The 97787-nt window shown below is 54.5% G+C and carries 107 protein-coding genes, 1 tRNA gene and 1 pseudogene; 52 read left to right on the top strand and 57 right to left on the bottom strand.

Going from position 1 to position 97787, the window contains the following annotated elements; all coding sequences use genetic code 11:
• From VIN76_RS10665 to argC, 5 genes are all read left to right on the top strand, one after another.
• Positions 1-211 (top strand): hypothetical protein (locus VIN76_RS10665; RefSeq protein ID WP_332041827.1); only part of this gene is annotated, 211 nt, incomplete at its 5' end.
• 94 nt (positions 212-305) lie between these two features.
• On the top strand, positions 306-1844 hold the full coding sequence (locus VIN76_RS10660; protein WP_332041826.1) for an NAD(P)/FAD-dependent oxidoreductase: 1539 nt from the start codon (positions 306-308) through the stop codon (positions 1842-1844).
• Positions 1845-1907: 63 nt separating this feature from the next.
• Positions 1908-3329, top strand: coding sequence for a leucyl aminopeptidase family protein (locus VIN76_RS10655; RefSeq protein ID WP_332041825.1), 1422 nt, complete (start codon positions 1908-1910; stop codon positions 3327-3329).
• 125 nt (positions 3330-3454) lie between these two features.
• Positions 3455-4393, top strand: a complete 939-nt coding sequence (locus VIN76_RS10650) for a C40 family peptidase (protein WP_332041824.1) — start codon at positions 3455-3457, stop codon at positions 4391-4393.
• 9 nt (positions 4394-4402) lie between these two features.
• Complete coding sequence (gene argC / locus VIN76_RS10645; RefSeq protein ID WP_332041823.1) at positions 4403-5335, top strand: N-acetyl-gamma-glutamyl-phosphate reductase; 933 nt, start codon at positions 4403-4405, stop codon at positions 5333-5335.
• A gap of 10 nt (positions 5336-5345) precedes the next feature.
• On the opposite strand, the gene lepB is transcribed toward argC, so the two are convergent.
• The 4 genes from lepB to pyrE form a co-directional block, all read right to left on the bottom strand.
• Complete coding sequence (lepB, locus tag VIN76_RS10640) at positions 5346-6215, bottom strand: signal peptidase I (RefSeq protein WP_332041822.1); 870 nt, start codon at positions 6213-6215, stop codon at positions 5346-5348.
• Positions 6216-6290: 75 nt separating this feature from the next.
• A complete protein-coding gene (acpS, locus tag VIN76_RS10635) occupies positions 6291-6698 on the bottom strand; it encodes a holo-ACP synthase (protein ID WP_332041821.1) in 408 nt (135 codons plus the stop codon).
• 153 nt (positions 6699-6851) lie between these two features.
• Positions 6852-7586, bottom strand: a complete 735-nt coding sequence (locus VIN76_RS10630) for a pyridoxine 5'-phosphate synthase (protein ID WP_332041820.1) — start codon at positions 7584-7586, stop codon at positions 6852-6854.
• Positions 7583-8176, bottom strand: coding sequence for an orotate phosphoribosyltransferase (gene pyrE / locus VIN76_RS10625; RefSeq protein WP_414696341.1), 594 nt, complete (start codon positions 8174-8176; stop codon positions 7583-7585). Before pyrE ends, VIN76_RS10630 begins: the two co-directional genes overlap by 4 nt.
• A 240-nt stretch (positions 8177-8416) precedes the next feature.
• Here pyrE and coxB point away from each other — a divergent pair, with 240 nt between their 5' ends.
• From coxB to VIN76_RS10555, 14 genes are all read left to right on the top strand, one after another.
• Positions 8417-9475: a cytochrome c oxidase subunit II gene (gene coxB, locus VIN76_RS10620; RefSeq protein ID WP_332041819.1), complete on the top strand. Its 1059-nt coding sequence runs from the start codon at positions 8417-8419 to the stop codon at positions 9473-9475.
• Positions 9476-9488: 13 nt separating this feature from the next.
• A complete protein-coding gene (gene ctaD / locus VIN76_RS10615) occupies positions 9489-11141 on the top strand; it encodes a cytochrome c oxidase subunit I (RefSeq protein ID WP_332041818.1) in 1653 nt (550 codons plus the stop codon).
• An 89-nt stretch (positions 11142-11230) separates the two neighbouring features.
• Complete coding sequence (locus VIN76_RS10610; RefSeq protein ID WP_332041817.1) at positions 11231-12136, top strand: heme o synthase; 906 nt, start codon at positions 11231-11233, stop codon at positions 12134-12136.
• Positions 12133-12291: a hypothetical protein gene (locus VIN76_RS10605; protein ID WP_332041833.1), complete on the top strand. Its 159-nt coding sequence runs from the start codon at positions 12133-12135 to the stop codon at positions 12289-12291. Before VIN76_RS10610 ends, VIN76_RS10605 begins: the two co-directional genes overlap by 4 nt.
• A 2-nt stretch (positions 12292-12293) precedes the next feature.
• On the top strand, positions 12294-12884 hold the full coding sequence (locus tag VIN76_RS10600; protein WP_332041816.1) for a cytochrome c oxidase assembly protein: 591 nt from the start codon (positions 12294-12296) through the stop codon (positions 12882-12884).
• A 34-nt stretch (positions 12885-12918) separates the two neighbouring features.
• Positions 12919-13788 carry a cytochrome c oxidase subunit 3 gene (locus VIN76_RS10595; protein WP_332041815.1) on the top strand — a complete coding sequence of 290 codons (870 nt, stop codon included), beginning with the start codon at positions 12919-12921 and terminating at the stop codon, positions 13786-13788.
• A gap of 9 nt (positions 13789-13797) precedes the next feature.
• On the top strand, positions 13798-14190 hold the full coding sequence (locus VIN76_RS10590) for a DUF983 domain-containing protein (RefSeq protein WP_332041814.1): 393 nt from the start codon (positions 13798-13800) through the stop codon (positions 14188-14190).
• Positions 14187-14777: an SURF1 family protein gene (locus VIN76_RS10585; RefSeq protein WP_332041813.1), complete on the top strand. Its 591-nt coding sequence runs from the start codon at positions 14187-14189 to the stop codon at positions 14775-14777. Before VIN76_RS10590 ends, VIN76_RS10585 begins: the two co-directional genes overlap by 4 nt.
• Positions 14778-14819: 42 nt before the next feature.
• Positions 14820-16223, top strand: coding sequence for a threonine synthase (thrC, locus tag VIN76_RS10580; protein WP_332041831.1), 1404 nt, complete (start codon positions 14820-14822; stop codon positions 16221-16223).
• On the top strand, positions 16216-17100 hold the full coding sequence (locus tag VIN76_RS10575; RefSeq protein WP_332041812.1) for a class I SAM-dependent methyltransferase: 885 nt from the start codon (positions 16216-16218) through the stop codon (positions 17098-17100). The genes thrC and VIN76_RS10575 overlap by 8 nt, the downstream gene beginning before the upstream one ends.
• A gap of 71 nt (positions 17101-17171) precedes the next feature.
• Positions 17172-17543, top strand: coding sequence for a dihydroneopterin aldolase (locus tag VIN76_RS10570; RefSeq protein WP_332041811.1), 372 nt, complete (start codon positions 17172-17174; stop codon positions 17541-17543).
• A complete protein-coding gene (locus VIN76_RS10565) occupies positions 17540-18301 on the top strand; it encodes an SDR family oxidoreductase (RefSeq protein ID WP_332041810.1) in 762 nt (253 codons plus the stop codon). The genes VIN76_RS10570 and VIN76_RS10565 overlap by 4 nt, the downstream gene beginning before the upstream one ends.
• Positions 18302-18421: 120 nt before the next feature.
• The gene (locus tag VIN76_RS10560) at positions 18422-18994 is read left to right on the top strand and encodes a fasciclin domain-containing protein (protein ID WP_332041809.1); all 573 of its coding nucleotides are present in this window, start codon (positions 18422-18424) and stop codon (positions 18992-18994) included.
• 109 nt (positions 18995-19103) lie between these two features.
• Positions 19104-19511 (top strand): EVE domain-containing protein, encoded by a 408-nt coding sequence (locus VIN76_RS10555; RefSeq protein WP_332041808.1) that lies wholly within the window; start codon positions 19104-19106, stop codon positions 19509-19511.
• A 329-nt stretch (positions 19512-19840) separates the two neighbouring features.
• Here VIN76_RS10555 and VIN76_RS10550 read toward each other — a convergent pair whose 3' ends face one another.
• Entirely contained in the window at positions 19841-21496 is a 1656-nt protein-coding gene (locus VIN76_RS10550) for a thiamine pyrophosphate-binding protein (protein WP_332041807.1), read from the bottom strand.
• Between the two features lie 44 nt (positions 21497-21540).
• The gene (locus VIN76_RS10545; protein WP_332041806.1) at positions 21541-22989 is read right to left on the bottom strand and encodes an NAD-dependent succinate-semialdehyde dehydrogenase; all 1449 of its coding nucleotides are present in this window, start codon (positions 22987-22989) and stop codon (positions 21541-21543) included.
• A 90-nt stretch (positions 22990-23079) separates the two neighbouring features.
• Between VIN76_RS10545 and VIN76_RS10540 the strand changes: the two genes are divergently transcribed.
• The 8 genes from VIN76_RS10540 (at position 23080) to gspM (ending at position 31213) form a co-directional block, all read left to right on the top strand.
• A complete protein-coding gene (locus tag VIN76_RS10540) occupies positions 23080-24000 on the top strand; it encodes an SMP-30/gluconolactonase/LRE family protein (RefSeq protein ID WP_332041805.1) in 921 nt (306 codons plus the stop codon).
• Between the two features lie 9 nt (positions 24001-24009).
• Positions 24010-24708, top strand: coding sequence for a VIT family protein (locus VIN76_RS10535; RefSeq protein ID WP_332041804.1), 699 nt, complete (start codon positions 24010-24012; stop codon positions 24706-24708).
• On the top strand, positions 24705-25349 hold the full coding sequence (locus VIN76_RS10530; RefSeq protein WP_332041803.1) for an HAD-IA family hydrolase: 645 nt from the start codon (positions 24705-24707) through the stop codon (positions 25347-25349). Before VIN76_RS10535 ends, VIN76_RS10530 begins: the two co-directional genes overlap by 4 nt.
• Before the next feature lie 98 nt (positions 25350-25447).
• The gene (locus VIN76_RS10525; protein WP_414696340.1) at positions 25448-26029 is read left to right on the top strand and encodes a type II secretion system protein N; all 582 of its coding nucleotides are present in this window, start codon (positions 25448-25450) and stop codon (positions 26027-26029) included.
• Positions 26030-26073: 44 nt separating this feature from the next.
• Positions 26074-28164 (top strand): type II secretion system secretin GspD, encoded by a 2091-nt coding sequence (gene gspD, locus VIN76_RS10520; RefSeq protein ID WP_332041830.1) that lies wholly within the window; start codon positions 26074-26076, stop codon positions 28162-28164.
• Entirely contained in the window at positions 28164-29378 is a 1215-nt protein-coding gene (gene gspF, locus VIN76_RS10515) for a type II secretion system inner membrane protein GspF (RefSeq protein WP_332041802.1), read from the top strand. Before gspD ends, gspF begins: the two co-directional genes overlap by 1 nt.
• A gap of 171 nt (positions 29379-29549) precedes the next feature.
• On the top strand, positions 29550-30734 hold the full coding sequence (locus tag VIN76_RS10510) for a hypothetical protein (RefSeq protein ID WP_332041801.1): 1185 nt from the start codon (positions 29550-29552) through the stop codon (positions 30732-30734).
• On the top strand, positions 30731-31213 hold the full coding sequence (gene gspM, locus VIN76_RS10505) for a type II secretion system protein GspM (RefSeq protein ID WP_332041800.1): 483 nt from the start codon (positions 30731-30733) through the stop codon (positions 31211-31213). Before VIN76_RS10510 ends, gspM begins: the two co-directional genes overlap by 4 nt.
• A 171-nt stretch (positions 31214-31384) precedes the next feature.
• Here gspM and VIN76_RS10500 read toward each other — a convergent pair whose 3' ends face one another.
• Together VIN76_RS10500 and VIN76_RS10495 are read right to left on the bottom strand one after the other, a co-directional pair.
• Complete coding sequence (locus VIN76_RS10500) at positions 31385-32491, bottom strand: acyl-CoA desaturase (RefSeq protein ID WP_332041799.1); 1107 nt, start codon at positions 32489-32491, stop codon at positions 31385-31387.
• Between the two features lie 279 nt (positions 32492-32770).
• Positions 32771-33496 carry a hypothetical protein gene (locus VIN76_RS10495; RefSeq protein ID WP_332041798.1) on the bottom strand — a complete coding sequence of 242 codons (726 nt, stop codon included), beginning with the start codon at positions 33494-33496 and terminating at the stop codon, positions 32771-32773.
• A gap of 137 nt (positions 33497-33633) precedes the next feature.
• Between VIN76_RS10495 and VIN76_RS10490 the strand changes: the two genes are divergently transcribed.
• Positions 33634-35028 carry a cytochrome P450 gene (locus VIN76_RS10490; RefSeq protein WP_332041797.1) on the top strand — a complete coding sequence of 465 codons (1395 nt, stop codon included), beginning with the start codon at positions 33634-33636 and terminating at the stop codon, positions 35026-35028.
• Between the two features lie 100 nt (positions 35029-35128).
• Positions 35129-36823, top strand: a complete 1695-nt coding sequence (locus VIN76_RS10485; protein ID WP_332041796.1) for a long-chain fatty acid--CoA ligase — start codon at positions 35129-35131, stop codon at positions 36821-36823.
• A 142-nt stretch (positions 36824-36965) separates the two neighbouring features.
• Here VIN76_RS10485 and VIN76_RS10480 read toward each other — a convergent pair whose 3' ends face one another.
• From VIN76_RS10480 to VIN76_RS10470, 3 genes are read right to left on the bottom strand one after another with little or no spacing between them, the layout of a single operon-like run.
• Positions 36966-38255 carry an MFS transporter gene (locus VIN76_RS10480; protein WP_332041795.1) on the bottom strand — a complete coding sequence of 430 codons (1290 nt, stop codon included), beginning with the start codon at positions 38253-38255 and terminating at the stop codon, positions 36966-36968.
• The gene (locus VIN76_RS10475; RefSeq protein ID WP_332041794.1) at positions 38256-39161 is read right to left on the bottom strand and encodes an alpha/beta hydrolase; all 906 of its coding nucleotides are present in this window, start codon (positions 39159-39161) and stop codon (positions 38256-38258) included.
• Positions 39162-39170: 9 nt separating this feature from the next.
• The gene (locus tag VIN76_RS10470) at positions 39171-41504 is read right to left on the bottom strand and encodes a TonB-dependent receptor (RefSeq protein WP_332041793.1); all 2334 of its coding nucleotides are present in this window, start codon (positions 41502-41504) and stop codon (positions 39171-39173) included.
• Between the two features lie 126 nt (positions 41505-41630).
• On the opposite strand from VIN76_RS10470, the gene VIN76_RS10465 reads away from it, so the two are divergent.
• Both VIN76_RS10465 and VIN76_RS10460 read left to right on the top strand, forming a co-directional pair.
• Positions 41631-42257, top strand: a complete 627-nt coding sequence (locus tag VIN76_RS10465) for a TetR/AcrR family transcriptional regulator (protein ID WP_332041829.1) — start codon at positions 41631-41633, stop codon at positions 42255-42257.
• A gap of 153 nt (positions 42258-42410) precedes the next feature.
• On the top strand, positions 42411-43349 hold the full coding sequence (locus VIN76_RS10460; RefSeq protein WP_332041792.1) for an MBL fold metallo-hydrolase: 939 nt from the start codon (positions 42411-42413) through the stop codon (positions 43347-43349).
• Here VIN76_RS10460 and VIN76_RS10455 read toward each other — a convergent pair.
• Positions 43346-45700, bottom strand: a complete 2355-nt coding sequence (locus VIN76_RS10455) for a patatin-like protein (RefSeq protein WP_332041791.1) — start codon at positions 45698-45700, stop codon at positions 43346-43348. The two genes, VIN76_RS10460 and VIN76_RS10455, sit on opposite strands and share 4 nt — an antisense overlap.
• A 104-nt stretch (positions 45701-45804) precedes the next feature.
• On the opposite strand from VIN76_RS10455, the gene radA reads away from it, so the two are divergent.
• Genes radA through VIN76_RS10435 form a run of 4 tightly spaced genes read left to right on the top strand, consistent with a single transcriptional unit; the run spans position 45805 to position 49910 of the window.
• Entirely contained in the window at positions 45805-47169 is a 1365-nt protein-coding gene (gene radA / locus VIN76_RS10450; protein ID WP_332041790.1) for a DNA repair protein RadA, read from the top strand.
• 9 nt (positions 47170-47178) lie between these two features.
• Positions 47179-47703, top strand: coding sequence for a CvpA family protein (locus VIN76_RS10445; protein ID WP_332041789.1), 525 nt, complete (start codon positions 47179-47181; stop codon positions 47701-47703).
• Entirely contained in the window at positions 47700-48134 is a 435-nt protein-coding gene (locus VIN76_RS10440) for an iron-sulfur cluster assembly scaffold protein (protein WP_332041788.1), read from the top strand. The genes VIN76_RS10445 and VIN76_RS10440 overlap by 4 nt, the downstream gene beginning before the upstream one ends.
• A gap of 3 nt (positions 48135-48137) precedes the next feature.
• Complete coding sequence (locus tag VIN76_RS10435; protein WP_332041787.1) at positions 48138-49910, top strand: monovalent cation:proton antiporter-2 (CPA2) family protein; 1773 nt, start codon at positions 48138-48140, stop codon at positions 49908-49910.
• A 40-nt stretch (positions 49911-49950) separates the two neighbouring features.
• Here VIN76_RS10435 and aroB read toward each other — a convergent pair whose 3' ends face one another.
• Together aroB and VIN76_RS10425 are read right to left on the bottom strand one after the other, a co-directional pair.
• Positions 49951-51051: a 3-dehydroquinate synthase gene (gene aroB, locus VIN76_RS10430; RefSeq protein WP_332041786.1), complete on the bottom strand. Its 1101-nt coding sequence runs from the start codon at positions 51049-51051 to the stop codon at positions 49951-49953.
• On the bottom strand, positions 51048-51611 hold the full coding sequence (locus VIN76_RS10425) for a shikimate kinase (protein ID WP_332041785.1): 564 nt from the start codon (positions 51609-51611) through the stop codon (positions 51048-51050). Before VIN76_RS10425 ends, aroB begins: the two co-directional genes overlap by 4 nt.
• An 85-nt stretch (positions 51612-51696) precedes the next feature.
• On the opposite strand from VIN76_RS10425, the gene VIN76_RS10420 reads away from it, so the two are divergent.
• On the top strand, positions 51697-51885 hold the full coding sequence (locus tag VIN76_RS10420; protein ID WP_332041784.1) for a hypothetical protein: 189 nt from the start codon (positions 51697-51699) through the stop codon (positions 51883-51885).
• On the opposite strand, the gene VIN76_RS10415 is transcribed toward VIN76_RS10420, so the two are convergent.
• Positions 51882-52163, bottom strand: coding sequence for a hypothetical protein (locus VIN76_RS10415; protein WP_332041783.1), 282 nt, complete (start codon positions 52161-52163; stop codon positions 51882-51884). The genes VIN76_RS10420 and VIN76_RS10415 overlap by 4 nt on opposite strands.
• A gap of 40 nt (positions 52164-52203) precedes the next feature.
• Here VIN76_RS10415 and VIN76_RS10410 point away from each other — a divergent pair, with 40 nt between their 5' ends.
• The 4 genes from VIN76_RS10410 (at position 52204) to VIN76_RS10395 (ending at position 57360) form a co-directional block, all read left to right on the top strand.
• Positions 52204-53787 carry a hypothetical protein gene (locus VIN76_RS10410; RefSeq protein WP_332041782.1) on the top strand — a complete coding sequence of 528 codons (1584 nt, stop codon included), beginning with the start codon at positions 52204-52206 and terminating at the stop codon, positions 53785-53787.
• 83 nt (positions 53788-53870) lie between these two features.
• Positions 53871-54767: a tyrosine recombinase gene (locus VIN76_RS10405; RefSeq protein ID WP_332041781.1), complete on the top strand. Its 897-nt coding sequence runs from the start codon at positions 53871-53873 to the stop codon at positions 54765-54767.
• Between the two features lie 31 nt (positions 54768-54798).
• Positions 54799-55746 carry an acetyl-CoA carboxylase carboxyltransferase subunit alpha gene (locus VIN76_RS10400; RefSeq protein ID WP_332041780.1) on the top strand — a complete coding sequence of 316 codons (948 nt, stop codon included), beginning with the start codon at positions 54799-54801 and terminating at the stop codon, positions 55744-55746.
• 126 nt (positions 55747-55872) lie between these two features.
• A complete protein-coding gene (locus VIN76_RS10395; protein ID WP_332041779.1) occupies positions 55873-57360 on the top strand; it encodes a M48 family metalloprotease in 1488 nt (495 codons plus the stop codon).
• Between the two features lie 62 nt (positions 57361-57422).
• Here the strand turns inward: VIN76_RS10395 and VIN76_RS10390 are convergent, their stop codons facing one another.
• Together VIN76_RS10390 and VIN76_RS10385 are read right to left on the bottom strand one after the other, a co-directional pair.
• Positions 57423-57614: a Flp family type IVb pilin gene (locus VIN76_RS10390; RefSeq protein WP_332041778.1), complete on the bottom strand. Its 192-nt coding sequence runs from the start codon at positions 57612-57614 to the stop codon at positions 57423-57425.
• Positions 57615-57727: 113 nt separating this feature from the next.
• Entirely contained in the window at positions 57728-57898 is a 171-nt protein-coding gene (locus VIN76_RS10385; RefSeq protein ID WP_332041777.1) for a Flp family type IVb pilin, read from the bottom strand.
• A gap of 139 nt (positions 57899-58037) precedes the next feature.
• Between VIN76_RS10385 and VIN76_RS10380 the strand changes: the two genes are divergently transcribed.
• Complete coding sequence (locus tag VIN76_RS10380; protein ID WP_414696344.1) at positions 58038-58427, top strand: (deoxy)nucleoside triphosphate pyrophosphohydrolase; 390 nt, start codon at positions 58038-58040, stop codon at positions 58425-58427.
• Here the strand turns inward: VIN76_RS10380 and VIN76_RS10375 are convergent.
• A complete protein-coding gene (locus tag VIN76_RS10375) occupies positions 58411-59271 on the bottom strand; it encodes a methyltransferase domain-containing protein (protein WP_332041775.1) in 861 nt (286 codons plus the stop codon). The two genes, VIN76_RS10380 and VIN76_RS10375, sit on opposite strands and share 17 nt — an antisense overlap.
• Before the next feature lie 40 nt (positions 59272-59311).
• Here VIN76_RS10375 and VIN76_RS10370 point away from each other — a divergent pair, with 40 nt between their 5' ends.
• The 4 genes from VIN76_RS10370 to VIN76_RS10355 are packed head-to-tail and all read left to right on the top strand — an operon-like array spanning position 59312 to position 61734.
• Entirely contained in the window at positions 59312-60052 is a 741-nt protein-coding gene (locus VIN76_RS10370) for a ComF family protein (RefSeq protein ID WP_332041774.1), read from the top strand.
• Positions 60053-60111: 59 nt separating this feature from the next.
• Positions 60112-60369, top strand: a complete 258-nt coding sequence (gene grxC / locus VIN76_RS10365; protein WP_332041773.1) for a glutaredoxin 3 — start codon at positions 60112-60114, stop codon at positions 60367-60369.
• A gap of 5 nt (positions 60370-60374) precedes the next feature.
• A complete protein-coding gene (locus tag VIN76_RS10360; protein WP_332041772.1) occupies positions 60375-61241 on the top strand; it encodes a carbon-nitrogen hydrolase family protein in 867 nt (288 codons plus the stop codon).
• A complete protein-coding gene (locus VIN76_RS10355) occupies positions 61228-61734 on the top strand; it encodes a DUF1178 family protein (protein WP_332041771.1) in 507 nt (168 codons plus the stop codon). The genes VIN76_RS10360 and VIN76_RS10355 overlap by 14 nt, the downstream gene beginning before the upstream one ends.
• 121 nt (positions 61735-61855) lie before the next feature.
• On the opposite strand, the gene VIN76_RS10350 is transcribed toward VIN76_RS10355, so the two are convergent.
• From VIN76_RS10350 to VIN76_RS10305, 11 genes and pseudogenes are all read right to left on the bottom strand, one after another.
• Positions 61856-62857 (bottom strand): site-specific integrase, encoded by a 1002-nt coding sequence (locus VIN76_RS10350; RefSeq protein WP_332041770.1) that lies wholly within the window; start codon positions 62855-62857, stop codon positions 61856-61858.
• A gap of 17 nt (positions 62858-62874) precedes the next feature.
• Positions 62875-63027, bottom strand: a pseudogene (locus VIN76_RS16270) (helix-turn-helix domain-containing protein); the annotation flags it as partial.
• 5 nt (positions 63028-63032) lie between these two features.
• Positions 63033-63872, bottom strand: a complete 840-nt coding sequence (locus VIN76_RS10345; RefSeq protein ID WP_332041769.1) for a DNA methyltransferase — start codon at positions 63870-63872, stop codon at positions 63033-63035.
• Positions 63869-64222, bottom strand: coding sequence for a hypothetical protein (locus tag VIN76_RS10340; RefSeq protein WP_332041768.1), 354 nt, complete (start codon positions 64220-64222; stop codon positions 63869-63871). Before VIN76_RS10340 ends, VIN76_RS10345 begins: the two co-directional genes overlap by 4 nt.
• Before the next feature lie 11 nt (positions 64223-64233).
• The gene (locus tag VIN76_RS10335) at positions 64234-64419 is read right to left on the bottom strand and encodes a hypothetical protein (protein ID WP_332041767.1); all 186 of its coding nucleotides are present in this window, start codon (positions 64417-64419) and stop codon (positions 64234-64236) included.
• Positions 64394-65035: a hypothetical protein gene (locus VIN76_RS10330; protein WP_332041766.1), complete on the bottom strand. Its 642-nt coding sequence runs from the start codon at positions 65033-65035 to the stop codon at positions 64394-64396. Before VIN76_RS10330 ends, VIN76_RS10335 begins: the two co-directional genes overlap by 26 nt.
• Positions 64965-67655 (bottom strand): toprim domain-containing protein, encoded by a 2691-nt coding sequence (locus tag VIN76_RS10325; protein WP_332041765.1) that lies wholly within the window; start codon positions 67653-67655, stop codon positions 64965-64967. The genes VIN76_RS10330 and VIN76_RS10325 overlap by 71 nt, the downstream gene beginning before the upstream one ends.
• The gene (locus tag VIN76_RS10320) at positions 67655-68056 is read right to left on the bottom strand and encodes a hypothetical protein (protein ID WP_332041764.1); all 402 of its coding nucleotides are present in this window, start codon (positions 68054-68056) and stop codon (positions 67655-67657) included. The genes VIN76_RS10325 and VIN76_RS10320 overlap by 1 nt, the downstream gene beginning before the upstream one ends.
• Before the next feature lie 61 nt (positions 68057-68117).
• Entirely contained in the window at positions 68118-68465 is a 348-nt protein-coding gene (locus tag VIN76_RS10315) for an ogr/Delta-like zinc finger family protein (RefSeq protein ID WP_332041763.1), read from the bottom strand.
• Positions 68462-68956: a phage regulatory CII family protein gene (locus VIN76_RS10310; RefSeq protein WP_332041762.1), complete on the bottom strand. Its 495-nt coding sequence runs from the start codon at positions 68954-68956 to the stop codon at positions 68462-68464. The genes VIN76_RS10315 and VIN76_RS10310 overlap by 4 nt, the downstream gene beginning before the upstream one ends.
• A gap of 98 nt (positions 68957-69054) precedes the next feature.
• A complete protein-coding gene (locus tag VIN76_RS10305; protein WP_332041761.1) occupies positions 69055-69375 on the bottom strand; it encodes a YdaS family helix-turn-helix protein in 321 nt (106 codons plus the stop codon).
• 120 nt (positions 69376-69495) lie between these two features.
• Between VIN76_RS10305 and VIN76_RS10300 the strand changes: the two genes are divergently transcribed.
• From VIN76_RS10300 to VIN76_RS10290, 3 genes are all read left to right on the top strand, one after another.
• Positions 69496-70155, top strand: coding sequence for a LexA family transcriptional regulator (locus VIN76_RS10300; protein ID WP_332041760.1), 660 nt, complete (start codon positions 69496-69498; stop codon positions 70153-70155).
• 61 nt (positions 70156-70216) lie between these two features.
• Positions 70217-70645 (top strand): hypothetical protein, encoded by a 429-nt coding sequence (locus VIN76_RS10295; RefSeq protein WP_332041759.1) that lies wholly within the window; start codon positions 70217-70219, stop codon positions 70643-70645.
• A 535-nt stretch (positions 70646-71180) separates the two neighbouring features.
• Entirely contained in the window at positions 71181-71708 is a 528-nt protein-coding gene (locus tag VIN76_RS10290) for a DUF2939 domain-containing protein (protein WP_332041758.1), read from the top strand.
• A gap of 232 nt (positions 71709-71940) precedes the next feature.
• Here VIN76_RS10290 and VIN76_RS10285 read toward each other — a convergent pair whose 3' ends face one another.
• The 24 genes from VIN76_RS10285 to VIN76_RS10170 form a co-directional block, all read right to left on the bottom strand.
• The gene (locus VIN76_RS10285) at positions 71941-72939 is read right to left on the bottom strand and encodes a contractile injection system protein, VgrG/Pvc8 family (RefSeq protein WP_332041757.1); all 999 of its coding nucleotides are present in this window, start codon (positions 72937-72939) and stop codon (positions 71941-71943) included.
• Positions 72939-73322 carry a phage tail protein gene (locus VIN76_RS10280; RefSeq protein WP_332041756.1) on the bottom strand — a complete coding sequence of 128 codons (384 nt, stop codon included), beginning with the start codon at positions 73320-73322 and terminating at the stop codon, positions 72939-72941. Before VIN76_RS10280 ends, VIN76_RS10285 begins: the two co-directional genes overlap by 1 nt.
• Positions 73312-75558 carry a phage tail tape measure protein gene (locus VIN76_RS10275; protein WP_332041755.1) on the bottom strand — a complete coding sequence of 749 codons (2247 nt, stop codon included), beginning with the start codon at positions 75556-75558 and terminating at the stop codon, positions 73312-73314. Before VIN76_RS10275 ends, VIN76_RS10280 begins: the two co-directional genes overlap by 11 nt.
• A gap of 30 nt (positions 75559-75588) precedes the next feature.
• Positions 75589-75717 carry a GpE family phage tail protein gene (locus VIN76_RS10270; protein ID WP_332041754.1) on the bottom strand — a complete coding sequence of 43 codons (129 nt, stop codon included), beginning with the start codon at positions 75715-75717 and terminating at the stop codon, positions 75589-75591.
• Positions 75717-76043, bottom strand: a complete 327-nt coding sequence (locus tag VIN76_RS10265; protein WP_332041753.1) for a phage tail assembly protein — start codon at positions 76041-76043, stop codon at positions 75717-75719. The genes VIN76_RS10270 and VIN76_RS10265 overlap by 1 nt, the downstream gene beginning before the upstream one ends.
• 117 nt (positions 76044-76160) lie before the next feature.
• Entirely contained in the window at positions 76161-76670 is a 510-nt protein-coding gene (locus VIN76_RS10260) for a phage major tail tube protein (RefSeq protein WP_332041752.1), read from the bottom strand.
• A gap of 38 nt (positions 76671-76708) precedes the next feature.
• The gene (locus VIN76_RS10255; protein ID WP_332041751.1) at positions 76709-77860 is read right to left on the bottom strand and encodes a phage tail sheath subtilisin-like domain-containing protein; all 1152 of its coding nucleotides are present in this window, start codon (positions 77858-77860) and stop codon (positions 76709-76711) included.
• Positions 77861-77875: 15 nt separating this feature from the next.
• Positions 77876-78250 (bottom strand): GPW/gp25 family protein, encoded by a 375-nt coding sequence (locus VIN76_RS10250; protein ID WP_332041750.1) that lies wholly within the window; start codon positions 78248-78250, stop codon positions 77876-77878.
• On the bottom strand, positions 78247-78864 hold the full coding sequence (locus VIN76_RS10245) for a phage baseplate assembly protein V (RefSeq protein WP_332041828.1): 618 nt from the start codon (positions 78862-78864) through the stop codon (positions 78247-78249). The genes VIN76_RS10250 and VIN76_RS10245 overlap by 4 nt, the downstream gene beginning before the upstream one ends.
• A gap of 95 nt (positions 78865-78959) precedes the next feature.
• Positions 78960-80855 (bottom strand): hypothetical protein, encoded by a 1896-nt coding sequence (locus tag VIN76_RS10240; protein WP_332041749.1) that lies wholly within the window; start codon positions 80853-80855, stop codon positions 78960-78962.
• A 92-nt stretch (positions 80856-80947) separates the two neighbouring features.
• Complete coding sequence (locus VIN76_RS10235) at positions 80948-81418, bottom strand: hypothetical protein (RefSeq protein WP_332041748.1); 471 nt, start codon at positions 81416-81418, stop codon at positions 80948-80950.
• A 2-nt stretch (positions 81419-81420) separates the two neighbouring features.
• Positions 81421-82467 (bottom strand): gp53-like domain-containing protein, encoded by a 1047-nt coding sequence (locus VIN76_RS10230; RefSeq protein ID WP_332041747.1) that lies wholly within the window; start codon positions 82465-82467, stop codon positions 81421-81423.
• The gene (locus VIN76_RS10225; protein WP_332041746.1) at positions 82467-83120 is read right to left on the bottom strand and encodes a phage tail protein I; all 654 of its coding nucleotides are present in this window, start codon (positions 83118-83120) and stop codon (positions 82467-82469) included. Before VIN76_RS10225 ends, VIN76_RS10230 begins: the two co-directional genes overlap by 1 nt.
• Positions 83120-84022, bottom strand: coding sequence for a baseplate assembly protein (locus tag VIN76_RS10220; protein WP_332041745.1), 903 nt, complete (start codon positions 84020-84022; stop codon positions 83120-83122). Before VIN76_RS10220 ends, VIN76_RS10225 begins: the two co-directional genes overlap by 1 nt.
• Before the next feature lie 73 nt (positions 84023-84095).
• Positions 84096-84572 carry a phage virion morphogenesis protein gene (locus VIN76_RS10215; protein ID WP_332041744.1) on the bottom strand — a complete coding sequence of 159 codons (477 nt, stop codon included), beginning with the start codon at positions 84570-84572 and terminating at the stop codon, positions 84096-84098.
• Between the two features lie 3 nt (positions 84573-84575).
• Positions 84576-85037, bottom strand: a complete 462-nt coding sequence (locus tag VIN76_RS10210; protein ID WP_332041743.1) for a phage tail protein — start codon at positions 85035-85037, stop codon at positions 84576-84578.
• Positions 85030-85680, bottom strand: a complete 651-nt coding sequence (locus VIN76_RS10205) for a hypothetical protein (RefSeq protein ID WP_332041742.1) — start codon at positions 85678-85680, stop codon at positions 85030-85032. The genes VIN76_RS10210 and VIN76_RS10205 overlap by 8 nt, the downstream gene beginning before the upstream one ends.
• The gene (locus VIN76_RS10200) at positions 85677-86162 is read right to left on the bottom strand and encodes a D-Ala-D-Ala carboxypeptidase family metallohydrolase (protein WP_332041741.1); all 486 of its coding nucleotides are present in this window, start codon (positions 86160-86162) and stop codon (positions 85677-85679) included. The genes VIN76_RS10205 and VIN76_RS10200 overlap by 4 nt, the downstream gene beginning before the upstream one ends.
• Positions 86163-86233: 71 nt before the next feature.
• Positions 86234-86611, bottom strand: coding sequence for a hypothetical protein (locus VIN76_RS10195; protein WP_332041740.1), 378 nt, complete (start codon positions 86609-86611; stop codon positions 86234-86236).
• A 2-nt stretch (positions 86612-86613) separates the two neighbouring features.
• The gene (locus VIN76_RS10190; protein ID WP_332041739.1) at positions 86614-86823 is read right to left on the bottom strand and encodes a tail protein X; all 210 of its coding nucleotides are present in this window, start codon (positions 86821-86823) and stop codon (positions 86614-86616) included.
• The gene (locus VIN76_RS10185) at positions 86820-87314 is read right to left on the bottom strand and encodes a head completion/stabilization protein (protein ID WP_332041738.1); all 495 of its coding nucleotides are present in this window, start codon (positions 87312-87314) and stop codon (positions 86820-86822) included. The genes VIN76_RS10190 and VIN76_RS10185 overlap by 4 nt, the downstream gene beginning before the upstream one ends.
• Positions 87315-87422: 108 nt before the next feature.
• On the bottom strand, positions 87423-88235 hold the full coding sequence (gpM, locus tag VIN76_RS10180; RefSeq protein ID WP_332041737.1) for a phage terminase small subunit: 813 nt from the start codon (positions 88233-88235) through the stop codon (positions 87423-87425).
• Positions 88236-88336: 101 nt separating this feature from the next.
• Complete coding sequence (locus VIN76_RS10175) at positions 88337-89458, bottom strand: phage major capsid protein, P2 family (protein ID WP_332041736.1); 1122 nt, start codon at positions 89456-89458, stop codon at positions 88337-88339.
• A gap of 57 nt (positions 89459-89515) precedes the next feature.
• Positions 89516-90361: a GPO family capsid scaffolding protein gene (locus VIN76_RS10170; RefSeq protein WP_332041735.1), complete on the bottom strand. Its 846-nt coding sequence runs from the start codon at positions 90359-90361 to the stop codon at positions 89516-89518.
• Between the two features lie 161 nt (positions 90362-90522).
• Here VIN76_RS10170 and VIN76_RS10165 point away from each other — a divergent pair, with 161 nt between their 5' ends.
• The 3 genes from VIN76_RS10165 (at position 90523) to VIN76_RS10155 (ending at position 94468) form a co-directional block, all read left to right on the top strand.
• The gene (locus tag VIN76_RS10165; RefSeq protein ID WP_332041734.1) at positions 90523-92388 is read left to right on the top strand and encodes a terminase large subunit domain-containing protein; all 1866 of its coding nucleotides are present in this window, start codon (positions 90523-90525) and stop codon (positions 92386-92388) included.
• Positions 92389-92415: 27 nt separating this feature from the next.
• Complete coding sequence (locus VIN76_RS10160) at positions 92416-93462, top strand: phage portal protein (protein WP_332041733.1); 1047 nt, start codon at positions 92416-92418, stop codon at positions 93460-93462.
• Positions 93463-93643: 181 nt separating this feature from the next.
• A complete protein-coding gene (locus VIN76_RS10155; RefSeq protein ID WP_332041732.1) occupies positions 93644-94468 on the top strand; it encodes a DNA adenine methylase in 825 nt (274 codons plus the stop codon).
• Between the two features lie 351 nt (positions 94469-94819).
• On the opposite strand, the gene VIN76_RS10150 is transcribed toward VIN76_RS10155, so the two are convergent.
• Genes VIN76_RS10150 through VIN76_RS10140 form a run of 3 tightly spaced genes read right to left on the bottom strand, consistent with a single transcriptional unit; the run spans position 94820 to position 96675 of the window.
• Entirely contained in the window at positions 94820-95449 is a 630-nt protein-coding gene (locus VIN76_RS10150; protein ID WP_332041731.1) for a hypothetical protein, read from the bottom strand.
• Positions 95442-96383: a hypothetical protein gene (locus VIN76_RS10145; RefSeq protein ID WP_332041730.1), complete on the bottom strand. Its 942-nt coding sequence runs from the start codon at positions 96381-96383 to the stop codon at positions 95442-95444. The genes VIN76_RS10150 and VIN76_RS10145 overlap by 8 nt, the downstream gene beginning before the upstream one ends.
• Before the next feature lie 16 nt (positions 96384-96399).
• On the bottom strand, positions 96400-96675 hold the full coding sequence (locus tag VIN76_RS10140; protein ID WP_332041729.1) for a hypothetical protein: 276 nt from the start codon (positions 96673-96675) through the stop codon (positions 96400-96402).
• 722 nt (positions 96676-97397) lie between these two features.
• Here VIN76_RS10140 and VIN76_RS10135 point away from each other — a divergent pair.
• Positions 97398-97474: transfer RNA gene (locus VIN76_RS10135), tRNA-Arg, on the top strand.
• 153 nt (positions 97475-97627) lie between these two features.
• Here the strand turns inward: VIN76_RS10135 and VIN76_RS16265 are convergent.
• Positions 97628-97774 carry a DUF5818 domain-containing protein gene (locus VIN76_RS16265; RefSeq protein WP_414696342.1) on the bottom strand — a complete coding sequence of 49 codons (147 nt, stop codon included), beginning with the start codon at positions 97772-97774 and terminating at the stop codon, positions 97628-97630.
• Between the last annotated feature and the right edge of the window lie 13 nt (positions 97775-97787).

Raw genomic sequence — 97787 nt, 5'->3', positions numbered from 1 at the left:
TGCCCCCCCCCCCCGCGCTTATGAAATAAGCCTGTCCTACACTATCCCTGATCGTTATGATGGAGAGGAAGAGGGGAATTGGATTTGGGGCCGTATATTTCGAATCTGCGCGAAACTGGTAAAACCCGGAATCTGGCTTTTGGTCAATTTGACAATTCCGGACAAATGGCGGAAATATGTGCTTCCTTGGTGTGAAGTTAGTGAAGTTTAAGCCTTAATCGGGTGATTAAATTGTTAATTGCAACCTTGTTCCGATGATGGCATAGTGCATCATAAGACTAAATAAGTGGTTGGAGAGACGGCAAATGACAACGCAAGCTATAAAAAGTAGCAGCAATGCACCTGAAAGAGCGATAGATTCGGTTGATGTCCTGATCGTCGGGGCCGGTATTTCCGGCATCGGCATGGCGGTTCATTTGCGCGACTTATGTCCGGGCAAGAGCTTTGCCTTGCTCGACCGGCGTGAAGAGATTGGCGGGACGTGGAACCTTTTCCAGTATCCCGGTATCCGCTCCGACAGCGACATGCACACGCTGGGCTTCAAATTTGAACCGTGGACCGAGCAGAAGGCGATTGCCGACGGCCCTTCGATCATGAAATATCTTCACCGGATCAAGAACAAAAATGATCTGGAAAAGCATATCCGCCTTGACCACAAGGTGCTGTCCGCCAGCTGGTCGAGCGAGGACGCACGCTGGACCGTGACCGCCGAAAGGTCCAATGGCGAGCGCGTCGTCATGTACGCCAATTTCCTTTATATGGGCTCTGGCTATTATGATTATGACCAGGGCTATGATGCCAAGATAGAGGGGATCGAGACGTTCAAGGGCGAAGTGGTCCACCCGCAATTCTGGCCGAAAGATCTGGATTACAGCAACAAGAAAGTCGTCATTATCGGCAGCGGCGCTACCGCGGTGACGATTCTTCCCAATGTCGCGAAAAAGGCCGCGCATGTCACCATGCTGCAACGCACGCCGACATGGTATTTTGCCCGTGATGCCCGCGACAAGCTTGCCAATTTCCTCCGCAAGATCATGCCGGACCAATGGGCCTATAACATCATCCGCAAGAAAAATGTCTTCATGCAGGATCTGGTTTACCGCACCGCCCGCAACAATCCGGAAAAGGTTATCGCCAAGCTTGAAAAGCCTCTGAAAAAAGAACTGGGCGATAAATATAACAAGGAAGATTACACGCCCCCTTATGGCCCGTGGGAACAAAGGCTGTGCCTTGTCCCCGACAGCGATATGTTCAAGGCTATTCGCGCTGGCACGGCGGACGTGAAAACCGGGCATATTGATACCGTGACCGCAGACGGCATAATCCTGAAATCCGGGGAAAAGCTGGATGCCGACATCATCATCACCGCTACCGGCCTGAAACTCGCGGTTGCGGGCAAGGTTGCGTTTGAAGTGGATGGCAAGCCGATCAATTTCCACGACCATTTCTATTATAAAGGCTGCATGTTCTCCGACATTCCGAACATGGCGATTGTCTTTGGTTACCTCAACGCTTCATGGACGCTGAAAGCGGATATTGTTTCGGAATATACCTGCCGCTTGCTCAACCATATGGATGCAACCGGCACAAAGATTGCCAATCCGGTGCTAACGGACGGAGTAGAAGAGGACGAGCTTTTCGACTTTTCTTCCGGCTATATCCTGCGCTCCATCAACGAATTGCCGCGTAATGGCAAGGAAATGCCGTGGAAGCTCAATCAGGACTATCTGTTTGATAAAAAGGTTCTGCTGAAATGGCCGGTAGATGATGGTGTCATCCAGTTTTACGGGCCAAGAAGCGTGGCCTCCAGCCAGGAAGAGCTGACAATGGAAGCGGCAGAGTGAGTGCCTGAACAGCTATTGGAATAGGCTCTCGCCTTCAAACCATAGTGCGGTTATAGCGTGAAGATGACTGACTTTAACGCACTGATCGAGGCCGATAAAGGCCAGCCCGCACGGACCATCCGGATATTGGATGTGCAGATTTTCGAGGACTGGCTGAAGGGCCAGCCCGATAGCATCCGCAACATTGTGGCGGCCTATAAATTTGTCGCCAACCCGGAATCCTATTTGATCCTTCCCGTCCTCTCGGCAAAGGAAAAGGATGATAGCGCAGAGCAGGGCGACTTCACCGTCGTTGCCGGGGTTGCCGATCATGAAAAGCTGGACCCGTGGGCGCTGGCAAAACTGGGCGGCAAATTGCCGGAGGGCAAATACCGGTTGGAAGGCGCCAGTGCGAAAGATGCGCTGTTCGGCTGGTTGATACCGCAGCACGAGTTTGACCATTACAAGGAGTTGCCGGACAGGCAAGGGCCTAGCGTCTTGCTCGTCAAGGATGAAATCAGCCAGATCGACGAAGCGGTTCGTCAGGCCGAGGCCACGGCGATGGTGCGCGATATGGTCAATGTCCCGGCATCTGATATGGGGCCGGACAAGATCGAGGATATTGTCACAAAGCTTGCGGAAAAACACAGCGCAGAGCTGTATATTACCCGCGGCGATGTGCTGGAGAAAAACTTCCCGATGATCCACGGCGTCGGCAAGGCCGCGATGCGCGATCACGCGCCGCGCCTGATCGAGCTGAAATGGGGCAAGGCGGATCATCCGAAAATTGCCCTGGTCGGCAAGGGCGTATGTTTCGATAGCGGCGGACTTTCGATGAAATCGCCCGCTGGCATGTTGTTGATGAAAAAGGACATGGGCGGCGCGGCCCATGCCATTGCCTTGGCTAAAATGATCATGGAAGCGAAATTGCCGGTGCGGCTTCACTTGCTGGTCCCGGCGGTTGAAAATGCGATAGACGGCCGGGCCTTGCGTCCCGGTGATATATTGAACAGCCGTAAAGGGCTAACGGTGGAAATCGGCAATACCGATGCCGAAGGCCGCCTGGTTCTGGGCGATGCGCTGACGCTGGCAGGGGAAGAGGAGCCGGAGCTGATACTTGATTTTGCAACGCTGACAGGGGCCGCGCGGGTTGCATTGGGGCCTGACTTGCCGGCTTTGTTCAGCAATGATGATGATGTAGCCGCCGGTTTGATTCAAGGCGGTGAAGCGGAAGACGACCCCTTGTGGCGTATGCCTTTATGGTCCCGCTATGAAAGCGGCCTCAACAGCACGATTGCCGATACCAACAATGTCGCTTCGGGATCGTTTGCAGGCTGCATAACCGCAGCCTTATTCCTGCAAAAATTTGTCCCCGAAGACATCGCATGGGCGCATTTTGATACCTATGCGTGGCGACCGTCCAGCAAGGCAGGGCGACCCAAAGGAGGAGATGCACTAGGATTGCGGGCGAGCTGGAACTATCTGAAAGCGCGTTATGGCGGATAAGCGCAGCGCATCGCTGCTTGATTAAGACGCTATACCTCGTTTAAGGGCGGCTTATTGGCATCACGTAGTTAAAGCGTAGAATCCGCGCAGTTGCGGCGAAAGCCGTAAATAGGGTAATAGAAATAATGAATGTTATCGGTAATATGAAAACCGGGGAAATCGCGGCGCGCGCAAAATTTTCGCTGCGCGGCCCCGAAGAAGGCTTTGATCCGCGGATCACCGCGCATCGCGGCGATCTGGCCGATATTGCGCTCGCTGGCAGAATGTTCGCTCCGCATTATGCCGAGCCAATGCCGATGCGCTGTTCCGCGCCAAAGGCGATGATCCGCAAGCAAGGCGGTAAAAACCACGAAGCTGTGTCCGAACTCTTGCATGGTGAAGATTTCCAGCTTCTCGATGTTGTCGGCGATTGGGCATGGGGTTATTGCGAGCATGACGGCTATGTCGGTTACCTGCCGGTGCATGCGTTGCAGCATCAGCACAAAACGCCGCAGCCCACCCATCTGATTTCAGCGCGGGCGGCACTGATATTCATAGAGCCTGATATTAAATCCGGCGTGATGAAACGCTTGCCCATGGGTGCAAAACTGGCTTGTGGGAAACCAAGCGAGTGTGGCAGTTTCCTGAAAACCGGAAAAGGCTATGTCCACATCCGCCATGTCCAGGAAATTGGTGCCAAGCGCGTATTTGATGGCAGGAACAACACGGTTGCCTTTGCCGAGCAACTTGTCGGCGCGCCCTATTTATGGGGCGGTCGCAGCGGTGACGGGCTGGATTGCTCCGGCCTCGTCCAGATAATTCTCGGCTTAACAGGGACGAAAGTGCCGCGCGATACGGATCAGCAGCTAAAGGTTGTGGGATCGGAAATCCCGGATGAAGAGGATTTGAAGCGCGGTGATTTTGTTTTTTTCCCCGATCATGTGGGAATAATGGCTGATAGCGATCGGATCATCCACGCCAGTACATACTGGATGCAAGTATGCGTAGAGCCGCTGGCCGACGTGATCGCCCGCTTTGCCAATGATACCGCGCAACCTGTTCTGGCGCGCAAGCGCTTGGGTTGAGGAAAGACCATGACATATAGTGTTTTCATTGATGGAGCCGCAGGGACGACCGGCCTTGAAATTGCCGACCGGCTGGCCGCACGTCAGGAGTTTGACCTTGTTCGCTTGCGCGATGATCAGCGCAAGGATGTGAATGCGCGCCGCGATGCCATCAATAATAGCGACTTTGTGATTTTGTGCCTGCCCGACGATGCTGCCAAAGAGGCGGTTTCCCTTTTGGAAAGTGATCATCCGCGAATCATAGATGCCTCCTCCGCTCATCGCACAGCGCCCGATTGGGTCTATGGCTTTGCGGAATTTCGTGAAGGGCAGCGCGAGCGTATCGCCGGAGCAAGACTTGTTTCCAATCCTGGCTGTTATCCGACCGGCTTTCTGGGCCTTGTCGCGCCGCTTGTCGCACGCGGATTATTGCCTGCTGATTGGCCTTATGCGGTCAATGCTGTCTCTGGCTATTCCGGCGGCGGTAAGGCGCTCATCGAGCGGTTCGAGCAGGAGCGTGAAATCGGGTTTCGTGGCTATGGATTTAATCTTGAGCATAAACATATGCCAGAGATGAAGCAGCATGCTGGCCTAAATCACGATGTCGTTTTCGCGCCCGCCGTCGTGTCCGCTTATCGGGGCATGATTGTCGAGGTTCCGTTGAACCTAGGCGCAATGAAGGTCGCTGCGAAAGCCGCTGACTTGCTTGAAGCTCTACAGGATCATTATCAGGGGTCGCCGATAGTCAGCGTCCATGATGGCAGCGGCATTGGTGAGTTGCTCCTGAATGACAATGACCCGGCGACGGACCGGCTGGAACTTTACGTGTTTGCCAGTGAAAGCGGCGATCTGGTCCGCTTGGCCGCAAAGCTCGACAATCTGGGCAAAGGGGCTGCAGGCAGCACGGTTCAGGACCTGAATATCATGGCCGGTCTGGATGAGACTTTGGGGCTCCGCCTCTAAAATATCCGGTCTATTCAGCGGCGCTAATTTCCTTTTCCGGTCGCAAACTCGTCCCTGCGCGGCCACTGCGGAATGAAGTAAACCAGCTTACCGGATTAAGGGTGGTTGTTCCGTCGAGCGAGAATGTAATAAACTCTGCGCGGCCACCGATATTTTCCCAAGGGATGGCACCATCCAGCCCAAGCGGACTCGCTACCCGGCTATCCGCAGACAGGTCGCGATTGTCGCCCAGCAAATAGACATAGTTTTCGGGAATGATGACGGGTGGAATATCATCGGAAGACTGTGGTCCTAAATCAATAACGTCATAGCTCACGCCATTGGGAAGGGTTTCGCGCAAGACCGGGAGCTGGCAAAAACTCTTGCCGGTTTCATCCGTCACCCGCAGGCCGGGGAATTCGCGGTTCTCGCAAGGGGAGTTGGTATCAATAGGCAACATCAGGTCCGGTCGGACCTCTTGCTTGACCGGCTCGCCATTCAGGAAAACCTGTCCCCCGCGCAGTTCCAGCATTTCACCTGGCAGGCCGATGACCCGTTTGATATAGTCGCTGCTTTGGTCTTTTGGCGTTAAAATAACGATGTCACCGCGCTGTGGCATTGAGCCTAAAAGGCGCCCTTCCATCCGCGGTAATATATGAAACGTAGGAGAAACCCATGACCAGCCATAAGCATATTTGCTAACGATCAGGCGGTCTCCGACCAACAGGCTTGGCATCATCGAAACGGATGGAATGTAAAAAGGCTTGGCTACAAAGCTATGAAAAGCCAGGACGGCAAGCAACAAAAGAGCGATGCTTTTGAATTCCCCGATCCAGTCAGTCTTGCTCTTTTTGGATTCATCCTTCTTGTCCGCCTGTTCATCCGCTTTCTCTAAACTCATATCTAGTTTTCTTCTTTAGTTAGTGCCCCGGGTATCATAATCGTCCGCTCGCATGAGGCCTGTCAAAATGAATAATTACCTGGATTGGGCTATTGCTTCGATAATGACGAATGCCTGAGCCCATGGATGATCGTCAGTGAGTGTAAGATGAATAAGCGCATCATATCCCGCCGGGGTCAGTGCGTCGAGCCGTTTCTTTGCGCCACCGGATAGCATAAGAGTAGGCGCGCCGCTTTGTGCGTTGACGACTCCGATGTCCTTCATGAAGACGCCCGCCTTAAAACCGGTTCCAACCGCTTTTGAATAAGCTTCCTTTGCGGCAAAGCGTTTCGCGTAGGTTCCGGCCTTTGTAAATGGCCGCCGTGCGGCTTTGGCACGTTCGATTTCCGTGAATACACGCATTTCAAAGCGCTCGCCAAACCGGTCGAGCGAATTTTGAATGCGCTCTATACTACAGAGGTCTGATCCAAGACCGATAATCATATCAATACGTCATCCCATTTAATCCACCTGTCATCCCTGCGAAGGATGGGATATCCGATGAAGAAACGCCCATTCGACAGAGATATTCGCCTTCGCGGGTAAGTACGAGGTTATGACGGGCGGTTTCGTTGAAATGCCAGGAGAAACAGACGCTCATCTCGCATCATCCATAAGAGTACGCATTTGCCGGATGCTTCCGGCCAAGCCGCTGAATATCGCCTCGCCAATCAGGAAATGCCCGATATTCAACTCAGCCAATTGGGGGATCGCCGCAATGGGCACCACATTATCAAAGGTCAGCCCGTGACCGGCATGGGGTTCGATACCATTTTTGACGGCCAGTGCGGCAGCGTCGCTGATTCTACGTAACTCCGCCTCCCGCTGCGCACCCGTGACCTCTGCATAAAGGCCGGTATGAAATTCAACCACCGGTGCGCCCAGACGGATGGCGGCTTCAACCTGTCTGGGATCAGGCTCTATGAACAGGCTCACGCGGATATTGGCCTCTCGCAACTGGCCGACAAAATCGTGCAACCGGTTATGCTGTCCAGCGGCATCCAGTCCGCCCTCGGTCGTGCGCTCTTCGCGGTTTTCGGGGACGATACAGGCAGCATGTGGTTTGTGACGTAAGGCGATGTTCAGCATTTCATCTGTGGCGGCCATTTCCAGATTGAGTGGAATGGACAAGCTTTCCATTAATATAGTCAGGTCATCGTCGCGAATATGGCGCCGGTCTTCGCGCAAATGGGCGGTAATACCATCGGCCCCGGCCTCTGCAGCAATTGTGGCGGCGCGAATGGGCTGCGGATGTTCACCGCCGCGCGCATTGCGGATCGTGGCCACATGGTCAATATTGACGCCCAAGCGAAGATACTGCGTTTGGTTCATGCTTTACGGCTACCTGGCTTTGTAGTTGGAATGGCGGCCAATTCAGCGGGAACTTCATTGTCGGCATAAGAAGGTACTTCAAGCGCGATCAGCGGGAAAAAGGGAACATCAAAGCGGGCCGCGCCATTTGACCTGTCGACCAACGCGCCCGCTGCAATAACTTCACCGCCCGCGAGAGCGATAGCTTTCATCGCTTCGCGTGATGACAGGCCGGTTGTCACAACATCTTCCATCATCAGGACTTTTTGGCCGGGCTCCAGTCGAAAGCCCCGACGCAGTTCGAATGTGCCTTCGGGTCTTTCCAGAAATATAGCCTCTTTACCAAGCGCTCTACCCATTTCATGACCGGCAATAACGCCGCCCATCGCCGGGGATACGACAATATCAATAGCATCACGAATAGCATCAGGCAGTTTGGCGACCAACGCTCCGGCCAACCTTGCGCCACGCGCCGGGTCCATCAACACGCGCGCGCATTGCAGATATTGTGCGCTGTGCCGGCCGGATGATAATATAAAATGCCCTTCTAACAGGGCGTCGCTCGCGCGGAATTCATCCAAAATTTCGTTTTCGGTCAATTTAATAGTCATCCTGTTTGGTCCGTATTCTTGAAATGGGGGCAACTTTGTTCCGGTAAAAGTCCAAAAATTTTAAAAATATGCGTAGAGTAGCTTGAGGCTTGCGATAACCCTGCTTATAAGCCGCGTCAAATAGTGCGTCTCAAGTTAACAGGACTCAGTATCCCTGCGGATTATAGTTGCCAGATTTTCTGGCTTGCCTGTTAGCGGAAAACGTATGGAAACAAGGGCTTAAATAAGGTTGGGCAAGTAATGACTCATTATGTGAAAGCATGGATTTTGGCATTGGGCCTGATTCTCACGCCAGCAGCTGCATTAGCGCAAGATGCGTTACCTGCTGCGCCGGATGTGGATGCAGCGCCAGTTGCTGCAAGCGTTGAATCAGAGGCTCCTGCGACTGAAGCATCTGCGGCTCCCGGGCTTGATCCTGCTCTCTATACGCCTATGAAGCCTACAGAAGGCGTTGGCATGCCGAAGGATGGTGGGTTTGATTTCCAGCCACAGGTTAGCCCGACAGGTGAGCAAGCCAAATGGATTAATAACGCGATCCTGCTGCCTATCATGATCGGGATCTGTCTGTTTGTTCTTGTGCTGCTTCTGGTTGTGATGGTCCGCTATCGCAAAAGTGCAAATCCGGAAGCTTCAAAAACCACACATAATACATTTATCGAAGTTGTCTGGACGGTTATTCCTGTTTTGATCCTTTTGGTGATTGCCGTGCCCTCGATCAGCTTGCTTGCAAAGCAGTTTGAACCTGCGCCGGATGATGTGCTGACTGTCAAAGTGACAGGCTATCAATGGTATTGGGGGTATAGCTATCCCGACAATGGTGATTTCGAAGTTATTTCCAATATGTTGCCGGAAGATGAAGCAAAGGCACGCGGAGAGACTCCGTTGTTTGCCGTTGACAACCGGATGGTAATTCCTGTCGGAGAGCCTGTAAAACTACTCATTACCTCAGCGGACGTGATCCACAGCTTTGCCGTTCCTTCCGCATGGTTTAAGCTGGATGCTGTGCCGGGCCGGATTAACGAGAAAGTACTGCAAATTGACAAGGTTGGCGTATATTACGGCCAGTGTTCAGAGCTTTGCGGTGTGCGCCATGGCTTTATGCCGATCACGATCGAAGTGCTTCCGAAAGACAAATTTAATGACTGGGTGCGCGCTAACGGCGGAACCGTAAAGGGGGACGAGCCGGCAGAAGCCAGTGGTGATGAATCAGGCGGAGATGATGTAGCCGCTGACGCTACCGCATCCGATGACACGATAACACAAGGCGAGCCTGCTGATGCAGCCGCCGCTGCGAACTAAGGGGTAGCAATCGATGACAACTATTGCAGCAGACGGCCAGATTTTGGACGATCATGCACATGACGCAGACCATAAACCTGCCTTTTTCCAGCGCTGGTTCATGTCCACCAACCACAAGGACATCGGTACGCTTTACCTGATTTTCGCGATTGTTGCCGGTATTATCGGCGGCGGGATTTCGGGTATGATGCGTTTGGAACTCGCTGAACCGGGTATCCAGTATCTTACAGGCTGGGTTGGCTCCGGGGCATCATTGGATGAGGCCTATCACCTATGGAATGTGCTTATCACTGCACATGGTTTAATCATGATCTTCTTCATGGTTATGCCAGCGATGATCGGTGGTTTCGGTAACTGGTTCGTGCCGCTTATGATTGGCGCACCGGATATGGCTTTTCCGCGGATGAACAATGTCAGCTTCTGGCTGTTGGTTCCTGCATTTTTGCTGCTCCTTGGCTCTACTTTTGTTCCAGGCGGTACCGGTAATGGTGCTGGCACGGGTTGGACAATCTATGCGCCGCTATCGACCAGCGGGTCTATCGGGCCGGCTGTGGATATGGTCATTCTGTCTATGCACTTGGCTGGCGCAAGCTCGATCCTGGGTGCAGTGAACTTCATTACCACTATCTTCAACATGCGTGCGCCGGGTATGACCCTGCACAAAATGCCGCTATTTGCATGGTCTGTTCTGATTACGGCATTCCTGTTGCTTTTGGCACTTCCGGTGCTGGCGGCTGCTATCACCATGCTGTTGACGGACCGTAATTTCGGTACGGCTTTCTTTGATGCTGCCGGTGGCGGTGATCCGGTTTTGTACCAGCACCTGTTCTGGTTCTTTGGCCATCCTGAAGTTTACATCATGATCCTGCCCGGTTTCGGGATGGTTAGCCACATTATCTCGACCTTCTCACGCAAGCCGATCTTTGGCTATCTCGGCATGGCTTATGCCATGGTGGCGATTGGTGTGGTCGGATTCGTTGTGTGGGCTCACCATATGTTCACAACCGGCCTATCGGTTAATGTGAAAATGTACTTTACCGCTGCGACCATGGTTATTGCGGTGCCGACCGGCATCAAGATTTTCTCTTGGATTGCAACCATGTGGGGCGGCTCGATCACGTTTAAAACACCTATGGTTTGGGCGCTGGGCTTTATCTTCATGTTCACAATCGGCGGTGTGACCGGTGTGGTTCTTGCCAATGGCGGGATCGACGATAACCTGCACGATACATATTATGTGATTGCTCACTTCCACTATGTGTTGTCTTTAGGTGCTGTATTCTCGATGTTTGCTGGCTTCTATTACTGGTTCCCGAAAATGTCGGGTCGCCATTATAGCGAGCTGCTGGGTCAACTGCACTTCTGGATTTTCTTCATCGGCGTGAACGTCATGTTCTTCCCCATGCACTTCTTGGGTAACCAGGGCATGCCGCGCCGCTATCCTGATTATCCGGAGCAGTTTGCCTATTGGAATGAAATTGCTTCCATCGGCTATGCGATCATGGGGGTTGGTGTGGTGATCTTCTTCATCAACATTGCATGGGCGTTCATCGCTGGCCGCAAGGCAGAAGATAATTACTGGGGTGAAGGTGCAACGACGCTGGAATGGACATTGTCCAGCCCGCCACCTTATCACCAGTTTGAAACGCTTCCCCAGATTAAATAATCTGGGAAAATAAGTGGGCTTATCTGTCCGGTGGCTTTTGGCTTGCCGGACAGAAAGTGATAAAACCGACTGAGATAATTGAAACAGAAATGACTATCGTTACGACATCATCATATAAATTGGCCAGTGCGAAGGATTTGTTTGCGCTCACCAAGCCGCGCGTGATGTCTCTTGTCATTTTCACAGCTATTTGCGGCTTGCTGGCTGCTCCCGGTTCCATTCATCCCGTGCTTGGTTTTACTGCCATTCTGGCAATCAGCCTGGGGGCAGGGGCGTCGGCGGCCCTGAACCAATGGTATGAGCGGGATATTGATGCAGTGATGAAACGCACTGCAAACCGCCCGTTACCAGCTGGGCGTATGGATAGCGAAACCGCTCTCCATTTCGGTATCGGCCTTGCCGTATTTTCCGTTGTGCTCATGGGATTAGCGGTTAACTGGCTAAGCGCTTCTATATTGGCGTTCTCAATCTTTTTCTATGCGGTGGTGTATACGATCTGGCTTAAACGCAGCACGCCGCAAAATATCGTCATCGGCGGTGCTGCAGGAGCATTTCCGCCAGTTATTGGCTGGGCGGCTGTGACCGGTGATATCAGTTTGATGCCCGTCTTGCTGTTTTCAGTTATCTTTTTCTGGACTCCGCCCCATTTTTGGGCACTCGCGCTGTTCGTAAATAGCGATTATTCCAAAGCGGGAGTTCCGATGATGCCGGTTGTTGCAGGGCGCCAGTCGACCCGTCGGCAAATCGCCGCTTATAGTGTGATACTCGCGATCTGTGCGATTGCTCCCTTTGCCCTGGATATGACAGGCGCGATTTATGGCACGGTCGCAATTGTGCTTAGCGTGATTTTTGCTTTCCTGTCCTTCCGCGTTGGCCTCAGCAAAACCGAAGAGCCAAGCAAGATGAAGGCCGAGAAGCATTTGTTCAGTTTTTCCATTTTTTATCTGTTTGCGCTATTTGGCGCGCTGGTAGCAGATCGGGTTATATTAGCATGAGCGAGATTGATCCCGATAAAAAGCCAATGACACCAGAAGAGCAAAAGGCATATCAGGCGCGCCAGAAACAGCGGGCCCTTATTACGGCCGGGCTGCTATTTTTTCTGGTGGTGCTTTTTTACCTGATTACTGTTGTTAAGATTAGCGGGTCTTGATTATGAGCGCCACGCAGAAAATAGACTTATCGGCTAAAAACCGGCGGGTAGCCACGATATTTGCTGCGGTCGCGCTGGCCATGCTTGGCGTGGGCTATGCAGCAGTACCTCTTTACGAAGTTTTCTGCCGAGTGACTGGTTATGGCGGCACGACACAACGCGTTGATGAGGCAAAGGCGGCGACTGTACAAACATCGCACCGCGTTATGTCTGTGCGTTTTGACTCCAACGTCAACTCTGCCTTGCCATGGACTTTCAAACCTGAACAAGCTGTGGACCGCGTGACTGTCGGCGCGCGCGATATGGCTGTTTATCTGGCAACCAATGAATCGGACGAGGCGATTGTCGGAACCGCGACATTTAACGTAACGCCTCTGCAAGCGGGTCAATATTTCAATAAAGTGCAGTGTTTCTGCTTCACCGAGCAAGTCTTGCAACCAGGTGAGACGATGCGGATGCCCGTGCTTTACTTTATTGATCCAGCGATCCTTGATGATCCGGATACAAAGGACATTGAAGAGATTACCTTGAGCTATACATTTTATCGCTCAAAAGACGGCATAGCAGTAGACCCCGCGAATAGCGGCGGCTAAGGACATTAACGAAAGAAGTTTGGGGAATCACACCATGGCTGGAGCCAAAAATCACGATTATCATATATTACCGCCAAGCATTTGGCCGTTTTTTGGTGCTTTTTCTGCGCTAGTATTGGCGATGGGCGGTGTGATGTGGCTGCATACCGATTTCTTCGGTGCAGCCGGATCCTGGGTGTTCGGCCTTGGTGTTTTGTTGATGGCCATTACCTTTTACTCATGGTGGTCGGATGTGGTCGCAGAGGCTCAGGCCGGCGATCATACACCTGTTGTGCAATTGCACCTTCGTTACGGGATGATCCTTTTTATCGCTTCTGAAGTGATGTTCTTTGTTGGCTGGTTCTGGGCCTGGTTTGACTTTTCGTTGTTCCCACAGCCACTTGAATTTGTTGACGGCATTACGACGAATATGATCGGGCAGGAAGGTGCTGAAGCGCTGGTACAATGGCCACCTAAGGGCGTAGAAGTACTGAGCGCATTTGAACTTCCGCTGTTAAACACGCTGATTCTGTTGTGCTCCGGTACCACGATAACATGGGCGCACCACTCGCTGATCCATGGCAACCGTAATGGATTGATTACTGGCCTGTGGTTAACAATCATTCTTGCCATTATCTTTAGCTGCATTCAGGCATATGAATATAGTGTTGCACCATTCCCGTTCGCTGGATTGAACTATAGCAGTGCCTTTTATATGGCGACCGGGTTCCATGGCTTCCATGTGATTGTCGGTACGATCTTCCTGATCGTTTGTTTGGTCCGTGCTTATAAAGGTCACTTCACCCCCCAACAGCATTTTGGCTTTGAAGCAGCGGCATGGTATTGGCATTTTGTCGATGTCGTGTGGTTGTTCCTGTTCATTGTTGTATATGTATGGGGCGGCTGGGGCGCACCGGTCCACTAGGATAGTTTGTTGACCGATATTGAAAAACCCAAAGGGCAGCCGGACGTTCTTCCTGCTGCCCTTTTCGGACTTTGCCCCCATTGCGGGCAAAAAACCCTGTTCCGTAGTGTAACGGCTTTTGCTTCCAAGTGCCGTGCCTGTGGTCTGGATTACGACCAGTATAATGTTGGCGACGGGCCCGCTGCATTTCTGACTTTAATTGTCGGCGGGATAATCGTAGCCCTTGCCTTGATCGTAGAACTGAATTTTCAGCCGCCCATATGGGTTCATGTGATATTATGGTTTCCTTTGACGGTTGCCGCTGTTGTCGGTTCACTAAGGGTATCAAAGGGAATATTGTTAATTCTTGAACATCGAAACCAGGCCCGAGAAGGCAGCATTGATGGCGATGGTAAGGAATGAAGCGGATACCGGTCTTTGTCACTGCTGTCGTACTTGCGGCTGTGGCGACTATGATCGGGCTAGGCATTTGGCAGCTACAGCGCGCTGAATGGAAAAACCAGCTACTCACAACCTATGAAACGGCGCGGGATAAGCCCGCTATCAGCTATCCTGCGGTTCCCGTTGAAGGTGATCCCCCTTATTTCCGTCGGTCATCAGTGAATTGTCTGGAAGTTCTGGATTGGCGTTCCGTCAGCGGCCGTAACGTGAAGGGCGTATCGGGCTGGGCCCATATTGCCCATTGCAAAACTTCGGGAGGAGAGGGGCCGGGCGCACAGATTGTCGCCGGTTGGTCGAGATCAGCCGAAAATCCGGAATGGAGCGGCGGTATTGTGGATGGTGTTATTGCACCTGATAGGCTGCATATCGTGCGGCTAGTGGCTAGCGAGCCCGTCGCCGGACTTGAAAAAAGTCAGCCACCAGCAACAGATGATATACCTAACAACCACATGGCATATGCGGTGCAGTGGTTTTTGTTCGCGGGCATAGCTTTAATCATCTATATTCTGGCTTTGCGACTACGTAATCGAACGGACAGCGAAGCATAAAACTTGCCCTTGAAGGACGAGGCCGCTAACCCGCTGGCCATCATGAAATATATCTCGACGCGCGGTGGCGGTGAGCCACTTAATTTTGAACAGGTAACTCTTGCTGGCTTGGCCGGTGATGGCGGCCTTTATGTGCCCGCTCAATGGCCCAAGCTGACACAAGATGAAATCGCCGACATGGCCGGTCTTCCGTACACGGAAGTGGCCGTTCGCGTGATGAAGCCGTTTATTGGTGATTCCCTTACCGAAGAGGAATTAAGGTCTTTGTGTGAAAAGGCATATGGGCGCTTTGCCCATAATGCAGTGACACCGCTTGTGCAGTTGGACGGACAGCACTGGTTGCTGGAATTGTTTCACGGGCCGACTCTGGCGTTCAAAGATGTCGCCCTGCAATTGCTTGGTCTGTTGTTTGAGACGTTTCTAGCGCGGCAAGACAAGCATCTCACAGTTGTGGGGGCTACGTCCGGTGACACGGGATCAGCCGCCATTGATGCGCTGGCCGGGCGTGAGAAGGTGGATATTTTCATGCTTCATCCCGATGGACGCATATCGGATGTACAGCGGCGCCAGATGACTACCGTTCTAGCACCTAACGTTCACAACATTGCGATTAGCGGAAGCTTTGATGATGCGCAGGCAATGGTCAAACGCATGTTTGCCGATAGCGAGGTAACTGACCGCTTTGCCATTTCTGCTGTTAACTCGATCAACTGGGCCCGGTTGATGGCGCAGATAGTCTATTATTTCTATGCCGCATCGCAATTGGGTTCGCCGCACCGCAAAGTTGCGTTCTCTGTTCCGACTGGCAATTTCGGCGACGTGTTCGCCGGTTATGTCGCCGCGCAAATGGGGTTGCCGGTGGAACGGCTTATTGTCGCAACCAATGTGAATGACATATTGCACAGGGCTTTGAGCGAAGGTGATTATTCAACCGGAACCGTGACGCCTACTGCGGCGCCTTCGATGGATATTCAGGTCAGCAGCAATTTTGAGCGTCTATTATTCGATCTGGAAGGCCGCGATGGAGCGAAAACGGCTGCCCGGATGAAGGCATTTGAAGAGACGCGCAATATGCAGATTGATCCGGAGATGCGGGCCAAGGCTGCGGCTATTTTTACAAGCGCGCGGGTGGATGCGGACAGCATGACGCTGGCTATGAGCCAGGCGCAGGAAAATTCCGGACAGGTGATTGACCCGCACACTGCTATCGGTCTGTCTGCGGCTCGGTCAGCGGATATTGATCCGTCGGTACCCATCGTGACTCTGGCCACCGCTCACCCTGCCAAATTCCGGGAGGCTGTGGAGCGGGCAACCGGATCCAGACCAATTTTGCCGCGCCGCATCGGGGATTTGTTCGATCGCGAAGAGGCGTGTGAGAAATTGCCGGGCGATTATGATGCCGTAAAGGCCTACATCACCGCAAATGCAACGCCCGCCAATGGCTGAAGCGTCGTCTCAACCCGGCGTAATGATTAGCGATCCGCGCAGTGACTATGCGCTGATCGACAGCGGTAATGGCCGCAAGCTGGAGCGCTATGGCGACTATCGTTTCATTCGCCCGGAACCGCAGGCCATGTGGTCACCGGCACAAGACGACTGGCAGGCGGATGGCGAGTTTATTCCCGCATCGGATGATGAGGGCGGTGGGCGCTGGCACTTCAACAACCCGGTTCCGAAAGAGGGGTGGCCGCTTAGCTGGGAAGAAGTTACGTTCACTGCTCAGTGCACTCCCTTTCGGCATCTTGCCTATTTTCCCGACATGGCCCCGGTCTGGCGGTGGATCCGTTCCAATCTCCAAGGTCTCGACGAGCCGCAAGCGCTTAACCTGTTTGGCTATACCGGCGTCGGAACGCTGGCTCTGTCTGCGGCGGGGGCGAAGCTGGTTCATGTGGATGCTTCCAAGAAATCGGTATCGGCAGCGCGCGACAATGCGGCCTTGTCTGGCATGTCGGAGCGTCCGATCCGCTGGATCATTGACGATGCAGCGAAATTTGCTGCCCGCGAGGTCCGTCGGGAGCGGCGCTATGACGCGATCCTGCTTGATCCGCCGAAATATGGCCGCGGTCCGGACGGCGAGATATGGCGGCTTGAAGAGGATCTGGCCCCGCTGGTCGAAAATTGCGGGAAGCTGCTCGATGAAGACAGCCGGTGCCTGTTCCTGACCGTTTATGCTGTGCGGATGTCTGCTTTGGCGCTGGGGTCGCTGCTGGAAGAAAAGCTCGCGCATCTTGGCGGCACGATTGAGGTGGGCGAACTGGCGGTCCGCGAAGAAACACGCGGATTGTTGTTGCCGACTGCGATCTATGCGCGCTGGTCGAAATAGGGGTCAGGCTGACGGCCCCGAAACAGGCGGTGATGCTTGCCATTGGCGCTGCAAAGTGGTGAAGATATATTATGACTGATACGCTCACATTAGAAGTCAATGATCTGGAGGTCGATGTCCTGACGGGCATCTATTCCGAAGAGACCCACTTGCCGCAACCGCTTCGCATTTCCATTGCGGCCGAGCTGAAAGTGCAAGAGCGTTACGAGGCGGATACGCCGCTGGACAGTTCCAAAAACTATATGGACCTTAAAGAGGCCGCGACCACAGCCTTGCCGGAAGGCCTGCATTTCAAACTGATAGAGGCGGTAGCAGATCATATTATCGAGACTTTGTTTCTACAGGACAAAAGAGTGCTTCGCGTCACGGTGAAGATCGTAAAACTGCTGCTCTCTGAAAAGGGAGAGGCCATTGGTATTACCCTCTCGCGAGTGCGTAAATGAGTGAGCCGATCAAGCTGGCGCTGGTGACAGGCGGATTCAGACGGCTTGGCGGACATATTGCGGGCCGCCTGGCACAGGCCGGATATGCGTTGGCGCTGCATGGTCATAAATATTCCGAACCGGGCGAGGAGCTTGCCGGAACGTTGAAAGAATGTGGCACTCAATGGTTCGGCTTTACCTATGATTTTGGCCATGACAGCGCGGCTGCGGCCTTGCTGGATGATGTCGTTCAACATTTTGGTCGCCCCCCTGATCTGCTAGTTAATAGCGCATCTGTATTTGATTATGACGACGCCCGGACACTGGACGGTGCATCGCTGGAAAAGCATCTAAGGGTCAACATGACGCTGCCGACCCTGCTGACGACCGCGCTGGCACGGCTGACACCGGCGGATCAGCGCGCGTCGGTGGTCAACATAATCGACCAGCGCATCTGCAACCCCAATGGCGACCAGCTCAGCTATACCCTGTCGAAACAGGCTCTGGCCGCATCGGTCCGGACGCTTGCCAATGCCTGTGCCGACAAGCTTCGCGTTAACGGCGTTGCGCCCGGCCTGACCATCCCGACAGAGGATTATGACGCGGAGCAGATGGAGCGTTTGACCGCCCTTATGCCGCTGGGCCGACTATCCTCTCCGGACGATATTGCGTCGGCAGTATGTTATTTTGCCGAAGCACAAAGCGTCACCGGCCAGACCCTTTTTGTCGACGGCGGCGCCCATATGAAGAGCTTTGAACGGGACTTTATGTTCATGTAACAACGACAGGTCGTGATTTTGCCCTCGGTTCGTCCATAAAATCCTTGCTTACTGGCAGGTTTTCTTCATCTCGAAGCCGACTCTCCCCCAACGTCATCCAATATCTCTGAAAGGAATCTAATGCGTATTACTTCTAAAATCCTTGTGGCAAGTGCTGCTGTTATTTCGTTGGCCGCTTGTGCCGATAACAGCGGACAAAGTGAAGCCGACAAGGTTGCTGCAGAAGAAGCTGCAGCAAAAGCGGCTGAACCTGTGTCACTTGTCGGTGCAGCCCAGCGTAACGAAAATTTCTCTACTCTGGTAACAGCATTGGCTGCTGCTGATCTGGGCAGCACATTGACCGAAGAAGGCCCATTCACGGTTTTCGGACCAACCAATGATGCGTTTAACAAGGTTGACCAGACCAAATTGAGCGAACTTTTGACCGCCGACAAGAAAGAAGAGCTGGCTGCGTTGCTTAGCTATCATGTTGTTGCTGGCAAGATGACGGCTGCGGATATTGCCAAGGCTGTTGCAGAAGGCGAAGGCACAGCGACCCTGAAAACGCTTCAGGGCGGTTCGCTGACCGCTTCTCTGGAAGGTGACAAGGTCATTCTGGAAGACGAAGACGGTAACAAATCCTCTGTGGTGGTGGCCGATGTCGATGCGACCAACGGCGTCATCCACGGCATTGATACGGTTGTTCACCTGTAATAGCCGTTCCAATGAAGACATTGAAAGGCCTCGCCCGACCGGCGGGGCCTTTTTTGTTGGCGGCAGAACGGCTATTGCTATCCGGTATTTGGATGAAGGAGCGGAAGCGATGGCGCATTACTGGTTGATGAAATCGGAACCCGATGAATATGGCTGGGACCATCTGGTTGCCGAAAAAGAGGGCACCTGGGACGGCGTGAAAAATGCACAGGCCAGCAATAATATGAAAAGCATGAAGCTGGGCGATCAGGTTTTTTTCTACCACTCGCGGCAGGGGCTGGAAATTGTCGGCATCATGGAAGTCAGCCAGGAACATTTCCCCGATCCCTTCGATGATAGTGGCCGCTGGGTCGCCGTTAAAGTGAAGCCGGTCCGCAAGCTGAACAAGCCGGTTACGCTGAAAGCCATGAAGCAGAATCCGAAACTTGCCGACCTGCCCATCATCCGCCAGTCCCGCCTGTCGGTAGCACCGGTAACGAAAGCGCAGTGGGACGAGATTTTGTCGATGGCGAAGTGATTTTGAAGTCCCGTTGGGGAAAGTCAAACTTCACAAACTTCACACCAAGGAACTGCGCATTTCCACCAAATCCTGAAAAATGCGGATTTTGGGTGAGGCGCGGGATTTGACATATTCGGCCAAGTGAAAAACGCGCATATATTATTCAAAGCTGAGAAAGAACAAAAGCGAAATTATCACGGCCGGGTGCCTGTAGGAAAGGGGTTTTTCGGGGAGTTCCGGTGAGAGGTTGTGCTCCGCACTTGATGCGGGGCCCAGGGTGGCTGTCACGCTCCCCTACTCTGGGCTCCGCATCAAGTGCGGAGCACGTTGCTCTTAATCCTTAACCCTTAACCCTTATTCCTCAACCCGCTCACCGTCGCGCCCGCTGCTGTCAGATATTCCACATCGGTTTTCAAATGAAGCAGGCGCAGGCCGGTTTGTTCCATGGCTTGTTCCAGCGCGGGGGCGAATTGGTCGGTGCTTTCCACGACTGCGCTCCACCCGCCATAGGCGCGTGCGAGCATGGCGAAATCGGGGTTTCTCAGGGTAGTCGCAGATAGCCGCGCCGGATATTCGCGCTCCTGATGCAGCCGGATGGTGCCATAGCTGCCATTGTCGATGATGATGACGAGCAGGTTCGCTTCATATTGGACCGCGGTGGCCAGTTCCTGCCCGTTCATCATGAAATCGCCGTCGCCTGCTATGACGACCGAGACGCGCTCCGGAAAACGCAGTGCGGCTGCGACTGACGCAGGCACGCCGTAACCCATGGCGCCCGATGTCGGGGCAAGCTGGCTGGGGTAATCGCCATAGGTCCAATAGCGATGCCACCAGCCGGAATAATTACCGGCCCCGTTGCAGATGATTGCATCGGCGGGCAATATGTCCTGCATTGCCTGAACGCACAGCCCAAGGTCCAGCTTGGCGCCGGATGGTTTTACGGTTGCCCATTCCCGATAATCGGCATGGGCGGCTTTCCCGCAATCAAAGCTCAACAGGTCATCTTCCCACAGCGCGGCCTGCTCGGCAAATTCGTGCATCTCGGCACAGATGGGCAGGTCGGTGCGATAGACATGGTTCAGCTCGTCCGGATCGGGATGGATGTGGACCAGTATCTGGCCCGGATGATCGGGGGTGATGAGCGTATAGCCATCGGTCGTCGCCTCGCCCAGCCGCGCGCCCACCGCGATGACAAGATCGGATGCCTTGATCCGCTCGACCAGCTTGGGGTTGGGACCATAGCCCAGATTGCCCGCATAGACGGGGCTTTCGTTGGGGAAATTGTCCTGTCGCCGGAAAGCACAAGCGACGGGCAGGCCAATCCGCTCGGCATATTGGGCAAAATATTCACGCGCACTGAGGCACCAGCCAGCACCGCCGACAATGGCAATCGGATCGGTCGCATCGCGCAGCAAGTCGGTGAGCGTGGTCATCGCATCGGCGCACATGGGCTGCACCGGGGCGATGACCTTGGGCCGGTCGAGCGCTTCTACCTGATCGCGCAGCATATCTTCGGGCAGGCTGAGCACCACGGGTCCGGGGCGGCCGGAACTGGCGGTATCGAAAGCGCGGGCGAGATATTCGGGGATGCGCGCGGCGTTGTCTATCCGTGCGGCCCATTTGGCGAGCGGGGTGAACATGGCGGTAAAGTCGACTTCCTGAAACCCTTCGCGGTCCCGGTCATCGCGTGAGACATCACCGATGAACAGGATCATCGGGGTGCTGTCCTGCATCGCGGTATGGACGCCGATGCTGGCATTGGTCGCGCCGGGACCGCGGGTGACAAAGGCAATGCCGGGCTGGCCCGTCATCTTGCCATCGGCCTCTGCCATGAAAGCGGCGCTTCCGTCCTGCCGCGTGACGATGGTTTCTATGTTTTCACAGTCATGCAGCGCATCGAGGACGGAAAGAAAGCTTTCGCCCGGAACGGTGAAAATGCGTTCGGTGCCCTGAATGACCAGTTGATCGACAAGGATTTGCGCGCCGCTCCGGGTGGTTGTCATTTTTCATTCTCCTAACAAGTCATTCCCCCGGATCGTCATGTCCGTCAACTCTGGTGGATCGCTTTCGTTACCATATAGGCTTTTAGCCCGTCGGGGCCGTCCTCTGATCCGTGGCCTGATTCCTTGACCCCGCCAAAGGGCGCATCGCCCGGACTGACGGTCAGGTTGTTGATCGCCACCATACCCGCTTCAATCTTGTCCCCGACAATATTCGCCGTGCGCAGGCTTTCAGTGAAAGCATAAGCTGCAAGGCCAAGGGGCAGGCGGTTGGCCTGTTCTATGGCTTCGTCCATCGTGTCAAATGGCCGCATCACCGCCACGGGGCCAAAGGGTTCGGTGTTCATGATGTCGGCATCCAGCGAAACATCGGTCAGCACCGTGGGCCGGTAATAAAAGCCCACATTGTCCCCGCCATTACCCAAGGCTTCCCCGCCAAGACGCACCTGTGCCCCCTTGGCCTTGGCATCTGTGATAAGCCGCTCCATTGCTTCGGGGCGGCGCGGATTGGCGAGCGGACCCATGTCGATATTATCGCCAAAGCCGTCCCCGACCCGCACTTTTTCCGCGCGCCGGGTAAACTCTTCGGCAAACCGGTCATAGATGCCGGACTGCACGTAAAAGCGCGTGGGCGATACGCAGACCTGGCCCGCATTGCGGAATTTCTGCACCGAAAGCAGGTCGAGCGCCTTGTCCATGTCGCAATCGTCAAAGACCAGAACCGGCGCATGGCCGCCCAGCTCCATCGTCGTGCGCTTGACGCCTTCTGCGGCCAGTTTGAGCAGATGTTTGCCAACGGGGACCGATCCGGTGAAGCTGATCTTGCGGATGACATCGGATGCGATCAGGTGGCTGGAAACCTCCGCCGGGTCGCCAAACACCACTTGCGCCGTGCCGGAGGGCAGGCCCGCATCAATCAGGCAGCGGATCATCTCGATCGGGCTGGCGGGCGTTTCCTCGGCCGGTTTCAGGATGATCGAGCAACCGGCGGCAAGCGCGGCGGCCAGTTTCCGTGCCGGAGTGAAGACGGGGAAGTTCCAAGGGCTAAATGCCGCAACCGGGCCAACCGGCTGATATTTGACGAGGCTTTGTTGACCCGCGGGGCGCACCAGAACGCGGCCGTAACAACGCTTGGCTTCCTCGACCATATTGTCGAACAGATTGGCGGAATTACTGACCTCGCCAATCGCCTGGGCCAGCGGCTTGCCTTGCTCGGCAGTCATCAAACGGCCGATGTCCGGCGCGCGTTCGCGCATCAGGTTGGCGGCTTTACGAAGGATCGCGCCGCGCTCGGCTATCGGGGTATCGCGCCACACCGGAAAGGCCCGGCCCGCTGCATCCAGTGCGCGGTCGAGATCGGCTTTGGTGGCTTTGGGCAGGTCGGAAATTATTTTGCCGGTGGAGGGGTTTACGACATGGTGAATGTCGCGGCCTTCGACCTCGATCCATTCGCCATCAATATGAAGTTGCAGTGACCGGGGATAGGTGTCTGGCATAGTCTCTCCTGTAACTGATGCTAACAATACTAGACTTGTCGTAACTTTCCCGCAATGACTGTGATCAAAATGAAATAATGGAGGGGATATATGGAACTTGTAACAGATGGACTTCGCTTTCCCGAAGGCCCGATCGCTATACCGGACGGCAGCGTCATACTGACCGAGATTGAAGCGGGGCAGCTAACCCGAATCGCGCCCGATGGCACAAAGGATGTGGTCGCAAAGACCGGCGGCGGGCCCAACGGCGCAGCTATCGGGCCGGACGGCAAAATCTATGTCTGCAACAATGGCGGTTTTGAATATACGGAATCGGGCGGCTATCTGGCCCCCGCGGGGATAGCGCGCGATTATTCGGGTGGCCGGATAGAGCGGATTGACCCGGTAACCGGCGCGGTGGAAGTGCTTTACAAATCGGGCGATTTTGACTGCGTCCTGCGCGGCCCGAATGACATAGTGTTCGACGAGCATGGCGGCTTCTGGTTCACCGACCATGGCAAGACCGACTATGAAAAACGCGTCCACGATATAGTCGGGATATTCTATGCGAAAGCCGATGGCAGCTATCTGGAAGAAGTCATCTTCCCTTCGCAAAATCCCAATGGTGTCGGCCTGTCACCCGATGGCAAGTCGCTATACGCGGCGGAAACCTTCACCTGCCGCCTGATGAAGTTCAATATCACCGCGCCGGGAAAAGTATCGCCGGATGCAGGGCCGGGCGGTCCCGGCATCCCGCTTTACCGTCCCGCTGGATACAAGTTTTTCGACAGCCTGGCGGTCGAGGAAAGCGGGAATATCTGTGTCGCGACGATCGGCGAATGCGGGATCAGCGTGGTCTCTCCCACCGGCGAGTTGGTAGAGTTCGTCCAGACAGATGATATTTTCACCACCAATATCTGCTTCGGCGGTGATGATATGATGGATGCGTGGCTATGCCTGTCCGGCTCCGGAAGACTCGTCAAAACCCGCTGGAAACGCCCCGGCCTTAAACTGGAATATTTGAATAAATAGGAACGTCTCTTGTCCAGAATTCATGATGAATCACACCGGATCGATCGAGTTGGCTGGCTGCGCGCGGCTGTACTGGGCGCTAATGACGGGATTGTCTCGACGGCAAGCCTTGTCGTCGGGGTGGCTGCTGCCTCGACTTCCCAGCAGACGATATTGTTAACTGCCTTTGCCGGTCTGGTGGCTGGCGCAATGTCGATGGCAGCGGGCGAATATGTGTCGGTCAGTTCGCAGGCTGACAGTGAAAAAGCAGAGCGGGCGAAGGAAGCCTGGGAACTGGAGAATCAACCGAAAGCTGAACGGATCGAGCTGATATCAATATACAAGAGTCGGGGATTGACGAGCGATCTGGCGGAACAGGTTGCCGACCAGATGATGGCGCATGATGCGCTTGGCACGCATTTGCGCGACGAGCTGGGCCTGAGTGAGCATTTTTCGGCACGGCCGTTACAGGCAGCCTTTGCCTCGGCGCTCGCCTTTGCCGCCGGGGCGATACTGCCGGTGATTCTTGCCGCACTATTTTCGGGCCAGATGTTGATCTGGGTCGTGTCAGGCGCGGCGCTGGTGCTGCTCGCTGCGCTCGGCGCGATAGGTGCTTGGTTGGGTGGGGCCTCAATCTGGCGACCAGTGGTCCGCGTCACTTTCTGGGGGGCTGCCGCGATGGCGATCACTGCTGCCATTGGATCAATTTTTGGAGCTACTGTTGCATGATATACGAGACTGTTATTTTTGACTTTGGCGGGGTGATTACATCCTCGCCTTTTGAAGCGTTTAACCGGCTTGAGACTAAACGCGGCGTTCCGCTGCACAGTGTCCGCAAAATCAACAGCACCAATCCGCATGACAATGCGTGGGCGAAATTTGAACGCTCTGAAATTGATGCGGCGGGTTTCGACCTGCTCTTTGCCGAAGAGGCGCGGGCCATCGGCGTTGAGCTGGAGGGTAGCGAAGTGCTTTCGTGCCTTGCCGGGGATATTCGCCCCGCTATGGTTGCGATGCTCGATACGTTGAAGGACAGGGATTTCACCCTCGGCTGCATAACCAATAATGTGCCAACCGGAAAAGGCTCCGGCATGGCGCAGAACGAGGAAAAGGCGAGTGCCATCGCGGCGATCATGGCGCGATTTGACCATGTGATCGAAAGCAGCAAGGCGGGTGTCCGCAAACCCGATCCGCGCATTTACCAGATGATGTGCGAAGCGCTGGATGTGCAGCCTGACCAGTGCATTTACCTTGATGATCTGGGCATTAACTGCAAACCGGCGGCGCAGCTTGGCATGGCGGCGATCAAGGTGACAAGCGAGGAACAGGCATTGAAAGACCTGCATGACCTGCTGGATCTACCGCGCTAAGGGCCGGGGCTAAAGATTGAATAACTTTTCTGTTATCAATGAGTCGCAGGTTGCTGCGCAAACCGTTATACGCATCCTTGAACAGGATGTGGGGATTCGTGGATAATCAGGTGTCGAACCAGTTTCTGGTAAAAGGCCGGCTGTTTCCCAAACCGGGGCTTTATACCATTATACTGGTCATTTTGGCTATTTTGCTGGTGGTGCAGGCTGTCAGGCTGGTCTGGCTGGTGGTGACACCTGTGGGTCCGGTCGGGGAGTGGAGCGCGTCGCAGGTGCAGGTGCTACCCCCGCAATCGCGCGCGGCGCTGCTGAGCAGCTTTGACCCCTTTTACCGCAGCAGCCCGGAGCAAAGCGCCAATGTTATCACCTCTTTGCAACTCACTTTATATGGCGTCCGGATGAACGAGGGTTCCGGACTAGGCTCTGCAATATTGGCGGGGCCGGACGGTGTGCAGCAAAGCTATGCCGTGGGCGAGGAAGTGATGCCAGGCGTGACACTGGATGCGGTTCATTTCGATCATGTCGTCATTGATCGCGGTGGAGCCAGGGAAAGCCTGTATCTGGACCAGTCCGTGCCTGCGGAAACCGTGGGCGATGATATGGGCGGGGCCGTAGATGACGAAATATTTGATGAAGATGAAACGCTCGATGATATTGATCCTGAAACGGGCGCGCAATGATAGCGGCGTGGAGAAAACGAACGCTTGGCTTCGCGGCCTTTTTCATGGTTCTGGGCGCAGTATCGGGCGCTGGCACATGGTCTCCGGCGGCGGCGCAGCATAGCCTGAATGTCCGTGATGCCGACATTCGCGCTTTTGTTCAGGATGCGGCGCGGGTCACGGGGCGCACCTTCATCCTCGATAGCCGGGTGCAGGGCAAAGTGTCGGTCGTGACAGACCGGCCGCTATCCCGCAGCGAATATTTCGAGATTTTTCTTTCCACTTTGCGCGCGAATAATCTGGTCGCCATACCGACGACACGCGGTGCCTATCGGATACAGCCCGCCGATGATGCGGCGACCCAGCCCACCCGGATCGGCACGCGCCAGTCTGCCGCCAACCAGTTTGTCACCGAAGTCGTGCGCCTGAAATCTATCGAGGCGAGCGCCGCTGTGGAAACACTGCGCCCTTTGATAAGCAAGCAAGGGGCGATTACCGCAAACCGCAATGCCAACAGTCTGGTGATTGTCGATTATGCCGACAATATCCGTCGTGTGCGGGAACTGATCCGCCAGATTGACAGGGACAGCGCGGCATCGACTATCGTGAACCTGAGAAATGCCGGGGCGCGTGAAATTGCGACCTCCCTGCAAGCCTTGGCACAGCAGGGCGGCGAAGGCATGGCCGCGCCAGTGACAGTGGTTGCGATTGACAGCAGCAACAGCATCGCATTGCGCGGGGACCCCGGTGCGGTGGCAAAATTTTCCCAGATGGCGCGCGAGTTGGACCAGCAGGCCGAGTCCGGCACGGAACTGCGTGTCTATCATCTCGATTATGCCAATGCCGAACATTTGCTGCCGGTGATTGAACAGCTTGTGGGGCAGGGCGGGAACGCTTCTGCCGTGCCTGTGACGACGACGAGCAGCAGTGTCGGCGGGGGGAGCAATGGCGGCGCTACTGCGGCGGCAACACCTGCACCGGCCCAGATTAGCATTAGCGCGGGCGGCGGGATAGCGCGCCATGGCCCGGCGGTTGTCACCCGATTTGAGGGGACAAATGCCATTATCGTTGCCGCCAATCCCGATGTGCAGCGCATGGTGGGTGAGCTGATTCGCCAGCTTGACGAACGGCAGGAACAGATCGCGGTCGAGGCGATCATCGTCGAGATATCCGATAGTCTTGCGCGGGAACTGGGCGTGCAATTCCTGATTGGCGGAAAGGATGTGCCCTTTGCCGTCACCAATTTCTCCAACGCTTCCCCGAATATTGTCGATATTGCGGGCGGCTTGCTGGCCGACGAGTTTGACACGACAACCACCACGACCACGGACACAGCGACAACCGTCACGACGAATAGCTCGGTCGGGGATATGTTGCGGCAAAATGCGGCGGAAGCGGCACTCGGCGCGCGCGGGGCGTTTACAGGCTTTGCCACGACTTTGGGCGGCGACACGATATTGGGCGCGATTATCAACGCGGTGCAGCGCGATTCCGAATCGAACCTGCTCTCCACGCCGTCCCTGACGGTGAATAACAACCTGAAAGGCAGTATCCTGTTCGGTCAGGAAATCCCCGTTTCAACCGGCGAGGCTTTGTCCGGCAATTTCGATAATGCGTTCCGGACGATCCAGCGGCAAAATGTCGGGATCGAGCTGGAAGTCACACCGCAAATCAATGCCGGCAACGAAGTGCGGATGGAACTGCGTCAGGAGGTCAGCTCTATCGCCGGGCCGGTGTCCAATGATTTTAACGAGCTGATTATCAACAAACGCGAAATCAAGACGACCGTCACCGTGGGCGATGGAGAGATTATCGCACTGGGCGGTTTGCTCGATGATAATGAACGCCGCACGATCGAAAAAATCCCGTTTCTGGGTGATATTCCGGTGCTTGGCGAATTGTTCAGGTCGCGCGGGAAGTCGCGGATCAAAACCAATTTGATGGTGTTTATCCGGCCCAAAATCCTGCGTAGCCGATCGGATGCGGCGGCTTATTCGGCGCGGCGCTATGGCTATATCAGGGAGCGGCAATTGCTGCGTAATCCGGATGTTGAACCGTCGCTGGATGCGTTGGTTCGTGACTATATGGGGGCAGTGCCGCCTGTTGATGTCAATCGCCCCGGTGACCAGATCATCCAGGCGCCGGGAACAGAGTGATGCCCCATTTTTCCTACACAGCGATTGACCCGAAGGGGAAGGAAAAGAAAGGCCGTCTGGCCGCGGACAGCGTAGATGCAGCGCGGGCCAAGCTGGCGGAGCGCAATTTCTATGTTGTGAATATGGAGGCCGCGCAAGAGGGCGATAGCAAAACGGGCCGGCCCCTGTTCGGCCCCCGCAAGCTGAATTCGAAAGAACTGACCCTGTTCACCCGGCAGCTATCCTCGCTCGTGCAGGTCAGCCCGCTGGAAGAAGCCTTGCGGACCATCGGCGGCCAGAACGAGAAAGCCCATGTCCGGGAGCGGATAAGCACCGTCCATGGCGGGGTTATCGAAGGGCAGCGGCTGGCCGAGGCGATGCGCCGCGAACCGGCCAGCTTTCCGCCGCTTTACCGCGCGATGATTGCCGCTGGCGAAAGCTCTGGCACATTGCCGGACATTACCGAGCGTCTGGCCGACCTGCTCGAACGCCAGACCGAGATGCGCGGCAAGCTGATTAGCGCGCTTGCCTATCCAGTCGTGCTGGCGCTGGTGGCGATACTGGTGGTGGCGCTGCTGATGATTGCGGTTGTCCCGAAAGTGGTCGAGCAATTTGACAGTGTGAACCAACAGCTTCCCTTCGTTACCCGGCTGGTCATCGGCATTTCCGATTTTCTGGCGAGTTGGTGGTGGGCGATTGCGGCCTTGATCGCCGCGCTGGTGCTAATCGGTTGGCGCGCGTTGAAGGAACCGAAAATGCGATACAGGTTTGACGGCTTTTTGCTGCGCTTGCCGTTTCTGGGCCGGTTGATGCGCGACCTGAATGCAGCGCGGCTGGCGCGGACGCTCTCTACCATGGTCGCAAGCCGCCTGCCGATCATTGAAGGGCTGCGCCTGACGACCGGCACGATCAACAATGCCGTATTACGCAAGGCAACGGAGGATATGGTGGAGGCGATCCGGGGTGGTGGCAGCCTGTCCAAGGCGCTTAAAAATACCGGCGTTTTCCCGCCTATGCTGGTCTATCTGACCGCCAGCGGAGAGGCATCGGGGCAGCTTGACGACATGCTTGCCCGCGCCGCAGATTATATGGAGCGCGAGTTTGACAATTTCACCTCAACCGCGCTGTCATTGCTGGAACCGCTTATCATCGTCGTGCTGGGCGGCGTGGTGGCTGTGGTGATATTGGCGATATTATTGCCGATATTGCAGCTCCAGAACCTTGCCGGACTATAGGGGGATATATGTGCGTTGATCCGGCCTGTTTGCGGAGCGTGACAGGGCAGGGGAAATTGACTACTAAATCCTGCAAAGCGCAAAGTCTTTCAGTTGATTCGAGGAAGCCATATTGGAACCGCATCCGTTGCCCCCTCGTCACGACTTGTTGAACGGGATTTCAGTGCGCTAATGACGGCATCCCGCTTCCTTTTCACTGTTTTTCCCACGACAGAAATGCAGGCCCTGCAATGGTGGCTGGTCGATGGCGGCGCGTTAAAGGCAAAGGGCTGCGATGTTGACCCGATGCTTGCCGCTGGACTGAAACGGTCATCGGATGAAGGGGGCATGTCGGACAGTGACCAGAATGAAGACGGACAGGCGGAAGAAGACGGGCTGACCACCATCGCGCTGATGCCCTCGGTGCACGGGGTTGTGCGCTGGCATGAGCGGATTGATGACCTGACCGACCAGCAGCAACTGGCGGCTGCCCGCCTTGCCGCGCGGCAGCACAGCCTTGATAGGGAAAATATCCATATCGCGGCGGTGCTTGACGGATCGGGGCAGGCGGTAACAGCAGTGGCTGGCCGGGATGTCATGGCGAGCGGTCTGTTAAAGCTGAACGCGCTGGGCATTGATCCGGATGTGATTGTTCCCGCCGGATGGCTGATCGCGCCGCCGGAAGATACGCTTGTCGAAGCGGATTTCGGGTTCGAGAAGTTGCTGCGCGGTTCGCAGGTCATTGCTCCCGATGAACCGGATTTGCGTGCGCTTGTCATCGGTGACAGCGCCGTAACCGTCTTGTCCGCAGAGGCGGTTGACGGGATTTTGGCCAGCGTTGCGGTTGATGGTGCGGCCAGCCTGTCACTGAACCTGCGGAGAGGGGATTTTGCGAAGAAGGTCCGGCGCGCGATTACAGACCGTCAGAAGCGGATATTGGGCTGGCTCGCGGCGGCGCTGGTGGTCATAACGTTGCTGATCCCCGTCATCCATCTGGCGAAATATCATTCGGCTGCGTCGGCTGCGGATGCCGCCGGGCTGGCAGCTGCAAAACCGATTGTAGGCGAAGTGGACAGCGCCGAGGAAGCGAACCGGCTGCTGAGTGAACAGCTCATCCAGAAAAATCGCGGTTATGTAGCATTTCCCGTTCCCGCATCCGCCCTGTTTTCCGCGCTTCAGCAGGCGCCGGGCGTGTCGATCGAAAAGATCGGCTATCGCCGCGACGGGACGGTTTCTGCCGGGCTGAGTGCGGTCAGGGCAGAGGATATAAACACGGCGCTGATTGCTGTGCAAAAGGCCGGATTTGTGATCACCGCGACGCCGCGAACCGATGCAACAGGGGCTACCAAAGCGGATATTACGGTGAGGGCGCCATGATCGCAGCATTAAAGGACTGGTTCATCGGCCTAAGCCAGCGCGAGAAGATATTGATCGCGGTGATGGGCGTCTTAACCGCGCTGATATTGGGCTATTATGCCATCATTGCCCCTTTCATCGGTGCTTATGAAGACGCGCAGACCCGCTATGGCGAGGCGATTGACCGCCAGGCACAGATCGAGGCCAAGGTGGCCGCGCTGGCCGCTCCTCTGGACGCTGCGGTGCAGCCGGTGGCTGGCCCGCTCGACGTGTTTATCAGCCAGAATGCCGGTGAGGCAGGTTTCGCGGTCGGGCAGCTGGACCCGCAAAGCAACGGGACAGTCACGCTGGCCATATCTTCGGCCAGACCAACCGCTTTGTTCGGATGGTTAGCGACGCTGGAAAATCGCGGTGTTGCGATTGAAGAACTGTCGGTTAATCCGGGTGCCAATGACACGGTGACGGCAACGATAATATTGCGGTCGGTGGTGGTTGAATAGGCTGTCACGCGGGGGCTTGCGAAAACACCGTTAGTGCTGAGCCTGTCGAATCACGTTTCTGTATCTAACGCGCGCATCAAGCCCGAAAACATCCTTCGACAGGCTCAGGATTAACGGAGTCCCGCCTTTGCGGGAATGACGAAAGATTTGAAATGTGGTTCGGCTGGCCAATCACGAAATGTCGGCGGCTGCCTTTGCGTTATCCACCTTCGCATCATTGGCAAACATTACCCCGCCATCATCTGCGGACATGTCTTCCGGGCTTTGCAGGCTATCGGACTTTGCACCGAGAGCCTGTTTCTTCTCCTGCACCCAGTTGCCATCGGCGTCGCGGACATATTTGGGTGCGCGCTGGACATTCCAGACCAGACCCATTTTCTCCCACATAGTGATGATATAGCCATTCACATCGACCTCCCACCACATCATTCCGGCATAGGCCGAGCGGGGGTGCTGGTGATGGTTGTTGTGCCAGCCATCGCCAAAGGTCATCCACGCCATGAACCAGTTATTGCGAGAGCCGTCCTTGGTATTAAATCGTTGCGAACCAAAGACATGACCGATGCTGTTCACGCCCATGACGAAGTTGAGAAAAAAGAAATTACGGAGAAATCCGCCGATAAGGATGGTGCCGATAATATGTTCCGGCCCGCCAAAGGCCAGCGCCCATAATGCCGGCAGAACGATGCTGGAGAAAATCGCAATCGCCCAGCGGTGACGATGGCACCATAAGACTTGCGGATCGTCGATCAGGCCCTTGCCATAGACATTCATATCGGACGTTGTGTTATCGAACAGCCAGCCGAAATGGGCGATGCCAAGCCCCTTCCACTTACCCATTTTCTTGCCATGGCCGTCAACATAGGGGCTGTGCAGGTCGCCAACGCGGTCGGCAAAGGCGTGGTGGCGGCGGTGGTCGGCTGCCCATTTCAGGACGGATGCCTGACAGGCCATTTGCGCCATGATGCCAATGGCAAGGCGCATTTTTGGTCCCGCTTCAAAAGCGCGGTGAGTGTAAAAACGGTGATAGCCAATGCCCACGCCGACATTGATAAGGATATAACCGAACAGGAAGGCCGACCATTCGACCCAGCCGGTTGCCTGAGTCACGGTCCAGTAGAGTGCGCCAAGCGAGCCGATAACCATGGAAGACAGCAATATGCCATATTCTATGCGCTTGGCCCGTGCTGCGGGGCCGCCAATGATTACGCCATGCTGCGGATGGATTTCCGTGGGTTTGTAATCGTCCGGTTGAATATCACGAAATGCCGTCGCCATAGTCTTGCCCCCAATACTATTGATACGAATATTATTAACAGCAATGCAGATAACGGTTTTTACAAAAGATTACAAATTAGTTAACCATTATCTCGGCTAACCCGTGGGACTGTCCTGAATAGTCAAAAGATTTGCCTGAAATCAGGCCAATATTGATCTGAAGTAAAATGGCGCGGCCACGGAGAGAGTATTTAAGGATATTTTCCCAAAGGGGATACAGCAGGGCTTTTGACGTGACCCGTAGCCGCTTCCTTATTTCGGGGAGCGGCCCGGTTTCATTCAGTCTTTGTTGACCTTGTTACGCGAAACGACGTTACGGCCATTTTTCGCGGTTGGCCTTGCGGCTGGGACAGCGCGTGCGGCTGGTGCCTGTCTTTGCTGAACCTGTCTTTGCTGGACTTGCTTTTGTTTCACTTGCCTTTGCGGCGCTGCTGATCTTGTCGGGCGCTGTGCGCGGGTGGCAGTGCCTTGGCGATTGCTGCGCGGTTGTACCCGGCTGCGATCATCATTTGTGCGATCACGTCTATACGTGCGGCGGTCCCCGCGATCAGAGCGGTCTTCACGGCGCTCTTGCCAGCGTTCCCTGCGTTCGGCGCGTTGGGCCGGGGTCAGGTCTTGCCGGCGGTCGTCCCGTCTGTTCCAATCGCGGTTACGGTCCCGGCGATCATGGCGCGATCCATATTCCGCGCGTCTTTGGGCCCAATGCCGACGATGGTTATTTTTCATGGTATGGCGAGAGCCGCGGTTATCAAAAACATATATGCCATAGCCGGGGTAATAGAAATCGTCATACCAACCGCCGCCAAATCCGATATTGGCGTAGCCATAGCTGTTGTCACAGGCGTAATAATCATCAAAGGGCGCATAGGGGTCGCAGGCATAGCCCATGCCGTTCACATAATTGTCGCCATAGGAGCCGCCGCTATAGGCACAGGCGCTAAGGCCGAGCATCGCTCCGCCAAGCATGGCCGGTTTCACCAGCTTTTTGATTGAAAAATGTGTCATTAAGAGCCCCTTTTCATGCGCTGTTGCCCAATTATCTAGCATTGATGGATTGAATTGAGAATGAACAGAGATGTTTGCTGACATTAATGAAAGTATCTATTATAAAGGCCAAAGAATGTTGATTTAGGAGAATTATTTTGGCCAGCGTCGCACAAGCCCATGGATATCCCCATACAGAGACTGCCAACCCGCATTGGGTTCCGCCGCCCGGTAAAGAGGCGCTTGCCCATATTCCCGGTGAAGAAGGAGTGCCATTCCTGGGCACGACCCTGAAAGTCATAGCGGATCCGATAGGTTTCGGGCGCCATATGTTTGAAAAATATGGCTCGGTCTATCGGACACGCAGTTTCGGCAAGCATAATGTCACATTGCTGGGCGCGGATGCGACCGAACTGGTGATGTTCAACAAGGACAAGATTTTCTCCAGCGAACAGGGCTGGGGACCGGTATTGAACAATCTTTTCCCGCGCGGGCTGATGCTGATGGATTTTGATCGCCACCGTGCGGACCGCAAGGCGCTGTCGGTTGCGTTCAAGCCGGGTCCGATGAAACATCATTGCAAGGTTCTGAACGAAGGCATAGCAGAGCGCGTGGCAGAATGGAGCGAAACCAGCTTCCAATTTTATCCCGCGATCAAATCCCTGTCGCTTGATACCGCAGCCAGCGCCATTCTGGGCATCCCCTGGGGGCCGGAGGCGGACAAGATCAACAAAGCCTTTGTTGACGAGGTGCAGGCATCCATAGGGGTTGTGCGCTCCCCGCTCCCGTTCACCAAGATGAGGCGCGGTGTGAAGGCGCGGGAATATCTGCTCAGCTATTTTACGCCGCAGGTAAAAGCCCGCCGTGAAAAAGGCGGCGATGATATTTTTACGCAGATATGCCTTGCCACGCACGAGGATGGCGCGCTGCTGACCGAGGGTGAAGTGGTCGATCACATGAACTTCCTGATGATGGCGGCGCATGACACGATCACCTCATCTGCAACCAGCCTGGTCTATCTGCTCGCCAAACATCCGGAATGGCAGGACAAACTGCGCGAGGAATGTCTGTCTGTCGCGCCCGCCGGCCAGCCGCTTGCCTATGAGGATCTTGGCAAGCTGGAACTCACCGAAATGGCGTTCAAGGAAGCGTTGCGCCTGATCCCGCCGGTGCCGAGCATCCCGCGCCGGGCAATCAAGGAGTTTACCTTCCGCAACTACACGATACCCGCTGGCACAAGCATCGGGGTCAGCCCGCAATTTGTGCACAAGATGGAAAAACACTGGCCGGACCCCGACAAGTTTGACCCCATGCGCTTCACACCGGAAAACAGTGTGGGTCGCCACAAATATGCGTGGGTTCCCTTTGGCGGCGGCGCGCACATGTGCCTGGGGCTGCATTTTGCCTATATGCAGATCAAGATTCTGATGCACGCCATGCTGACGCAAAACCGCGTGGTGCTGTCAGGCGGACCGGATTATGAGCCGGATTGGCAAGTCTTCCCGATCCCGCAGCCCAGAGACGGATTGCCGGTGCGGCTGGAGAAGCTTTGATACTGCCGGATCGGGGGACACAGGGCATCGCGCCCTTTAGTCCCCCGACATCCGGCGTTACCCATTGTCACCCGCAATATATTCACATAGGCTCATTTCTATGAACGACACGCCTGAAACTCCTTCGCCTGCCGAGCCTGCTCCGATCTGGAAGTCGCGCTATAATCATCCTACGGACTGGGATCAGTTTTTCTCTCCGTTGACGTTGCCGGGCATGTTTTTCCGTTCGGCGGGGCGCCGCGGGGATATGAACCTGCTCGATTTCATGGGGCGGAAATACAGCTATTCCGAAGTGGCTTCCGGAGTCATTCGGGTGGCGAAAGGCTTGCAGGATCTGGGCGTTAAGAAAGGCGACCGGGTGGGCCTGTTCCTGCCCAATGTCCCGCATTATGTGACGGGCTATTATGGCGCGATGGCGATAGGCGCTACGGTCGTCAATTTCTCTCCGCTCTATACGGTGGATGAACTGGCCCATCAGGTTGAGGATAGCGGGACAAAAATCCTGTTCACGCTTTCCGCCAGCGCGGTCTTTCCGGTCGCTTATGAAGTGCTTCAGAAATCCAGTCTGGAACGGCTGGTCGTGGGGAGCGTTGCGGGCGCTTTGCCAGCGGGCAAGGCTTTGTTTTATCGCCTGTTCCGGAACAAGGAAAACACACCGCAACCAGATGATGACCGGATCATACCTTTTGCCGACCTCACCAATAATGACGGTAATTATGTCGCGCCCAATATCCACCCGGAAAAGGATATTGCGTTGCTCCAATATACCGGCGGCACCACCGGCACGCCCAAAGGCGCAATGCTCAGCCACCAGAACCTGACCGCCAATGCGCGGCAGATCAACAGCATTGATCCCTTTATAGAAGAGGAGGACCGCTTGATGGGTGTGCTGCCGTTCTTCCACGTCTTTGCCAATAGCGCGGTGCTGAACCGCACGGTTGCGCGCGGCGGAGAGATTGTGATGCTGCCGCGTTTTGATGCGAAACAGACTTTGAAGGCCATTACCCGTAACCGGATTACGGCGATGCCCGGCGTGCCGACCATGTATCAGGCGCTGCTCGACCATCCCGATATTGACAAGACGAACTTCTCGTCCCTGAAGATATGCGTGTCCGGCGGCGCTCCCTTGCCGTTGGAGCTTAAGAAGAAGTTCGAGGCAAAGACTGGTTCGAAGCTGGTCGAGGGCTATGGCCTGACCGAAAGTTCCGGCGTGGTGAGCGCCAATCCCTATGCCGGTTTGAATAAATCCGGCTCGATCGGACAGCCGGTTCCGGGCACGGTGGTCAAGCTGGTGGACAAGGAAGACCCGACCAAAGCGGTTCCGGACGGGGAACCGGGCGAGCTGATTTTCTCTGGCCCGCAGGTCATGCAAGGCTATTGGAACTTACCGCAGGCGGACGAAGAAGTGTTCGTCGATGGCTTCCTGCGTACCGGCGATGTCGCTGTGATTGACGAGGACGGCTATATCAAGATTGTGGACCGGCTAAAGGACATGATCGCGGTGGGCGGTTTCAAGGTTTTCCCCAGTCAGGTCGAGGAAATACTCTACAAGCATGAAGCGGTTAAAGAGGCGCTGGTTATCGGTGTGCCGGATGATTATCGCGGCGAAAGTCCCAAGGCTTACGTGGCTCTGGAAGAGGGCATGGATGTTGATGGCGCGGCGCTGAAAGACTGGCTGAACCCGCAGCTTGGCAAGCATGAGCGGGTCATCGATGTCGTCGTGCGCAAAACCCTGCCCAAGACGATGATCGGGAAACTGGATCGCAAGGCGTTAAGGGCGGAAGAGCTGGGTTAGGTGCTTGCGTTGCGGGGCCAAACAAGAATCCGTTAGTCCTGAGCTTGTCGAAGGACGTTTATGAGTTTGGCACTGCGTCTGGCCTGGGGACGTGCTTCGACAGGCTCAGCACTAACGGGTAAGGGGAGTCCTATTATAACGCTCAACCTTCCGCCACCCATTCCTTTTGCAAATAGCGCGCTGCCAAAGCCATGAAACCGGCAGCGAACAGGTAGAATATCAACGAAATCAGCATGGAGTAGCGCAGGCCCTCTTCGCCATAAACAGGCGTCAGGGCATCGGACAGCGCGCCCAGGAAGAATATTCCGCCGCCAATCCCGACCAGATTGTTTATCAGCAGGAACAGCGCCGAAGCGGTGGCCCGCGTTTCCGCTGTCACCAGATGCTGCACCGCGGATAGAACCGGGCCAAGCCAGATATAGGCCAGACCCTGCGGGATCAGGAATAATATGAAAGCCAGCGTGGCCGAACCGCTCATGATGCCAGCGGCAAATAGCGGGACCGCGAGCAGAAAGGCAATGGCCGGGACAAGCCCGTAAGCGGCCTTGTTCTTGCCGCCCAGCCAGTCGCCCAGCATACCGCCGCCCATCACGCCTGCAACCCCGCCGATCAGCAGTATCGAGCCGAAGAACAGCGATGTTTCGATTAAGTTCAAGCCAAAGCTGCGCTGCAACAGGCTGGGCAGCCAGAAGGCAATGCCATAGCCGAGCATCGAACTGGACGCCGCGCCCAGGGCGAGAAACCAGAACGCACGCTTTGCGGACAAGATTTTTAGGACTTCCATGAAACTGGGCTGCGGCGGTGCAGCTTCGTCGATCACAGGTGGCTTCACCGGATCGCGCACAAAATATTTGAAGACGGGAACAAGCAAAACGCCCGCAAGCCCGACAGTCAGGAACGCGAGCCGCCAATCGACGCTGGCCGCGATATAGCCGCCCGCTACCACGCCGGTCGCAGAGCCCAGCGGAATGCCGAGCGAATAGATGGACAGCGCCCGTGCCCGTTTCTCGCTGGGGAAATAGTCAGAGATCAGCGCATAAGAAGGCGCAACGCCGCCCGCTTCCCCGATGCCGACACCCAGCCGGGCGAGGAAGATCGTCCAGAAACCCTGGGCAAAGCCGCAAAGCGCGGTAAACCCGCTCCATATACCCAGCGAGATAGTGATAACCCAGCTTCGGCTGGTCCTGTCGGCAATCCAGCCAAGGGGAACCGCCAGAGTAGAATAGAGCAAAGCAAACGCAATCCCGCCGAGCAGCCCCATCTGGGTATCGCTTAATCCAAGGTCGGCCTGGATCGGACCGGCAAGAATCGCCAATATCTGGCGGTCAACGAAATTGAAGATATAAACGAGTAGCAACATGCCAAGCGCGACATTGGGTGAGGTCACGCGGGGAGCATCCGGGCGCGGCATGGGGCTTGTTTTATCCGTCATCTATCGGCTGCTTTTATTCAGGAAAGCATCAATCGCGGATAAAGCCGCTGGTTCGTCCAGCATCGGTGCGTGGCCCCTGTTCGCAATCTCTACCGCGCTAATCGGCCCCGAATGGCGGCGCTGCATTTCCGAAATCGTATCGGCGGATATAATGTCCGACAATGCGCCATAGATAATCAGCGCGGGAAGGTCGGAAAAGCTCTCCCACAAAGGCCAAAGATCAGGGGGGACAACCGTTTGGTCGCTGCCCGACAGACCCTGCGCAATGGCGGGATCATAGTCCAGTTTCACGCGGCCATCTGGCAGCTCGCGGCAAGTGCGTCGGGCAAAACCCATCCAGTCCTGCGCGCTATATCCGGCCATCGCATCTGCATGGACCTTGCGGGCATTGTCGGCCGCATCCTGCCAGTTATCAAACGGCTCGTGCGATCCGGCATAGCTTTGTATCCGGTCCAACCCGGCCTGCTCGACCACCGGACCGATGTCATTGAGGACGATACCGCTAAAATCTTCCGGCGCGCTCGCGGCCATCATTATGGACATCAGCCCGCCCATGGAGGTTCCGATCAGGCCCGGATGGTCGAGCTTCAGATCAGCGATCAGCGCCGCCATGTCGGCCACATAGACAGCCGGATTATAATTGTCGGGCTCCGGATCATATTCGGATCGCCCGCGTCCGCGCTGGTCCGGAATGACAAGCCCGTATTTCCCCGCCAGATGCGCGGCCAGCCCTTCAAAATCGGCGCTGTTGCGGGTCAGACCGTGCATCAGTAAAAGTGGCGGTCCATCGCTTTCGTAAATGCGGGCATAGAGCGTTAACCGGTCATCACCGCTGCGGTAATAATGGTCCCGATAGGCAGGCGCACCCGCTCCGTTGTGATCCGCCTGCGTTTCCTTGCTGGTCATCCTACCGGCTTAAAACCTGATTTCGCCGGTCACGAAGATGCGCCGTGGATCGCCGTAAAATGCGGTCAGCGTTCCTTCCAGTCCCAGATTGGGCACAAATGGCGCGCCGTTTTCGCCGCCGGTGACAAAATTATAACCGGCCACCTTGTAACGCTTGTCGAACAGGTTCTTGCCATAAACCCCGATGGTAAACCGGTCGAGATCATCACTGTAGATCAGGCTGGCATCGACCAGAGAGAAACCATCCTGGTCGAGGAACGGGTTGGGAGCCTCGAACTGGCTCGCATCGCTGCGGAACGAGATAGCGCCGTTCAGGTCAAGCATCCCGCTGGCAACCGGGAAACCGACATTTGCTGAAAAACTGCCCGTCCATTCCGGTGTGTTCTGGAACACGCGCTGGTCGGCGACATCATTGCCGAAAGCGTCGATAAACGTGTTGAACTTGGCATCGAGATAACCAATCGACCAACTGACGTTAAAGTGGCTACCGGCTCCGGCAAAATCGCGGCCGACCAGCGCGCGGCCTTCAAATTCAAAGCCGTTTACGTCGGCGCTTGCGGCATTGGATGTAATCCCCGCAAAGCTGTCGCTCACGCCGTCGCCATTGGTATCAACGCCGATCGATCCGGGGATCTGCACATCGGAATAATCGCCTTTAAACGCCGCAACACTGATGTTCAGGCGGTTTTGCAGCAAAGAGGCTTTCCAGCCGATTTCGTAGCTATCAACAGTTTCCGGATCAAATTGCAGGAAGTTGAAAACTTCATCATCGGAAATTGTGCCATCCAGGTTAAAGTCCGGCGTAGCGCTGGACTGGCCGCGCGGGTCAAACCCGCCGCCCTTGAAGCCGCGTGAATAGGTGAAATAGATATTGTTGTTGCGGTCCGGTTTCCAGCTGACCGACGCACGCGGGGTAAACTCCTTGAACGTGTCGCTGCCGTCAAAATCGGAAGTCACGGCGATCGGGACACCCGGACCGTCAAACGCATCAGACAAGCCGCCGACGAAGGTCGTCCGCAAAATCCGTGCGCTGCGCTTGTCACTGGTATAACGGCCACCGACAGATACGCTGAGCTGATCGGTAAAGTCATAGGTGAAATCGCCGAATATCGACCATGTCTTTGTATCAACATCACCCAGCGTCTGGGCATTAAGGCCGGGCAAGTTGATAAGATCGCCGGTGGTGGCCAACAGCACATCAAACACGTTGAACGCATTGGCATCCAGATAATAAGCGCCCAATACGCCGTTCAGATTGTCGCTTTCATAAAGCAGCTGGAGCTCCTGGCTAAGCTGGTCATTTTTATAAATAACCGGAACGTCGAGGTCAGCCGCTGGCAAGCTGTCAAAGTCGATATTGGAAGCCGAACTGTCCTTGCGGTAAGCGGTGATGCTTTTCAGCGTGATATTGTCCGATACCGGCGCTTCGATCAAAAGCGATCCGCCATAAGCCTCTACCAGCTGGTCAGGCACAGTCAGGCCAGCGCGTGCGTCATAAACATCGTCCAGAACCGGAGCGCCCGAAATCAGGCCGGGGATCAGGCGGTGGCCCTGACGTGCATTACTTTCATCGCGGATATAATCGCCGGAGAGACGGACGAAAAAGCCGTCACGCTCATATTCCATGCTGGCACGGCCGGCCCACACATCCTTGTTATAATTCTCGACACCCGGCTGCGCCAGATTATCGCCGAACCCGCCACGGCTAAGCCGAGCGCCGCTGGCCCCGATACGCAGATTATCGGTAATCGGTGTGGAAGCGGAGACGATCAGATCGGCCTGGTCATAGGAACCATAAGTTCCTTTAATTTTGACAGACGTTTCATCGGAAAGGCGCCGGGAAACATATTTGATCGCGCCGCCAATCGTGTTGCGGCCATAAAGCGTGCCCTGCGGTCCGCGCAGAACTTCGATCCGTTCCACGTCATACACGTCGAGAACAGCCGCTTGTGGCCGGTTCAGATAGACATCATCGACATAAAGCCCGACGCCTGCCTCAAACCCGGCTACCGGGTCCTGTTGCCCCACACCGCGGATAAAGGCGGTCAGTGTCGTATTGGTGCCGCGTGATACTTCCAGCGTCATATTGGGAACGGACTGGCCGATTTCGGTGATTTCCTGAACCCCGGCAGCGGCCAGATCATCGCCGCTAATCGCTGTGATCGAGAGGGGGACATCCACGATACGCTCTTCGCGGCGGCGGGCGGTGACGACGATTGTGCCATCGTCAGAGCTTTCGCTTGCCGTATCATTGCCCTGTGCATGAACCACGCCCGGCATGATGAGGCCTGTTGCAAAGCAGCTTACCAAAGCCGCATAACTCACACTATTCCGAAATTTCATAACAACCTCTCCTCCTGTTTTTATTGGCTGGTATTGCCGAGCCTTGTTCTTACCCTTATTGAAAGGTGAACCATATTTCAACTTAAGAATTTGCCAATTACAGGAAATGGCGGTAGCCGTGACCTTATGGCCACAGAATATACCGATCATATCGATTCTAAAGACAAGCAACCCCGCACCGCGCGGGGGCTTAAGACCAAACGCAAATTGCTCGACGCAGCCGCGTTAGAGTTTGGCGAGAAAGGCTTTCACGAAGCCTCGATCACCGGAATTACCCAAAGGGCGGGAACGGCTCTGGGTAGCTTTTACACCTATTTCGATTCGAAAGATGAATTGTTCAGCGCGCTGGTCAAGGACATGAGCCTGCGGGTCAAAGATCGCGCCGCCAGTGCGATGACCGAGTGGAAGGATGCGCTGGAACGGGAAAAGCTGGCCCTAGAGTCGTTCATGAACTTTGCCCGCGAGAACAAGGAAATTTACCGCATCATCGACGAAGCCGAATTTGTCGATCCGCAAAGCTATCACGACCATTATGAAGGCACGGCAGCGCGTATCTTTGAACGGTTGCAGGAAGGCAGCGAGGCAGGCGACCTTCGCGATGGACTTGATGAAGCGCACGCGTGGGCGATTATGGGGATGAACGTATTTCTGGGCCTGCGCTACGGTATCTGGAGCGAGGATAAGTCCGCTTCGCAAGTGGCGGAAATAGCCAATGATATTCTTACCAACGGGATCGGTGCGCGTAAGGGGTGAGTGGCTGGTTTGAGGCTGTTTAAAGTGCATCCTCAACTCGTCATTCCCGCCTGCGAGGGAATGACGGTGGAAGAGCAATAGAGGCTCCATCAAGACTCTATGCGAAAAGCGCATCATCCGTTACAATAGACAAAAATTGTGGAGGAACCGCTGATGCACTCTCTATTGACCCGTACATTATCGCTGGCGCTGCTCGCTGCTTCGCCTCTGGCTTTGCCTGCATACGCACAGGATGCAGACCGCTTTGCCGAGGTCGAGATCAAGGCAGAGAAGCTGGCCGACGGCGTGGCTATGTTGACCGGGGTGGGCGGCAATATCGGTGTTTCTTATGGCGTTGACGGCACGGTGCTGATAGATGACCAGTTTGCTCCTCTGACTCCAAAGATCGAAGCGGCAGTGGCAGCGCTGGGCGCGGAGCCGGTGAAATATCTGATTAACACCCATTGGCATGGCGACCATAGCGGGGGGAATGAGAATTTCGGCAAAACGGGCGCGATGATCCTGGCGCACGACCATGTACGTGAACGGTTATCGGGTGAGCAGGAAAGCGGGAAGGGCAATGACCCCGCTGCCCCGAAAGAAGCACTGCCGGTTTTGACTTATCATGACGGCATAAAGCTGCACCTTAATGGCGACGAAGTGCAGGTCAAACACATGGCACACGCGCATACGGACGGTGACAGCGTCATTTTCTGGAAAAAGGCCAATGTGGTCCATATGGGCGATATATTTTTCCACGAGGAAACTATGCCGTTTGTCGATCTTGAAAGCGGCGGCAATGTCATGGGCATATTGGCGGCGGTAGAAAAGGTGCTGGCGATGGTCGATGACCGGACGCGGATCATACCGGGCCACGGTTCGCTGGCGACCAAAGCCGACCTGAAAGCTTATCGCGATATGCTGGTCAGCATCATCTCTGCGGTGAAGCAGGGGCGTGAGGACGGAAAATCACTGGCGCAGATTCAGGCCATGAAACCGGCGGCGCAATGGGACATAAACGAAGACGCGTTCATTACGGGTGATGCCTTTGTGGAAGCCGTGTATAAAAGCCTTGAAAATCCCGCACATAGCCATGGCGGGAACGGGCATTAAAGCGTCGCGCGGTTAATCTCTTTACGCAAGGATACGATCAGCCTGCTGACCCGCTTTAGCCGTTTCTCTTCTTCATCAATGATGGCGCGGAACAGGTTTTTCTTGAACTCCAGCGTTTGGGCTGCATCGGGCCGTTTGGATTCGGGGAGCGTGGAAAGCAGGATGTCGATCATCCGCTCGCCCCCGTGGAGCCGGCCCCACAGATAATCATTCTCGCGATAGCTTCTGCTGAAAAATGCGCCAAAGTTATTGAATTCAATCCCCTTCAATGTCGCGGCGACACCGCCCTTGCGAATGGTTCTGGCATCTTCGGGTGAAATCCGGTCCACCTTAATCGGGTCAAATTCATCCAGCCCTTCACCCTGAAGCAGCGGCAGGGTGGCGATGTCGTAAAACGGAAAGCCAAGGAAAGCGAGCAGCAAAGAACGTCGTTCAACCTTGGGCAGATCGACCATGGCCTGGGCCAGCTTATGGTCGATCAGCGCGTCCAGAGCCACGATATCACGGGCCTTTGCCAAGCTGTCCAATAGCTGTTCGGGCCGGTTCTCGGCATGTTCGGCCATGGCTACAAAATCATCGCCTAGATACTCGACCGTCTCACGCTCGATATAGAGTGCAAGACATTCGTAGATCACATCGTGCACTTGCTCGACCACGGCATAATCATCGGGCTCTGCGCGGTCCAGATCCTCGGCAAAGCGCCGCGCAAGAAACCGCATGCGCCGGATACGATAGCCCAGATCCTGATGCCCGAAAAAGTCGGTCACCATTTTGGACGGCCCATGCCCGCCTTTTTTGGATATATCGTCAAAGCCATGTTGCAGTAAATGTGACCATAATGCGGATCGCATGGCCGGATGGTTATGTGCTGCGGCATCGGACCGGGCGCGCCGGACGGTGCTGGCAATATCCTCAACTACGCTCGCCAGCCTCAGATGGCCGTATGCACTATAGGAAAAGCCGGCAAGTTTGCTTGCCTTATCCCGTGCCTTGCCTCGCCATGCAGCCAGCCGAGCGGCAGTCGGGCTGTCAAAAAACAGCGTCCTGCCGAAAAGGGTTTCGACATGATATTCCACTTCGCCGCGCAGGTTTTCCGTTATCTGCCGCATCTGGATGATCCGGTTGGATCGCCGGGCTATGTCATTCAGATTGTCACGGATCGGCTGTTCACGCGGGATATTTGAAATGGCTGCAAATATGGTGGAAAAGAAACCGGGCAGATGTTCGTTTTCGGCTTCCTGAGCCGCCTGTAACCGCTCCAGCGCACGGTGGCTTTTGTCAACATCCAGATCGGGTCGTGGATCAATATAGACAAAGCGCCTGTCCACCTCGCGCGTGGCAGGCCGGTTTTTCAGCGCGTCAATCGCTTGGGCAAAGGGCGCGTTGGCCAGCACCGATCCGTCGATCAGCACCGTGTCTTCAGCGGTTCCAGCGCGGCTTTGGCCGGGCAGGATGCGTTTCAGAAAGTTCATGCGATTGGGCCATTCCAGCTTGCGGTCCGCCAATATGCTGTCGAGTTCCTTGACGGTGAAGGGCGGAAACGCACCGGGGAAACTGGCGGTCGAGCGGCCTGCAAAGACCAGCTCCGCCGGATCAGCCATATTGTCGCGGCTTGTGCCCCGGGTGGAAAAGCTGATCGTGAGCCGGTGCTCCATCTCCAAGGCATCTGACGGGCTGTGCAGTTGCAGCTTTTCCGGATAGCCGACAAAATCCGTGACCGTCACAAAGAGATCAAGCGGCTGTCCGGGCGGCAGTAATTTAGGGCCAAGATCGGTTCCCTTCATACTGGTCAGCGCATCCAGGATAAGGCCGGAGAATATCTTTCCCCCGAAAGGCGGAGCGAACCAGCGGGCGCGCACAAAGCGGGAGAGCTTCATTTTCACTTCTTCACGCGCTTCTTTTGAAACCGTCTGTTCCACCGCGCCGCCCTTGCGGCCCAGCGCCATCCACGCGATGGGTTCTGCCCAGAATTTGGAAAAGCGCGACAATGGTCTGGCGTCGGGATCAAGCAGCGTATCGACGTCCGCTTTCTCCAGCCACATCTCTGTCAACGGTTCCAGCGATTCCCCCGATATAATCGCCTGCGCCAGAAATATGCCGTTAATACCGCCAGCACTGGCACCGGCGATAATGTCAGGCAGGACGCGCAGTCTGAGGCCACCTTCCTCCTCTATCCATTTCAGAATGTCATAATAGATTGCGCGGCTGTCATCATAGGGGGGTTGTTCGTCATGGAAATTCCGGCTGGCCTTGGTCAGTTTCCAGATTTCCTTGGTGATGCCGTGCATATAAATGGCAAGACTAACGCCGCCGTAACAAATAAGAGCGAGTCTGAGTTCCTTCTGGCGCATTTTTCCAAGAGTGGCAGGATGAAGAGTTTCACGCAAGCATGAAAGCGGTTGAAATAGCCATGAAAAACTATAATGTTCTATTTTTGTTCCACTAGAGGATGGTAATGGCGAAGCCAAAGAAAAAATATGTCTGCCAGAATTGTGGCTCTATCTCGCACCGCTGGCAGGGGCAATGTGCGGATTGCGGGGACTGGAACACGCTGGTCGAGGAAGCGGGCGAAACGGTCTTTGCCGCCAGACATAATTTGCAGAGCGGCGGTCGGGAAGTCCGGCTGGTCGGGCTGGATTCCGAAATCAAGCTGCCGGAGCGTAAAAGGACGGGGATCGAGGAGTTTGACCGCGCGGTTGGCGGCGGACTGGTGGCCGGTTCTGCCACGCTGATGGGCGGCGATCCCGGTATCGGGAAATCTACATTGTTGCTGCAAGTGTCGGCGCGGCTGGCCCATGCGGGATGCACGGTCGCCTATATATCGGGTGAGGAAGCGGCGGATCAGGTGCGGCTTCGTGCGCGGCGGCTTGGTCTGGGCGATGCGCCGGTCAAGCTGGCTTCGGCGACTTCGGTGCGCGACATATTGACCACTTTGTCAAAGGCTCCGCCCGATTTCGTGGTGATCGATTCCATCCAGACGATGCACAGCGATCTTATTGAAGGGGCGCCGGGAACCGTCAGCCAGGTGCGTGCCTCTGCACAGGAACTCATCAAATTTGCCAAGGAATATGGCACGATGATGATGCTGGTTGGCCATGTGACCAAGGATGGCAATATCGCCGGACCGCGCGTGCTGGAACATATGGTTGATACGGTGATGAGCTTTGAGGGGGAGCGTAGCCACCAATACCGGATCTTGCGTTCGATAAAAAACCGGTTCGGCGGCACGGACGAAATCGGCGTGTTTGCAATGGAGGAAATGGGGCTTAGCGAAGTGCAGAACCCTTCCGCGCTTTTCCTGACCGACCGAAGCGAAGAAGTGACTGGCGCGACTGTTTTTCCCGCGCTGGAAGGGACGCGCCCGGTGCTGGTGGAGATCCAGGCGCTGACCGTCCGGCTGGCCAGCGGAGCGACTCCGCGCCGTTCGGTTGTCGGTTGGGATAGCTCTCGTCTCGCCATGATATTGGCGGTGCTGGAAGCGCGATGCGGCCTCAGCTTTTCCGGGGCGGAAGTATATTTGAATGTTGCCGGCGGCTATCGGCTGACCGATCCGGCGGCTGATCTGGCGGTTGCAGCGGCGCTGATTTCCGCCCACGCCGAACGGCCCATGCCAAGCGATGCGGTTATCTTTGGCGAAATCGCGCTTTCGGGAGAGATCCGGCCGGTGTCCAATACGCCGCTGCGCCTGAAAGAAGCGTCGAAACTGGGCTTTGACCGCGCGTTGATTCCGGCCTCGGGTGAGAAAGGCGGCGGCACTGTAAAGCGGCTGCAATTTGCCAAACTCGCCAATCTCGTTGACCATATGCTTGCTCGCGCTTAGCTAGATTTAATGACTGGCTTGGATATTTTCGTATTGCTGCTGATGGGCGGCGCTGCCATTTTTGGTTTTCTGCGTGGTTTTGTGCAGGAAATCTTGGCCCTGATCGCTTGGGTGATGATCATTTTCGCGATCCGTTTCCTGCATGAACCGGTGACTGAATTTCTGACCGAGCCCATCGGAACAGAGGGCGGCGCGTCGGTTCTGGCATTTTGTTCCCTGTTCATAGTGACTTATGCCCTGGGGCGCTGGATAGCCAGGGCAATCGGGCAGAGGACACGCAAATCGGTGCTGGGGCCGATTGATCGTGTGCTGGGTTTCGGTTTCGGCATGATAAAGGGGCTGATTGCCGCGACGCTGGCCTATTTGTTGGCTATTCTTGTCTTTGACAGTATTTATGGGGCATCCGAACCGCGCCCCGAATGGATTGCCGATTCCCGGACCTATCCGTTGCTCAATGCCAGCAGCGAGGCGCTGGTCGAGTTTGTAAACGAAGGACGGGCCATGGCCGGTATTGGACCGGATGACGAACAATGAGCGGCGCTCTTTATACGCGCGATATTCTAAGGCTGGCGGTTTCGATTCCGCACCAATCGCGGCTGGACAAGCCCGATGGCACGGCGGAGGTGCGCTCACGCACCTGTGGCAGCCGCGTTGCCGCCGACATCATAGTGTCAGAGGACGGGCGGATCACCGATCTGGGCATAGAGGTCAATGCCTGCGCACTGGGTCAGGCTTCAACGGCCATATTGGCTGCAGAAGCGATCGGTAAATCGGCGGAGGAAATCGCCGCAGCCAGAGAGCATCTGGCCGGCTATCTGGCTGGCGCAGAGGCGCAGCCCGGTTCGTGGGATAATATGGAACATCTTTGCGCCGCGAGGGACCATCCCGGCCGACACGCCGCAATAATTTTGCCATATGATGCCATATTGGCCGCATTCGTAGCACATAAAAATGAGGTGGTGTAACGGATGGAAGGCACAGAAACACATTTAGGCGATCTGCTGCTTGGCGGTTTCACCATGCTGGGGGCGTCGCTGATCCTGGTGCTTCTGTTCCGCAGATTCGGCATTGGTGCGGTTCTTGGTTATCTTATCGCAGGTATATTGATCGGGCCGCAGGGCTTGGGCCTGATCCGTGAAGGTGCCAACATCCTCGAATTTTCCGAAATCGGGATTATCCTGCTGCTGTTTCTGGTGGGGTTGGAACTTGCGCCATCTCGTCTGATGCGGTTACGCCAGGCGATATTCGGGCTGGGCATGGGGCAGGTTATTTTATGCGGACTGGCGCTTTTCCTCCTCATCCTGGCAACGACAAATTTCAGCGTTGGCGCTGCGCTTGCGATTGGACTGCCGCTTGCGCTCTCGTCCACGGCGCAGGTCTTGCCGATGCTGCGATCATCTGGACGGCTTAACACACCGGCTGGTGAAAAGGCCTTTTCGATCCTGCTGTTTCAGGATTTGTCGATCATCCCGCTGTTGACAATCGTGGCAGTATTGTCCCGCGCTCCCGCCGACGAGGGGGCACTGCCGGGATGGCAGGTTGCTGTTTTCGGGATATTGGCGATTGGCGGATTGATCCTTGCGGGGAAATATTTGCTGCAACCAGTTTTGGCGTTGGTCGGTAAGGTTGCCGAGCGGGAATTGTTTATCGTCGCCGGACTGGTTGTTGTGTTTGGCAGTGCCGCCTTGATGGAAATCATCGGACTATCCCCCGCGCTGGGCGCCTTTATCGCGGGTGTCATGCTGGCCAATTCCCCGTATCGCCATGAACTGGAAGCGGATATTGATCCCTTCCGCTCATTGCTTCTGGGGCTGTTTTTCCTGGCGGTCGGAATGATGCTGGATATTGCTATTATTGCAGAGAACACAGCTTTTGTATTCAGCGCGGCAATCGCGCTGGTCGTTGTAAAAATCGTCATCATAACCGGCCTTGGCAAGCTGTTCGGTATGGCTACCAGGCCTGCTTTGGTCATGGGTATGCTGTTGAGTCAGGGCGGTGAATTCGGCTTTGTATTATTCGGCGCCGCTGAAAAGGGGTTGCTGATCGAGCCACAGGCGAGCAGCCTGTTTAGCGCGGTTATCACCATTTCAATGGCAACGACGCCTTTGCTGATGCTGATAGTAAACCGGTTTAACGTTACTGGTCCGGCAGGCGATGAAGACCTTGATGATGTGAAAAATGCCAATCCGGCTTCGGTAATCGTGGTCGGCCATGGCCGGTTCGGACAAACCGTCGCACAGATGCTGAGCGGCGCGAACGTGCCGGTGACGATGATTGATAATAAACCACATCAAATTGGTGTCAGTCGCAAACATGGCCGCAAGGTTTTCTATGGCGATGGAACGCGCGTGGATCTATTGCGCGGGGCGGGTGCGGATAAATGCTCGGCTATCGTTTTTTGCATGGAGGGAGCAAAACTGAAGGCAGAGACGCTGGAGTTTATTGGCATGAACTTCCCCCATTTAAAATTATATGTGCGTGCTTATGACCGGATTCATTTGCTGGAAGTGAAAAAGGCCGGAATCGCAGGGGCCAAGAGGGACGTATTTGAATCAGCAATCCATCTGGCCCGTCAGACGCTGACGGGGCTTGATATTGATGATACGTTGATTGATGACGTTGAGCGCGAATATCGCAAGCTGGACTGCGACCGCCTGGAGGTGCAGCGCACCGCCGGTGACGTGTTCGCGGGACGCCATCTTGCCTTCGGAGTTACCGAGACAGACAAAGACGAGGAGTAAGCAGGGGGATTATCTCCTCACGGAGCATGCCCATAGCGCGTCAGTCTGCCTGATCAAGAAACGCCGCGACGTCCGCCAGATCAACATCTTGGGCAAGGAATGTCTGACCTATGCCATTGGCCAGCAGGAACGGCAGGTTGCCGGACGCCATTTTCTTGTCATGCAGCATGTGCTGGACCAGCCTATCACCGGATGCCTCTACCGACGCGCTGCTCAAACTATGTGGCAATCCCGCGTTTTTCAGGTGGCTTTCCACGCGGCGGGCATCGGCTTCATCGCAGTGCACGCGCCGGACGGAATAGTGAAAGGCCAGCGCCATGCCTGCGGCGACCGCTTCACCATGCACCAACTGGCTGGAATATCCGGTTTCCGCTTCCAGAGCGTGGCCAAATGTATGACCCAGATTGAGCAGCGCCCGGCGACCGCTCAATTCCTTTTCATCTTCCGCCACTATCGCGGCCTTTGCCCGAACGCTCTGGGTTATTGCATGACTTAACGCGCCGGGATTACGGTCGAGCAAAGCGCCGCAATTTTCCTCACACCATGCGAAAAACGGCGCGTCGTTGATAAGGCCATATTTAATCACCTCCGCATAACCGGCACGCAGTTCGCGGTCCGGCAACGTGTTCAGGACCATCGGGTCGATCAAGACAAATACCGGCTGGTTAAACCGGCCGATCAGGTTCTTTCCCGCGCGGCTGTTAATCGCGGTCTTCCCGCCGACACTGCTATCCACCTGGGCAAGCAGGCTGGTCGGAATCTGGATAAAGTGGCAACCGCGTTTCAGGATGCTTGCTGCAAAGCCGGTAAGGTCGCCAATCACCCCGCCGCCCAAGGCGATCAGAATGTCCGACCGTTCCGCGCCCTCATCCAGCAACCAGTCGGTCAGCCTTTCGAGCTCCGCCCAGCTTTTGGTCTGTTCGCCCGCATCCAGAATATGACTGATGGTTTTAATGCCGGATTTCTGTAAATCCGTTTCCAATGGTTCCAGCCAGTGTCCCGCGACATTGGCGTCGGTTATCACGAAAACCCTGTCCTTTCGGATATGGGGCAAAAGATACTTCGCAGCACTGCCTAGCGCTCCGGCTTCGACAAGAATATCATATCCATTGCCCGCAAGTTCCACAGGGATTCGGTTCATTTACGTAGTGCCTCGATTATTTTATCTACGGTAAGGTCATGCGGCGCATCATTGCCGGTCACATGCACATGGGCGAGCGCATAGACGGGATTTCTTTTGGCCGCTAGACCGCCTAGAATTTCCTCGGTATTGCCGCCGCGCAATAACGGCCTTGTGTCGCGGCGTCCGACGCGTTTGACCAGCGTATCAATATCAGCATCAAGCCATATCGCGGTTGTATTGGCGAGGATAAGCTCTCTTGTCTCTTCATTCATAAACGCGCCGCCGCCGGTGGCGATAACGCGGCGCGGTCCTTCGATAAGCCGCGCGATGACGCGCCTTTCCCCGTCGCGGAAATAATCTTCGCCAAAGCGGTCGAAAATCTCCGCCACCTTAAGGTCAGCCGCTTTTTCGATTTCCTCATCGGCATCGACAAAAGGCAAATTCAGCCTTTTTGCCAGTCTGCGGCCTACAGTTGTTTTGCCGACACCCATCAGGCCGATCAAAACCAGTGGCTTGTCAGTCAATATACCACACGCTTCACCGGATTCTTCGGCGGATTGGTTAAAAGGGTCTTTCATGTTTTTGTCCATTAAGGCAAAGGCTATACATAGGATGGTTGCGAGTGCAAAACCCAATGCATGAGTGGCCGCTTTTTCGAAGGATATGGCTTTTTATAGTGAAGGGCCACTTTGTAACAAACAGGATAGTGGAAGATATATGCCGCGCAGTTTAGTTTTTTTGCTTATTTTGCTGGCTGTCATCATTGGCGCCATGTTCTTTTTGTCCTCGATGGACGTTGAGCAAGACGTTAAGCCGGTGGAAAAACCGGTTGTTGTCGGAGAAGCAAACTAAGCAATGCGCTTTCGCCACAGATATTTATCATTGGCTACGGTGGGCATTGCTGCCCTCGCTTTGTCCATACCGGTCATGGGGCAAAGCGCGCCCGAATCCCTATTGCCGCCGGGCTTTGGTGATCCCGAACCACAGCCAACACCCGCGCCGCGTCCGGCCCCTACGCCCACTCCGGCGCCCAGAGCCACTCCAACGCCCAGATCTTCTCCTGCACCCACTCCCACACCCGGCCCGGTGGCGGGCAGTCCATCGACGCCTTCACCTGCCGGAGCGCCCATAGACGGAACACTCCCCGCTAATCAGAATGCGGGCGGTTCGATGTCCTCGCTTTTGGACGAGGAAGGAAATATTGATCCGGAGGCGCTGGAGCAAAGGCTGTTACCGCAATATTATTTGCCCAGCGAAGCGCGCCGCTCGATGGATAGAATCGGGGTTTTGACGGAAAGTTCGGGTGGCCTTGCGCCTGATGCTTTCGGCGGTGAAGGCGGGCAATATCTGACCAGCCTTATATCAAATCTTGACGGACCTATCTTTTCGCGCTGGGGCTCGATCCTGCTGCGCCGCACGCTGCTCAGCAAAGTGAATAGCCCGGAAAATGTCAATCCGGCCGATTGGGTCGCCGCACGCGCATGGCGTTTGCTACGCATGGGGGAGGCGCAGGCCGCCCGCTCGCTGGTGCTAAAGGTTGACGCAAGCAATTTTACGCCGCAGCTTTATACCGCCACGATGCAAGCGCATTTGGCAACAGCCGACCCCGCCGGCGTCTGCCCCTATGTGCAAGGGGGCGCGCAGGCCAGTGAAGCGCCGACATGGGATTTCTTCCTTTCCATTTGCGCGTCTTTTTCCGGCGATCAAAATCGGGCCCTATCGCTGTTACGGGATGCACGGCGGAAAACCGGGGTCACCAGCATAGATTATCTGCTCGCGGAAAAAACCATGGGTGCGGGAGTTGATGGCGCACGCGCGGTTACGATCAAGTGGGATGATGTCCAATATTTCAACAACTGGCGTTTTGGTCTGGGGGCCGCCACCGGCGTCGAACCGCCCGACCGGCTATATGCAAAGGTAGGCCGCCATGTGCAGGGTTGGCGTGTGCAGGCGCCCATGCTGTCCAGAAATTCGCGGATGCAGGCGGCGGATACTGCTGCTGCCATCGGTGTCTTGTCGAACAAGGCAATGGTTGACCTCTATGGCGCGACCTATGACGATCCGGAGGCCAGTGACGACCTGAAGGCGCGTGCGTCTTTGCTGCGTCAGGCTTATACCGGCGGCACAGCGGATCTGCGGATTGAGGCAATGCGTTCCTTGTGGGGGCGCTCCAACGGGGCTTTGTCATCCCACGCCGCAAAAATCCTGACCGCCCGTGCAGCGGCCAGAATCCCGGCTTCGGCCGACCTGGCGGAAAATAGCGGCGATTTAATTGCATCCATGCTGACCGCCGGACTGGACCGCAATGCAGCGCTTTGGGCCAAGCATGTGGAGCCGGGCAGCTATGCCTGGGCCTTGCTGGCCGTCGGTGCGCCGGGCAAAGCGGTGGAGGTTGATTATTCCGCGCTCGATAGCTTTGGCGATGATGACGAGAGCGCCAACCGGTTAAAAAGCCAGTTCCTGCTGGCAGCACTGGCAGGGCTTGGCCGCGTGGATGACGATACGCTGCAGGATTATGCCGGTGTGCTGGAACTGGACCTTTCAAAAACATCCCGATGGAGCAGGGCCATAAGGTCGGCAGCATTGCGCGGGCAGGGCGGCACCGTCGCCTTGCTGGCCGCCGTTGGCATGCAGGGGCGAAGCTGGAAAGCGATGTCGCCGCTCCATCTGTTCTATATCACACGCTCCTTATCCAGCGTAGGAATGGAACCCGAAGCGCGCATGATCGCCGCCGAAGCATTGATGCGGACTTAAGCCTTTAGCCGTCTCACGCACGATCATCCTTGCCTGAACGCAGGGAAAATGCATAGCTCTGCAAAAGGGATGATGGCCAGAATATGAGCAATGATGCTGCCTATATCGACCGGTTTCTGGAAATGATGGCCGCCGAGAGCGGGGCATCTGTGAACACCCTGTCAGCTTATCGTTCGGACCTTGAGCAGGCGTCCGCCCTTGCGAAAGGCGCCTTGTCGCAGGCAGATCGAAGCATGTTGGAAAAGATCGCCCATGACTGGAGCGATTTGAAGAATAGCAGCATAGCGCGCAAATCCTCTTCGTTGCGGCGGTTTTTCGGATTTCTGGTAGAGGAGGGCTTTCGGGAGGATGACCCTTCGGACGCATTGCCGCGCCCCGGCGGGCAGCGCAATTTGCCCAAAATCCTGTCGCATGAAGAAATTGCTGCACTGTTTGAAACTATCGAATCCGCCCTGACGTCCGAAAAGGCGAAGCCCGCCGATACAAGGCTGTCTGCCTTGATGGAACTGCTTTATGGTTCGGGGCTTCGGGCCAGCGAACTGGTTTCTTTACCGCGCCGGTCAGTGGTGGCCGATCGCCCTTTTTTGATTGTCCGTGGCAAGGGCGGGAAAGAGCGGCTTGTGCCCATATCCGAACGTGCACGAAGCGCGGTAAACAGGTGGATCACCTTTGTCGATGCGGACGGGAAATATCTTTTCCCTTCCCGCACCGGGCATCTCAGCCGGATCAGGCTGTTTCAGATTATCAAGGATCTGGCGGTAAAATCCGGTATCAATCCCGCGAAAATAAGCCCCCACGTCCTGCGCCATGCTTTCGCAACGCATTTGCTGGAAGGCGGCGCCGATCTTCGCGCGTTACAGACTTTGCTGGGCCATAGCGATATCAGCACGACCCAGATATACACACATGTCGATAGCGCGCGGTTAGTAGAACTGGTGAATAAACGCCATCCGCTCAGTCGTTATAATCTGATGCGTTGACGTTTTTGTTCAGCGGTTCTAACCGGATAGCATGACATCCTTTCTTGATTTTGAAAAACCGATTGCCGCTCTGGAATCGCGGATAATTGAGCTGACAGAAACTGCCGACGAAGGTTCGCTGGACATCGAGGCGGAAATTGCGAAACTGCAGGCAAAATCGGCCAAGATGCTGGCCGATACCTATGCTAATCTGACGCCTTGGCAGAAAACACAGGTCGCCCGCCATCCCGAACGTCCGCATTTCAAAGATTATGTGGCCGGCCTTTTTGACGAATTCATTCCACTCGGCGGTGATCGTAATTTTGGTAATGACCAGGCAATTATTGGTGGCTTTGCCAGAATTGGCGATATGCGGCTGGTCGTGATTGGCCATGAAAAGGGCGACGACACGCAAAGCCGATTGCGCCATAATTTTGGCATGGGAAAGCCGGAAGGCTATCGTAAGGCCATTCGGTTGATGGACCTTGCCGACCGTTTCTCCCTTCCCGTGGTGACTTTGGTCGATACATCGGGCGCTTTTCCCGGTGTTTCGGCAGAGGAGCGTGGACAGGCGGAGGCGATTGCGCGTTCCACCGAAAAATGCCTTTCGCTTGGCGTGCCGATGGTCGCGGTCATCGTTGGCGAGGGCGGTTCTGGCGGTGCGGTGGCACTGGCGGCGGCGGAACGTGTGCTGATGCTGGAACATGCCGTCTATTCGGTGATCTCTCCCGAAGGCTGTGCATCGATACTGTGGCGGACGGGCGACAAGGCCGATGTCGCGGCGGATGCCATGAAGATCACCGCCCAAAATCTGAAAGAACTGGGCGTCATCGACCGTATAGTTGAAGAACCAGTAGGCGGTGCACATCGTGACCGGGGTCTGTGCATCGCGGAACTGGGCAAGGCGATTGTCGAAGAAGTTGAGGCTTTAAACAAGCTTGACCGGACAGAATTGCGCAATATGCGGCGGGAAAAATTCTTGAAAATTGGAACCTTATAGCGCTCCAATCATTACTCTTATCAGTTAGATCGGGTTGGTCGGCGATCAGTGATACCATTTTACATGCTTCGCCCTTCCGCTGCTTTACCCGCTAATATATATAGCTGCGTTAGAGGAGAGCCCCCGATGAGAATATCACGCACATATCTGTCAACGATCGCTTTATTATCACTGGTTGCATGCGGTCCCGGCGGGGTTGAATCCGCCAGCAGTTCTGCGGCGCAGGGCGAACCACGCGCCATCACGGAAGAAGAAAAACGCCAGGGCGCACAGGCGCATCCCCAATTCTTGCAGGAATTTGGCGGGGCCTATACCGGACCGCAAAGCGCCTATGTCGTTCAGGTTGGGCAGAATATCGCAATGCAGTCCGGACTGGGCAATGCGCGGAGCGACTTTACGGTGACCCTGCTCAACAGCCCGGTCCATAATGCCTTCGCCATTCCCGGCGGCTATGTCTATCTGACACGCCAACTTATGGCTTTGATGAATGACGAAGCAGAGATGGCCGGCGTTTTGGGCCATGAAGTCGGCCATGTCGCCGCCCGTCACAGCGAAAAGCGGCAACAAACAGCCACGCGCAACACGCTGTTGGGTGTTTTGGGCCAGATCGGTGCCGCTGTCCTGCTCGGCGATAGTGCGCTTGGGAAATTGGGACAGGAAATTTTCGGCACTGGCAGCCAGCTTTTGACGCTACAATATTCCAGAAGCCAGGAATATGAAGCGGATGACCTGGGGATCAGATATCTTGCTTCTGCCGGTTATGATCCAGATGCGCTGTCCACCATGCTGGCATCGCTGGCCGCACAAACGGCTATTGATGCGCGGGTTGCTGGCCGGGATGCACGTAGCGTGCCCGAATGGGCGAGCACCCACCCCAATCCGGCAGAGCGTGTCACACGGGCTGCAACAAATGCCCAAAAACTTGGCACTGCAGGGGGAATGCATAACCGCGACACATTCCTGACCAAGCTTGACGGGATCATGTATGGCGATGACCCCAAGCAAGGTGTGATACAGGGCAACAGTTTCCTGCACCCGGACATGAAATTGCAGTTTACCGTTCCGAACGGTTACACGATGCAAAACGGGACGAGAGCAGTCACGATCAGCGGCTCTGGCGGTCAAGGGCTTTTCACAACTGGCGCTTATAACGGAAATATGTCGACCTATATCGCCTCTGCCTTTCAGGCACTGGCAGGTGAGGGCCAAACTATATCCCATGGGGGAATTCAGCAGACAACCGTGAACGGGCTGCCGGCATCCTATGCAACAGCGCGGGTGAACAGCAATAATAGCCAGGTTGACGTGACTATATTTGCTTATGAATTTTCAAAAAGCAGTGCATATCACTTCGCTACTTTGGCACCGGCGGGTCAGGCTGCAGTATTTACGCCAATGTTTCAAAGTGTGAAAAGGCTTTCGACAGCGGAAGCCAGTGCGATTAAACCGCGCAGAATTGATGTTGTGACGGTGAAAAGCGGAGATACGATAGATAGCCTGTCGCGGCGGATGGCTTATACTCAGTATCAAAAGGACCGTTTTCTGGTGCTGAACCGGCTGGCTTCGAACGATACGCTTCGCGCTGGTCAAAAGGTGAAGATCGTTACATATTGAATTGGACGATTTCGGTAGACACAAAAAAGACGGCAGCCATTTTCAGGCTGCCGTCAATTTTTTTATGCGCCGGCTGGAAGTTTTTCGTTGCCTTTTTCCATTTCACCTGCAACGCCGTTGAAGGTATTCGTCAAGGTGTTACCCAGCGATCCCATTGCAACAATTGCAGCAACAGCAATCAAAGCAGCGATCAGGCCATATTCAATAGCCGTCGCGCCTTCTTCATTCTTGAACAATTTACGTACGAGTTTCATATCTGGTCTCCTGTATTTTCGAACTTCACTTACCCAATCAACCCCGAATTTCGGGCCGATGCTGATCACAATATTTCAGAAAACTTTATAAATGTTTAATTGGCTCTGAAGGCTTAAGAATTCGTGCTGACCTTTTCAGAAACATTGCCCCACATATTTCCCGTTTCACTTGCGACGCCATTAATCGCTGTTATTGCGGCGATAGCGATCAGTGCCGCGATCAAACCATATTCAACTGCTGTCGCGCCATTTTCGGAGTGGCACAGGTTTTTGGTCAGATCCATTATACCTCTCCCGGCGTTATTAAATTCTATCTGGTTGCGAATGCTCCGATTTTCACCGAAAGGGATTAACAAAATCCTTACATCAGGAAGAAAAGTGGAAAATAAACCGACATATCTGTTCGTTGTTGCTGCAGCGTTAATGGATCAAAACCGGAAGATATTGGTTCAGCAGCGCCCCGAAGGTAAGCCGATGGCGGGCCTGTGGGAATTTCCCGGCGGCAAGATTGAAAATGGGGAAACACCGGAACAAGCCCTTGTGCGAGAACTGGCGGAGGAACTGGGAATAGAGGTTGAGCCGACAGCGCTTAGCCCGGCTGCCTTTGCCAGCGAGCCATTGGGCGCGAAGCATTTATTGCTGTTGCTCTATACATGCCACGACTGGGCGGGTGAGGTGCAAAATCTGGAATCGGCCGATATGAAATGGATGCCACTGGAAGAATTGCAACATCTGGAAATGCCGCCCGCTGACATTCCATTGGTGACACAATTGATGGCTGCTACGGTTGCTGGTTCTAAGGACGTTTCTTAAGCGCATCCTTCAAAGATACTGTCCCGCTCCCACGCCGGGCAGGGGCGGGTTGGTCGGGATGGGGTGCCCAGCCGGATAGATAGATCAGCTCAAAAAATTCGCTTGTCTTGCCGTCCTCATCCGATCTTTGCGCAAATTCGCGCTTTGCTTGAAGGTAAACGCTGCGGGGCAGGGGGCGGACCTGGCCTTTCAGGATATTGCCCCCGCCTATATCCCGTATATCGCTTATCAGTTTGTCAAAAGCCCCGTAACGCAGGCGCAGGCCGTCGCTGTCGATCACCGGCAGCGCAAATCTGGCGCGGGCCATCAGGTCGCCTGCGGTGCGAATATCAATTTGCGGATGAATGTGGCTTGCTACCCGGTCACCCTCTGCCTGCATCAATATTGATTTCAATGTGGTCAGGCTCTCCGCGCCAATGAAAGCCGCCAGAAACAGCCCGTCCGGCTTCAATATACGGCGGCTCAGAACCAGCGCGCCGGGCAGGTCATTCACACTGTCCAGCGTGGCTACATTGATTATCAGATCAAAACTATGGTCCGCAAAGGGCAGGCGATCCTCGTCACACTGGATACCATATAGCGCGTGGGCGGAGCTGAAACCAGCGTCCACAAAGACGCTTTCGATGCCCAATAGTTTGAGAGCTGACGCCAGATGATGCCCGGCTTGTCCGACCAGCAGGCATTTTCTGAAATCCCGTTTCACCAGCGACAGCCGCTCCAGAATCTCCTCTGCCATGATCTGGCCGATAAAATCCTTGCCTCCGGTCCGTTCAAAAGCACGGTCGCGAAAGAGCCGCCTTCGGCTTCGGTCAAATAATTCGGTTGGGGTGCCTGTCTGGTTCATATAGTCTTGTGCCTTTCGCTGGAACGGGCGACAAGAGCAAATGGAAATTTTGTCCGCCTTGTTCAAACCGGTGCTGGATTTCGCGCTTCCTCCGCGCTGTCCGATATGCGGCATCATGGTGGAGGCGGATAATCGTTTCTGTCTGTCTTGCTGGGAAGGTCTGGATTTCCTGACCGCCCCGTGGTGTGCGTCATGTGGCAAGCCCTTTGCCTTTGAACAGGGCAGCGGGGCACAATGCGCTCCATGCCTGACAAAGCCGCCGGAGCATGATGGTGTCAGGGCGGTTGTCGCTTATGATGACAAAAGCGGCCTGTTGGCCATGCGATTAAAATATGGCGGCCGCCTGGGCTTTGCTGAGTTGATTGCCGGGCATATGGAGCGCTTTTTGGACGGAATCGGGCGGGATTCCCTCATCATTCCAGTGCCTCTCCACCGCTGGCGGCTTTGGTCGCGCGGTTTCAACCAGTCGGTGCTGATTGGCCGTGCGCTATCCAAACGCAGCGGTATTGCGATCGAAACGGGGTTGCTGTCGCGCAAAAATGCTACGCCACCGCTGCGATCAATGTCGGCAAAGCAGCGGCATAATATCGTCAAGGATGCGTTCGTTCTGGCCCATGATGCCCGTGCGAGAATAGACGGAAAAACCGTGATACTGGTCGATGATGTCTATACGACAGGCTCAACGGCCAATGCCTGCGCCAGAAAATTGAAGGCGGCAGGTGCGGAGCGGGTGCTGGTTTTCTGTTGGGCCAGAGTTTTGACAGACAATGACCGCAGTTGAAAAAATATACTTCAGGGGCCATCTGAAAGATTGAAACTGGTTTTTTTGGGAAAGCGGCTATGGCAAAAGTAGAGATTTATACCAAATTCACATGCGGTTACTGCTTTAGAGCAAAAGCCCTGTTGGAAAAAAAGAACGTTGATTACGTAGAAACAGACATCAGCATGGGCGGAACAGACCGCGAGGAAATGATCCAGCGGTCCGGCGGGCGCACTACCGTTCCCCAGATTTTCATCAATGGCCAGCATATTGGCGGTTCCGACGATCTTGCCTCCCTGGAGGCAGCAGGTAAGCTGGACGCTTTGCTGGCGGCCTGATCCCCATGCGTATTGCCATAGCCCAAATGTGCAGCGGCATTGACCCTGCTGCCAATGCGAAAGCCTTGCGCGCGCATATTGAAGAAGCGGCCGCGCAGGGGGCGGAGATACTCTTTACCCCGGAAATGACCGGGCTGATTGACCGCAACCGAAACCGTGCGGCGGGCAATATCCATATAGAGCGCGACGATCCGGTGCTGAAAGAGGCTTGTGATGCCGCCGCGCAGGTCAATATCCATGTCGCGCTTGGCTCGCTTGCGATACGTCCTGATGCCGGTGAATATGGGGAGGATGACAAATGGGTGAACCGCTCTTTTCTGATCGACCCAACCGGCCAGATCGCTGCGCGTTATGACAAGATCCACCTGTTCGATGTAGACCTGGACACGGGGGAAACGTGGCGCGAATCCGCGGCTTATGCGGGCGGCCAACAGGCGGTTCTCGCGCCGCTTGCGGGGCCAGCGACAAAGGCGACGCTGGGCCTGTCGGTTTGTTATGATCTGCGCTTTCCCGCGCTTTATAGCGCGCTCACCAATGCGGGGGCTGATATCCTGTCGATACCGGCGGCCTTTACTGTGCCAACGGGGGCCGCGCATTGGGAAATATTGCTCCGCGCCCGTGCGATAGAGGCAGGGGTTTTCGTCGTCGCAGCTGCACAATCCGGAACGCATGAGGATGGCCGCGCCACCTATGGACATTCGATGGTCGTCGATCCGTGGGGCGAAGTGCTGCTGGACATGGGCACGGATACCGGCACAGCGACGTGCGACATTGACTTGGAAGCGGTTGCAAGGGTACGGAGCCGGATTCCCGCAATCTCCAACCGCCGGGAATTTGCTTCACCAAAGGTTTCTTTCGATGATAGTATTTGATCTGATCTGCCGTGCAGGAGGTCATGAATTTGAAGGCTGGTTCGGCTCTTCGGATGATTTCGAGCATCAGCAAGCGGCGGGTCTGGTCGATTGCCCGGTCTGCGGCTCCAGCTCTGTCTATAAAGCGGTCATGGCTCCCAATGTCGGCATCAAGAGCAACCAAAGGACAAGCTCGCGTCCAGCTTCCTCCAAACAGGCAGAGCATCTCCACCCGGCAGAGGGCGGGCAGGCCATGACCAAGGCAGTGCCGATTCCGCCGGAATATCAGGAACTGGTGGACAAGCTGGCCAAGGCGCAAGCAAAGATATTGGAGCAATCACAATGGGTCGGCGGCGATTTTCCGGAACAGGCCCGCGCCATCCATTACGGCGAGAAAAAAGCCGCCCCCATCCACGGTACGGCGACAGTGGATGAAGTGGCCGAGCTGGAGGACGAAGGCATAGACGTAATGCCGCTCCCCCTTCCCGTAACACCCCCCAAAGCGCAAAATTGACGCTGGCATAGCAGCCAATCACCCGCTAAACGACGCATAAGCGCCCGTAGCTCAGGTGGATAGAGCATCAGATTCCTAATCAAATTGCCGAAATCGCTACATGTTGCGGGAAACTGCGATATTAGCCTACATTTTTTTCAGAATGTGACGTGGAATGTGACGTAAACGCGCTGGCAAGCCGGTCAAAGGCGGTAACGTGCACGTCCGATTTGATATGAGCATATTTCATCGTGACGGATATGTTGGAGTGTCCAAGCGCATCGCAGATGTCTGCCAGATCAGCACCGGCCTGACGCGCCCATGACGCGAACGTGTGCCGCAGATCGTGGAACCGGAAGTCTGCCAGTTCGGCATCATCAACGGCTTTATACCAGCGTTTGCGGAAATTGGTGGTGGTGAACACATCGCCGGTTCGGTCTTGCAGGACGGACAGAACGGCTTTCGCTGGTTTTGATAGCCTGATGCTATGGCGCTTGTCGCCTTTCAGAATAACAGTCACCCAGCCACTCGTCATATCAACCTGCGACCAATTCAGAGACAAGATGTTGTCTTTTCGCAGTCCGGTGAACACAGCAAATGCAATGATCGGCCGTATAGATGCATGGGCTGCTTCCATCAATTTATCATATTCTTTACGAGATAAAAACCGGATGCGATGGGGGTTTTCCGGAACCTTCAATGCCTTCCACGCTATTTGCGGGATAGGCTGGCCGTGGACATTGGCTGCGAAATTGAAAGCCGCTTGCAGCGTGGCAATGTCACGATTGACTGTCTGTGCAATCACATCCGCTCGGCGTTCTGCCCGGTATTCAATGAGCTTGGCATTATCGAGGTCCATCAGTTTGATAGCCCCCAAGCCTTTGGTCAGTTTTTCAATAATAGAGATGGTTGTGAGAGCAGAATTTTGATGCTTGGCGTGATCATTCCAGTAAATCGAAAGCATGGAAGCAACTGTCCAGGCGTCGATGTATTGAGGCTTATTTTCAGCCTCATGGACTAACTGCCTTTCGGCAAGTTGCGCTTCGCGTTTTGCAATCCTGCCCGTGCTTCCGCGAAATCTAACACCATTGACCGTGAAGTCGTATTGCCAATACGGGGTGTTTTTTCGGCGGTAGAGTGACATTGCCTAGCGCTTTCTATGAAAGTCTTAAGATCTGATTCTGTGTAGCAAATTGTGCGCCCAATTTTTACAAAAGGCAAACGACCGGCCTGTCGCGCCTTTCGCAGCGTCTTTGGACAGGCGCGAACGATGTTCGCAGCTTCTTGTTCGGAAAGCAGCACGGGTAAGGTCATTACTGCTATATCCCCCTTTCACATGCATTGTGGCTTGTCATTGCAGCCTCCCTAATCCGGCGGACGGCGGTTTCGAAATGCTTTGGATTGTGCTCAATGCCGCTGAATATTTTTCCGGCTTTGATAGCAGCAACGCCAGTGCTGCCGGTTCCCATGAATGGATCGCAGACAGTTTCGCCAGCTATGTTGCGCATGATCTTGTCCATTACCTTTTCAGGCTTCACAGTGGGGTGATCGTGGATTTTGCTAGGCTCAACCGGTGCGGTCACATAGCGGTGGAAGTCGTGATGTTCCTGACCGGCGGGATGATGGCCGCGATGCCATGCAAAGAAATAGTCTTTCGCGCCATCTTCCGTCCAACATATGAAAAATTCTTCGACGTCGAATATCAAGCTGCGGTTGTGATGCGGTGCCGGGTTGTCCTTTTGCCAGTGCATCAGGATATTGCGGTGGAATTGCTGCTTTAGATAGCCTTCCAGATCGTGCCGCTGGTCCGCGTGGAAGAAAACCACGGCCTGACCGCAGCGATTTGGGTTTATGATGGTGTGATCAAAGCCGTTGGTCAGCCCTTCGGCAATCATCTGGTGGCTTGCTTTGCGCTTATTTCGCCATTGTCCGCCGCCAGAATTGTCGAACAAATATGGCGGGTCCATGCAGTCACAGTCCATCCAGCCCAGAGTGGGCCGAATATGGTAGGCATCACCGCAATAGAGCCTGTGTGGGCCGATTTGGGCCAAATGAATGTCGGGACCGCTGGCCTTATCCAAACCGATCATTTTCGGTTTTGGGTTGAGCGGTCCCATGTCGGCTAGGGGTAGTTCGTGTTTTTCGAAAAGGTTGGTCATGCTGCAATTCTTTCGCTTCCGAGAAAGGCGACATCATTAATCGAGACACGGCTGCAGTCCGGATCGGATAAATCAATATAGATTCCGAGGCGTAGAAACAGGTTTGTATTTACGCCGGGTTTCACTTCGCAAACTACCGTCCCGCGATCATCGTCTGTGACTTCATCGCCGCCTTTGGCACCGGTAGCTTCATAGATCGAGGCAAGCTCGACGCAATCAGAGCAGAGCAGAACAAATTTCCCCTTTTCTCTTTGAATGATTTTCCATCCTACTGGACCGTCAAAGCCCTCGGGCCGATTTTCTGTCTGGCCGCATTCACATTCGAATATGGCGGTGTTTGGTTGATTCATGAGCTGTTCCTCTATGCAAAGCTGAAATAGTTGATGGCGATTGCGGTGGCGGCGATGGTGAAGCCGATCAGTGCGATTGATGGACATGGAACCCAGAATGAATATTCACCTGGCATTCGCGGATGGCACCCCCGGCATTTGCAACAGTGGGCGTGGATCCTCTGATCGACATTAAGCAGCGCGTTTTTGGTTGGCATGATGTCCTCCCCTTCCTTTGGTTTCGATTTTGTTTTCAGTGATGGGATCGAGCGCGTTGGTTCCGCTATGGATGCGGAATTTCGCTTGATTGCGTAGTGCGTGGGTGGTGCTGGCCAGCCAGTAGATGTCCTTGCGGAAGTGCTTTTTTTCCAGATGCCAGCGCATCGCGATCACGAGCTGGGCTTGGCTCTCCAGCTTTTCATCAAATCCGCCGTTTTCCTTGGCAATTTCAGCGATTGTGGACAGGCTTTGATCGAGCTGGTCCTTGCGATCCTGATAATTGGTGGGACATGCACGCTGGCCTTTGCCGGTGACGATCCATTCCCAATCTTCGACAATGAAGGTGAAGATCGCGATTTGCTGATCGGCATGCTGCTTTTGCATTTTTCCTTGATGCACGAGGTAGGGCAGTTTCTTTTTGCGGGTCCCGAGCATCTGTTTGGCCTGATCCAAAATAGCCTGATGATCGCCGCGCAGAGTTGGCGGTTCTGGTGATATGATACCCATCCAGTCGCGCTCGTTTGGTCCGACCCGGTCTGTCATTTCAGATGATCCTTTCGGGTTGATTGGGCTGCTCAAAGACCCAGCAACTGAAAACTTTGTTGCCGGGTGCATTGATGTTTTTGGTTTCGATAAATTTGCGGGATTGCGAGTTGCGGAGAAGCCGTTTCAACTGATCCATGTCGGGGGTGCGTAGCTGCGCCTTCTGGGTCGCTGCTTCAAAATGGGGCAGGTTGATCGCGATATACTGGTCGGGTTTGCGGTGCTTGTTGAGGCTGGTGCCCTCTTCGTGGCGGTCGTCATCTTCGCCTCGCAAAATATAATCGACCTTCTCCCAGAAATCCGCGACTGTTGGATGATCGCCACCTGAAGAAAGCTGCCGCGCCAGTGCCATTTTCTCGACTTCGGCAAGCGTTGCGCTCACCCATTCAGGCTTAATGACCGGGAACATGTTCGGCAGGGCTTCGAGTGCCGCTGCAAGCTGGCTGTGGCATTTGATGCAGCGAGTGTTAGTCAGACCGGAGACGCGGCCCCGCATGGTTTTATTGTGATGTTCAAATTGTTTGAAGAAAAACCGAAGGAAATCGGCTTCCTGCCGGATTATATGGACCAATGTTCCAGACATGGTTTCCATTGGCATCCGTTCAATCCGAATTGCGGCCGCACTGGTTTCCTCTGACCAGTTGGCTTTGTCGATCCGCATGGACATGATGCGCTCCAGCACCGCTGGCATGGCGTCAATCGGGTCATTTTGCATCAGATAGACCGAGCCGAGGAACGGCTGTTCACTGGTTTCATTGCCGCTGGATTTCATGCCGGTTCCGCGTGGTGAGCGGCCATTGAAGAGGGTCAGCAGTTCATTCCAGTCAAACTGTTTACCGTGGCTGGTGCGGCCTTGATCACGGTTTCCCTCGATAAGACCGACCGGCAGATTGGAAACGCCCATCATGGAACGGGCTAGGAAAGCGACAGTGCCTTTGTTCGGGTCCAATCCTTCGTAACCAAATCGACCGAAGGACCGCCAAATTGCTTCGATCAGTGTAGATTTACCGGATCCCGCTTCGCCAGTTATTTCCAGAAATCCGAGGGATTTGTGCTTCTCACGTATCTGGACTGCGAATGCGCTCATGCAGAAAAAGGCAAAGGCGATCAGTCCCTTTGGACCCCATGCCGTCCAGATATCCTCGATCCAGTCGAATTGAAGCTTGTCAGGATCATAGGTGATGTCGAGCAGGTTCTGGCTTGACCGGCGCTTCACGGCATCTCTGCCCAAGTCAAAATAGTTTTCGCGGTTTAGCGTAATGACCTTGCCATCGCGCACTGCGAGATCGCCGAGAACCCATGCTTTGTGGGGTGCGCTGTAGCCGGTGAAGTTGATAGGCTCGACGGTTTTCAGATCACGCGTCTGAACGCGCATGATCCTGTCTAGCTGTTCGGCAGTGCCAGACCACATTCCGGCAAAGGCCATGAGGCGCTTTTTGAATTCGGCGCTGGTCGCGCATGCAGCGGCACTGAATCGTGCCTTTTCCGTTTTTTGCTTGGTGGGGAAATCTATACGAATGAAATAGCTGGTTTCATCCAGTATTTCGTCACGTTCGCGGTAAAGGATATTAAAGGCGCAGTTAGCAATTTCTGTGACAATCAGTGTGCCAACCTGAACTTCCGTCTCGCTGGACATCTTTGCCCACCAGAGTTGATTGTTATGACGAAATTCAAAGCTGCGGTAGGAAGCACGGCCATTTTCAAGCTTGTGCGCCATTATCAGTTTTGCTTTATCGCGTGCTGTGGCCGCAACCGTTATTGCGCCGTTATACAGAATCTCGCTGATCGCATCTTCACCCAGCGGTGATTTTTCTTCCTCGCCTGACCAATCGCGGTGGCGCAGCCACAGGTCATTCCAGTCAAGTTTCGTTCCTTCGCCATCTGGTCGCACCTGTGCCGCTTTGGTTTCCCAGCCTTCATCGCTTAACTGCTTGACGAATTTCTTGGTGTAGCGGACACCTGCCACGCCGACATCAAACGCGAACACAATTTCAGGCCGTTTCTTTGGTGTCGGCCCGTCGAGGATAGCTTTTTGCAGATCGGCGAAGAATTTTTCGGGAAAGACATTGACTGACATGGCTGAAACCGCAGCGCGATTGGTTTCGCGGCCAGCGAATGCGGCGCGTAGGGCGAGGGAATCAAATATCCCCTCTGCAATCCAGATTTCATCCATAGCTGCGAGAGCCGCGAAATCGTCTTGCGGGTGCATCCAGCAATAGCCGTTCCAGCTACCGCCCTTCTGGAAATGCGCTTTTTTGCCAAAACGACCGGGCTTGTCGATTATCCGTTCCCAATACGTATCATTCGGCAGTTTGAAACGGACCGTTGCGCCAGTGGCACCGCTATTGAAATCCTTATAGATTTCTTGCGTATAGGAACCGCGCAGCCCCTGCAGATCGATACCGCGCTCATGGCTTAGATAGGCATCGGCAGCGGCGTTAGGTTCGGCTTCGGTTGCTTCAAAGCGCTTGGACCAATCTTCGAACAGATCAGGGAGAACATTGCGAACGCTGTCTTCAAACCCGCATTTTTCCGACCGGCTGCACCGTATGATCTTGGGCTCGTCGGCAGCGCAGAACAACTCCCACTTACCGCATTCCGGACATTCGCCCGCTTGCATCCAATTGCCGCCGGTCTTTTTGAAGCGGTAACGCTCTTTCAGCGCCTTTATGATTTGCCCTTGAAAATCCATTAGAGGGCGATCCCCTGAAGATCTGCGGGGATTTGGATTTGATATTGATCGAGGCGCTTATAAAAATCAGTAATATGCATACCGGGGGGCATCGTGCCGCGACGGGCGTGGAAGCTGAAAATAGCGCGTAGATAATCCCTGTTTGCTTTGGTGTTTTCCGTCCGCTGCTGGAGGTTGTTCTTCACCTCGTAAGGGCGGATGGGGGTTGTGGCCGCAAATGTCATTGGTCGCGGTCTGCGATTATGCTGGCGCAGGATTAGCGCGACTGTTCTGCTCTGCAGACCGTAGATTTGACCTATATCCAGTGCTGTCTTTCCGCCGTCGAACATGGCGATAATGCCAGCATTGCGTTGTTGTAATGTGGGTCGCGGCGAAGTTGGTTTCAGAGGGATTGCAGACATAGTGATCCTTTGCGGAAAAGCGCGGCTTTCCGTTCAATTTCAGTTTGAGTATTCGGGTGGCTTAGGTTTCGAACATCGGTATTTGTCGTGGGTCCGGTGCTTCTTCGCCCGGTGGCAGATAGGTTTTACGCGGCACTCCGGCAGGGGCCATCGGAATATCGATATCGGGGTTTTCGATGGCGCTTGGCGACAGCAAATAAACGACCTGCATCTGCGATTTCCATGTCGCGCCGCAATCCACGTTCATGCATTGGATATGCAGGTCACGCACGGTCGGCGTTACCATTGTGCTGCTACGCACTCGCGCTCGGTCGTGACAGATGGGGCATATTTCGCGCAATGTGCTTTTCCCGCGTTCGCTAATAGGCGGCGGCTTTTGCAGTGCGGTGGATGCGTTTGAAGCGCTCATAGTTCGTCCTGCTCCATAAGTTCAAGTTCGGCATCCATGGTGACTGCTACGCGGATCAGGTCGGCGATTTCCTTGCGGATATCGGGAATTTCCTGTCCCTTAATCTCGCCATCATTCGCAAGCGCGATACATACTGCATTGGCAATGTCCCCGCCTTCCTTTGACTGGACAGCCAGCAGGTTCAGAATATCTCCACGGTTTGCTTTGACTTCGGGCTTTTTGAACAGAACATATCCGGCACGGCCAGCGAGATAGCTGGTGACATGGGGATGACCAAGTTTGCCATGGGTTAGCGATTCCAGTTCTTCAATAACGGAAATCGGCATGGACTCGGCATAGTTGGGCCGTGAATATTTAGACAGTTGTGCTTCGGACTTGCCGGTGAATTCTGCCGCTGGTGCGATGCCGCCGACAGTTTCTATTAACCGGCGCGCAGCGCGGGATTGTGCCTGTTCATTGACGGGCAGTTCTATTTGACTGCGTTCGCTCATGACCGCGCCTCCACGGCGCGAAAGCTATAGTCGCTTTGTTTCGCAGACATAAAGCGCATGGCGGTGTAATTGTGCTGGCATGAAGAAAGTAACGACATTTAAGCAACCCTCCGTTCCGCAAGATGCATGCGGCGATCAGAGCCATTATCGGTTCCGTGGAACCGGATTTCGAGATCAGGCTCGGCTTCAGGGGCAGGGGGGTAATTTCGCGGATATATATCGGGTCGCAGATCGTGGCGGGAGACGCCATAAAGTTTTTCGGCGCATAGAACATATTCACCGGGAAGTTGTTTGGTTTGGTTCAGCCAGCGCCAAGCGCGTGGCTGTGTTACTCCCAAATCACGCGCTAATTTACTATCGTTCCCGGCAATATCGCGGCAACATATCAATGCTTCAAATCGGGTAAGTTCGTTTCTCATAATGCGGAGATATACGTAAACGTATAATTGTGTCAACGTAAAAGTTGGATGCTGCATTATTCGTTTTCGTATAAGTGGTGCTTTATGTCCGACATAATTCCTGAACGCTTGGAAAAAGCTATGCTTGCTGCCGGTCGGAACCAATCCGAGTTGGCGAGAAATGTGGGTCTAAAGCAGCCGTCAATTGGTCGGCTCCTTAGTGGCGACACAAAAAAAACTGGTGTTCTTCACTTGATCGCCCGCGATTTGCAAACGACACCAGAATATCTAACGGGTGAATCTGATAATCCTGGTGCTGCCGAAGATAGTCAGCCCTTTATTCCCGCACCAAATTTGGAAGACCTTGGCGCTCTGCAACTGAAGCAAATGGGTCTTGCTCTGATTCCAGAACTGGAACTCGGCTATTCTATGGGCGGCGGTAATGTCATCGAGATGTTTGAACATACCGGCGTGGCTCCCTTCAAACGTGATTGGCTGCGCCCGATAATGAAGGGCAGCTTTGACGATCTGTTCGTCGCCAAAGGTGAGGGCGACAGCATGATACCGACGATGCTCGATGGTGACATCGTGCTGATCGACACCGCCCAAAAGGACATATTGCAGCAAGACCGCATCTGGGCCTTGTCCTATGGCGATTTGGGTATGATTAAGCGGGTCAGGAAGCTGCCCGACGGCGGCTATCAGATTAACAGTGATAATCAGGCGGTAACACCTATGACCGCCTATGACGGCGAAATGCACGTCATAGGCCGTGTAATTTGGGTGGGGAGGCGAATGTGAAGTACTCTGAACGCAAAGTTGATAATACTAAGTTTAATCAACCTGTCACTAGGGCAGGGCTTTGGCACTTTTTAATCATAATGTAGGCGTTTATATCATTTACAAACCCACTACTTCCCAGATCGGTTCGTCGCTGATATTATCGCGTATGGATTCGCGACTACTTTTAGGCCTCGGTGTCAGCTTTGTATTCGGCTTCGTTCGCTGGAGATTTCCAGCCGTGCCTAAGCACTTTGCAACATTCGGTTCTGTGCTTGGAATGGGATTACTTGTCTGGGCAGCCTTCCCGGCCTTCGACTGGCGGTGGGCGGTGGTGTTAATAACAGTCGCTGCTGTCACCGCGGCTTTGTTGGATGCTATGCTAGTCTCCACAACCAAGACCGCCGATCCTCCTACTACCGCACCTACCATTGACCAGCAAGTTACTTCCCAAGCACAGTCTGGCGGGATCACCGCGCGAAATGTGAGAGTTGATAATGTCGATAAGTGATTCGTTCGAAGAGATGTTTCGGAAACGCTTCGGGCGCGCACCTACGCAAGATGAGCTTACTGTCCTCATCGATCAGAGCGTAAAATCGTACAATCAAAGTGGGGGCATAACAGCCCACACCGTTAATCTTGGCCCTCAACCTAGACGGATTGAAGACGCTCTCAAAAACGAAATCTTAACTAAGGTATCTAGGACTCACCCCATAAGCGTACAGACCATTCTAGGCGATGCGGAGGCTTTCCAGTTCGCACAGCAAATCAAGGAATTCCTAAAGGCAAACGGATTTTCGCTCGCTGAAGACGGCGTTTCGCACAGTGTGTTTAAAACCCCGCGAAAAGGGATCTCTTTTAATCCTGTTACTTCAACGTTTATCGTCGGGTCGAATTTGCTTTGAAGGCGACTTGCCATTGGCTTGGGGTGAATAACAGGAGACAGAAGTGAAAGCCAAGATCGAGTTTGGTTGTATATCTGTTGCTATGTTGTTGCCGATTGTAGTGTCACTATGTTCCGGTATTTTTGAATAAGGGGGGGATTTATGAAGAAGATAATCATTGGCGGACTTGTCGCAATCGGGGTTTTATTCGGTGTCTGGTATTTTGCCTCACCCAGCTATGCTCTTTCCAATATGCGGGACGCAGCGATAAGCGGTGATGCGGACGAGCTTGAGGAATATATCGATTTCTCTTCCCTACGGGAATCTATGAAAACGCAGGTCAAAGCTAAAATGGCGGTCGAAATGACCAAAGAAACAGACGGTTTGGCCGGTTTGGGCATGGCTTTGGGGATGGGGCTGATCGACCCGATGATCGACGGTCTGATGACTCCGGAAGCCATGCGCGCAATGATGCTGCAAAAGCCACAAGATGAGGTGGTGTCGGGCAAGGCTGTTGCTGAAAGTGAAGCTCCCGAATGGGATATAAAGCGGGTATCAATGTCCGAGTTTCAAGTTACAGTTAAGCCCGAAAAATCAACTGATTCAACGCCAACTTTGATATTTAAGCGGGATGGTTTGAGTTGGAAGTTCTCCGAGGTGGATATTTCAGAAATGGAAATGGGTTCTTAGATTTTGTTGTCGCTGTGGGTAAAGTATATAGAATATAGGGGGTTTTATGAGCGATGAAATGGAAGCGCGATATCGTCGTTATTTAAGGGATATTTCGGAAGGCAGTCTCAAAGAATTATAGGACGCAAGTAAAAATGCGCCCGCAGAGGAAAGAGATAAATATAGTGATTTCGAGATCTGGGAAAAAGTAATCCAAGAATTGCTAGACAGTCGCTCGGTATAGACTGGGGTATTAACCCGCCGTTTCCAATGTCACACTGGTCCGCAATCCGTTACCGTCGAGGTCGGTTTTCACTTCATCGACCAGCCATTTAATCCCGTCAATCTCGCTATCCCAGCCCGATAGCGTCACCTTTGCATTGGGAATCACTGTCGGATCGCCAAGAGCCAGATCATAGGTAAAGGCATAGATGCTGCGCTTTGATCGTGCGGTTTCGGCTTTTGCGGCCGCTTCGGCATCGGCTTTGCTGGCATAGGTTTTTTTCAGACGCTTGCGCTTGCCGCTGCCAGTTTTAACCGTCTTGGTCTTCGCTTCGTCCTGATCATGATATTGCGCTTCGGCTCCGCCATAATCGTCATGATCGGCAGCACGAAATGACCATTTCCAGCCATCGCGTTTTGTCCAGGTGATTTCTGGCAGGGCGTTTCCGCTGGTTGTGGTATCTGCCCCGATGGGCATGAATATCAGTGTATCGTTTTTCCATGTTGCCACGGCATCATAACGCCGGCCCAGATCACGGACGAACTGCCGGTTTGACTTGGTGCCTTGCTCGATCGCTTTAATTTCAATGCTGGAAAGATCAGAATGCACCGAAGCGCTCTGGCCGTCTGCGCTGGCTATTTCATTGATAATCGCGCCCAACTTGGTGTCTTTCCATACCTTGTCGCGGCGTTTGCGGTGGACTCCAGTCATGTTGGCGGATCGTGCGCGGATGGCGATAATATCGGGCGGGCCTTCGCGTTCGACTTCATCAACGCGGAATTTGCCTTTATTGACCAAGCCAGTCGTTACGTCATCGCCGCTTTCCCAGCCCAAAGAGAGCGATAGATAAACGCCCTTTTTCGGCGCGGCGATCTTGCCATCATGATTTTGCAGAGTGATTTCCAGCGCGTCGGATTCCTCCCCGCGTTTTTCGGTCAGAGACAGCGACAGGAAGCGCGGATCGATCTTGTCCGCCAGATCGGTGCCATCGTCGAGGGTCAGGCGCAGAGCGGCTTTATTCGCGGCCATTAGTCGGCCCGTTCCAGATCAACCGCGAAATCGGTGGCGCGGGCAAAGCCGCCCGCCATTATTGCTTTCTGGCGTTGATCCACCGCGATGATGCGGAATTCGCCAAGCACTTTGCCGCTGCCATCAACCAGTGGCCAGTGATCGCCGGTCCCCGCCATCTCGATCAGGCGGTCGATTGCACCATAGCTGCCCGCGATTTCAGGTACCAGCATGCCGGAAAGCGTGATCGTGTCTGCGCCGGGGCCGACAAATTGACTGGCTGGCCGTGCACCAAAGCGTTCGGACAGCGCGTGTCGCCAGTCGATGCGCCGCTCCATTTCGGAATAGGGAAGGCTGTCCATGCCGAAAACGAACATTCCAAGGGAGAGTAGTTCACGCGTCATCGCTATATGCACTCCGCTGATCGACGCCTTTCAGCTTCTCCAGTTCCTTTTTAATTTGGCGAGCGAGCTCTTTTACATCACCATTGAAGCCATCAATTTTTATAGTGATATAATAAGTATCGCCGCCGCTGTTTACAGGAACAGCGATACTCGATGCTGAAGCACGCTGAAGTGGCGTGGCCCCCGCAGGTGAGAGCGCCAACGCACCGGCACCCGCAACACCCGCGGCCATGCGTCCAGCGGCATTGATGGCACGTCTCCCGCCTTTCGTGATGCCGATCTCCATACCCTGCGCCATATAGTCGCCCAAGCCCATAAAAAGCCGGGAAGGGGATTTGATGCCGAGCAAGCCTTTGACGCCAGTGATGCCCTTCATTACGACATTTTTCAGCGCATTAAACACCGCACCCGGCGCGCTCATGATGCCATTGACCAAGCCCATGATAATATTCTTGCCGATCCCAAGCATCTTGCTGTGCAGGCCGATGACGAAATTGACGCCATTCATAAATGCGGTTTTGATATTAGCCCAAGCCTGTCCGAGCCACGCAACTGCAGAGAAAAACGCCGCTTTGATGGTGTCCCAGTGGGTGTAAATCAGATAGGCCGCAACGGCGATGGCAGTGACCAGCAGTCCGATTGGGTTCATAAGCATAGCGCGACCCAAAAACAGGATTGCGCGACCGGCTATCATTGCGCCTCCTTTCAGAAGTGTCAGGACGCGGGCAAAGCGAGAGACGCCAGCAATATTAGTTGCGCTGAAGAACTGGAATATAGAGGCCGCTGGGCCAAGCAAACTGCCAAAAGCGAATTGTGCAGCACCCAAGCCAATTTTAAGAATAGCCAGCCCGCCGACTAGCTTCATAATCATGCCAGCAGCTTCCGGATGCGCCTGCGCCCATGCAGCCATGGCTGTCACACTAGTGTTGAGCGTACCAAATATTTCAGACATCACCGGCAAAACGGTTGTGCCAAGTGTGATTGCCAGGGCAGATGCGGTACCCATAAACTCACGCCATTTTACGGTAGAATCATTAGCTGCACGTTGATCAAATGCTTGATCGATTAATCCGCCTGCTTCACCCGCTGATTTCCGGATGCGTCGATATTCTTCAAGGTTTTGAATTATGCTACGCAGCGCACCTTGCGCCTGCATATCCTGAAACCCGAATCCAATCTTTTTGAGATCGCCACCGGTCGCCTTTTGAGTAACCAAGGCTATTGCTTCCAGTGAAGTATACCCTTCATCCGTTAGTTTCTTCATCGCCTCCGGTAATTTGATCCCGAAGTTTTTTTCAAAAGCTGTGATGGTGCTAGGTGCGTTGATTTTCGTTAACAGGTTGAGGATGTTGTTAGCTGCCTTATCAGCATCACCGGTACCCTTTTCCGCCACTTGTAAAGCTGCAGACAGATCTGAAACTGTGTCTATGCCTGTTTCGCCAAGCGCCTGCATTTGCGCAGTTAGAGCTGGAAAATGTCTTGCCATATCGCGAATTTCAAAGGCACCTTCATTGCCTGAAGCGGCCATGATATCGAGCGCACGTGTCGTCTGGCTCATTGGCACTTTGAGATTGTTCAGATTTGCATATGCAGCAGCTGCACCATCGGCCAGATCAACCTTAAATGCCGTTCCCAATCTTCCGATGGCCGGTGCCATTAACACAGCTTCCTGCGGGGTAAGACCTTTGCCAGCCAGCACATCGACTGCGGCACGCATATCTTCTGGCAATTGCTTTGCCGCCATTGCGCCAGCGATAATGTTGTTCTTCAACTTGTTGGTTACACCGTTAGTCAAATTGGCCTTTTGCTGGATATCCACCATCCCGCTGGAAAAATCACCCGCGGCTTTCGCTGCGAGTATGATTGGGGCGGCAAGCGTGGCTCCGGCGACAATATTCTCACGGCCGCTGGTTTTCAGTTCCTGCCCACGTGCGCGCATCTGGTCAGCCTTAGCGATGACGGACAGGTTCTTATATTGTGCTTTCAGCTTTTCATTTGCTCCGGCAGTGGCGCGCTCCAGTTCGCGTTCCTGATTGATGAGTTTGGTCATGTTGCCAGAACCACTGGCAATTTCGCGGCGAACACCGGCCAGTTCGCGTTCCAGCTTGCGCGCCTCGTCCTTCATGCCCTTGAGAGCGCCCGCGCCCTTTTTACCGGTGCCGATGATGTTCTTCAGCGCACCGGAAAGCTTGTCCGTGCCGACGAAATTAACGGCCAAGAGCAGCTTGTTATTCATTGTACCTGGCCTTTCCGTTTAACATGAGGTTCAAGTCCCGCTGCCGCGCATTTCATTCCATCTGCCAACCGCCAGTTCGCGCCACATGTTCAGCTCATTCAGCGACATTTCCTGCAAATCGGAGAGCGGCCAATGAAATATGGCAGCAATGTCGGCCATCAAGGACTCGATTGACCCTGACCGTTCAGCATTGATTCCAGCATTTTCTTCTCCGCTGGCGTCATAAAAAAACCGCGAATTGTTCCTGCGATCATGCTGAAATCATCGACTTCAAGACCGTTGACCTGTTCCGGATTCAATGCGGGTTCGCAAATGCGCGGGATGATAGAGAGCATTGCGGTGACTTCGGTCGTCATAATATCCTGCAACGACAGCCCGCGAAGTTCGCCAGCGGTCGGTTTGCGAAGGGTGAGTTTGTCGATGGTTTTATCGCCAACGATGATCGGGGTGGAGAGGGTGACGGTGTCCAGTTTCTTATCAGTCATGCGGGGTTCCTTTGTTTTGCGGGGCAGGGAGTTGAACCGGCGGTGCTAGGCTAGGGCCAAGTTCTCACCGCCGGTTCCCGGCCAACGCGCCCCGCATGAGCCGCGATGGCCGATAGGTTAATTTGTGATGATGGCCATGATTTCGGCGTAACGGTCCACGCCATCGACCGCGAAAACTCCGGCGATCATATCGATTTCCAGTTCGGTACGGCCATCGACGACGCGCTTGTAATAGGCGACCGGCAGCTTGTATTTATGCTCCGTATCATCGCCGGGTTTGGCCGTGCCGGGGTCGATTTCCTGAAACCGGCCACCCAGATAGATTTCCACCGCCTGCGCGTTTCCGCCATCGTCGCTTTGATATGCCCCGACCAAGCGCACACGGACTCCCTCGACATCGGTGGTGCCGAATTTGCGGAACAGGGAGGCCGTGTGACCGGCCATGGTCAATTCTGCCTCCATTGGTTCCAGTCCCATATCGATCTGGACTGCGCCGATCATGCCGCCGCCGCGATATTCTTCCATCTTGATCGCCAGCTTTGGCTCTACATATTCGGGGATCACGCCCAGATAGCTTCTGCCATCGACCGAGGCATTCAGGTTTTTCAGTTTGCGGGGCAGGGACATTGTGGCAATTCCTTTTCGTTACGGGTTTTCGGCGCGGCCTAGTTCAACAGGTCAGCAAAACCGGTGTAATAGAAGTCGGTAATGATCAGACCGATCTCTGGGTTTTCGAGAGGTGCAGCCGGGGTATATTCAATCCGGAATTTCGGACGGCCAGCGGCCAGCGCGGATGGCTCGTTATCATCGGCGTCAAAGAATATCTCTGCACCAATGATCCTGCCATCGGCTTTCAGCTTGCGGAAGCGTGCGTTGCAGATTTCCATGATGTCCTTGATCAGGCCGATGGTCATGGGCTGATCCATGAACGGGCGCACGACCTCTGCAATTTCATCCTGCAGAGCGTGGCTTGTCCGCACAGCGCTTTCAAAAGCAAATTCAGGTTTGTCAGAACAGGTGCGATTACCCCAGAAGCGGAATCCGTTGCTGCGAATGATGGTGGTAATCTGTTTGTCGTTCAGCAATCCGGCAGGTGTGGAAGGGTCGAGAAGGTCAAAATGGATGTCACGATCGATGCCCGTCACTCCGTTAATCGCGACATTGGAAATGGTTTTATGCCATCCGATTTCTTCATCAATGCGGGCGCGCAGCCCCATGGCCCGTGCAACTGCATCGCCATCAAAGCCGCCTGTAAATTCAGGCCAGATCAGCATAAGTTCACGTGCAGCGTAATTCTCGCGATCAAGTATGACCGCTGCTTCAGTCTCGCCTTCTGGCGCAGCATAGGCAAAGGCACGTAGTTTTTGCGCCATCTCGATCAGCTTTGCAGTGATGGGTGCTGTATCAAGCCCCGGCGCGCCCAAGATGCGGGGGCGAACCCCGACTTTGGTTTCCGCCGCCAGCAAAGCCTGCATACCGGTATATTGATTGTCGACTACATCACCCAGCACGTTCGCTTCCTCGACCTCCGGAAGCTCGTCAGGCAGTACACGGACGACAACCAAAATCGGTGTGGTCTGGTCGGCGATTGCATCAAGGGCGGATTTCAAAGTGCCTTCGTCACCGGCACTTGACAGAGCGTTGGTAATATTTGTCACGAGAACCGGTGTATTGACTGGGAAAGCAAGGTCCAGTGGGGCGCTGATTTCTGGAGTTGATCCCGCTGCTGTAGCAACCAGACCGATGACGGCCAATGATGCGTCCTGGACGGTACGAGCGCCGATGGCAGATTCAGTAATTTTCAGGCCGTGTGTCATGATGGTTCCTTTGTTTTACGGGGCAACAGTCGGCGCGCCGCCGACACGGATAGGGATGGAGAGCGAGACATGAGCATTGGCAGAGGGCAGGTCGGTGCGGTCGCCCTCTATGGTAATTGACAGTCGGCCAGAGGCTGGCTCGCCGTCCATAGTAACCTTGCGTAGCTTCAGGCGGGGTTCCCAGCGTGAAATGGCAATGGCGCTGGCCGCATGGACCAGTGAGCGGGTTGCAGTGTTCAGGGGGCGGTCAATCAGATCAAATATCAATGATCCATAATCGCGCCGCATGATCCGTGTTCCAATGGGAGTGGACAGAATATCGGCGATGGACTGGATCAGATGGGCGTTTCCATCGAGCGCTTTGCCAGTTGATTTGGAAAGGCCGATCATTCTGCCGCACCTGTTTTAGCAGTGCCAGCGGCCACCGCGCCGTGCAGATGATCGATCAGGCTGATTTCATCCGCGACTATATCGCCGGTCGATGTAATCTGGCCATCGACGCTCACATCGCCGGTGATGGTGACGGGTCCATTGACGGTAATGCCATCACTGGAGGTGATTATGACGCCGCCACTTTCGGTAATATCCACCGTCCCCTTACTCGGCATAGATATGGAGAGGAGGCTGGCGACTGCATCGTAAGAAACTGTGGTTCCGTCCTCAAAGGCGATCAGGTCAGGTTCCAAGTTGCTTGCTGGTGGAAATTCATTGCTGGCAATGGATGTAATGATAATTCCGGCAGCAATCTCCCCGGCAGGGAATGCGACCAGAACCTGCTCACCTTCGACTGGCGGGGACCACACACGGGTTTTGCCGACACGCGAAGCGCCCCAGCGGATGTCAGGCGTTTCAATCGCTCCCGCTTCCGGATCGCCGATTTGAACGGAACATTTGGCCGCTGCCAGATCAACAGAAACCACTACGCCGATGCGGAGCAATGCGGCGGGATCAAGGGCGATATCTTCGGGCAGGGGCTGTGATGAAACCATGCCGACGACATTCATTGCCGACACGTTATTTGCTAGGGGGCGCTGTTGTAAGCAAGCGGTTTACAACAGCCCGGGGAGGGTGATTTTACAAGATACTGATCACACCGGGGTTAGAATCCCCGGCATTTTTCAATCCAGTTTGCTTCTGAAAATAGGGGGTTTCGTGTGAGGGTAATAGTTTTTCCTGCGGGGATCGTAATATTTGCATTATCTTTAAGTCTAAATTGACCGCCACCGCCAGCCTGATTTATCAGAGAAGCATTACCGCTACCCATTAGCGTAACTTCAACGCTGCCCGATAGCCCGGTTATCCCCATATGAGTTATATTTCCAGCGCCATTCAGTTTCACGAAGCCATCACCTTGGGGTGTATCAATCACTTCAGATGATGCTGCGTCATGTTCGACCGCGAGGTTTCCATTATTGTTTCCAACATAATGACCGCCATTTTGTTTGGTTTGGTAAGTCTGCGCTAATCCTATATCATGGCTCCATTGCATATAATTGCCATAGCGTCCCAGCATATAGTCGTTTGGTCCACATCCGATTGCTTCGAGCGCATAGGCCTCTCCTGATGGCGCCACCCCTGTTATGATTTTATTGGAAACGGCCCCGTTCAGCATGCGGATGCAAGGCACTGTATATGGGCCTGTTTCGAGCACGCCGCCGATAACGGTATTAAAGCCGACTGCGCCATCCATAATGACGCCTGCTTCGGTATACTGCTCACCGTAGGATAAAATAAAAGTGTTGGATGAAGCCCCGGAAGCGGGTCCATCGGCCTTTAATCGTAGAACCGTATCTGTTTGTGTTGACGACAACCAAAAAGTATTGCCGTTGCAGAGCTGATAAGAGCTGGTTTGCATATGCACTGGGTCGCCGCACTGAACTGCGCGGACATCAATGCGATTGTAATATGTCTGATCCGTCGAAGCCAATGGGTGGCAGTATACCGCGTCAAGCATATTATTGACCTGGACGTTTATGACTGAAGTATGGAAGCCGGTAAAATCAACGCCTACTCCCTGCGCGCGGTCTAACGGTGAGAGCCTGACAATTGATACTCGATTTGGCATATTTAGCGTTACCACACTCGCTTCTGCCGGGTCTTTTTTGAATACGGTTCCGCTGTACGAATTATCACAGATAATTTGTGTATTGCCGTCGCTCTGGAAACCGCAATCGCGGCCGACTAAAAAGCCACCTGCTTCAGTTACCAGAAAGCCTACACCGCGCACATCGAGAGAGATTCGTTTGAGCCGAATTGGTCCGTCAATAACATACTGCCGCCCCGGACGCAGACGGACGGATGACCTGCTGGTTGTTCCTGCAATCGACAGAGATGACGCTGCATCAATCGCGGCTTGAATAGCCGATACATCCGAACCAGTGCCATTACCGACTGCCCCGAAACTTTCAGCGCTAACCCAGTTAACCACGTCCTGAACCGTGCCGCCTTGATATAGTGAGATTAGATCACCGCTATTTTTCTTCCACACACCAGCTGTCAACGCCGCATGGTCCGACTTGATGTAAATAACATCATCGGGAGTTATGTCGCTAAAATCATCAGAAATCCATGAATAATCGACTGCACCGGCGGCTGTCATCAATGTAGCTTTTCCCTGTGGCGGGTTCGCCTTGAAATCCGCTAGAGTATTAAAAATAGAAACCTTGCTATCAACGAGAGCTTTGGTGGCCATCTGGAAAAGCTCTTGGGATGGTGCTCCTTTTTTCCAGTAAGTAGCGATTCCATCCCCGGGGGCCACTGCGAAGACCATGCCATCTCCGCTCGAAGCCTCTCCCAATTCTTTCGTGGTATAAAAAATGGCAGCGGATGCAATCGTTATATCTCGCGCCTCTTCGGCCTGTGCGATGTAAGGCATGGCAAGGCTTGCGATATGTGAGCCGATAAAGCCTCGCCGGGTCACTCCATTTTGAACCAGCGGAACATGTTCATCGCCAGTCAGCGGGTTCGCGGGGTCTAGGTCGGTGATTTTTGCCATTAATAGAGTCCTTTCTGGTGGAGGAACCACTAGCCTTCAGTCAGATTTTAAGCCCTGACGCATAATCCTGCCGGTATCAACCGACCTGATGCCTAGTCGCTCTCTGGCCATGACGGATGATTTACAAGGTCGAGCGCCATTATTGCTCCGGCATCGGTCATTGCGGATATTTCTGCTTCGATAGCATCAGAAGCCACTCGAATTTCATCAATCTTTGTAAAGCGAGCCGCTGCATCTGGGCTCATGATCTCTCCCACTTGAGCTGCGCGAAGGTCGTTCATCTGTCTGAATATCGGGGAGACGATTATAATCCTTCGCTCCGCTTCCGCTTTAGTACGCAGTCGCATGATATCAATGGCCGCTGGCAGAGATAACGGCTCTGGCCATACAGATACAGGCGCGCCGGTTTCTGGATCGGTTCCGATTGTAGCACCCGCCGACTGGTCTTCCATCAATTCAGAGTGGCGGGATATTGCGACGGAAACTACATCGTCGGGTAACGTCTCCTCATGAATTTTGTCGTCATAGAAGCCGCCAGTTTGTGCGCTGTAAAACATGGTCATAATCAAATTCCAATCGCAAAATAGGCCGTGCTGGCAGACTCGTCATCTGCCGAGAACACCGAAAATCCGGTGGCAGATATCGTTGATGCTAAAACCTCCGCCGGATTGTCTTTCGCATCAACCCCACTGATATTCGTTCCGCTGCACACAACCGAAAAGCAGGTGGCCGAATATGCGAGAGGGAAGACGACTGACGTTGTACCGTTCGCGTTCGCGGTAAATCGGCCCCATGTCAGCCGCAAACCGGCGCAGCCCGGCAAAACACAATAGCCATTTTGGTTGAGGCTCTTAGGCAGTGAAGCCAGCGCCAGAGGTGTGACTGCTGAATTGTCCGCGGTTTCAGCGGCGATAGCGGCGGCATTGGCTATGGCGACGGCGAGTATGCGGTTCGCGCTTAAGTTTCCGCCACCTGTCACCAGCCCGCTGCCGGTAATAGTGCGGCTGTTCAGGCTAGTGATATCAGCGCCGTTCTGCGCGATCGCGATGCCATTGGCATTTAGAAATGCCCGGACAACATCCAGCAATTCTTTGAGTTTCAGCGGCGTGATGATAGATTGATCGTCTTCGCCAAGGGTCGCAAGTTCAGTCGTGGCAATCTTAGCCACGCCTTTTGCGGATTCCGATGCGGGCGGATAGCTGAAAATATTGGAGCCGAATGTGATGTTTGCTCCGACACTGTTGTCAAAACTGATATCATAGGAAAACAGGCCAAATGCCAGTTGGGCTTTTGAAAGCACTGGTTCGGCTTCGGCACTATAAACGGCGAACAGCGTGCCATCTTCAAGAAAAAGGCCAAAACCTGTGACATTATATGTCTCATCACTGGTGTCATAAGCCGTCATATGAATGATAGTTTCGCTGACCGGTTCACCCGCAATGGCATCTATCAGTTTGAACTGCCCCGGCAGCGCAGTCAGCGTTGGTGCCTGGACGAATATTGTGCTGGTGAGCCCCAGTTTGGTGATTTTGATATCATCGCTGCCTCCATTCTGCGCATCAACCAGCGCGTCCAACCCGGCATCTGTAATTGTCATCAATAATCCGGCCATTAAATTTCCTCCAGCAATTGACCGTCTTCGGTTTGGAGCGGCTCTCCATTTTCAGTTTGCAGGTAAAGCCCCCAGATCGGATCTGGATCGTGCACCGCGCTGTAATCTTCCCGCGAATAAGAGCCGACCTGTCCAGCATTGGTCAGATAAACGCTGCCCTGAACCTCCAACACTTGCACAAAGTCGAAATGGGACCGGACAGGCTTTACCGAGACAACATCGCGGATGATTGCGTTGACGGTTTCCACGTTCAAAAAACTGGCAGGAATGAGGTTGGCGGGTGCGCGGACCTCAAAAGTGTGCGGTTCGCGTTTGGGATTAGCCTCCCACCATTCAACTACCTGCAGGAGCGGATTAAACCGCTCCAATACTTCCTCGACAATAGCTCTGGTGCCTTTGCGGCGGTGGAATGCGATGGCGTCTGCGACCTCTGCCCGTTTTTCCGCTTCGCTCCAGTCGGGATCCCACTGCGCAATGGCTAGTCCCCATCCGAGGAAGGGCAAAACAGACGCGGGGCAAGTCCACGGGTTCCATAATGTGCCGACCGCTGACAAATCCACGTCCATGCGCATGGCATCTTCAAGCGCATGCTCGGACGGAGCCGTATTGGGCGGCAGCAGACTTTTGGCCAAAGTATCAGCGGGAATCGGCATCAGTCGGCTGTCCCGGCAACGGCGACGTTAATATTCACCGCATGGCCTGCCTGAAGCATAGTCAGAACGATATCGGCGGCAGGTGCAGCCAAATGAACACGCTGTACCCCGGCGACATGGAGCGCGGCGATCAGGGCAGATCGATTGATATCGCGGCCAAGGCGCTTCACGCTGCCCAGAAACTCGTCGAGTGAGGCCATCGCAGTATCGAGTATCAGCGTTTCATCCGGACCGGCATAAAGCCAAAGGCTTGCCGTCACATCAAATTCGATGATCGCCGCGCTTTGCACGGTGACATGATCGGTCATCGGGCGAACCGCCTTGTTTTGTAGCACCGCGCTTACTGCGTTTAATGTCTGGGCAGGCGCGGTGCCATCTCCCGTGCGGGAAAGGATAGAGACGACGACTTCGCCGGGACTAGGCGATGTTGCAGATGCATCAAGCACGTCGCCGCTGGCGCTGTGCGCATGATAAACATAGGCCAGTTCCGGCCCCGCAACGGAAAAGCTGTGCGGCGCGATCAGGACGCGGCGGCGCAGGTCATCGTCGCTTTCCATGACGGCAGGTGCTCCGGTAACCGGATTGACGGGCGTCGTGACAAGCCGCGTGACACCGTAAAGAGCCGCGAGCTGGTCAAGTGACCCGCCAGTTGCATAGGCCAACAGCAACGACCTTGCCGCATCATTGAAATGCTGCGCCAGCACCATTTCATCATAGCTATCCGCCTCGATCAGCTTGATGGCTGGATCGCTTTCGACCAGCGCGGAAAATTCAGGGAGAAGCGAGATCAGACGGTCAATTTTTGCTTGTCGCCGCGTTTCAAAATCAGGTTGGGCGATTAGTTCAGGCGCGGGGAGCCGCGACAGGTCGATTGCTGGTGATGAGGCGATTGATGAAACCATAGAACGCCGATGGCCGAAGCAATGGCGTTCTATCTAGTGGCTGCTGTTGTAAGAGGCCACTTTACAACAGCAGCTAGTCCGCCAAATGCTTTGCTGCTGCGTCTATTATTTCGTCGCGGTCGGCATTACCAAAGCCGAGCAAGCGCCGCTCGGTCAAACGCGCTTTGATCGTGCGACCGTCGCGGGTTTTTCCGATAAAGGCTTCCAGTCCGTAATGATGTTCCGTCGCCACGCGGCCAGCCCCGCCAGTGAAACTCAATTCTATACCATCGGGATCTGTGCGCAGCTTCATATTGCGGACAAGGCGCAATTTCCGGAACATTTTGCCTTTACGCTTTATCCGTCCGGACTTTGACGATTTGCGGGCTTTTCGTGGAATGCGTGGATCCATAGCCCCGCCATCGGGTTCTTCGTTTCTGGCAATGCGCCCGGTATTGCTACGCCGGATAGCCTGTCCGATTTTAAGAGACAACCGTCGGCGTGCGGCGGGTTTTAGCTTTGATAAATAGCCTTCAAGCCATGGTTCAAGTGCTTCGAGATCATCAGCCACGGCTCAGTCTTCAACGCTATAACCGGACAAAGGCGGGATCGGTTCAAACAGGCCAGTGTCATCGTTGAATAGCAAGGCAGGCTCTTCGATATGGTGCAAGTCAGTCGTGCCATCTTCCCCCACCGTAACGGCCACCGATTCCGTCAGCATGATTTCCAGTGACATATCTACTGCTTGATTGTCGAGAATATCGGCCTCAAAAGTCAGGGCTTCGTTTGGCGGCACGGTCAATTCCGGCTGATTGATACGCGCCCAGTCCAATATTGCCAGCATTACGGTGCTAGGCGATCCGGCAAAGTCAGTAATGATGATATTCAGTTTGTATCGATACTCAAATGACCGGCTTGCGGTCATAAATCCGCGCACGCTGCCGCGGTCGATGAACATCAGCAATCGTTCAGCATCACGGGCCAGCGCGGGTATGGCGGCGACAATTGCCGCTCTTAATGAGTCTGGTTTAATCATCAGGTGCGCCGTTCATCTTGATGCCATTCACATCGATAAGCGCTGTTCCGGCATAAAATGCCTGCAACCCGATCAGCTTATCGATGCTGCGCTGGGCATCAGTTATTCGGGCAGCAAGGTCTTGACAATCGGCGGCTCCAAAAGCGCGGCAGGTGGCATCGGTATGACCGGACATTGCCGCGTCTGCGCGACCGCCGGAATTGAGGCTGGACGTTTGTAGCTGCTCGATGCGTTGCTGCAGGCGGTCAGCGCGGCCAGCATAAGAGGCCATGCGTATTTCATATTTTTCCCTTTCCTTTTCGGCCACGGCGGCGACTTCCCGTTCGACGCGGGCGATATTCTGCTTATCCAGTTCCTCTGCAGTGCGGGTGGCAGCGATATAACCGATGATGGTTGCGTTATGAGCGGTCACTTCGTCCTGGTATCGTTTCGCCAAAATAGTTTTTGCGTCAGACTGCACCACGATTTCATGGTTTTTTGATGGAATGATGCAAAGCCAAGTCCATACGGTCACTGCAACGAGCAAACAAAACAATGCACTACCGGGGTTTTCGACTGCCCAGCGGATCAACGCCGTGATGAGGCTGACCAGCCATTTGAAACCGGATAGCAGGCCAAGTCCTATTCTTGCGAGGATGCTCATGCTACCAATCCATTGAAATATGTGCGGCGCGAGTATGTCAGCGTCTCTTTACGCAGGCGGTTGGCGCGGTAGCTGCAATGTATCCAACCGGAGTTGGGATTGCCGCGGATATAGTTTTCAAGGATGAGCTGATCGAAGATGATATTGTCGCGAATCCACTTGGCCAGTTCATAATTGGAAATGCCGGTGATTTCAAAGTCAGCGGCTTCGCCCTTTGCGTGTTGTGATGTCTTTTTGGAGCCGATGGCGACACAAAGAGCAGGTGATCGATAGCCGCTGGTGATGCGCACCGGACGATTGAAATGCGTACGGATCGGCTCAAGCACATTCTCGCAAAGGTGCGTCAGCTTCATGATATGCCCATTCGCAGGGGTGTTGTTGATTTTCAGCTTTATGGCTGTGTCGCTGTAAGTAAATTCGGCCAGCGAAAAATGAGGGCTAAGGCGCATTATCGTTTCCCTTTTCATGATGATGCTTTTCAATCCGCCAACCGTGCCAAATCGCTTTGGCAAGCGGCGGCATAAACATGCACAGGCTGATGATGGCGAAGCTTTCAGTCGGTGACATTTTTCTTCCCCGCTGCCCCCATATCCGGCAGGCCAAGGCGCTTCCGGAAAAGCCATTGCGCGCCGTCGAGCAGCATTGCGAAACCGACACCGCCTAAAAACATCGCAATCAGGACGGCAACAATGGGGTTCAGCCCCCAATATTCCACAGCGGTAACCGATATCGTGGCAAAGGCGGGCAGCGCGGATAGCTCCGACCATGCAAGCCAGCGCCGTCTGCGCGCCCAGTGGAGCGCTAATACCGGATCATCTGGCGGATCGGCAGCGAGGCGGAACAGAAACATGCCCAACCGTCCGCCGACAATGGTCGCTGCGGCTATGAGGGCTGCGAGCCACCAAAATAGAAAATCGCGTAATTCTTCCATGCTTAATCCCACAAATTCACAGTTTCACGAATGGCCGGTGCGGCAGTATTGATTTTCGGCAGGATGACCTCCTGACCTTCGGCCAGCTTTGGACCCGCAGCGGCAAGACCGGGATTGAGTTCCAGAGCCTGCTCGGTAACACCTGCGGTGCGGCCCAACGTCCGCCAGCACAGGGCGTCCAGCGTTTCACCGGCAATCGCGGTGACAATCATATCAACTCGACCATGTTGCGCTGCACCGGTGTTTCAGTGCCGATGGAGAGGAGGTCGGTCACGGCATTATGTGCGAGGCGGCGATAGTCATCTGCCGAAATATTCTCTTCATCGGCACGGTCGCGGCCTTCGACGGTTGCGGAAATATCGCGGTACAGGTCGGCAATTTCGGCAGCGGAATAATAACGGATAATCCGTTCCCAGATGATCACGGGCCGGGTCTTTCCGCCAATGCTGATATCTTCAATATCTTCCAGTTTTGCGATACCGGTTGCGGCAATCGCGCTGCGCCAGTCTGAAAGCATCCGCAAGGCAGTCAGCGCCGCACCTTCAATCGCGCCTAACAAGCGTTCGTGCGTGACGATGCCTTCGCCCATACGAACCTTTGCGCGGATGTCAGCGACCAGTATATCGGGGAACCAGCCATCCATAACAACGGTGGCGTCTTCCGGATCAACAGGCGTCGCGGGGGAGGAAATAAAGCCGCTCATTTTTCACCTTTCCTGTCCATTTACGGGTGGTGGGGAAGGCCGGAACGGTGTCTAGGCGACCCTTCGCCGATCCGTCCTTCCGCCACCCGAGCGCCGTGGGCGAGACTTCTATTCTTCTTCGTCTGGATCGGTCGATCCTGCCTGATCACCGGTTTCCGGATCAGTTATAGCGGCAGGGCGACCGCCCATTTTTTCGAGTGCATTTTCCAGCGCCGCCAATTCCTTTTTGACGCCAATATTTTTATTGAGCTTTAGGGCCAGAGTCAGATGATCGATGGCAGATGCGGTAAGCGCTGGCTTGCCGCCCGCGACCGCGTTATCCGCTTCGGGATCAAAAGCTTCTGCCGCATCTGCAAGGGCGCGGCCCAGCGCCTTCATCAATTTTGCCCGCGCCTGATCAGGCATGTCGGATTTTTCGGTCAGAGCATGAGTGCGGTTTAGAATTTCAAGCGGGATATCAGCATCGGGAGCAAGCGCGTTTTCCGCGACCTGTTCTGCCACCAGACAACCAAGTGACCGCGAATAGCGTTCAGGCAGGGCCAGACCGTGTTTCAGACAATGATCGGCTATAATGAGCGCATAGGTATAATTGCCATAATCCAAAGCCCAGATCATTTGCGTGACGACAATTTCATCCTGGACGGCTTTTTCCTCAAGGCCCGCCTGCAATGCGCCCGCCACCCAATCGACATATTTGTGGGCTTTTTCCAGTTTGACCGGGTTGCGCGCTTCGAGGGATTGAATATCGCTTATCTCGCGCAGATCGTTCTGTAGCGCGGCAAGCAGCACATTATATTCATTCACGCCTTCGCCCGTTTCCGGCATGGCCGGTGCAATGCCCGACGGCGATTTCAGACCAGTGCTTTCGGCAAGGCGCTGGGCCAATTTGCGTTCACGAGTGCGGCGGGCAAGACTGGTCATATCGGTTTCCTTCCATGCGGGTGATTGAGCAGAGCCGAAACATTTGGGGAGGCGACCGCCGATCCGGATGGCTCAAGTCCGGATCAGCGATCTAGCTGGTGTCAGGCTGCGGGACGGGCTGGCGCTGCACCGATGACGATATTTTCAACCAGCGCGGCCATGTCATATTCTTCCACGACATAGTCTTCGTTCACGCTTTCGAAATTGGCGATCCGGTCAGCTTCGGGTTCGTCCTTGATCATGCGGCGGCGCGTTTCTTCCTGCCAATAAATGGACAGGTTATCGAGGCGCGTAATCATGATCGCGTTGGCGGGGAAGAAAGGAACGCGAACCGCAGGCAAGCCGCCAAGCTGTTTGTCGGAACGGATTATCCGGTCCATTGCTTCCACTTCGGTGGCTGTCGCACCTGTTTTCTGGGCGATGTTGAAATATTTTTCATCGACCAGATCATGGCCGACAATGACAACCAGACCGGTGTCGCCGCGATGCCATTCTTCGATCAGCGACTTGGCGTCGAGCACCAAGGAGTCGAGAGAAGAATAATCGGCCTCGCCAGTGTCGCTGTTGTCCAGCGATTCATCATATAGCGTCACGCCAGCTTTGACGTAGATCGCTTTCAATGCCGGGTTGTCGGTCTTGTCTGATTTTACCGTCAAGGAACCATCATCCAGAACGTGCGCAGGCGCATCCTCGCGGACGTGCTGCAACCAGCCTTTATTGACATCCTGCAACAGCGGATTTGCATCGCGGTCCGTTGTCGACGCCGCGCTCGTGCCGTTCCAGCCAATCATGATGCGGTCGCGGCCCTGTTGTTTCAGGATGGCGTTGCGCAGCAATTCCTGAAAATTGGCCTTGTGACGCCACGCGTCCAGCTTGGCATAACGGATCGCCCAGTCATAGTTTGTCTGGCGGCAGAAATAACCGTGCTGCGCCGTCGTGTCGGTCGGATCGGTCGGATTGCGTTTTGTGCCGCCGCTGGTGTCGGTTCGGCCCGCAATGCTGCGGGTCGCCTCGATACCAACCTTGTCGCCAGATTGCTGAATAACCGGCACCAGATTGACGGAGGACAGAAACTCACTGGACTCCTTCATGCGTTCCTCGAGTTTCTGCTCGACGGTCGGGTCGACCGCGAATTTCGTTGATACATCGGCCACGGAAACGCTGTTAAGCAGGGCGATCTGCGAAACATAAGCGGCAAATTGAACGCGGGTTTGTCTGTGCATTTTGGGTTCCTTAAATTCTGGCGGTAATGGGCGGTGCGATTTTCAGAGGGTCAGCGATTAACAGTCAGTTTTGACCTGACTGGTTCCGTTCGAGAGTGACCGGCTGTGCTGGTTTGGCGCTTCGGTTGTCTCCAGCTTGGTTTCCAGCGCGGTGAATTTCGTATCGAGCGCTGTGAGGCAATGGGTCAGCGCTTGGCTTTGCGCCGAAAATTTCGCATCCATTTGTTTGGTAATGTCGCCCAGAACAGTCGTCATTGCGGCAAAGGCTTGGCCTGCCGCATCTTCCGACTTTTCTTCCGTTTTTTGCACTGGCGGCGTTGCTGGCGCGGCGGTCAGGTTGATGCCTTTTAGCTTTTCGGTCAGCATGGCGAAAAAGCCGCCGACCTGTTCGTCCGCTTTGGTTTCTTCGGCAAATTCCAGTGCTGCCGCGTCGATGCCGCTATCCTTAGCGGTGACTGCGATTGCACTGGGCAATGCGCGATTAAATTGCAGGCGTTCTGTTCCGATGGCGGCAGGGCTGTCGGTCAGAGCGCAGCCCATCATATAGGCGAAGCCCTTGCCCGCGAAATTGGGTTCGATTTCAATGCTGGGATAGACTTTCTGGCCAGCTTCATTCAGTGCCTTCGCCGATTCATCGACATCAAAGGTGCCGAACAGACCGAGGCGCTTTTCGTTTGTGCCGTTGAAATTCACGTCCACCGTCTCGGTCGATAGTTCCAGAACGTCGCCATAAGCGCGAAACGGCCCTTCGGTTCCAAGCCCACGAATATGCTCGATATTCAGGCGCGCACCATAGGTTTTCGGATCATAGCTTTTGGCCATTTCCGCAATCATCTTGTCATCGATATTGCGGCCATCAACGGTTGAACCGGCGGTTGCGAGGAGAAATTTTTTGGTTTTCATGGCTTCGGGGCTCCGGGTTGTGCAAAGGGCAAAATTCCGCTTGTCGTGATGCCTTGGGGCCGAAAAACCCGCGTCTATGCAACGGGGTCATGTTGTAAGAACCGGCTTTACAACAGCGCGCTAAGGTAAAAGAGCCATCGGTTAGTGCATGGCAACGGTCGATGAACAGACCCGCACAAATTGACCAGAAAACCGACATTGACGCCGCGCCAGCGCCGCCGGTGAACGTGTTTGACAGGGCCAACCGGGATGATCGGCGCGAGGCGCGGTCGCTTTACTGGCGCGGATGGTCGGTTACTGAAATTGCGGACGAATTATCGATAAAGCGCACAACGGTGAGCAGTTGGAAAACCCGCGACAAGTGGGATAATTCCGCGCCCCTGACCATAATTGAGGACAGGATCGAAGCGCGGATCGCTGCCTATATCGACAAGCCCGATTTCAATGAAGGAGATATGAAGCGGGTCGATTTCCTGATGCGGCAGCTGGAACGCGGCGCACGTATCCGTAAATATGAGGAAACCGGCAAAGAGGCGGACCTTAATCCGAAAATCAATGCGCGGAATGATGAAAAGGCGGAGGCCAAGCGGGCCGAAAAGCGGAAAAACTTCCTGACCGACGAACAGTGGGATTTGCTGGAAGCCGATTTTCACGAAAAGAATTTTGGGCATCAAAATATCTGGTGGGAACAGCGCGACCAGCGCACCCGCAAAATACTGAAATCCCGGCAAACGGGTGCCACTTGGTATTTTGCCCGTGAAGCCATGATGAAAATCCGTGAGGGATATCTGAACGGTAATGCCCGGAACCAGATATTCCTGTCCGCTTCTAAGCGGCAGGTGTTGATTTTCCGCCGCTATATTGTTGCATGGGTCAAAAAAGTGACCGGCGTCGATTTGAAGGGCGACCCGATCATGATCGATCTGGGCGAAGGTCATGAACCGGTCGGCCTGTATTTCCTGTCTACCAATGCGCAGACGGCGCAGGGTGAGCATGGCGATTTCTATTTTGATGAGTTTTTCTGGGTCCACGGCTTTGCCGAGCTGAACAAAGTGGCGGCGGCGATGGCCACCCACAAAATGTATAAGCGGACCTATTTCTCGACGCCCAGCACTATCACGCATGAAGCCTATGCGTTCTGGTCTGGTGAGCAATGGAACAAGGGCAAAGCCAAAGGGAAACAGAAACGGTTCGATGTTTCCAAGCGGGCGCTATCCGCTGGCGCGATTATGCCGGATGGAAGCTGGTGCCAGATACTGACACTGGCCGATGCGATCAAGGGCGGGATGTCAGAATTCTTCGATGAAGAGGAATTGCGCGCAGAATTGAGCGAAGAGGAATTCGCCAATTTATACGAATGCGAGTTTATAGACGATAGCGCATCCAGCTTCCCATATTCGATGATCAACCCGGCACGGGTCGATAGCTTTTACAAATGGCGCGATTTCCTTCCCGCTGCCCCGCGACCATTTGGCAATCATCCGGTCTGGATCGGCTATGATCCCAACAAAAACGGACGTGACGATGCCGCGCTGGCAATACTCGCACCGCCGAAATCGGCAGGTGGAAAGTTTCGTGTGCTGGAAAAACTGCGCCTGAACGGACTAGATTTTCAGGGGCAGGCTGATGCGATCAAAAAGGCGGCCGCACGGTATAATGTGACGGATATCAGCATCGATACGACCGGAGCGGGACAAGCCGTTTTCGAACTGGTGAAGCAATGGTTCCCCACCACCCGCCGCATTGAATATTCGGTGGCCGTCAAAACCGCGCTCGTCCTGAAGGCGCAGAATATTTTCCGCAACAACCGTATCGAATTTGACAGCGGGTGGTCGGATGTTTCGGCCAGCTTCATGGCTATCCGGCCCACTGTGACCGGCGGCAACAAAGTCACCTATACAGCCAATCGTAATGGTCAGATCGGCCATGCCGACATTGCCTGGGCAATCATGCACGCGCTTTCCAATGAACCGATGAATGCCGCGCTGGCCGGATCAGGCGGCGGGACGGTGACTTTCCTTGATTAAGATTTTTCCAATGACGGAGCATAAGCAATGACCGATTTGATTACAGCCGCTGACCAGATGTCCGGAGAAGCCAGCTCCGCGACCGGCAAGGATGTGTCAATGTTCACGTTCGGGGATCCGGAAAGCGTGATCGATGGCCGCGATCTTTGGTCCTATTTCGAGATGTACCGCAATGCCGACTGGTTTGAACCGCCATTACCTATGCTCAATCTGGCCAAGGCGTTCAACATGTCCGCCCATCATCGCAGCGCGATTGCCCTGAAAGTCAATTTGCTGATGAAGCATTTCGTCCCGACTCCGCAATTTGACCGGGCCAATTTTGAACGATGGGCAATGGATTTTCTGCAAATGGGCAATGGCTATGTCGAGCGGCGCAAAAACCGGCTTGGCGGGATAGCGCGCCTTCGCACGTCGCCAGCGGTCCACACCCGCGTTGGCGTGGAGGAGGGCACATATTGGTGGGTCAAGCATGAAGTCGGCATGGGCCATCACGAATTTGACGCTGGCAGTGTGTTTCACATCATGCAGCCCGAACCGCTTCAAGAGGTCTATGGCATCCCGGAATGGCTGTCGGCGCTGCAATCCGGCTTGCTCAATGAAAACGCGACCCTGTTTCGCCGCCGATACTACAAAAACGGCGCTCATGCCGGGTTTGTATTCTATGTCAGCGAACCTTTGGCCGATACCGAGACCGTGACCAAGCTGAAGGAACGGCTGCAGTCGGCCAAGGGTGTCGGCAATTTCAAGAATATGTTCGTCAACATACCCGGCGGCAAAAAAGACGGCATCCAGATCATGCCGATTGCCGATGTCGTCGCCAAGGATGAGTTCTCTAACATCAAGAATATAACCCGCGACGATATGCTGGCCGCGCACCGCGTCCCGCCGCAATTGATCGGCATCATTCCGCAAAATAACGGCGGTTTTGGCGATGTTGGAACGGCCACAGATATATTTTTCGACAACGAGATTGAGCCGATCATGCTGCGGATGCTCGAGATCAATGCATGGGCCGGAACCGAAGTGCTGCGGTTCAAGGATTATGTGCCGAAAAGCAGGGCTGCTGCTGCCTAGCCGCCAGCCCTACGACATTTCCGCTTCACATCGGTGAGGCGGAGGTAACGGCGTTGCAGCGCCGCTAACCGACGGATCAGACCCGCCATGACCAGACCGGTCCGCCCATGGGCGTGATCGGGCCACTCCGCCTGCCGAATCGGTACCGATGCGACAGCGGAACAAATATGGAACAAACGAAATGAAAGCGAGTCTGAAAATACAAGTCGAGGACAATTTGGAACCGGTAAAGCCAGTGCGGCCAGTCGCGCCGTATATCGGCGGGAAAAGGATGCTGGCCAAGCGGCTATGCGCCAAAATAGCGGATATCCCGCATCGCACCTATGCCGAGGCTTTTGTCGGCATGGGCGGCGTGTTTTTCCGAAGGGAGTGCAGGCCGACAGCCGAAGTGATCAATGACTGGTCAGCCGAGGTGCATAATCTGTTTCGGATATTGCAGGTGCATTACGTCTCTTTTCTGGAGATGATGCGTTTCCAGATCGCTTCACGAGCGGAGTTCGAAAGGCTTTCGCGTGTGGATCCCGAAACTTTGACCGATATGCAGCGTGCAGCTCGGTTTCTTTATATCCAGCGCACGGTATTTGGCGGAAAAGTGACTGGCAGTAATTACGGCGTGTCACCTGCCAATGCCGCTCGTTTCGATGTGACTAAGTTGCAGCCGATGTTGGAGGCCGTCCATGACAGGCTGGCCAGCGTAACGATTGAGCGGTTGCCATGGGCTGATTTCATCCGGCGCTATGACCGTGACGCCACGCTATTCTATCTCGATCCGCCATATTTCGGTTGCGAAGATGATTATGGAAAAAACATGTTCCGGCGCGAGGAGTTTGAGGAGATGGCTAGACTATTGGCCGGGATCAAAGGCAGGTTCATTCTGTCGATCAACGATCATCCGGAAATACGCTCTTTGTTCAATGGGTTTTCGATGGAAGAGGTGGGCGTCCGATATACATTGGCTGGCAATAGCAATGCCAAAACCTTCGGCGAATTGATCATCAGCAACTAAGCTGCGCGTATCTGGCATGCAGAACGACAATCGGGCTGGTGGCATCGCTATCAGCCCGTTTTGCATATATCGAGAGTATGTGAAGTACGTGTCTGACCACAGAACATTGGTCCATTCGATTTCAATAGCACTGACCTACGGTCGGCATAGTTGAACCGCCGCATCCATGGGTTACCTCCGCAAATGGGTGGGAAGCTGTAATTCCAATAGTCAAAATCTAACGGCGGGATTTGGGCGCCTTGCTGATGGACCACTATCTGACACTGGTACAGTTAAACTGGACGTTCCGCCAAGCCCCGAAAACGGTTTCGACGGTGGAGTCCGACAAATACGACCACACCATACCTTTGTTCAGTCGATGGAAGAAAACACCGCTTCGAGTCCGCTTAAGGTCACTGCCTCTTCAACTTGTTGGCGCTCTGCCGGAGGGCAGGCTATTGCATCCGCGGTGCCAAGGACCCTCGGGTTTCCTGCGCCTTCGTGTAGGTCGCGTAGGAATAGAGTTGCAGAGGGGAAGACCAGCGGTTCGACGGAATGCAATCTGCCGGCGTCGAGCTCATATCTTAAAGGTGCGCGTAAATGCTCCTGAGCAGCCACCGACGCCTCGATTTTTCGTCCGGTGGGTTCGAGACTGCTTGTTCCATCTCGATAGGTTACTGAATACTCTTTGAAGCTGCCGTACCGAGATGAGCGCTCATCCCACGTCTTCTGGAGCAGACAACCCGTTAGGATGACGCTGCGAACATCATAGACGTGGTCATGTATCTCGTGGAAGGGCTGCGCCACCACCGATCCTTCCCATACATGCAGGCGCAGGTCAACATTGGATTCCTTATAGATATCGTAGACCAGAAATCCGTTCGGATGCGCATAGGCTGGCGTGCCGCGAATCGTTTCCCGCAATGCAATGAATAGAGATTTCACTTCTTGCGCACTTGCAATGCCGCGAACCGCATTGAAGAGACTCTTAAGTTCAACCATAGAGCTGGCCGGAATTATTGATCTTCTTGAGAATAGATTCCTCATTCACTGCACCGTTCAGCGTTCCTGATAGTCCAGCATGTGCCAGTATCTCGTTTACGAATGTTGCGTCGAGTTCACGATTGCGGAAGCTGGAAACAGGCTTGGGAAGCTTTGTGCCCATTTCGATTGTGTGCTCTACGTCGGCACGGAACGTGCTGTAAAACGATGAGGTGCGTGTGTATCGCATTGCCGGAGCGTTTTTGTCTTCCACGGTCATGACAGCTGATCCGTCCGTGATGTCAACCCGATATGCTGGAAACCAATCGGAAAGGCCGATGCAGACATTGAGGAAATTCGACTTAGAAGCATTATGGTATGCCGATACGATGGCGGCAAGTATATGCGTAGTAACGATCTCCTGCGTCCAGGTGTCCTTGCTGCCTTTATAGGCAATCGATTCCCGATAGTCGGCGTACTCCTTCATCAGCTTGACATTAGAAGGATCGGGGAGTGCCATGAACAGATTAATGCGTATTTGGTCGGTGGACGCCCTATTCGACAAGATAGGAAATACCACGTCTCGTACCCAACGAGCAGATCTTCCCTTGAACCAGTAGCTTTCCGTAGTACGCAGGTGTTCGTGAAGACTTCGCCCGACGTCACTCCCCTCTATTACCGAGACATCCCCTGATCGATCATCGCGGGGAGTTAGTAGCAGGTAGGCGACCGCTAGCAGAAACGTCGTCATCGCTACCTCGAAAACGACCAAACCAGTCGTCGTAGCGAGCCTGGCCCATATACTCAGATAGCGCCCCGACTGCTCATCCGCGCTCGCGATCGATGGCACTAACCATTCGCTCGAAATGAGGGACAGGATACCGATCAGCACCAATCCGAACAAAAACCATCGGGTCGCGCAGCTGCTGGCAAGAATTCTCTGTTTTATATCCATATTTCTCACTCGGTTGCTAGTATCGGCTAACTACCCCATCACCACTGTATAAGTCTCGAGGAATCGGTTTTCGGTAACGTTTACTGGAACGGCCACTATCGCGGCTACACGCAATGATGCAGGTCTTGTCGCCTTCATAGGGAACAACGTCCACCGGTCGCCCGCGCAGTGATGGATCGCGCAATTGCTCAACCGGAGCGAAGAAGCGGTCAAAGTCGAGATAGAGATGCTCTGTGGTGGCTGGTTTGCGATGGTGGCCCTCACGAGTCGGGCTATAGCTGCATGAGAACATTGAGAGAACATCTATAAAATTCGAGGATGCTCGCCGAACCCCTCGCGCCGCGCTCACCCCCACGCTCCGCTTTGGGCTTCTTTGTGCGTTTTCGACGCAGATCAACAGCTACCTCCAGATAGCTAGGGAAGGGGGTGGGGGCGGGAAACATATAATATTTATAATCAGCTACGATAATTATAATCAACATACTGAAAATAAAGGAAATTTATATTAGGTCGCTGATCTAATCTGATATAATATTTTTGCGGCTCCGATGTTATATCATTGTATTATATATATAAATTTATTCGAAATATTATATATAATGATTATAATTAAATTAGGTCGATATTATCAAAATATTATATCTGAAACCCGCCTAAGTCCTCACTTATTATAAATATTATATGTTTCCCGCCCATACCCTGCACCTTAGAATGATCGACGGTAGCCAGCCAAATTTGATGAGAAAGTTTTTTAAACCTCCTCTGGTGTCGGGCGGTGGTCCTGCACCGCATAACGACGCACTGTGATGTAAGTATGTTTATAGTTTTGGCCATGGCGCATCTGTTCTTCGCAGTCATGGTTGGGACACGAACAGATCATGAATATCCTGTGACGCAAAATGTGACGTGAGTGTGCCGTAATGTGCCGTAGATTTCCGTTTTGTTCCGTGAGAGGTTGACCAGCGGAAAATGTTGATCTAGCGAAAAGCCCGTAAGTCCTAGGTCTTAGGCAATGCGCCCGTAGCTCAGGTGGATAGAGCATCAGATTCCTAATCTGGGGGCCACAGGTTCGAGTCCTGTCGGGCGCACCATTTTTCAATGACTTAACTATTCCTATTTATTCAAAAATGTTCCTGGGTAACATTCTGGGTAACATTTTTCTGAATTCTTGAAAAGTGTTGATTGAGAATGGGGAGGGTGTTGCAAGAATTTTGTGGTGTGACTTATTGGTGGATGTATCAGATTTAACGGACGTGCTTAGGACCAATCCAATCGACATCAATCGAATCGATACCGGACTTCAGGCCTTCGACAACAACTTCTTCGGTTTCTTCCGGTACATCCACATCAAGAAGTTCCAGTCGCCAAACAGTCTCATCGTCGCATTGCAGGAGGTAGTGCCGA

The sequence above is a fragment of the Parasphingorhabdus sp. genome, from assembly GCF_036568145.1.
Lineage (GTDB): Bacteria > Pseudomonadota > Alphaproteobacteria > Sphingomonadales > Sphingomonadaceae > Parasphingorhabdus.
This window is presented reverse-complemented; position numbering and strand designations above follow the sequence as displayed.

Excerpts from the sequence above, each read along its gene's own strand:
- VIN76_RS10160 (WP_332041733.1), top strand. The coding sequence starts at position 92,416 with ATGACCGATTTGATTACAGCCGCTGACCAGATGTCCGGAGAAGCCAGC.
- VIN76_RS10225 (WP_332041746.1), bottom strand. The coding sequence starts at position 83,120 with ATGCCGATTCCCGCTGATACTTTGGCCAAAAGTCTGCTGCCGCCCAAT.
- VIN76_RS10300 (WP_332041760.1), top strand. The coding sequence starts at position 69,496 with ATGCTTGCTGCCGGTCGGAACCAATCCGAGTTGGCGAGAAATGTGGGT.
- VIN76_RS10405 (WP_332041781.1), top strand. The coding sequence starts at position 53,871 with ATGAGCAATGATGCTGCCTATATCGACCGGTTTCTGGAAATGATGGCC.
- VIN76_RS10320 (WP_332041764.1), bottom strand. The coding sequence starts at position 68,056 with ATGTCTGCAATCCCTCTGAAACCAACTTCGCCGCGACCCACATTACAA.
- VIN76_RS10195 (WP_332041740.1), bottom strand. The coding sequence starts at position 86,611 with ATGGAAGAATTACGCGATTTTCTATTTTGGTGGCTCGCAGCCCTCATA.
- VIN76_RS10560 (WP_332041809.1), top strand. The coding sequence starts at position 18,422 with ATGCGTATTACTTCTAAAATCCTTGTGGCAAGTGCTGCTGTTATTTCG.
- VIN76_RS10650 (WP_332041824.1), top strand. The coding sequence starts at position 3,455 with ATGAATGTTATCGGTAATATGAAAACCGGGGAAATCGCGGCGCGCGCA.
- VIN76_RS10245 (WP_332041828.1), bottom strand. The coding sequence starts at position 78,864 with ATGAATGTCGTCGGCATGGTTTCATCACAGCCCCTGCCCGAAGATATC.
- VIN76_RS10155 (WP_332041732.1), top strand. The coding sequence starts at position 93,644 with ATGAAAGCGAGTCTGAAAATACAAGTCGAGGACAATTTGGAACCGGTA.
- VIN76_RS10270 (WP_332041754.1), bottom strand. The coding sequence starts at position 75,717 with ATGGCCGACATTGCTGCCATATTTCATTGGCCGCTCTCCGATTTGCAG.
- VIN76_RS10230 (WP_332041747.1), bottom strand. The coding sequence starts at position 82,467 with ATGGCCGGATTATTGATGACAATTACAGATGCCGGGTTGGACGCGCTG.
- VIN76_RS10440 (WP_332041788.1), top strand. The coding sequence starts at position 47,700 with ATGAGCGGCGCTCTTTATACGCGCGATATTCTAAGGCTGGCGGTTTCG.
- VIN76_RS10310 (WP_332041762.1), bottom strand. The coding sequence starts at position 68,956 with ATGAGCGAACGCAGTCAAATAGAACTGCCCGTCAATGAACAGGCACAA.
- gspD (WP_332041830.1), top strand. The coding sequence starts at position 26,074 with ATGGTTCTGGGCGCAGTATCGGGCGCTGGCACATGGTCTCCGGCGGCG.
- VIN76_RS10355 (WP_332041771.1), top strand. The coding sequence starts at position 61,228 with ATGATAGTATTTGATCTGATCTGCCGTGCAGGAGGTCATGAATTTGAA.
- VIN76_RS10255 (WP_332041751.1), bottom strand. The coding sequence starts at position 77,860 with ATGACACACGGCCTGAAAATTACTGAATCTGCCATCGGCGCTCGTACC.
- gpM (WP_332041737.1), bottom strand. The coding sequence starts at position 88,235 with ATGACCAGTCTTGCCCGCCGCACTCGTGAACGCAAATTGGCCCAGCGC.
- VIN76_RS10445 (WP_332041789.1), top strand. The coding sequence starts at position 47,179 with ATGACTGGCTTGGATATTTTCGTATTGCTGCTGATGGGCGGCGCTGCC.
- VIN76_RS10390 (WP_332041778.1), bottom strand. The coding sequence starts at position 57,614 with ATGAAACTCGTACGTAAATTGTTCAAGAATGAAGAAGGCGCGACGGCT.
- coxB (WP_332041819.1), top strand. The coding sequence starts at position 8,417 with ATGACTCATTATGTGAAAGCATGGATTTTGGCATTGGGCCTGATTCTC.
- radA (WP_332041790.1), top strand. The coding sequence starts at position 45,805 with ATGGCGAAGCCAAAGAAAAAATATGTCTGCCAGAATTGTGGCTCTATC.
- VIN76_RS10540 (WP_332041805.1), top strand. The coding sequence starts at position 23,080 with ATGGAACTTGTAACAGATGGACTTCGCTTTCCCGAAGGCCCGATCGCT.
- aroB (WP_332041786.1), bottom strand. The coding sequence starts at position 51,051 with ATGAACCGAATCCCTGTGGAACTTGCGGGCAATGGATATGATATTCTT.
- VIN76_RS10555 (WP_332041808.1), top strand. The coding sequence starts at position 19,104 with ATGGCGCATTACTGGTTGATGAAATCGGAACCCGATGAATATGGCTGG.
- VIN76_RS10565 (WP_332041810.1), top strand. The coding sequence starts at position 17,540 with ATGAGTGAGCCGATCAAGCTGGCGCTGGTGACAGGCGGATTCAGACGG.
- VIN76_RS10630 (WP_332041820.1), bottom strand. The coding sequence starts at position 7,586 with ATGAACCAAACGCAGTATCTTCGCTTGGGCGTCAATATTGACCATGTG.
- VIN76_RS10605 (WP_332041833.1), top strand. The coding sequence starts at position 12,133 with ATGAGCGAGATTGATCCCGATAAAAAGCCAATGACACCAGAAGAGCAA.
- VIN76_RS10165 (WP_332041734.1), top strand. The coding sequence starts at position 90,523 with ATGAACAGACCCGCACAAATTGACCAGAAAACCGACATTGACGCCGCG.
- VIN76_RS10235 (WP_332041748.1), bottom strand. The coding sequence starts at position 81,418 with ATGACCATGTTTTACAGCGCACAAACTGGCGGCTTCTATGACGACAAA.
- VIN76_RS10585 (WP_332041813.1), top strand. The coding sequence starts at position 14,187 with ATGAAGCGGATACCGGTCTTTGTCACTGCTGTCGTACTTGCGGCTGTG.
- VIN76_RS10265 (WP_332041753.1), bottom strand. The coding sequence starts at position 76,043 with ATGACTGATAAGAAACTGGACACCGTCACCCTCTCCACCCCGATCATC.
- VIN76_RS10595 (WP_332041815.1), top strand. The coding sequence starts at position 12,919 with ATGGCTGGAGCCAAAAATCACGATTATCATATATTACCGCCAAGCATT.
- gspM (WP_332041800.1), top strand. The coding sequence starts at position 30,731 with ATGATCGCAGCATTAAAGGACTGGTTCATCGGCCTAAGCCAGCGCGAG.
- VIN76_RS10250 (WP_332041750.1), bottom strand. The coding sequence starts at position 78,250 with ATGATCGGCCTTTCCAAATCAACTGGCAAAGCGCTCGATGGAAACGCC.
- lepB (WP_332041822.1), bottom strand. The coding sequence starts at position 6,215 with ATGAGTTTAGAGAAAGCGGATGAACAGGCGGACAAGAAGGATGAATCC.
- VIN76_RS10380 (WP_414696344.1), top strand. The coding sequence starts at position 58,038 with ATGGATCAAAACCGGAAGATATTGGTTCAGCAGCGCCCCGAAGGTAAG.
- VIN76_RS10185 (WP_332041738.1), bottom strand. The coding sequence starts at position 87,314 with ATGAGCGGCTTTATTTCCTCCCCCGCGACGCCTGTTGATCCGGAAGAC.
- VIN76_RS10305 (WP_332041761.1), bottom strand. The coding sequence starts at position 69,375 with ATGAGAAACGAACTTACCCGATTTGAAGCATTGATATGTTGCCGCGAT.
- VIN76_RS10495 (WP_332041798.1), bottom strand. The coding sequence starts at position 33,496 with ATGACACATTTTTCAATCAAAAAGCTGGTGAAACCGGCCATGCTTGGC.
- grxC (WP_332041773.1), top strand. The coding sequence starts at position 60,112 with ATGGCAAAAGTAGAGATTTATACCAAATTCACATGCGGTTACTGCTTT.
- VIN76_RS10435 (WP_332041787.1), top strand. The coding sequence starts at position 48,138 with ATGGAAGGCACAGAAACACATTTAGGCGATCTGCTGCTTGGCGGTTTC.
- VIN76_RS10205 (WP_332041742.1), bottom strand. The coding sequence starts at position 85,680 with ATGAGCATCCTCGCAAGAATAGGACTTGGCCTGCTATCCGGTTTCAAA.
- VIN76_RS10345 (WP_332041769.1), bottom strand. The coding sequence starts at position 63,872 with ATGACCAACCTTTTCGAAAAACACGAACTACCCCTAGCCGACATGGGA.
- VIN76_RS10220 (WP_332041745.1), bottom strand. The coding sequence starts at position 84,022 with ATGGTTTCATCAATCGCCTCATCACCAGCAATCGACCTGTCGCGGCTC.
- VIN76_RS10360 (WP_332041772.1), top strand. The coding sequence starts at position 60,375 with ATGCGTATTGCCATAGCCCAAATGTGCAGCGGCATTGACCCTGCTGCC.
- VIN76_RS10260 (WP_332041752.1), bottom strand. The coding sequence starts at position 76,670 with ATGTCCCTGCCCCGCAAACTGAAAAACCTGAATGCCTCGGTCGATGGC.
- VIN76_RS10350 (WP_332041770.1), bottom strand. The coding sequence starts at position 62,857 with ATGTCACTCTACCGCCGAAAAAACACCCCGTATTGGCAATACGACTTC.
- VIN76_RS10410 (WP_332041782.1), top strand. The coding sequence starts at position 52,204 with ATGTCCTCGCTTTTGGACGAGGAAGGAAATATTGATCCGGAGGCGCTG.
- VIN76_RS10315 (WP_332041763.1), bottom strand. The coding sequence starts at position 68,465 with ATGAGCGCTTCAAACGCATCCACCGCACTGCAAAAGCCGCCGCCTATT.
- VIN76_RS10285 (WP_332041757.1), bottom strand. The coding sequence starts at position 72,939 with ATGGCCGCGAATAAAGCCGCTCTGCGCCTGACCCTCGACGATGGCACC.
- VIN76_RS10420 (WP_332041784.1), top strand. The coding sequence starts at position 51,697 with ATGGCTTTTTATAGTGAAGGGCCACTTTGTAACAAACAGGATAGTGGA.
- VIN76_RS10175 (WP_332041736.1), bottom strand. The coding sequence starts at position 89,458 with ATGCACAGACAAACCCGCGTTCAATTTGCCGCTTATGTTTCGCAGATC.
- VIN76_RS10330 (WP_332041766.1), bottom strand. The coding sequence starts at position 65,035 with ATGCACCCGGCAACAAAGTTTTCAGTTGCTGGGTCTTTGAGCAGCCCA.
- VIN76_RS10290 (WP_332041758.1), top strand. The coding sequence starts at position 71,181 with ATGAAGAAGATAATCATTGGCGGACTTGTCGCAATCGGGGTTTTATTC.
- VIN76_RS10460 (WP_332041792.1), top strand. The coding sequence starts at position 42,411 with ATGCACTCTCTATTGACCCGTACATTATCGCTGGCGCTGCTCGCTGCT.
- VIN76_RS10210 (WP_332041743.1), bottom strand. The coding sequence starts at position 85,037 with ATGATTAAACCAGACTCATTAAGAGCGGCAATTGTCGCCGCCATACCC.
- VIN76_RS10475 (WP_332041794.1), bottom strand. The coding sequence starts at position 39,161 with ATGACCAGCAAGGAAACGCAGGCGGATCACAACGGAGCGGGTGCGCCT.
- VIN76_RS10170 (WP_332041735.1), bottom strand. The coding sequence starts at position 90,361 with ATGAAAACCAAAAAATTTCTCCTCGCAACCGCCGGTTCAACCGTTGAT.
- VIN76_RS10385 (WP_332041777.1), bottom strand. The coding sequence starts at position 57,898 with ATGGATCTGACCAAAAACCTGTGCCACTCCGAAAATGGCGCGACAGCA.
- acpS (WP_332041821.1), bottom strand. The coding sequence starts at position 6,698 with ATGATTATCGGTCTTGGATCAGACCTCTGTAGTATAGAGCGCATTCAA.
- VIN76_RS10325 (WP_332041765.1), bottom strand. The coding sequence starts at position 67,655 with ATGGATTTTCAAGGGCAAATCATAAAGGCGCTGAAAGAGCGTTACCGC.
- VIN76_RS10530 (WP_332041803.1), top strand. The coding sequence starts at position 24,705 with ATGATATACGAGACTGTTATTTTTGACTTTGGCGGGGTGATTACATCC.
- VIN76_RS10415 (WP_332041783.1), bottom strand. The coding sequence starts at position 52,163 with ATGGGCGCTCCGGCAGGTGAAGGCGTCGATGGACTGCCCGCCACCGGG.
- VIN76_RS10660 (WP_332041826.1), top strand. The coding sequence starts at position 306 with ATGACAACGCAAGCTATAAAAAGTAGCAGCAATGCACCTGAAAGAGCG.
- VIN76_RS10470 (WP_332041793.1), bottom strand. The coding sequence starts at position 41,504 with ATGAAATTTCGGAATAGTGTGAGTTATGCGGCTTTGGTAAGCTGCTTT.
- VIN76_RS10370 (WP_332041774.1), top strand. The coding sequence starts at position 59,312 with ATGGAAATTTTGTCCGCCTTGTTCAAACCGGTGCTGGATTTCGCGCTT.
- VIN76_RS10275 (WP_332041755.1), bottom strand. The coding sequence starts at position 75,558 with ATGAATAACAAGCTGCTCTTGGCCGTTAATTTCGTCGGCACGGACAAG.
- VIN76_RS10150 (WP_332041731.1), bottom strand. The coding sequence starts at position 95,449 with ATGGTTGAACTTAAGAGTCTCTTCAATGCGGTTCGCGGCATTGCAAGT.
- VIN76_RS10500 (WP_332041799.1), bottom strand. The coding sequence starts at position 32,491 with ATGGCGACGGCATTTCGTGATATTCAACCGGACGATTACAAACCCACG.
- VIN76_RS10545 (WP_332041806.1), bottom strand. The coding sequence starts at position 22,989 with ATGCCAGACACCTATCCCCGGTCACTGCAACTTCATATTGATGGCGAA.
- VIN76_RS10240 (WP_332041749.1), bottom strand. The coding sequence starts at position 80,855 with ATGGCAAAAATCACCGACCTAGACCCCGCGAACCCGCTGACTGGCGAT.
- VIN76_RS10140 (WP_332041729.1), bottom strand. The coding sequence starts at position 96,675 with ATGTTCTCATGCAGCTATAGCCCGACTCGTGAGGGCCACCATCGCAAA.
- VIN76_RS10575 (WP_332041812.1), top strand. The coding sequence starts at position 16,216 with ATGGCTGAAGCGTCGTCTCAACCCGGCGTAATGATTAGCGATCCGCGC.
- VIN76_RS10550 (WP_332041807.1), bottom strand. The coding sequence starts at position 21,496 with ATGACAACCACCCGGAGCGGCGCGCAAATCCTTGTCGATCAACTGGTC.
- VIN76_RS10455 (WP_332041791.1), bottom strand. The coding sequence starts at position 45,700 with ATGCGCCAGAAGGAACTCAGACTCGCTCTTATTTGTTACGGCGGCGTT.
- VIN76_RS10465 (WP_332041829.1), top strand. The coding sequence starts at position 41,631 with ATGGCCACAGAATATACCGATCATATCGATTCTAAAGACAAGCAACCC.
- VIN76_RS10610 (WP_332041817.1), top strand. The coding sequence starts at position 11,231 with ATGACTATCGTTACGACATCATCATATAAATTGGCCAGTGCGAAGGAT.
- gspF (WP_332041802.1), top strand. The coding sequence starts at position 28,164 with ATGCCCCATTTTTCCTACACAGCGATTGACCCGAAGGGGAAGGAAAAG.
- VIN76_RS10485 (WP_332041796.1), top strand. The coding sequence starts at position 35,129 with ATGAACGACACGCCTGAAACTCCTTCGCCTGCCGAGCCTGCTCCGATC.
- VIN76_RS10280 (WP_332041756.1), bottom strand. The coding sequence starts at position 73,322 with ATGACGCGTGAACTACTCTCCCTTGGAATGTTCGTTTTCGGCATGGAC.
- VIN76_RS10480 (WP_332041795.1), bottom strand. The coding sequence starts at position 38,255 with ATGACGGATAAAACAAGCCCCATGCCGCGCCCGGATGCTCCCCGCGTG.
- VIN76_RS10395 (WP_332041779.1), top strand. The coding sequence starts at position 55,873 with ATGAGAATATCACGCACATATCTGTCAACGATCGCTTTATTATCACTG.
- pyrE (WP_414696341.1), bottom strand. The coding sequence starts at position 8,176 with ATGACTATTAAATTGACCGAAAACGAAATTTTGGATGAATTCCGCGCG.
- VIN76_RS10145 (WP_332041730.1), bottom strand. The coding sequence starts at position 96,383 with ATGGATATAAAACAGAGAATTCTTGCCAGCAGCTGCGCGACCCGATGG.
- ctaD (WP_332041818.1), top strand. The coding sequence starts at position 9,489 with ATGACAACTATTGCAGCAGACGGCCAGATTTTGGACGATCATGCACAT.
- VIN76_RS10340 (WP_332041768.1), bottom strand. The coding sequence starts at position 64,222 with ATGAATCAACCAAACACCGCCATATTCGAATGTGAATGCGGCCAGACA.
- thrC (WP_332041831.1), top strand. The coding sequence starts at position 14,820 with ATGAAATATATCTCGACGCGCGGTGGCGGTGAGCCACTTAATTTTGAA.
- VIN76_RS10375 (WP_332041775.1), bottom strand. The coding sequence starts at position 59,271 with ATGAACCAGACAGGCACCCCAACCGAATTATTTGACCGAAGCCGAAGG.
- argC (WP_332041823.1), top strand. The coding sequence starts at position 4,403 with ATGACATATAGTGTTTTCATTGATGGAGCCGCAGGGACGACCGGCCTT.
- VIN76_RS10655 (WP_332041825.1), top strand. The coding sequence starts at position 1,908 with ATGACTGACTTTAACGCACTGATCGAGGCCGATAAAGGCCAGCCCGCA.
- VIN76_RS10425 (WP_332041785.1), bottom strand. The coding sequence starts at position 51,611 with ATGAAAGACCCTTTTAACCAATCCGCCGAAGAATCCGGTGAAGCGTGT.
- VIN76_RS10600 (WP_332041816.1), top strand. The coding sequence starts at position 12,294 with ATGAGCGCCACGCAGAAAATAGACTTATCGGCTAAAAACCGGCGGGTA.
- VIN76_RS10190 (WP_332041739.1), bottom strand. The coding sequence starts at position 86,823 with ATGATTGTCACCGCGATTGCCGGTGAAACGCTGGACGCCCTGTGCTGG.
- VIN76_RS10400 (WP_332041780.1), top strand. The coding sequence starts at position 54,799 with ATGACATCCTTTCTTGATTTTGAAAAACCGATTGCCGCTCTGGAATCG.
- VIN76_RS10570 (WP_332041811.1), top strand. The coding sequence starts at position 17,172 with ATGACTGATACGCTCACATTAGAAGTCAATGATCTGGAGGTCGATGTC.
- VIN76_RS10335 (WP_332041767.1), bottom strand. The coding sequence starts at position 64,419 with ATGCCAACCAAAAACGCGCTGCTTAATGTCGATCAGAGGATCCACGCC.
- VIN76_RS10510 (WP_332041801.1), top strand. The coding sequence starts at position 29,550 with ATGACGGCATCCCGCTTCCTTTTCACTGTTTTTCCCACGACAGAAATG.